The organism is Nonlabens ponticola (assembly GCF_003966335.1).
Taxonomy (GTDB): Bacteria; Bacteroidota; Bacteroidia; order Flavobacteriales; family Flavobacteriaceae; genus Nonlabens; species Nonlabens ponticola.
On record NZ_CP034549.1, the window covers coordinates 611,544 to 726,886 of the forward strand.

Sequence of the window (115,343 nt, forward strand, 5' to 3'; positions counted from 1 at the left end):
TTTAGTAAGGATAAGCATTCACCTACTTACAATCCTGTTGTGCCTTTAACGTACCTTCAAGACCCCATTGAGGTTCAAAACCGCTAGTTTTCTCTTGTTCAAATAACGCAACTGCTTTATCTAGATCGCTGCAGTATGGTGACACATCTTTATTGAAGTATCGCGCACTGCCCATCAACCACTGCGCACGATTACTTACCACGCGTGGGTTATCTGGTGCCATCGCATAGGCTTTCTCATATAATGCTGTAGTAGGTCCAGATAGTTTCATTCCATAGATGGAACCGTCATAGGTTATCCAGCAAGTGTTGAGCAGTCCTTGCAGTACCATGATCTCTGCATTTTTAGGAGATAAGGATTGCGCGATATCAATAAATTCTTGTGCTTTTTCCATGGTTGCCAGGGTTTGCTCTTTAGGGTATTGTCCCCAGGAACTATTGATGTTTGATAAGGCAGCATAGTAGGCTGGAATCCAGTTATCTTTTTCGGCTTTTGAGATGCGCTCAAATTGCTGCGCGGCTGCTTGTGGATTTTCGTGCATCTGCTCCAGGGCTTTGGTCATCGCTTTCTCATACGGCGACTGCGCTAGAGTGATTATGGATAATAGTAGAAATAGAGTGGTGGTAATTGCTTTCATGACTTAAGGTGTTTTGATTATTTGTTTTAAAAGTATTGGTGATTTCGCTTTCGCGGAAGCGTAACTATCCCAACTGTCGCATGGCACGACTCAATTGTATTATAGGTTATCCAACTGATTGTCAATTCCGCCTATAGTCCAGAAAAAGCCCACAAAAATGAATCGATCTGCAGCCTGACCTATGGTGCGACGATCAAATTGACCTTGAGCATCTGGCGTGCTGCTGTATTGATAGCCAAATACATTATCGCGCCCCAAAACATTACTTACCGATAAATAGAGGATTTTTTGATCGTCAATCAAATAAGCCCAATTAAAGTCAAGACTCTGGAAGGAAGTGGTCTGATCGTTGAGAAATCCTGATTCATTGGCATTAGTAAATGGCCTACCGCTGGCATAATTGTAAGTGAATCCCAATTGTGATTGTAAGTTATCAACCCAATACTTTGTAACGATGCTCAAATTATGATCTGTGGCAAAGGCTGGCGTGGCGCTTTCTGGGAAATTGCGATACAAACGCTGTGTGTCTAGGTAGGAATAACTTACCCAATATTCTAGATTCTTGATGGACTGCTCATCACGCCAGAAGAGATCCAGACCGGTCGCATAACCATCACCTGTATTAGTATAATTGGTGTCAAAACCAGGCATGGCATCATCAAAGGTTAATAGATTGTCGTATTGCTTGTAATAAGCTTCGGCACGCAACATTCTATTGTTCTTTTTGTGCAAGAAGTTGAGGATAAAATGTTGTGCGGTCTCTGTCTCTAACAATGGATCGTATTGTAATATGGCATTATCAACTTGCTGATTAAACACTCCATAGGCCGCCGATAGTTGCGTGCTATTGCTCAAGCTTACTGCAGCGCTCAATCGTGGCGATAATTCTACACTTTGTGTATTGTCGTAATAATCTGCGCGGCCACCTATTTTGAAGGCGAGATCTTTTGAGGCAAAAACCTCAGTCTCTGCATATATTCCTGTATTGTTCTGGGTGATATTTGTCTTGAAAGGCTCGTCTTGAAATCTCACTTTTTCTTGACTATCAATATAAAACTGCTCTGCGCCAAAGTGAATCTTAAAGTAATTACTGTACCTTTTTGATAATTTGAGTTTTGCATGCACAGCAGTCTCTGCATTGTCAACACTCGTTCTGGCTATATCGAGGTCTGTATGATCTTGTGATAGGCTGATACCTGTTTGTAGATCCCAACTTTCTGATAGCTCGCCGCTATAGTTGAGGTTGCCATAGTAATTGCGATTGCGTAAGCCAAAAAAGAAGCCATCTGCCACGTTAATATCTTCTTGATTCAAACTAAAATCACTGTATGAGAATGCTCCGTAAGCCTTAAACAATCCTTTACTCGTTTTATGTCTATAGACAGCCTCGCCGCTGGCACCTTGGTATGGATCGATGAATTGATTGTTTTGTGGTACTACCTCGTTATAAGGTGCGAGATTGATGTAAGTGGCGTTTACGCTCACACTGTTATCATCCCAAATCTCCGTATGGCCAGCACCTACACCAACGGTCATGAGCTGTATTTCCGTTTTTTCTTCCACAGGAAAATCGGTCGTATTGAGTAACAGCACAGATGATAGCGCGTCGCCATATTCTGCACTATAACCACCTGTGGAAAAGGTGATACCATCAAATAAAAACGGCGAGAATCTACCGCGTGTTGGGATATTTCCCGTAGTAGGCAAATAAGGGCTGAATACTCGATTACCATCCACAAAAATCTGTGTCTCATCTGCAGTACCACCACGCACAAACAACCTACCATCATCAGGATTTGCGGTTGTTCCAGGTAATGTTTGCAACGCGCCAATAAAATCGCCAGCGGCGCCTGCCGTTGTGACCACATCAAGTGGCTTTAGGGCATTTACCTTTGAATTATCACCAGCACTAAAGCTGCCGGCGCTCAATACAACCGTATTGAGCTCATTCATGCTTTCTCTCAATTTTATGTCGAGATTTTCAAGCGCTGCGATGTCACTTTCTTTTCTGTAGGGCTCAAAACCTATATAGCTGGCAACGAGTATAACAATACCAGATTCTTCACTGTTGAATTTGAAATTGCCATCAACATCTGTCATGGCGCCGTCATAGGTTCCTTCTAGATAAACGTTCACTCCAGGAATAGGTAATCCCGTTTGATCTGTAATGGTTCCAGAAATAGTTGTTTGTGCTGTGCAAATTGATACGACGAGAAGCAGAAGGTAAAGAAGCGTTTTCATGGTAAGCTAGATTGATAACACAAACATGCGACACGTTTGCTGTCTCAAAAACTAGAAGCTACCCAACTGTAATTACTTGTTGCTGAATTGGGAATATCTTACCTAATAGAGAGAAAGACGGTCTCGCCTGGCTTTAGGTAGGATCCATGATTTACCCATAGAACCTGATCTTTATCTTGACACTCAATCAAATAAAAACCACCCTTAAAATACGATTGTATCACTGTTGACTTATACCCTTTATTACTTATTTGCAGTCGATGTGGATAAAGTAAAAGCTCTTCTTGATTGCCAAAAATACCTGCAGGCACTACGGTTACATCATCAAATAATGAAGCTACATAAATAGTTTTTGGCTTTGAGTAGAGCGATTTTGTTTCTCTATGGTCGATGATGGCGCCTTGACGCATCACAATGGTCTCATCACTAAATGAAAGTACATCATTCTTATCGTGAGTAGCAATCAAGCAGCTGATCTTTTGTTCTTTCACATAGGCAAACAAGCGACGTCTCAACATGTTTTTCCTGAAATTGTCCACATGCGAGAATGGCTCGTCCAGTAGTAGTAATTTAGGTTCTTCAGCTAGTGCTTTGGCTATGGCGACTCGTTGTTTTTGTCCACCAGAGAGCGTTTTCACCTTGCGATCTACATAGGTTGACATCTCAACAACTTCGAGTAATTGCTTAATGCGATCTTCACGACCTTTCATTTGTATGGACAAATGCTCGCCTACATTTTCGGCAACGGTTGTAAATGGCATCAAATCAAATTCCTGTGGCACATATTTCATCATGGGATGACCAGGCACAAGGTGATGATCTGCACCCAGTAATTCTTCTCCTTTCCAGGTAATCGTACCGTGATCTGCTTGTTGCAGTCCATAAATAAGATCAAGCAGCGTACTCTTGCCACAACCACTTTCTCCCATGACGGCAGCAACGCGATCTGGCTCTAGAAGTAATGAAATATCACTAAGAGTTCTCGTGGTACTTCTGTCACTTCCTTCATCTCCAGCAAAGGAAAAACTTACATTATCTAATTGTAGCATGATGCAAAAGTAGGTGGTAGGCACAAAAAAACCGCTTGGGGTTGATCAAGCGGTTTATGATTATTACACACATGTGGTTTTACATGCTAGAAGCTGCTGGCAGTTCTTTATAACCCATATTATATAGGGCAAAGCTATAAATGTCTGACTGCAATTCAATGATCTTACTAGTAGGTGTTCCTGCACCATGACCAGCATCTGTCTCAATGCGTATGAGTGTTGGATTACTACCAGCTTGCTTGTCTTGAAGCTCTGCCGCAAACTTGAATGAGTGTGCTGGCACCACGCGATCATCATGGTCGCCAGTAGTCACCAGTGTAGCAGGATATCTAGTTCCTTCTTTTACATTGTGAAGCGGTGAATAGTTTTTGAGGTAATTGAACATCTCTGCATCATCCTCGGCAGTACCATAGTCGTATGCCCAGCCTGCGCCTGATGTGAACTTGTTGTAGCGCAACATATCCAGTACACCTACTTGAGGAATGGCTACGGCTGCAAGATCTGGTTGTTGAGTCATGGTAGCACCTACTAATAGGCCACCGTTGGAACCACCTTGAATAGCCAGTTTTTCAGTACTCGTGTAGTTTTCTTTCTTTAAGTATTCTGCAGCTGCAATGAAGTCGTCAAAGACGTTTTGCTTTTGCATTTTGGTTCCTGCATCGTGCCACTTCTTGCCGTACTCACCACCACCGCGCAAGTTTGCCACGGCATAGATACCACCTAATTCCATCCACGCGGCACGTGAAACGCTAAAGCCTGGGTTAAGCGAGATATTAAAACCACCGTATCCATATAGAATTGTCGGATTTGAACCGTCTAACTCAAGGCCCTTTTTATGCGAAATGATCATCGGTATTTTGGTACCATCTTTTGAGGTATAGAATACCTGCTTGCTTTCATAATTGCTAGGATCAAATTCTACCTGTGCAGTTTTGTACAGCGAAGAGGTTCCATTTTCAATGTCATATAAGTACGTGCTACCTGGCGTCACATAATTTGTAAAACTGTAGTATAAGGTCTCGTCATCTTCCTTAGCGCCAAAACCACCCACGTTACCTACTCCAGGAAGCTCAACCTCACGTACCAGGCTGCCATCATAGTTGTATTGTTCAATTTTTGAAACGGCATCTACCATGTATTCTGCAAAAATGTAGCCGCCACCAGTCGATGGAGAAAGCACATTTTCTTTCTCAGCAATGACATCTGTCCAGTTTGCTGGTGCTGGATTATCTAGATCCATGCTCACGATCCTGCGATTAGGTGCGTTATAATCAGTTACCAGCCAGAACTTTTTGCCTTCATTGTGAACCACACCTGTATTGGTGTCAAAATTGTCCAACACGGTAATCATTTTTTGATTGCCTTCAAGCGGCTTTACAAACATTTTACCACCGTTAGTCGCGGTACTTGCTGAAATGATGAGATACTTCTGGTCATCGGTCACGCCACCGCCTACATAGCGGTATTTCTGGTCTGTCTTGTTACCGAATACGACTGGATCTGCGCTTTGAGGCGTGTTTAATTTGTGGTAATACAAATTGTGTTGATCAGTCAATGCACTTAACTCACTACCATCTGGCTTATCATAACTAGAGTAGTAGAAGCCGTCGTTATTTCTCCATGAGATACCAGAAAATTTGACATCGACAATCGTATCGCCTATTTGCTCTTTACTCGCTGCATCCAGCACAATGATTTTGCGCCAGTCGCTACCACCTTCTGATATGGAGTAGGCTACTCGTGATCCATCCTTAGTGAAACTCATGCCACCTAGTGAGATCGTTCCATCTTCACTAAAGCTGTTTGGATCTAGAAAAACCTCAGCGGTATCAGGATCTGCATCTTTTTCATATCGGTACAGCACATATTGATTCTGCAACCCATCATTTTTATAGAAATAGGCATAGTCGCCTTCTATAAATGGTGCGCCTATTTTCTCATAGTTCCACAATTGGGTCATGCGTTCTTTGATATCATCACGATATTCAATCTGCCCAAGATATTCTTGAGTCAATTTATTTTGCTCCTTTACCCAAGAGCCAGTTTCCTCACTCCGATCGTCTTCTAGCCAGCGGTATGGATCTTTTACTTCGGTGCCAAAGTAGGTATCTGTCTGATCTACTTTTTTGGTTTCTGGGTAATTCAACGCCATCTCTGGTTCTTTTTCTTCCTCTTTACAGCTGCTGGCAATTGCTACAACAGCTAGACAAGCTATGGTTAGTTTAAGTTTCATAAGTCTAATTTTTGATAATGGTTTGAGTATAAGTATCACTCGCACTATATAATGTTACAAGGTATAATCCAGACGCCACATCTTGCAGGCTCAATCTTTGGGTGTTGCCACTCGCCTCTTTTAAGATAATTCCCGTGAGACTTCTTACCACGATGCGATCTAGCGGTGCATCTGTTTGTATAGATAGGACATCGTTTGTAGGGTTGGGATATAGGGATACCGCTTTCGCGAAAGCTGAATCATCAACAGTCAACACGCTGCCGGTATAGTCAAAAACTCCACCTGTAAGCTGGTCACTGGTAAAGCCGCCAGAGTAACCGGTGGTCTCGTTAAAGAACGCCACATCGACGTATTGACGCGTGTTGATATTTGTCCAGGTGACGCCGTTGTCACGAGAATAGGAGCTACCAGAGAAATCAGGATCTGACCCGACGCTCACGATAGAATTTGTGCCAGGAACATAGGCAATGTTGTCTCCATAGGGATTTCCCGTACCGCTTATCACGATCAATTGCCAGGTGGCGCCAGCATCGTTTGTGCCGTACAGCGTGCCATCGTTAGTTTGCAGGATACCTCTAGTTGGGTTGCCAAAGCTCACGTCTGCATTGATGTCCACACCGCCAAAATCTGATACTGGTGTGTCATAGACCTGCCAGTTCATGCCTTTATCTGTTGAGTGAAACAACCTACCATTGCTGGTCGTGAACCAGATGGAATCACCGCTGAAGGTCTTTTGCGCTAGATAACCAGTCTCGCCAGCTTGTGGCGCCGGAATATTTGCAGGACTGATAGCCGTGAATGTCGCACCACCATCTTGGGTAGTGTACAATTCCCATTGATTATTGATGGGATCACCTATAACAATACCTTCATTGTCGTTGAAAAAATGCACCACATTAGGGAAACTATTGCTATTTGAAAACTGAGTGGTAGTCAACATCGTCCAACTATCACCACCATCTACTGTTTGCCACAATCCACCTTGGTGGTCGCTATCACGCGGATAGGCTGCTACATAACACATCGTCGCACTCAGTGCCGAAATGTCTGAAATCCCTAGACCGACTTCACCTAAAACAAATTGACCAGAATCCCAGGTCTCACCACCATCTTCTGATTTTGAGAATCGTTGGACATTGTTGTTAGGATTGAGGCCATCATAACCAATACCCCAAACCACATTTTCATCAACAATAGAAAACCTGGAGATACCTGATGATGGTACCGTAAAATCTGAATCACGTTCTACCCAGAATTGCGCACCAGCTGGAATTGACAATATCAATGATAGCCCTAGAAGTAATAGTTGTTTCATTTTAAACATTTGATTATTACTAAAATAGCTATTTATTAACGGTAACCAGTGATAATAGCTTTAGACCAGCTTTTTGTCGATCAAATATTGAGCGATTTGAACAGCGTTTGTAGCTGCTCCTTTTCTCAAGTTGTCGGACACGATCCACATGTTTAAGGTGTTTTCTTGAGAATGATCGCGTCTTATGCGACCCACAAAAACATCATCCTTACCTGCTGCCATGAGCGGCATCGGGTATAGATTTACATCTGGATTGTCTTGAACGGTAACGCCGCTTGTATTGGCCAGCAGCGTGCGTACTTCCTGCTCGGTGAAATCATTCTCAAACTCTACGTTCACAGATTCTGAATGGCCACCTACTACTGGTATGCGCACTGCGGTTGCTGTGACGGCAATAGTTCGATCGTCTAGAATTTTTTGAGTCTCGCGTACAAGCTTTAATTCTTCTTTGGTATAACCGTTTTCTTCAAAAACATCGCAATGCGGTAAGGCGTTTTTATGAATTTGGTATGGATAGGCCATCTCACCTTGATTTCCAGCAAATTCATTTTCTAATTGTTGTACTGCTTTAACACCAGTTCCTGTAATAGACTGATAGGTAGAAATTACCAGACGTTTGATTTTAAAACGCTCATGCAGTGGTGCTAGCGCCATGACCAGCTGAATGGTGGAACAGTTGGGATTTGCAATAATTTTATCGCTTGATGATAATTGTGCAGCGTTGATCTCTGGCACTACCAGTTTTTTATCTGCATCCATGCGCCATGCGCTAGAGTTATCGATAACGGTGGTACCGGCCGCAGCAAATCGTGGTGCATGTTCCAGACTCACGCTACCACCAGCACTAAATAATGCAATGGCAGGTTTCATGGCGATAGCATCATCCATACTTACCACCTTTACCTGTTTACCCTTGAAGGTGATCTCGCTACCAACTGATCTAGCTGAAGCGACAGGTATTAAAGTGGTGATGTCTAGATTTCTCTCTTCTAGAACCTTGAGCATGACTTGACCTACCATACCGGTAACGCCTACAACTGCTATTTTCATGATGAATTATTTTGTGGGCAAATGTATTAATCGGACGTTTAAAACAGGTATTTAATTCTTAAAATAAGGCATAGAAAAAGCCGCTACTATAATAGAAGCGGCTTATCCTATAAATTGTGTAGGGAATTAGTTTTGTGCCTTGATGGCGTCTCTAATTTCCATGAGAAGCTTTTCTTCTTTAGATGGTCCTGGATCTTCTTTTTTCTCTTCCTCTTTCTTAGCTCTTACCTTGTTGTAAGCTTTGACAATCATGAACATTACAAACCCTATGATGATCAAGGAAACTATAGTGTTTATCCATTCACCGTATAAGATGGCGGCTTCTGGACTGGTTTCAGTTCCATCTGCGGCGACTTGAGCTTCTGCGAGCACATATTTTAGGTCAGCAAAATCAACGCCACCCGTTAGATAACCCACAATAGGCATCATGATGAAGTTTACAAATCCTTTTACAACGGCACTGATGGCACCAGCCATGATGACCGCAATTGCCAGATCCACGACATTACCTGTCATGATAAAATTCTTAAATTCTTTAAGCATAATGAATGATTTAGTTGATTACAGGGAACAATTTAAAACATTACAAGTTTATGCGACTGTAAAACTTGTCTCAATAGATGCCACAATCGATAAATGATTAAATACAGCGATAAGATGCTTTATGAAATTATGTACTCTCGTTGCACTCGTTTTTGAATACCTGTGAGCAATTCATAGCTTATGGTTCCGGCATTCTCGGCAAGATCTCGCGCTGTATGTTTCTCGTCAAATATGATTACTTCATCGCCTACCTTACAGTCAATATCTGTTACATCGACCATAAACATGTCCATGCAAATGATTCCCAGCGTTGGCGCCCATGACCCATTGATTTTCACTTGTGCATTGCCATAGCCATAAATACGATTGATGCCATCGCCGTGACCTAGCGCGATGACCGCAATCTTCATATCTGTTGTTGCTTTGTGGCTGCGATTGTAGCTTATACTCGCGCCTTTTTTAACTTCACGCAACTGTGATACCTGCGATTTGAGTGAGCCAACAGGCATTAAGTGTTTGTCATGTTCTAGATCATTGCCATAGCCGTACAACCCTATGCCAGATCGTACCATGCTATGGTGACCAGCCTTGTAATTAAGGATACCACTGGTGTTGTCGGTATGCTTTAAAAACTTATAACCAAGTTTTTCCTCTAATTGCTGAGTCACTTTTTCAAATGCATCTAATTGAGACTCGGTAAACTCGCGCTCATCATGATCCTCGCTTGCGGCAAGATGCGACTGCACTCCTCGCACTTTAACTGCATCAGTGTTGGATAGTAGTTCTAACACTTGGTCGATTTCTTCAAGTTCTATTCCTATGCGGTTCAATCCAGTATTGAACTCTAAGTGTATAGGATAGTTCTTTTGGGATTCCGCTTTCGCGAAAGCTAAAATATTATCCAGCATATCCACACTATAAATTACTGGCTCCACACATCGTTGTATGCAATCCACCAGCGTGTGTGATTGTGGATGCAATACAAGAATGGGTTTTGTGATTCCTGTATCGCGCAGTTCTATGGCTTCTTCTGTATAAGCAACCGCAAAATAATCTGTGCCTAATTCCTGTAACTTTTTACTGATCTCGATGATACCATGACCGTAGGCATTTGCCTTGACGACAGCCATAAATAGAACGCCTGGATCCAGTTGCGATTTTAGGTAATTAAAATTGTGTTCTAGTGCCTTGAGATTGACTTCTAGTCGCGTTCCTTGCATAAAGGTGTTTAGGATCCTGTCTTGTGTTTCACTTCTTCGGCATCGCTTACGGGTATGTCCTTGACACGACTGGAAAGCATCGCCTTATAATAGGCACCGCGACTCAACGGCTCATATTCTTGTTGTTCACCCAGCATGACAACACTGTCGTTGTCTGTCTTGCGATAGCTGTACTGTGCCAGGTTTCCCGTGCGTGTGCATACGGCGTGGACTTTTGTCACGTATTCCGCAGTCGCCATGAGTGCAGGCATTGGGCCAAATGGATTGCCCTTAAAATCCATGTCTAGTCCAGCGACGATGACTCTTATACCGCGATTTGCAAGATTATTGCAAACACTCACAATCTCATCGTCAAAAAACTGAGCCTCATCAATACCTACAACCTGACAGCCTGTGGCAAGCAGCGGTATGTTTGCTGCAGCGGGAACTGGTGTGCTGTGTATTTCATTAGCATCGTGTGAGACTACCATGTCCTCATCATATCGCACATCGATGGCAGGTTTGAAAATTTCTACTTTTTGATGTGCAAATTGTGCACGCTTGAGCCTGCGTATCAACTCCTCTGTTTTTCCAGAAAACATGGAGCCGCAGATCACCTCGATCCAACCGAATTGCTCCTCGTGATTTACGGTATTTTCTAGAAACATTTTGTAATTTACAGACTCTTGTGGGACGTTGCATTTACTTGCAAACATCCCAAAAATACAAATAAACCAGCGGCATATTACAGCATTATGAAAAAGAAAATAGCAGCAGATCTTACCAGCCTTGCACACCGTATTCTACAACATAAAAAGAAGGATGATGTGGTCGAGCTGCAAGCAATTGCCAAGGAATTATATGAAAAATTAACCGTGCTGGCGTTTACTGAGAAGCACTTTGGCGATGTAAAGCCTACCGCGGGAACTAAAGAAGTAGAGCAGCGTCTTGATCAGGCATTTCAAGAAGCCCAGCGAGACGTTCGAGAAACTAGTGATGAGGTAGAACAAGTCATGGAAGAAGCTCAAGAAGAGGTGCGCGAGGCATTTTCTACCAACAATCTGAGTGACCTGTTTGTCGCCGATACCGATACGAGGGAAGAAATGGACTTGCCTGGTATAAGCACCATACAGCAAATGGTAGTAGAGATGCCCGATGAGGCGCCAGACGCACCTGAAGAAGAAGATGCAGAAGGCTATCGCACTACAGGAAAACTGCCTAATCGATATAGAGATTCCTTTACTACTAATAGTTTGACACAGCTTGAAGTGCCTGAAGATGGTAATAGAGACGACATGGATCTTCCAGGAATATCGACCATCAACGAGATGGTAGGTAATATGCCCGACAAGTCTCCAGAAACTCCAGAACCTTCTGAAAAGATTTACCACGACCTTAAAAAGGAAAGGGACAAAGAACTTGAAAAAGAACGTCAAAGCTATACCACAAATAGCCTGACGCATCTAGTAGTGCCTGAAGATGGACAAGATGACGAGATGGACCTACCTGGAATAGGAACTATTCATAAGCTAGTCACAGAGTTTCCCTATGATGATGAACCAGAGTTAAAAACGCCCAAACAATCTACTACCACAGACCTGGAACAATTGACCGCAGATTTTCAAACCATGCCTGTTTTTGAGCGCAAGGACGAGAGCAACGCAACCGCAAGACCGCAATCGCTCAATTCATCATTGGGCAAAGGCTTTAAAGTAGGTATGAATGATCGTATAGGATTTGTCAAGCATCTTTTTAAAGGCAGCACCGCCGACTTTGATAGAGTACTATCGCAACTCAATACCTTTAAGACTTATGACGAGGCCAGCAACTTTATACACACCATGATAAAACCAGATTACAATCAATGGTCTGGTAAAGAAGCCTATGAACAGCGCTTCATGGAATTAATAGAGCGCAATTATAATTAATCACTACAAACCAACCATCTTATGAAAATCGCTTACTGGATCGTTACAGTTCTTTTCTGCTTGATGATGACATTCTCTGCAGGAATGTACCTCTTCAATAGTGAATACATTTTTACAGAGTTTGTCAAACTAGGCTTCCCAACATGGATCGTGTATCCGCTCGCTGGCGCGAAGCTATTAGGTGTCGCCACCATTCTCATTAGAAAAAATAGATCCCTGGTAGAATGGGCCTATGCGGGCTTCTTTTTTAATATTCTGCTAGCCATGCTGGCACATATCGTCATTGTGGATGGTGAGCAATGGGGCGCGCTCGTTGCACTAATCATGGCCATGAGTTCTTATTTCCTAGGTAAAAAGGCAAGACCGTTATAGTGCTATTTTTTTTGGGATTACGCTTTCGCGAAAGCGTAACCACTACAATAACCGCAATGCTACCTAAAGACATCGCGGTATAAATGAACAATATCAATACACCTGTATGACAACTTACCAAAGCCGACTGCGTCAGGCTCAATCCTATTTGCAGGATCAAGACGTGGATCTGGGTTATCGCTTGCTGCTGGACTGCACGATTGATACTCAAGATATGTCGCTGTATAAAAGAGCCATTGAGCTTACTGACTGGCGAGAGCATCATGCAAACCACACTAAAGATTTTATCACCAAAGCCTTGAGTCTAAGCGAGGCACTCACCCATGTGCAACCAGATGAACATGAGCATGAGGCAGTTGTCATCACTGCCAAAGATGTTGAGAAAAAGTACCGGCGTGATGGCTTTAAATTGGGACCTATCAACCTACAGCTACATAAATCGCAGGTCTATGGTCTGGTAGGCGAGAACGGTAATGGTAAGACGACGTTGTTGCGGATACTGGCACAAGAACTGGCACATGATTCTGGTGCAGTTGATTACTCTTTAAAGGCTGACACCCAAACAAATTATGACCTGCGCTCGCGATTAGCTTATGTACCGCAGCGCACGGAGCAGTGGTATGGGCCGCTGATGGATAATTTAAAGTTTGTACTTGCTAATTATAATGTGGCACCAGATGAAATTGAGACTAGAGCGCTCATGATGGTGGCTCGCATGGGTTTATGGTCTTATAAGGATTTGAAATGGAGCGAGCTTTCTTCAGGCTATAAGATGCGCTTTGAACTTGCGAGAACTTTATTGAGACAGCCCGAAGTGTTGTTGCTGGATGAGCCGCTAGCAAACCTGGACGTGCTTGCACAACAGGTAATTCTAGAGGACTTGAAATCCATATGCAACTCGCCTGTCAATCCAGTGGCGCTTATATTGAGTTCACAGCAATTGTACGAGGTCGAGAAAGTATCTGATAGAGTCATTTTCTTAAAAAAAGGATCACAAGAAATCCAGGAGCAATCTGACAATGCTGATGTGCTACAACTTATTATTGAAATGGACATTAAGGCCACCAGAAACGAACTTGAATCTGCATTGCAACCTGTAGGATTACAAAAGCTAATATTCAATGGCGGTATCTACATTGCTTATTTTAAAGAAACCACTTCATTCAATCAAGTTCTAAGCATTCTAGGCACTACTCAAGCTGACGTTGTTTATGTCAGGAATATTTCAAAATCAACTAGAAGATTTTTTATCGATTAACGCATGACCATTATGAAAAATCTTTTCAACCGTATTGACCAAAAATTACTCGAGCGCTATCCAACTATTTGGAATACCAAAGTTGTCTGGATGTTACTTGCAGGCACCGCGCTACATGGATTCTTTTTTATTCTTGGACTTTTTGCCTTGACAGATCCTAAATCGCTACAATCTTATGACGCACTTAATTCATACTTTGGGAGTGGTTCCTTTTTTATAGGTCTGATTATTTCTATCCTTTTGATCACGCTATGGGTCGTGATGATGTTTAGGAATAATGCATTCAAAAATTTCTATAGCTACAGCGCAGGACAGCTTTTTTTTCAGTTTTGTAGTTATCTGGTGATTATTATTTACAGCATCAGTTTTTACTACTCGTATACGCTGGGTTTACAGGCTTATATTAGTACAACATATACTGATGAGATTGTAGAACAAGACTTGCTATCCGCAAACCGCGGCGCTCAATTTGTAAGTCAACAGCTGTCAGATTATACACTGGATGAAGCGACTTATCCAGAAGTCCTAAGCCAACTACATGCCGAAACTAGATCCAACCTTATTGACTACAGCAAGCCTCACTATCAATTTGCAAATTTAAATTACCAATTCTCAACCGTCGATTCTGTCATTACACAGCGTCAGGAAAGAAACTTGTTTTATGCAGATACAAGCGCTACCCGAATAGGATCGAGAGATCAGGATGATCTAACAATTATATATTATAAAGATCAGGTACAAGATGTCTCTGATAATTTGATTGTCATTGCGCCATCTTACTGGCATTACAGCAGCCTATTTTTTGAGGCAGGCCAGCAATTTAACGGTGATTACAATTCTTTTATCACTAATAAACCGTTTGATGGATTTGAAAGAAAGATGATGTCAAGTTATCATCGTTCTATACTTTCTAGAAATGTGGAGCTAATGAAAAGCGGTGATCGACAAGCTTTTCAAGAGATGCTTACAAAATATCTTGATGTAGCTGCCAAGTATAAGGTAGAGACCAATCTTGATGCGAGCACCTGGATGGATCTAGTCTATAATCCAGATACATTTGAGGTAAAAGCATTGCTGCAGCAGAGTAAGCCTGAAAATGTGATTGAGGCCTATCCAGTCTCTTACAGTAATAATAGCGAGTTCAATAAATTTTCTAAATCTATAGAAACAGATTATTATATCAATCAAATTAATCTGAGAAAGGTTTTTGAAAACCTAGAGGACATCAAGACCTCAAACATCTTTAACGGGTCCATACATGCTTTTATATGGATTAGCTTTGGCATTGGTTTACTGCTGTTTTTATTCAGGATAAGCAGCTTGCGCATTTTGATATTTACCATAGTCGCGATAGGTGTGGTTGTACTACTACTCTCGTTTGTTATTGCATTCACATCTTTGATAAACAACGCACTTGAGGAATTCAGTATTTATTCCCTCGTTATTATTACACTATTGGGCACCATTTTGTGTGGTGTATTTGCTTTGAGCCATTTTCGCAAATTTGTGGCTGGTATCATCATGAATATGACGCTGATCTACATTGTACCGCTCTTGTTTTTCATCGCATTATTAATTGATGAGATCAGGCAGGCGCGATGCATTGCACGGACTACAATAGATATAGGCAATGCATCATGCTATCCTAGTTTTTGGGGTGAACTTGAGTATTTAAGCTATGGTGTCATGCTGCTGTCCATCATCTTTATTGCTTTCTACTGCAACAAAGTATTGAAATGGCGTGCGTTACCAGAATCTTGATAATTGTGTAGACGGTTGCTGATGATTACGCTTTCGCGCCTGCCTGTCGGCAGACAGGAAAGCGTAATTATCAAAAGCCAATTGGATCCTAAACAGCAACGTGACCATAAATAAAACGCTATGCTGACTGGATACCTTTTAAAAACAGCATCTCTTTCCTGATTTGCACAATGATGATGATAGCAATTACAGCGAGAGAAACGATACCACTGATGACGAGATAATTGTAGAATCCTGCAGAAAAGGCTTGTTTAAAGTAAGGGAACAGCTGGATAAGGCCAAAAACATAGATGCCGAAACAAAGCGGCGTGATCACATAATGGATAGTTTTGCGACCACGATAGTAGCCCTGCAGATATTTTACATAGCTTTTTGCGTTCAGAGATACAGCCTTTGATAATTTTTTTTGTTTTGAGATTAGCTCGATGATTACTCTTATGGCTAGCGACCCGATCATAAGACATAAACCAGTAGCAAACCAGTTCCACTGTGTTGGAAAATAGGCTATCGCATAAATGATCAAAATGGTAACCGTCGTGACCATGACGATGACTCCTATTTTTTGTTTACGTTCTACTTCCTTGGCTTTTCTTAGAAAGGCGTGAGAGTCATCTATCGAGATAGAGTTAGCCTGGTCATTCCATACTGATTTTAAGTTTTCATTCTTCATCGTGATAGGCATTTAAGTAGTTGTTCTTTTATTCTAGATATGCGCGTCCTAATAGATCCGTGAGAATAACCTAGTGTCGCAGCAATTTCTTGCTGTGGTATCTCTTCAAGTTCCATGAGCACGACAGTCTTGTTGATGGGTTTTAGTTTGTCAATACATTGATATAGGCGTTTGATATCTGGCTCATCTTCAGTATCGGTAGTTTCATTTTTCAATGAAACAACATGTTTTTCCTGCAGCTTGACGGGTCTCTTTTTCTTTAAGTATCCCAGGCAACAATTCACGGCGATGCAGTAAACCCAAGTATCAATGCTTGATTGCTGCTTGAAAGATTTTCTGTATTTCCAGGCATTGATAAATGTTTGCTGTATAAGATCGCTGGCCACGTCTTGATCTCCATACACGTATCCTAGACAAAGTCGCGAGACTTTAGGCTGCAGCCGTTCATACATTTGTGTGAATTCTTTTTCGGTCACAATCTATTTGCTTACTAATTCAACGATTTGCAGCAAGAACCATTCAGGTTGATCCATCATGATGAAATGAGCACTGTCAGCAGCCAGTACAAGATCGTATTCACTCAGGTTATCAAATTGACTCTTTATGGTGCTTTTGACTGCTGCTTCACCATAAGGCATAGTCGCTGCTATAATGGTCACAGGTGTTTTAATTTCTGATAAATAAGGTCGTGCATCAAGTTTGAGATAGTCTGTATAGCCATAAACAAATGTTTTCCTGTCGGTGGTTTGCATCCATTTGATGAGATCGCTTTTTCCTGCATCGCTGGTGGTCATATTTGTGGCCATGCCTGTGATCGTTGAGGCAAATACTCCATCATCCATCTCCAGCATTTGCTGATTATAAGCGCTGTCATATTTCATAAGCTCAGGATCAAAATTAGGCATCATGAGCGCTCCTGTTGCTGGTAAGGCGTCCACTAAAATTAATTGCTTTATATCAAATTCTTTGTTGGTAGCCAGGCGCATACTTATAGTACCGCCTAAACTATGTCCAATAAGTGTTAGGTTTTTGAGATTCTTGTTCTCAATATAATCTTGGATGGACTCAATGACTTTGGGCAACCAAGGAAATTCAATGGAATCCTGACCAGCAAAACCTGCGTAATTCACCACATGGCACTCTTTGGTTTTAGAAAGTTTATCAACGGTATCTTTCCAGACTGCATCTCCGTCAGTAGCAAAACCAGCGAGAAATAGTATAGGCTCACCAGAACCTGTAACGCTAACTTTGATAGCATTGTCAGCATTTTGTGCAGTGATGGTCGCGGCTGTAAAGGTCAAAAGAATTAAACTCAGTAAAGTCTTCATGATGTAGTGTTTTGATTTCGCCTTTTAGATAGACGACTTTCAAAATGTTACAGAAAATTTTTAATGAGGCGCTCAGTGACTTGATAGAGTCAGAATTATGTTCGCATATTCCGCTTTCGCAAAAGCGTGATTAAATCAATCTTTTATTATCTGTACAGCAGAATTAGCGACTTTAGTGTCAATAATTTTATCTTGTAATAGGTCAATAAGGAATTTTGTATTCTGTCAAACTTCTAAATAGTTGACATTTCATCTGAGAATATGATATAGTTAGCTATAAAGAGCGCAAAACAAAAAACCCTCTAGAATATCTAGAGGGTTTTGTTAGTTTATCTAATCAGGCTTAAACTACTGATGATGAGATGCTGAAATGAATTCAGCACGACACTCAGGTTAATTATTCAGAGCTTCAGCACCACCTACGATCTCGAGGATCTCGTTAGTAATCGCTGCTTGACGTGCTTTGTTGTAAGTCAATTTCAATTGGTCACGTAATTCTGTAGCGTTGTCTGTGGCCTTGTGCATGGCTGTCATACGAGCACCGTGCTCACTAGCCCATGAATCACGCACACCTTTGTATAATTGCATTTTAAGCGACTTAGGTATCAATTGCTCAATGATCTCTTCTTTAGAAGGCTCATAGATGTACTCTACAGCATTCGCTGGCTCCACGTCTTCTTCTTGTGCAAGGGGCTTGAGCGGCAAGAAGTCTTCGGTCATCACTACTTGAGTAGCGGCATTCTTAAAACTATTGTAAACGATCACGATTTTGTCAAAATCACCGTTAACGAATAGTTCCATCAATTCTTCTGCGATGACAGCTACATTCTCAAAAGAGATATTATCAAAAAGATCACTATGGTTTGAAGTAACGTCAGACCCTTTCTTAGCAAAATCATTTGCTTTTTTACCTATGGTCATGTAGGATACGGCAACACCATTAAGCTCCTCTTGATTAAGGCGTATCAACTCTTTAATAATATTTGAGTTAAATGCACCAGCAAGACCACGGTTCGAGGAAATGGCAACAACAAGCGCCTTGTTTACCTCGCGCTGCTCTGCATACTTCGATCCAGCATCACCTTCCATGGAAGCACTTACGTTCTGTAAAAGCTCAGTAAGTTTATCAGAATACGGTCGCATCGCAGTGATCGCATCTTGCGCTTTCTTCAGCTTTGCAGCACTCACCATCTTCATTGCAGATGTGATCTGCATCGTTGATGATACTGAGGTAATTCTGTTACGTATTTCCTTAAGATTAGCCATTTTATTGTGATTAGAGTATGGAGCATAGAATATAGAAGTCCATATTCTATGCTCTAAAATCTATTTTCTTAATACCTACTAGAAAGATCCTTAGCAACTGATGTCAAAGTATCTATAACTTCATCAGTTAGTTTTCCAGCTTTGAGAGTATCTAAAGCACCTCTATGCTTTGCATCCAGTAATTCAAGGTAGTCTCTTTCAAATTCTTTTACCTTATCAATCGGCACGTTGCGTAATAGATTCTTTGAACCAGCATAGATAATCGCTACTTGATTTTCTACTGGGTAAGGGTTGTTTTGTGCTTGTTTCAAGATCTCCACATTGCGACGACCTTTCTCAATAACGCCTAAAGTCGCAGCATCTAGATCAGATCCAAATTTTGCGAAAGCTTCCAGTTCACGGAATGCCGCCTGGTCAAGCTTTAGCGTACCAGATACTTTCTTCATCGACTTGATCTGTGCAGATCCACCTACACGAGATACTGATATACCAACATTAATAGCTGGACGTACACCAGAGTTAAACAAGTCACCGTCTAGGAATATCTGTCCGTCAGTAATCGAGATTACATTTGTTGGGATATAAGCGGATACGTCACCAGCCTGTGTCTCAATAATAGGCAATGCCGTTAAGGAACCACCACCTTTAACGATAGGTTTCAAACTATCTGGTAAGTCGTTCATCTCCTTAGCGATTTCATCATCCGCAATCACCTTTGCTGCGCGCTCTAATAATCTTGAGTGTAGATAGAAAACGTCACCTGGATACGCCTCGCGTCCTGGTGGACGACGTAGCAATAGGGACACCTCACGGTAAGCAACCGCTTGCTTAGACAAATCATCATAAACGATCAATGCTGGACGACCCGTATCACGGAAGTACTCACCAATCGCTGCACCAGCAAACGGTGCATAAACCTGCATAGGTGCAGGATCAGATGCGTTTGCAGCAACGATAGTTGTATAAGCTAGAGCACCAGCTTCTTCCAGCACCTTAGCGATGTTTGCAACAGTTGACGCCTTTTGTCCTATGGCAACATAGATACAGTAAACAGGCTCACCTGCGTCATAAAATTCTTTTTGATTGATAATAGTATCAATACACACGGTAGACTTACCAGTCTGACGGTCACCGATTACAAGCTCACGCTGTCCACGACCTACAGGAATCATTGCGTCAATCGCCTTGATACCTGTTTGCATTGGCTCATTTACTGGTTGACGGAAGATTACACCTGGCGCTTTACGCTCCAGCGGCATCTCATACAAGTCACCTTCAATCGCACCTTTACCATCAATAGGTTCTCCTAGCGTGTTAACTACACGTCCTACGATACCTTCACCTACTTTGAGAGATGCAATACGCTGCGTGCGCTTCACCGTATCACCTTCTTTGATCTCAATTGAGGATCCTAGAAGTACCACACCTACATTATCTTCTTCAAGGTTCAATACGATACCTTCCATACCACTCTCAAAAGAAACAAGTTCTCCATATTGTGCGTTAGAAAGACCATAAACACGTGCGATACCATCACCTACGGTAAGAACGGTTCCCACTTCATCAAGCGATGCGGTCGCATCAAAACCTGATAGTTGTTGCTTAAGTATTGCAGATACTTCTGCTGGATTTACTTCTGCCATGTTATTGTATTTATTCTATTACTGTGGTCTTTAAAAGGACCGTTGTGTTTTTATTATTCTGCTTTCGCGAAAGCGTAATCTCTTCAATCTTTACTGCGCGAACTCTCTTTTTAACTCTCCAAGAGTTGCCTGCACGCTAGCATTAATTTCTTTATCGCCTACTCTTAATATAAAGCCACCCAAGATGCTAGGATCGATCTTCTTCTCCAATGTAACTTCCTTACCAGCTAGAGTTCTTGCCTTTTCAAGCACTTTGGTTTCAAGTTGCGGTGTGATTTCTACTGCTGTAGTTACCGTTGCGATCTCTCGCTTGTTCATCTCTTCAAAGAGAATGTTATACTTCATGGCAACATCCTGTAAGATATCAGCACGATTGTTATCTACAATAAGATCAAAAGCACCCATCGTGATACCGTTAGAATCCTTGAAGATTTGTCTTAGCGCACCACGCTTTTGATCACTCTTGATCAACGGACTTTGTAAGAATTGACGCAATTCTTTATTCTTGTGAACTGTTACCAGGACACTTTTCATGTCTTCATTGACTGCACTAGCCTCATTTTTCTCAACCGCTAGGTCAAGAATGGCTTTGGCATATCGTGAAGCAGCTCTGGATAGTTTCATAGTCTAGATATTTGCGTCTGCAAGCATTTTATCGATCAAGGCTAGTTGAGCATCTTTTTCTGATAGCTCCTTGCGAGTAACTTTCTCTGCGATATCAACCGAAAGTTCAGCAACTTGTGACTTGATGTCTGCTAGTGCCGCTTTCTTTTCTGCCTGAATAGTTTCTTGAGCGCTTGCAATGATCTTATCTGCCTTAGCTTGCGCTTGATCAGCAGCTTCACCAATCATCTTTTCTTTTATCTCACGCGCTTCTTTGAGCATAGCATCACGCTGTGCACGCGCTTCTTGAGCTGCTGCCTCGTTAGATGCTTCAAGTTTTGCCATTTCTAGCTTAGCGCGCTCTGCACTAGCCAGTGCGTTTGCGATACCATCTTCACGCTCATTTAGTGCGTTTAGGATAGGTTTCCATGCAAATTTTCCTAGCAACAAGATCAAGATGATCAATATGATCGCTTGCATGAAGAATAAGCCTGGCGAAAAATCTTCTAGTAAATTCATGTGTTTACTTTAAAGTAATAATTTTTAATTTTTAAAAAACGCGTCCTGCAACCAACCGTTGCAGGAATTGCGTTTCTTTTTGTTCTGGATTACTTACCTAGGATAAGTGCACCAAATGCCAGTCCTTCAAGAAGTGCACCGATGATGATCATCGCAGTTTGGATTTTTCCAGCTGCTTCAGGTTGACGAGCGATAGCTTCCATCGCTTTTCCACCTATTTGACCAAGACCGATACCACCACCGATAACGATAAGACCTGCTCCAATTAAATTATACATAACAATCGATTTAAAAATTAAACAAAACGTTCTCTTACATCTTCAACACTTGCCTGCTCTGGATCTGGCTCCAGTTCGTGATGGTGATCATGTTCTGCAACAGCCATACCTATAAATAGGGCAGATAGCATAGTGAAGATATAGGCCTGTAAAAAGGCTACTAATAATTCTATTACTGATATAAATAAGGTAAGGAAAACTGATAATCCAGTAGATCCTATGGCTCCAAATTGAGCCTTCAATGTGATCATCAAAGCGATCAAACTCATTACAACAAAGTGACCAGCGGTAATATTTGCAAACAAACGTATCAAGAGTGAGAAAGGCTTGGTAAATATTCCCAACACCTCGATTGGGATCAAAGCGATTTTCATCAAGACAGGTACATCTGGCATCCAGAAGATATGCTTCCAGTAGTCTGCATTTGCACTAAACTGTACGATGAAAAACGTAAATAAAGCAAGACATACCGTCACCGCTATTTGTCCAGTGATATTAAAACCAAATGGTGTAAGGCCCATTAAATTGGCGATCCATATAAGGAAGAAAACTGTCAATAGGTATCCCATAAACTTGCGATACTTTGCCTCACCTATATTAGGTCTAGCAATCTCATCACGTACATAAATCACTAGAGGCTCAAGAATACGTCCAAAACCAGTTGGTATATCTTTTTTCTTATACTGTCTAGCAAGACCACCAAAAACGATGAGCAGAAGTACACCTATAAATATTAAACCAAAAACAGACTTGGTAATTGAAAAGTCCAACACGCGTGCTGCGTTAGTTGGGTGATGCTCCTCATCAAAATTGATACTAGTTGCACCATCTTCTAATTCGTAAATCTTACTGTGCAGTTTGATAAGGGTAACACCATCTGCATCTACCTTTACCTCACCAGTATCATCATGGTGAAATTTTGAAGATAAAAAGGTGCGTAAACCTTCACTAGTCCATACAATCACAGGCAATGACATACCAACATGTTCACGCACGCCAGCATCATTAGTATAGGAAAAAAGGTGAAAATCATGAGTATCCTGCAAGTGGTGCTGTATATATTCCTTAATCTCACCATCAGTATTGATGCGACCACCATCGTTGTCCATGACTTCTTCATGAGCAGGACCATCCTCATGATCTAGAAGTTCTTGCGCTGCTACTAAAGTGCAGCTGAGAAACATAAAAGATAAAAAGGCAGCTTTTAAATATGCTTGAAACATGTAATTTACCTTAAAAAGTTAGGTCTTTTAATTCGGGTGCAAATGTATGACAAAAAACAATCTTAAAATAGCTGTTTTACTATTGAATTTGCAGGGAAGATTTTGGGGATTACGCTTTCGCGAAAGCTAACACAATCAATTCTTATTGAGCCATTTAATGACGATGCCTACTTCTACAAATAGAAAGATAAAATAAGGAGCTATAAAACCTAAAAGTTGACGTTTTGATAGCGCTGGATCCTCGGCAATCAATTCTGGAAATAAAACGAGCGCGGCGCCACACTTTATAAATATGGCCGCTAGAAATGCATACCCCAATTTATCTGGCACATAGGCATGAGTGAATTTTAAAGCGCTAACTGTTAGAAATGTAGCCAAACCTAGAAAAAGATAGATCCTTAAAGGTGATATCGCTGGATTATCTACATACCAGTCGTGTACAAAATACGCGATAAGGCAGCATACTAGGATGACTATAAATGTCTGGAGATAAAATTTCATGGATCTAATTTACAGTCAGTTTGTTGCAAATAACCCATTAAGCAGACTTACCTGCGTTGCGGTCGCGTATAGACTTAACATTTGACTGCATGGTACAAGAGGCGTTGAATGTTGCACCTGGCTCAACAGCCAGTTTATCTATTACCACATCACCTTCTATAACGGCAGTGGATTTGAGTGTGAGTAAACCTGATACCACTAGATTTCCTTTGAAAGTTCCTTCAATATCGGCACTTTGACATTCTAGGGTACCTTCAATCTTGCCATCTTTACCTATAACGACTTTAGATGGCGACTTGAGTGTTCCTTTAATCTCGCCATCTATTCTAAAACCGCTGTCGCTGGTAACATCGCCTTGAATTACAGTTCCATGACCTATACGATTTTGAGAATTCCCAGTGTCGGTTTGGTTTTTAGAATTTTTCATCCGGTTGGTTTTAAGGGGTTTGTTGCTGGTAGTCGTTTAGGCTCTTGTAAACCTGCACGATCTTATAATTATCGGTTGCAATAACGGTAAATTCTTGAGGTAGTGAAGATATGCGGTTAGGAGTTGCTAGATATTCTGCAAGCTCAGCAGCATTTTCTTTATCCTTAAAATTGTGAAGCACTACCAGACTTGTTTCTGCTGTATAGACATCAATGGAAAAAGTGATGCCATTGCCTATGCTTTTAAATTCTTCTACCATCTTTACCGCAATGTCCTGACGCAAGTTGCTATCACCAGCTGGAATCTCAAAAAGAACCTTGAAATTTTCTAGCCTGTCCTCAGGTAAGAAAGTATCAGGAATACGTAAACGTTCTGCACTGGCAGATAGTTCCGCTGCTTTCTCTGCTTCTTCAGTTCCTGGGTAATTAAGGGCTATGAAATCTAGGCCTTCCTTATAAGCTTTTAAACCATACAATCTTCCAGAAGCGTACGTCTTGAGCAATTCTAGTTTTGGAACTATGGGATCGCCGCTGTAGCTTATAATTTTCTCATTGGCTTCTTCTATTACTTGTGCAAATTGCTCATTCTCATACTTTCTATACAAATCTGCATACACACTTTCTGGACTACCAGTGCGATCCAGTTGTGTTTGTGGATTGAGCAGGATTTGTGCATATCGAGAATCAGGATATCTTGATATGATGGTGTTTTTGTATTGTTCCGCTTTCGCGAAAGCATAATCGCCACCAGCATTATCTACTCCTAACAGGTATAGGTTGTATAGAGTAGGTAAGTATAATTTTTGCTCTGGTTCAAAAGTAAGTAGCGTCTCAAATCGATCAATGGCTAGATCGCTGCGCTTGAATTTCTCCTTATATAAAACACCCAATTGATAGTAGGCAAAATCGCGAGCATCTGCGATACTATCAAGCGCGACATCGCCTTGAGGCAACTGCTGCATATAATAGGATGCTAGATATTCTGGTGGTGTCTCGCTGCTGGATGCATCTGCAATGTCGCTATCTTCATTCTCTTGCAATGCACTGCGCTGACTGTCCAGTCTCCAGTTTTCTTCCAGCGTGCGGTTGCCCCATCGACTACGGAATTCCAACTTACCTCTTGCCACGGTAGTAGGTACATAAAAATAGAACGAGCCTTGACCGCGTGATCCTATATCGTCAACAGTATTGGCTGGCGGCCCAAGATTGCGTCCACCTGGCACATTTGCAGGAATGGTAGAAAGCGCCGTTTGCTGCTGCGCTAGGTTTGCTTCTTCAATCGCAGCCTGCTCTGCCAGCTGGCGATCACGTTCTTTAATGGTTTCAATATACTCATTATAGTAGGCTTCTCGCTCTATATCGCTCATGGCGAGAACTGCCAGTAGGCTATCAGCACTGCGGCGATTGGATTCGAATAAAATGATATCTGATAGGTTATCGCGCTTTTTAGTCGTGGCACGTTTTTCTCGAGAGCGATCTGCATACAAGGCTACCGCGCTGTCATAATATCTGCCGGCTTGCTCAAATCTAGCCTGGTTAAAACTGATGGCGCCTAGCGCGCTATAATTATTTGCTCTTAAATAGCTATCGCGATTAGGCTCTCTCAATGATTGATTATAGGCGACAACTGCGGCATCAACACTATCAATGCCTTCATAAAAAATGGCCTTGCGAGAATAGATTAAATCCAACCACGGTCTGTTCTCGCGATTTTGCTCTAGATCGTTGAGTAGATAGAATAATTGAGCGTCGCTCATTTCTAGCGTATCGCGCAACTTGATTTTTTCTATAAATGCCTGAACGTAATAATCACGTGGTATTTTACGGTGTAAATCGATCACCTCGTCAAAGTGTACAATAGCGCTATCTCGCATTCCAGCACGAGCAAAAAGTTGTCCTGTGATGAACTTGTAACGACCTTCAGTAGCACGGTCTTTTGTTCTATCGGCAGCGCGGTTCATGTAGATGATGGCACTATCGATTTTATTGACGTTGAGATATGCTTGACCTAGCGTGGCGTTTGCTAGGATGAGATCTTCCTTATCAAACTCAATGCTGTCCTTGAGAGCGACGAGTTCTTGAAGATTCTCTATCGCTATCTCATTGTTGTCTAGGCGCATGTTGGTTTTTTCTCGCCAGATGCGAGCGCGTTTGCTCTTATCAGCGTCTGGCATGAATTGCAGCACATAGTTAAATGCCTCAATCGCCTCGACATAACGCTGGTCATAATAGCGAGCCTTGCCCAACAACATGTAAGCCTCATCAATCTGCGGATTGCGCTCTTCACCATCAATAAGCATGGTGTGTTTTTGTACGGCCTTTATGGCTTTTTCTTCTGCTCTTGCAAAATTTGGGTCGGATTCATCTGGATTGGCAATCTTGATTTCTTCACTGAAGGCAAGTGGTTCTACTGGAAGAATATCCCAGTAATTGTCGACGAAGTTGGTTCTTATGCCTTCCAGACCTTCTTGCAGGGCAAGATTACCGTTATAAAGTGTATTGAATTCTGTATTGACAGCATGATAGTTACGAGAAAGGAAAGAATCGCTTTTACGGCTGCAACTCGCTAGGACGACTAGCGCGAGTAATAAAACGGTACTTATGGAAAAGAGGTGTTTCAAAAAAGGCTGCTTTTACTAGCTATCATAACTATTCTCACGGCATGATATTGTAAGAACCCACAAAAATAAGGAATATTCCCATAGACAATAATCCATGCAGATTGAACGCCTACCACGACAAATTAATCAAGCCAATAAACGCGAGGTGAAAAGAAACTTTTTAATCCATGACGTTTGCCCGATTGATGCATCGCACTATAAGGATGAGGCGATAGTACAGCAGCAAGAATTAGAGGTAGGATGGTGGTCCATACATCAGGAGTAGAAACTACCTGCAGTCCAGCATATCTCGTGAGGAAAAATATAGCGGCAAAACATATAAAGTAAATAGTAAAAGCCTTGATTCGAGCGCTCATTTTAAATAAGTCCTAATTAAAATCATGGATTGAACTTAAGTAAACAACATCAATCAAACCAGTAGATCTTAGGCGAAAACAGGCTTTTGAGTCCATAACGTTTTCCCGAGACAGTTTCTTCAATATGCGGTTTAGGCGATACGATCATTGCCACGGCAATAGGAATAAAAGTTGTCCAGAAAGTAGGCTCAGTAAAGAATCCAACAGTGATATAATGGGTAATTACAAATACCCCAAGAAAACAAATAAGATAAACACCAAAGGTCTTGTATTTAGGTGCCATTATTCTTCCTCTTGTAATTGTGCAACTGGTGCGTGAGACTCGCTTATTCCCATGAAATACTGCTCTAATTGAGCAAATGTTCCTGCGTCCTTCATCATATCCATCACGACACGACCTTTTTCTAATAACACAACGCGCTGAGCAACCTCAGTCACGTGGATCAGATCATGACTTGAGATAAAGACCGTTGTCTCACTATCTTCTGCTAGTTCCTTGATGATCTTCTTCAGTCTTATTTGTGTGGATGGATCCAGATTAGCAAACGGCTCGTCGAGTATCACCACTTTAGGGCTACCTATAAGTGCGGCAATAATACCTACTTTTTTCTGGTTACCTTTTGATAGGTCACGCAGGTATTTTTTCTGACCTATGGCTTCACCGTTGAAAAACTCAAGGTGCTTTTCCATAAGGGCATCAATATCTGCTTTGTTTTGACCGCGCAGCTCGCCTATAAAGTAGAAATATTCTTCGGGCGTGAGATATCCTATGAGAAAACTCTCATCGACAAAAGCGCTGGTAAACGGTTTCCAGTCCTCACTTTCATCAACGCGCACCTGGTTTGTAGTGATGTAACCGGTAGTAGGTTGTATCAAGTCTAGTAGCAATGAAAACAGCGTGGTTTTGCCAGCACCGTTATTTCCTACCAGACCTACCGCTTGTCCAGCTGGGATCTCTAGATGATCTATGTCCAACACTTTAGTGTCTGCGTATTGTTTTGAGAGGTTTGTTATTTCAATCATGTCTTTAATATGTAGTGGTGATGGTATGGTTGTTACGCTTTCGCGAAAGCGGAATCATTAAAATCCAATTGCAATTAATTAGTCTGCGAGTAAGCAGCAATAGTGTCGTATTTCTCGTTTTTATAAATGTTCTCGATAAGATCAAAAATCTTGTTGCGCAGTAGCAATCCTATGACACCAGTGGCCGCAACGGCAATGTAACCAGCATTATCGCTTATGGTAAAGGCAAAGGCTGCATAGACCGCAATGGGCACAAATAATTTGAGCATAGCAAGTAGGATGGTCTTGAAATTAAAAGCCTTAGAATCGCCAAAGGCTTTTTTGGCACTCTGCAAATCGATAGGCGTCTTTACAAACGCACCACCCAACAACACAAAACTACTGTTGAAGCCTATGTTGAAAATCGCAGCAGCAATCATAGGCTTGAGCCACTCAATACCCACAAAACCGTAGGCCAGCGACAGGACGCTACAAATACAGGTGACTATCACCATCAAGTACCATTTGCTCAATAAAAAGGTGCGGTACGGTATATTTTGCGACATCATGAGCTTGTAGTAACTACTATCCCAACTAGGCACCAATCCACCAAAACTGAGCAAGAAACCGCCAGTCACAAATAGGCCAGCAAAAATTCTCATCGCCGGAATATCAGCATACATGGGCATCATGAAAAAGGCACCGTAAAACAAGAATAGGAATCCCATGATGAAGGTCATGCGCGCTCGCTTATTGCGTTTGATAAGGCGTATATCATTTTTAATAAAAGTGGACACACTACCAAAGCGGTCAAAAAACGTAAGATCATCAGTACTTGCTGCCTTGACTTTTACCTCAAGACCAGCATCTAGATATAACTGTTTGATGAAATAATTGTAGGCAAGGTAGTAGAACAGCGCTGCCACCATTCCTGGAATAACAAACGACCACGGTTGCTCATAGAAGAATTCAAAAACGTGAACGGTGTATATGGTCACATCAAAAATCCCAAAATATTGCAACAATGCCAGCCCTATAACCACAGCAACTACTGGATAGAAAACGCTATCCATTTTATTCATAAACACATTAAGGTAATTTAATGTGTAGGTTATACCAATGATCGCTAGATGCCAAGAGATAACGCCTATAGGGTCATAACCTTCAACCAACAGCACAATAGAATACGGTATAAAAAAGAACGCATGTAGAATATTGAAAAACGATATACTAGTTTTACCTAGCGCAAAATTCACGATCTGGCTGCGAGTGATAGGCAGGTACAACAGTGGTCTAATGTTGGCCACAGGCATTTTTTGCATACCATATCTTATGGCGAGATCAAACACAAAGTAATAAATCAAAAAACGGTTGAGTACGGTAAATGGATCTTGATCCGGCACTAATTTTTTAAGCCCGTAAAAAACACCAACACCTAAACCAGTCATGACAAACAGCATGTAGACCGCACCTAGTCCCATAAATATCTTGAACGCGACATTTTGCTTAAAAGCCGCAGCTCTGGTAAAACTCTTCCACTCTAGACTGATGAACTGTTTGAACATAAAATAAAATGTTAATTACCCTATATGTGAAGATAAATGTAAAAACGTTACAACCATTTTACGTTTGTTATTTTTGCTAGCCTAAAAAATACCACATGGTTTTCCACCAACTGTCCATAAAAGAAGTCACAAAAGTCACTTCACAAGCCGTTGAGATCGTCTTTGACGTGCCGCAGGATTTGAAAAGCGATTTTGAATATACCGCAGGCCAGTACTTGACCTTGAGAGCAGATATTGATGGCAATGACGTGAGACGTGCCTACTCATTGAGCAGCGCACCACATGAAGATCACTTGAGTGTTGTGGTAAAGGCTGTGCAGCATGGTACATTCTCAAACTATGCCATGAAACTGCGCGCTGGCGACACCCTTCAAGTCGCGCCACCAGATGGATTGTTTATTCACGAGAGCGATGCCAGTGCCGTCAATCACTATTTGAATGTTGCAGCAGGTAGCGGTATCACACCTATAATGTCCATCATCAAGAGTATTCTTCATACTGAAAAAGACAGCCGAGTGGTATTAATTTATGGGAATCAGTCTCAATCGCAGACCATATATTTTGAGCAATTGAACGATTTGCAAGACGCCCATCCAGATCGTTTCAAAGTGCGGTACAGTTTCTCTAGAGAAGAGCGTCAGGATGAGTTGTTCGGTCGTGTGAACAAGGCAAACCTCAATTATTTTTTGAAGAATGATTGTGAGGATTACGCTTTCGCGAAAGCTTACCTATGCGGTCCAGAAGCCATGATCAATATGGCAACAAACAACCTTACCGAGAAAGAGGTCGTCGCCAAAGAAAACATCAAATTTGAACTCTTCACCGCTACAGAAAGTGAGGTAGAAATCACCGAAGATTCTCACTTGACGGAGGTAAAAGTCATCCTAGACGATGAAGAACACCAACTTACCATGCGTCGTGATGAGACCTTGCTTGAAGTGATGCTCAAAAACGATATCGATGCACCTTATTCCTGCCAAGGAGGAATTTGTAGTAGCTGCGTAGGCTTGCTAGAGGAAGGAAAAGCCACCATGCGCAAAAATTCTATTCTCACTGACGAGGAAGTAGATGAAGGCCTAACACTCACCTGCCAGGCTTGCCCAACTACCGCCAAGATTGTGGTTAATTTTGATGAGGTTTAAGCCTGGGCCAGTAGAGCTGACAAATTTCAATTTTTAGCAATGCCTGTTCGAGCGAAGTCGAGAACTACCAGCAGAGCTGAGCAGCTTAATGTAGTATTGCATTGAGCTAATTACCGAACATTTGTTGTCCATTTCCATTCGCTCAACCATTCAAAAATCCTTACTTTCATAGAAAAATAAGGATACAATGATCAATAGAACTGTAAGTGATGCTGCACAAGCGCTGGAAGGCGTGAAAAGCGGCATGACTTTAATGTTAGGAGGTTTCGGACTTTCTGGAATCCCAGAAAACAGCATCTCACAACTCGTGAAATTAGGTGTTAAAGACCTTACCTGTATATCAAACAATGCTGGTGTTGATGATTTTGGTTTGGGATTACTGCTGCAAGGCAAGCAAATCAAAAAAATGATCTCGTCATACGTGGGTGAGAACGATGAGTTTGAAAGACAGATGTTGAGCGGCGAGCTTGAGGTCGATCTTATACCCCAAGGAACTCTAGCCGAGCGTTGCCGTGCAGCTCAAGCAGGAATCCCAGCTTTTTACACGCCAGCTGGCTATGGTACTGAAGTTGCCGAAGGCAAAGAGGAGCGCGTTTTCAATGGAAAACCGCATATCCTTGAACATGCTTTTAAAGCAGATTTTGCCATGGTTAAAGCATGGAAAGGCGACACCGCTGGAAATCTAATATTCAAAGGAACCGCCAGAAATTTTAATCCAGTCATGTGTGGTGCAGCAGCTATCACCGTCGCAGAGGTTGAAGAACTTGTCCCATCAGGTGAGTTGGATCCTAACCAGATTCATATTCCAGGAATATTTGTCAAGCGCATATTCCAGGGCGTGAATTATGAGAAGAGAATAGAGCAGAGAACCGTTAGAACTAGAGAAGATGTTAGATAAAGTAGGAATCGCCAAAAGAATCGCACAAGAAGTAAAGGATGGTTACTACGTCAATCTAGGTATTGGCATACCTACACTTGTGGCCAATTATGTTCCAGATGGACTAGAAGTAGAATTTCAGTCAGAGAATGGTGTGCTGGGCATGGGTCCGTTTCCATTTGAAGGCGATGAAGATCCAGATGTGATAAATGCAGGTAAGCAAACCATTACCACCTTGCCAGGAGCTAGTTTCTTTAATAGTGCCACGAGCTTTGGTATGATAAGAGGTCAGCATGTTGATTTAACGATTCTAGGAGCTATGGAAGTTGCCGAGAATGGCGATATCGCCAACTGGAAAATACCAGGCAAAATGGTCAAGGGAATGGGCGGCGCCATGGATCTCGTTGCCAGTGCCGAAAATATTATCGTGGCCATGATGCATACCAATCGTGCAGGCGTCTCAAAATTGTTGAAAGAATGCACATTGCCATTGACAGGCGTGAATTGTATTACCAAAGTCGTAACCAATCTTTCGGTTCTAGAAATTACAGACCAAGGTTTCAAATTATTAGAGCGAGCACCTGGCGTGAGTGTTGATGATATCAAAGCAGCTACTGATGGCACCTTGATTGTAGAAGGCGATATTCCAGAAATGGTCATTTAAACATACAGGATTCTCGTGCGACCTATCATCGACCCTAATTTTGCAGTAGACACCTATTTCCCGATTGACTTATCTGTGCACAATCCCTATTGGGATCAGCATGATGTGAGTGATATCGAGACTTTTGAACATTATCTTGAAGAAAAGCGCAAGTATCACGACAAGTTTGTAGCGCATGGTGGCTTTAAGGAGCAAAGAGCATTATATCGCAAGTCTGCCAGATTTCAGGATGGTGCGGTGCGTGATATTCACATGGGTATTGATCTGTGGGCGCCAGCTGGCACCAGTGTGCATGCGCTCATGGATGGTATGATAAATTCTTTCGCAAATAATGACGATGCTGGGAACTATGGACCTACCTTGATTTTGGAACACGATTTTCAAGGAAAGAAGTTATACAGTCTTTACGGTCATCTTGCCGTTAGTGATATGCAGGACTGGTCTGTAGGATTACGCTTTCGCGAAAGCGAGATCATAGCACACCTAGGTACACCTCAAGAAAACGGTGGTTATTCACCGCACCTACACTTTCAAGTTATGACAGACATGCTGGATTATCGCGGCGATTTTCCAGGAGTTTTAGCTAAAGAGCAATTGGCTGAATTTGATAAAATCATTCTCGATCCCAATCCGTTTATATTTGGATGATGGATCAGCAAGAATTACTCTCCTTATTGGCACTTAAAAAAGCTCCATTGATAGGTGATATCATGGCTAAGAAGTTGATCAGAACCTTTGGAAGTGCGACCAGCGTCTTTGAGCAAAAGTATCAAGACATTGCCGCAATAGAAGGCATAGGCGAGAAGAAGGCACAATTCATCAAATCCAAAACGCTATTCCCAAAAGCAGAAAAAGAGCTGCAATTTATAGAGGAAAATAAACTTAGATACAGGGTTTATTACAATGAGGATTATCCAGAGCGATTGCAGTATTGTGTCGATGGACCAATCATCTTTTTTGAGAAAGGAAATGTAGATTGGAGTAATCCATACACGCTTAGTATTGTTGGAACTCGACAAATCACCTCGCAAGGCAGTGCTTTTCTAGAGCAATTTATGGAGCAAATTGCGCCGCTCAAACCTACTATCATCAGCGGTTATGCCTATGGAGTTGATATTCTTGCGCACAAGCTTGCCATCAAATATGATTTACAAACGGTAGCCGTGATGGCTCATGGACTCAATCAAACCTATCCTCGCAATCACGCTGCACATAATAAGGACATGATGGCAAATGGCGGTTTTGTTACAGATTTTTGGAATGATGACACATTTGACCGAAAGAATTTTCTGGGTCGTAACCGCATCATCGCAGGATTGAGTGAAGCAACGGTAGTAATTGAAAGCGCCAGTAAAGGTGGCTCGCTGGTCACTGCAGAAATTGCCAACAGTTACAACCGCGAGGTGTTTGCCGTGCCTGGCCGCGTGACTGATAAATACAGTTCTGGATGCAATCAATTGATCAAACAGTCCAAGGCTCACATGCTCACCACCGCAGCAGATATTCCCTACATTCTAGGCTGGCAGGAACGCAACGTGGCTGTGCAAAAACAACTTTTTGTAGAGCTTAGCGATGATGAGAAAAAAGTATTTAATCACCTCAAACAAAATGGTCAGGAACTTTTAGACATAATAGCTTTGAAAGAACAGATGGCCGTTCACAAAGTAGCTTCTATTCTCATGACCATGGAGTTGAAAGGAGTCGTGAGACCGCTACCTGGCAAGTTGTTTGAATTGGTCTAGTAACCTATCTTCTCACGTACTTTTTGCAATACGCCATTTGCAACATTCTGAGCTTTTGCTGCGCCATCGCTCAAGGCTTGATCGATTTCGTTTTTGTTTGCCATGAAATGATCAAACTTCTCACGTTCTGTGGCAAATTTTTCTAGTATTAATTCCAGCAACTCCTTTTTTGCATGACCATAACCGTAGTTACCGCCAGCGTAATTATTGCGCATGGTTTTTACCTGATCTGCATTTGCTAACAATTCATAAATAGCAAAGACGTTACAAGTATCCGGATCTTTAGGCTCCTCAAGTGGTGTGCTATCGGTCTCAATAGACATCACTTGTTTTTTGAGTTGGTTTTTAGGTAGAAAAATGTTGATGAGGTTGCCACGCGACTTACTCATCTTTTGACCATCAGTTCCAGGAACATACATGGTTTCTTCTTGAATTTTGGCCTGTGGCTCAATTAAGGTATCACCCATTTGATTGTTGAATCTACCAGCGACATCACGCGCCATTTCCAGGTGCTGCAGTTGATCTTTACCTACGGGCACCACTTCTGCATCATAGAGTAGGATGTCAGCAGCCATAAGCATGGGATAGGTAAATAATCCAGCGTTCACATCTGATAATCTATCTGCTTTGTCCTTAAAACTGTGGGCAAGTGTCAATCGTTGATATGGAAAAAAGCAGTTGAGGTACCAATTGAGTTCGGTTACTTGTGGCACGTCGCTTTGTCTGTAAAATGTGGTTCGACTGGTATCCAAACCGCAAGCTAACCACACAGCAGCAGTGGCATAAGTATTCTCACGCATGGTTTCACTATCCTTGATTTGAGTCAAAGAGTGAAAGTTTGCTATAAAAAGAAAGGAGTCTGTTCCCTCTTTCTTCGACATCTCAATAGCAGGTAGAATGGCGCCTAATAAGTTGCCCAAATGCGGTGTGCCTGTAGATTGAATGCCTGTAAGTACTCTTGCCATGATTAATTGGTATTATGACAAAGGTAAAGCGTTCCTAGTCGTTGCCCAAGATCGCGAGCTTACTTGCGAGACTATTTAATTCGTCTATTTTTGGCAGCTATGAAATGGTTGCGATACGTCTTGATGCCTCTGTACAGGATATGGTTTTATATATTGCTTGCGGTTCCTATTATCGTGATGTTTCCGTTTTTATTATTGTCGGTCATTTCAGAAAAGACTTATTCTGCATTCTTTTTTATGGCGCGCATCTGGGCTGCAATCATATTGTACGGCATGGGATTCTGGCCAGTTATAAAACGAGAGGCTGGAATGGAAAAAGGTAAGAGCTATATGCTAGTTGCCAATCACACCAGTATGGCAGATATTATGTTGATGTTACTCATTGCCAAAAATCCATTTGTGTTTGTAGGTAAATCTGAGCTGGCTAAAATTCCCGTATTCGGTTTTTTCTACAAGAGAACCTGTATATTGGTGGATCGCAAAAATCCGCGCAGTCGCCAGGCTGTCTTTGAACGTGCGAGCGAGAGACTTAACGACGGCGTAGGCATCTGCATTTTTCCTGAAGGTGGTGTTCCTGATGATTTGAGCGTGCAGCTGGATAGTTTTAAGGACGGCGCTTTTAGGCTGGCCATTGAGCATCAAATACCGGTAGTGCCCATGAGTTTTTATGATAACAAGAAACGATTTCCATACGTATTCTTCAAAGGCTCACCTGGAATCATGCGTGCAAGGACGTTACCTATTCAGGAAACTCGTGGCTTGCAATTGCCTGGTGATAAAGTTAGCTTTCGCGAAAGCGTAAGAACCATCATGCTCAACGATTTGCAAAAACATCAGTAAAATCAAAAACCGCCTTACACGAGGTAAAGCGGTTTTCTAGATCATTGCAAACATTGAGTTTAATTTGTTAACCAACCCAATTTCCTTTTCATATTCCCAGAGAAATCTGCAACGATCGTTATTTTCTCTGGTTAAAATCTATACATCAAGCCTGTGTAAACACCTATAGTGTACGGCCTAAAGTCTGCTGCGTCATTGCGCAAGGCGTTCAATTGATATTTGAATGTAGGCTCGATTGATAGGCCTAGCTTGTTTGTAAATTGATAGTCCAGCCCTAGACCAAAGTTGGCACTCTGGTTAAAGTCCTGAAAATTGCGGTCCTCACCCAATTCCAGTCGGCGGCCATTGCCTGATATATTCACTTCATTATCTGTCAAAAACAGTGCACTAAAACCACCCAGCACATTGATGCCCAGTTTACTATCCACCAATCTATACTTGAGCTCGAGCGGCACTTCTACATAGCCCAATTGCTGCGATAGCTCACCTTGAAAACCGCCAAAGTTGTTGTTGCTTACCAGCTCTTGTGAGAAGGTATTGTCTATAGGAATAGCGTTGGCACGATTTACATCACCTGGATTGTAGCTACGGCCTGGTGCGCTACCTGCCACGGCTATGGCGCTAATAGGAGTGCTATAACTCACATTATTAGTATTGTAGGCAACATTCATCTGGTGTACACCGGTGCGCACGCTCAATCGTGAAGAGATGTTGTAATCGACTGCAACGCCATAACTTATATTAGTATCGCCACTCGCGTCGCCTACATTATTATTAATGGAACTGCCATTAAAGCTATTGGCAAAAACAGGTGCCACCACAGTTGCTGCACTCCAGCGATTGTTTAGTAATCTATCTTGTCTTTCTTCTTCGATAGTTATTTTTGTTCCTGCAGTTACCACAGCATCCGCTATTTCCTGCAAGGACTCTTCATTACTAGGTACCATGTCCTTATCTGCGCCGTCGGGAACATTTTGGGCAGGATCAGTGGTTGCAACGCCATCGCTCACTTTGAGTCCATCAAGATCAAGAACTTTAGGAGTTGAACCTTGAGTTTTATTATCTAGGTTAGTATCGTTATTTGCGATGCCTGCGTTTGTATTAGGAATTCTTAATGTATTATCATTCTCAATGGCTGTACTCGCAATACCAACGGTTTGATCATCGTCACCAGAAGGTGTTGCGATGTTTCCAGAAGTAGCACTGCTTACATCACCTTTATCTTGAATACCAGCCGCTAGAGCATCGGCTGGTCGTGGTGAGCTTACATCATTGACATTGGAATCACTTGAGACCGTATTCTCATTATCAGTAGATACAATATTGGTATTACCCGTTGATGCAGGATTGGTAGTAGATGGCTCAAAATCGTTATCGTTCAATAAACCACGGTTGTTTTCTTGAGAAGAATCTGAGTTGTTGGTCTCTTCAATAACATAACCATTATTACCATCAACAGCATCAAACTCATCGCTGCCCATCATGTAACTAGCCACCACGACAGCAAGCACAGCCGCAACACCACCTAATTGCCACCAGATGATTGGGATGACCCTACGTTTTTTCTTACCATTAAGACGTGCCTCTATTTGAGACCATGTGTCTTGCGGTGGTGCAGCTTCAAATTGCTTGAAGCGCTCCTGGAAAATACGTTCTATGTCTTTCTTGTCTTCCATTTTTAACTCACGTCGCTGGCGTTATTCTCACGCCATTGCAGGATCATTTCCTGTAAATTCTGTTTAGCTCTTGAGAGATTAGATTTTGATGTGCCTTCAGTAATTCCCATCATGCTCGCAATCTCTTTATGTCCATATCCATCTAGGGTATAAAGCGAGAAAACCATGCGATAGCGTTCTGGTAGTTGCTGTATCATTTGCAACATGTCCTGTAGGCTTATGTCTTCTGGTTCCTCAACCTCAACGCCCGTTTCTGGTATGGCGCCTTCATTTTCTAGCTGATACACTTTTTTACCGCGGTATCGCTGTAAAGCTGTGTTGATCGCGATTCTCTTACACCATCCTTCTAGCGATCCTTTACTCTTAAATTGTTTTATCTTATCAAATATGGTGATGAAGCTATCCTGTAAAACATCCTGTGCTTCCTGCGCATTAGGCGCATATTTCAAACAACATCCATAAAGTGCACTTGCATATCTATCGTACAGCTCACGTTGTGCTTTACGATTGCCTGCCTGACATTCTTTAATGAGTTGTTCTTGAACCACATTTAAATTTATACTATTCTAGTCTTCAACTTCAACTTCATATTCAAGAAACTCCGGTTCATTATTCTCGTCAAATCCTGTAAAAAACTTGAAATTATAGGTGCCATTGCTGGCTGCTAGAAACTCTAGAGTTTGCTCTTCAGGTTTTAATTCACGCACGCAGTCGCCAACATCAACAAAACCTGTGACCACTCTTACTTCACGATTGTTCAATAAAGATTGCACGTTAAAACCTTCAAAGGAGTGACAGTCAGATGGTAAATTATACCTTATTGTGATCTCATTTGTCTCACCAAATTCAAATGTATCATCAATATCAACTCCAGTAATGGCAACTACTTCAAACTGTACCGGTATTGCGCCATCATCATCACCTATCTCGCAAGAGCTAACCGCAAAGGCAAGGATCATCAGGGCGGCATAAAATTTAAATCTCATATAGATCTCTTTGACTGTTAGATGGATAAACGAGACAAAGGTTGCGTCTATAAAACAAAAAACCGTTCCTCACATGAGGAACGGTTTGTTTTAATTTTAAGTATGATGTTATCTAGCTAGCAGACATTTTGATCGCCTCCATGATTTTTCCTTCCAGCTCATCCATAAGATCTGGGTTGTCCATCAGGATATTTTTCACACTATCACGACCTTGACCTAGTTTAGTATCCTCATATGAGAACCAGGACCCAGCCTTGTTAATGATCTCATAGTTCACACCTAGATCGATGATCTCACCTATCTTGGAAACACCTTGACCATATAGTATATCAAACTCTGCCGTGCGGAATGGTGGTGCCACCTTGTTCTTCACAACCTTCACACGTGTCTTGTTTCCTTGAACAGAACCGTCAGTATTTTTGATTTGGGTAGATCGACGTATATCAAGGCGCACCGAAGCATAAAACTTCAAGGCATTACCACCAGTCGTCGTCTCTGGATTACCAAACATCACACCTATCTTCTCACGCAGCTGGTTGATGAACATTACCGTACACTTAGTTTTAGAGATGGTACCCGTTAATTTTCTTAATGCCTGTGACATTAAACGAGCGTGTAATCCCATCTTGCTATCACCCATCTCACCTTCAATCTCACTTTTAGGAGTCAATGCAGCGACCGAGTCAATGACAATAATATCAATCGCACCAGAGCGTATCAAATTATCGGCAATCTCAAGAGCTTGCTCACCGTGATCTGGCTGAGATATGATGAGATTGTCAAGGTCAACACCCAGTTTTTCTGCATAAAAGCGGTCAAAAGCATGCTCTGCATCAATAAACGCAGCGATACCACCAGCTTTTTGAGCCTCGGCAATCGCGTGCAGTGTTAGAGTCGTTTTACCAGAAGATTCAGGCCCGTAGATCTCAATCACACGACCACGTGGATAGCCACCTACACCCAATGCTGCATTCAACGCTAGTGAACCTGTAGGAATCGCCTCGACATCGACCACTTGCTGGTCACCCATTTTCATCACCGTTCCTTTACCGTATGCCTTGTCCAGCTTGTCTAGCGTCAATTTGAGCGCTTTCTGTTTTGCTGCTAATTCCTTATCGTCTGCCATTGTAAATATTTTACGTAAAAATAGTTGTTAACGCCGCCTTTTCCAATACGATGAGACAATGGTTATTAACCACAGTATTTAACGTGTCAGCTTTCGCGGAAGCGATGAATATATCATGATAAATTATTAGGGCGTTTCCTCTAGCATATCGCTGTCGCTCAAGGCTAGAGGTCAGGCTATCCGTTACAATCTATTGTCACGCTTGTGGCGTGGCAACAGGATTTTCACTGCTATCCTTAACGCAAATAGATTGTGCCTACTATCTGACTACTAGCAGCGCAGCGGTCAAATATCTATAATCTAACTACCTTTGCACTATCAACATTTAACTGTTTATAGCATGCAACTGTATAACAAATTAAGTGCTGAAGAGAGAAGACAATTGATACGTGAGGCTGGTAAGCAGCGGCTCACGATCTCTTTCTATCAGTATGCCTTTATTATTGATCCACAATTATTTAGAAACTATCTGTTTGTAGACTTTAATGCTCTTGATGTCTTGGGACGTATTTATGTCGCTCATGAAGGTATCAACGCCCAATTTTCTATTCCGGCAGATCGTTTTAAGGAGCTCAAAAAATTTCTAGATGGCATCGACTTTCTAGAAAACGTGCGATTAAATATCGCTCGAGAACATGACGATGAGAGTTTCTTGAAGCTGAAAGTCAAGGTGCGCCATAAGATTGTTGCCGATGGACTTGAAGACGACTCCTTTGACGTGACTAATAAAGGCGTTCATGTAGATGCCGCTAGATTCAATGAGCTGATTGATGATCCTGATACGGTGCTGGTTGATATGCGCAATCATTATGAGAGCGAGATAGGTCATTTTCAAAATGCGTGGACGCCTGATGTGGACACCTTTCGCGAAAGCTTACCCATCATCGAGGAAGAAATAAAAGACCACAAAAAGGATAAGAAACTGGTAATGTATTGTACCGGCGGCATACGTTGTGAGAAAGCAAGTGCCTATTACAAGCATCGCGGTTTTGAGGATGTTTACCAGCTAGAAGGTGGTATCATCGAGTATCACAGACAGGTAACTGAGCAAGGATTGGAGAATAAATTTAGAGGTAAAAATTTTGTTTTTGACGCGCGATTATCTGAAAAGATAAGCGATGAGATCATCTCTAACTGCCATCAATGTGGCGAGCCTTGTGACACGCACACAAATTGTGATAATGAGGGCTGTCATTTACTTTTCATACAATGTGAGAATTGCCGGAAAGCATTTAAAAATACCTGTAGCACTCATTGTTTAGAGGTAATACAGTTATCAGCTGAGGAGCAAAAGCAACTGCGAGCAGGTAAGCCTGCGAAAAATAAAAAGTTTAAAAAAGGGCGCTCGTCAAAACTGGAATTTAAAAAACAATAGATTGAGCCGTATCATTCCCTACTTCATGGTAGACTCGTTTACAAACGAGCCATTTAAAGGTAATCCAGCTGGAGTTTGTTTGCTGGAAGAGCCTCTGGATGATGCATTGATGCAATCCATAGCCAGCGAGATCAATCTATCCGAAACGGCTTTTGTCTTGAGAAGTGATGATCATTTTTCCATCAGATACTTCAGCCCGATGATGGAAATACCTTTGTGTGGTCATGCAACGCTGGCCAGTGCAAAAGTTCTATTTGAAAGAGATTCAGATTTAAATGCGATTGATTTTAAGACTCAGTCAGGCACCTTGCTCAAAGCTGCCCGAAATGGAGAAAAAGTAGCGCTCGCCTTTCCAAATTATGGGATTGTTGATCGTGAGGTTCCTAAAGAACTCTTACATGCTATAGGGATCGATGCGGTTTTAAATACAGGCTACAATCATGAAAATCTCGAACTCATGATTGAGATTAAAGATTCACAGAAACTGAGAAAACTCACACCAGATTTTTCTGCCATGAAAGCAGCGGTACATGATATCAGTGGCGTGGTGGTAACAGCAAAATCAAGTGATCCAGCTTATGATTTTGAAAGCAGATACTTCTGGCCGTGGAGTGGTGGCGATGAAGATCCTGTAACAGGAGCAACGCATACATTCTTGACAGCCTATTGGGCTGAGAAATTGAAAAAGAGGAAGTTGAAAGCTTATCAGTGTTCTGCAAGAACAGGTATTCTAGATGTTGAGGTGCTAGATGATGAGCATATTTCTATCACTGGTGATGCAGTTGTGGTGGTACGTGGTGAGTTAATGGTTTAAAATCAAGATCTCACCGATATGTATTTCCTACAACGTCTTTTAATCAGAATGAATCTCATCTCATTTTCTGATTATGTGCTAGAAAGGGCAAGTGCCAAAAATGACTATACTTTATTATTACTTTATTCGCAATCAAAGAATATTCTTGACAGAAAATATTCCATAAAATTTTTAATGCCGCACATAGAATCATCCAGTTTACTGCGTAAAAGAGTTATTGAGATGTATAAGAATGATCTCGATTTCGTTCGTCTAGAAATAGCTAGCAAATTAAAGGATTTACCTGGATCTACGATTTCGATACCGAACATTGATGCTGAATTTTTAAGTATCAAAAAGTCACTAGACCTAGAAAGGTTAAGGCTTTCCGGTAGATCATTCAATTCAATTTCTAAAGGTAATCGAAAAGTATCGGAGCGATTAAATGAAAAGTTTAAACAACAACAACGTTTACCTTATGGCGGATGATATATTGTTAAATTCTTCTGGCTAACTATTTAGCACCCAAAACAATTACAAACTCACCCTTTGGTTTTTTCTCTGTAAAATAGGCAATCGCTTCTGCGACGGTTCCTCTGTAGTGTTCCTCAAACATTTTGGTAATCTCACGTGAGATGGAGATTTGCCTGTCGGCACCGTAATGTGTTTGAAAATCGGTTAGAGTTTTCATTAGTTTATGCGGTGACTCATAGAAAACGATGGTGCGTGTTTCCTCGGCCAGTAGTTTTAATCGGGTTTGGCGGCCTTTTTTAACAGGTAAAAATCCCTCAAAAACAAACTTGTCAGATGGTAGCCCGCTACTGGTAAGTGCTGGTACAAAGGCAGTGGCACCAGGCAATGATTCAATCTCCAGATTTGCGGCAATCACCTTTCGCGCAAGCAAAAACCCAGGATCACTTATACCTGGCGATCCAGCATCTGTGATGAGCGCCATGGTCTCGCCTGCTGCAATTCTCTTGACGATAGAGTCTGCAATCTTGTGCTCGTTGTGCATATGATAGGACAACATTGGCGTCTTAATTTGGTAATGGTTGAGCAATTTGCCGCTGGTGCGCGTGTCTTCTGCCAGTATGAGGTCTACCTGCTGCAAGATCTCGACCGCACGGTAGGTCATATCGCCTAGATTACCTATGGGCGTGGGCACGAGATATAGTTTCATGGATAGGATTTCTCACAAAGATAGCAGAATGACTTACTTTTAAAATACGGCACAATCGTTGAAACTTGTTCCTTAAATACTAGATTATGAAACTTGCTAGCTTTCTCTTTATATCGATCATCATGATGTCTTGTTCCTCGCAAAAAATTGATTATGTCGTTGAACCTGCTAAGTCTAACCGTGTTCCCTATGCACAGGCCTGGACTGGTGGCATACCTGGTAGTGGCAGTGGTGTCAATGTGTATTTACCCAATTTTGACATCGCAATTGATCATATTGAAGAAGTGTACTTTAGAGGTATGGCTAGCACGATGGTGGAAAAAGTAGAAGGTACAAATGATGTCATGGTACGTTTTGCAACAGATTTTAATCGCAAGCCAGACATCAACATGAGTTTAGATCCTGAGCAGGAATACGGAAACATGACTGAAGAAGAGGAAGATGACAAAATACCTTTTGAGCTTAAAAACGACGAGATCATCGTAAAATTTAACCGAAACGGTAGGACCTACCACACCAAGTTCATTGGCGTGAAGGACAAGATGTCACAGGACATGCCGTCTAGACCTCAGTAATTTTTAGAAGCACTAATCGTACCTTTGGGTCTCAATTTTATCTTTTTTGAGTTCCATCAACCGCCTTTTTAAACACACTTTTGTATACGGTCTGGCGACTGTTTTGCCACGATTGTTGACGGTGCTGCTCACAAGGCTGCTGACTGAATATTTACCCAGCAAGACCGCTTTTGGCGAGGTTTCCATTATCTTTTCATGGATCATTTTATTCAACGTGATCTTGACTTATGGTATGGAGACTTCTTTTTTCCGCTTTTTCAGCGAAAGCGAGAATAAAAACAAGGTCCTAACCACAGGACTGGTTTCTTTGCTGGGTACCACCATCGCATTTGTTGTGATTGCCTTTTTAGGTCTGGACTATATTGAGGCCTGGTCTAGCAAATCAGCCGATTATTGGCGTTGGGTCATAGGAATACTGGCTTTTGATACCATGATGGTGATTCCGTTTGCTTATATGCGGGCGCAAGGAAAGAGTCTCAAGTATGCTGTGATCAAGATGATCAATGTAGTCATTTCAGTTGGTATGACTGCTGTATTTTTGATCTGGTTGAGCGATCTACCTACTATAAATCAGTTCTTACCAGAAGATAAAGTGGAGTTATACTTCATCGCATTGATGACCGCCAGTTTTATTACTTTGTTTCTTGTAGGTGGCATTTATCTTAGAAAATGGGAATTTGATTCAGTATTATGGAAACGAATGCTGCGCTATGGCTTTCCTATTTTGATCGCAGGTCTGGCGTTTGCTGTAAATGAGACTTTCGATAAGATCTTACTAGAATGGCTGTTGGTAGATGACGCCACAGCGCAAACCGGTGTTTATTCGGCTTGTTATCGTGTGGCCGTTGGAATGACCTTGTTTGCCACCGCTTTTAAACTAGGTGTCGAGCCTTTCTTTTTCAGTGAGTCCAAAAGCAAAGACGCCGTTGAAACCTATGCCAAAATCACTAAAATGTTTGTGATACTAGGATCAGTCGCACTGATTACCTACACGATTTTCATAGATCTGATCAAGAGATTAATTATTGATGAAGAATACTGGGAAGCATTAGATATCGTGCCAGTCATTTTGATTGCCTACTTCTTTTTTGGCATCTATCAAACCTTATCGGTATGGTATAAGGTGACTGATCGCACCAGTTTTGGTGCTTGGATCTCAGTTTTAGGTGCTGCGATTACCATAGGTCTCAATATTTGGCTTATTCCAGTGATAGGATATATGGCAAGTGCGCTTACCACATGTGCCGCTTACGGTTTAATGATGCTGGTATCCTATTTATTGGGCAGAAAGTATTACCGCATCCCTTACGAGGTAGGCAGTTTATCGCTGTACCTGTTTCTTTCTATTGCTGCGACCATGCTGTTTTTCTACACCATTCGTGAGAGTCTAGGTGCAGATACCTGGCAAATGTATGCGGCAGGAATTGCCCTAGCCTTGCTTGTTTCAACCTTCATCTTGTATAAAGAACGACTGTTTATCAAATCATTATTTGCAAAATCATGACTATAAAAATCATCAACAAATCTGGACATGAGCTACCTGCTTATGAAACTGTAGGAAGCGCTGGTATGGATATACGCGCATCGATAACAGAATGCATTGTTCTTGAACCTCTAGAAAGAGCCATTGTAAAAACAGGTTTGTTTATCGAGTTACCCGTAGGTTATGAGGCACAAGTGCGACCTCGCAGTGGTCTCGCTGCCAAAAAAGGTATCACAGTCCTCAACTCACCAGGAACCATAGATGCCGATTATCGCGGCGAGATAGGCGTGATTTTGGTCAATCTTTCAAATCAGAATTTCCCTATAGAAAACGGCGAGCGCATCGCACAATTGGTAATCGCACATCATGAGCAACCACAATGGCAAGAGGTTGAGGTTTTGAGCGATACAGATCGCGGTGCAGGTGGTTTTGGGAGTACTGGAAACAAGTAGAAGATCCTTATATTGTATTCAGTCCGTTTTGGATTACGCTTTCGCGAAAGCGTAACATCATAAAAACTGCTCAAAAAATATGAAGACAAATTTCCTGACCATTTTCACCATTGTCTGTGCCATATTGGTTGCAGAAGCTCAAGAAAGCTCTATAAAATCACAAGCCGAAGAGGCCTGTGAGTGTATCAAATTAATTGACCGTAATGAGGAAAAACTAGAGCAAAACAAACAGGTTGAGGCATGTATAAATGATGCAATTATGGCCGATCAGCTGCTAAGCAAATTAGGAAGTGCATTAGAAAAAGCAAATGATAGCACAAATACGGACAAAGAGATCAATATCACCATCAATTCTGATGAAGGATATGAAAAGATTGAGCGCAAATTAATTGATAACTGTGTCGCTTTAAATATTCTTCTCAACGATGCTAAACCTACTAGTCAGAATTCTTTTTCTGAAAATAAAAAGGCGATTGAATTTTATCGCCAAGGTTATGAAGCCTACAATTCTGGAGATTTAGAGAAAGCAGTAGAACTATATGGTAAAGCCGTTGAGACAGACAAAAAATTTGCCTTTGCTTGGGACATGTTAGGCATAGCTCATAGAAGGCTGGACAATTATGATGATGCAATTGCTGCCTACAAGAAATCATTGAAAATTGACCCCAAAGGAAAAATGCCATTACAAAATCTGCCTATTGCTTATAGATTGAATGATGACGTAAAAAATGCTATCAAAACTTATGAAAAACTCATTAAGCACTATCCTGAAGATCCAGAAGGATATTTTGGCCTAGCTCAATGTGGACTAATGACAAAAAACTATGAGTTAGCGGCTGATAATATTTTTCCCGCTTACAAAATGTATGCTGAGGTAAATTCTCCCTATAAACAGGATGCAGAAATTGTTTTAAGTGAGGTATACCAAGGCATGAAAGCAAATGACAATCTAGATAAGTTTAGAAAAATCGCCAAAAAACATGATATTACCCTAGAAGAGTAATGGCCTGTGACATTTAATTTACAAATGCGACCTCAGGCGCTCATCGTTTTAGTGTTATGGACGCTATCTAGTTGCCGCCATAATAGACACGATGTTGATATTTCAGGTTGCTATAAATCGGTAAAAGGCGATCCAGTTGCATGGTGGCAAAGCGAAGAGATCGATGGTATTGCCATAGGACCTCATTTGAATCTTATGCCAGACAGCACCTTTATCTATGAGACTTGCGGTACTACTTTTCAAGGTCACTGGACACAGGACGATAAAAATCTATTTCTTTATCAAACAAGCTATCACATCAGGTGGAGAGATTCCAGCCTAACAGATCAGCAACATATCAAACTTATGAGTGATGAATTCTTTGAATTTGACATAGTAGACGGAAGATTGGTTGCCATTTTTAAAAACGAGCGCTCTAAGAAAAGATCTCGATTGACATTAGAAAAAATCACTGGCAGTTGATTTGTTCTTGTTTCTATTCTTAAATAGAACAAGCATAAGCTTCCAAATTTTTACCTTCGCTCAATTACTAACAACAAACAGCTTTCCGCCAGAGCGGAAATTATTATGAAAATAATCGTTCCCATGGCCGGTCGCGGCTCTAGACTTAGACCACACTCACTTACAACGCCCAAACCTCTTATTCCTATTGCAAACAAACCTATCGTGCATCGATTGGTGACTGACATTGCCAGAATATTGAACGAGCCTATCACAGAGATAGCTTTTATTCTGGGCGATCCAGCCTTTTTTGGCGATCAGGTGGTAAAAAGCCTTGAAGAGCTAGCCAAAGGTTTGGGCGCTAAAGCTAGCATCTATAGACAACTACAACCATTGGGTACAGGACATGCCATCATGTGTGCAGAACCATCACTTGACGGTCCAGCTGTGGTAGCTTATGCGGATACCTTGATAAGAGCAGACTTTGAGCTTGATCCAGCAGCAGACGCCGTTATCTGGACAAAACAAGTAGATCAACCTGAAGCTTATGGTGTGGTAAAACTTAACGATAAGCATGAGATCACAGAACTTGTTGAGAAACCTCAAGAATTTGTGAGCGATCAAGCAGTTATCGGGATTTATTACTTCAAACAAATTTCAAATCTCAAAAAACAGTTACAACATGTGATTGACAATAACATCATACATGGTGGTGAGTACCAGATCAACGATGGTATTAAGGGCATGATGAAAGCTGGCAACATTTTCAAGACTGGAACCGTTGATGAATGGATGGATTGCGGTAACAAGAATGTTGCGATAGATACCAACACTCGCATCATGAAATTCATGGAGCAGGATGGCAGCGATGAGCTGGATACCACCGCAACCCTAGAAAATTCTAAAATTATCCAGCCGTGCGTAATTGCTGATAATGTGATTTTAAGAAATAGTACAATAGGTCCTCATGTGAGCATAGGCGCTGGCAGTGTGATAGAAAACTGTACGATCAAGGATAGCCTCATACAAACCAACAGTCATATAAAAAACGCCCAACTAGACCAAGCCATGATAGGCAATCACGTCAAATACGATGGTGATTTCACACACATCAGTATAGGTGATTACACCACGATGGAATAATAATTGAACAGACCAACCACATGAAAATCCAGCTCGTATTTTTTGCCATGTTTTTCTGCCTGATGGTTTCGGCGCAGGAAGATGTGACGCTGGAAGATGTAAATGTGGACGATCTGGGTATCGTCAATGATGCCTTTAAGGAAAACTTCTTTGATGCTTTATCAGAAAAGGCACGCGGCAACCATGATCGAGCCATTGAGAAATTGCTGAAATGCGAGAAATTAGAGCCTGAATCTGGCGCGGTGCAATTAGAACTTGCAAAGAATTATATGGCTAGTAACGCTTTCGCGAAAGCGGAATCACACCTACTTAAAACCATACAATTATCAGGAGAACGAGAGTGGATCCTCGATACCTTACTCGAGAATTATGAAAGCCAGAAGCAATATGATAAGGCACTCAGTACATTAAAAAAGCTGATTGACATCAACGACTCTTATAGAGAATTACTGCCTATCGCATATTTAAAAGTGGAAGATGAGTCTAGCGCATTGCAAGCACTCGATGCGCTAGATCGCGATTTAGGCCCTAGCGATAAGCGCAACAGATTGAGGAGAACATTACAAAAAACTACCGCGACCACAGGTTCACAACCTGTAATAGATCTTGAAGAGCGACTTAGCTCTAATCCAAAAAATTCAGACCTATATGCGCAATTAATGTACGCTTACAGCCAGACCCAGGACGAGGAAAAAATGTTGAGCGTTGCAGCGAGATGGCGTCAAAATATTCCTAGTGATGACCAGCCGTATCTAGCACTTTATAAAATCTACCTCAATCGTGGTGATATAGAAAAAGGGTTATCAAGTCTGGTAAGAGTGCTCAAGTCCTCACAATTAGATGATCAAGTTAAATCGCAAGTAATTACCGATTATTTGAATGCTATTGAATCGCGCCCAGAACTGGCCTCTCAAGTGGATGAGATCATGAAGATTTATGAAAGTCAGATTGAAGACACACAAGCTTTTATTGCATTAGGCAATTTTTATAAAGAAAAGAATCAATTGAATCGTGCCGTACGTTTTTACCAAATGGCATTAGATCAAGATGATCAGGATTTTGATTTGATTAAAATAACATCGCTGTTGTACCTGGACCTGGGAAAATTTGATGATGCGGCGACCATCAGCGAACAAGCGTTGGAAATCTATCCAGCACAATCATTGTTGTACTTAATCAATGGTGCTGCTCTAAATCAGCTGCAAGAATATAAGAAGGCAATAACAGTGCTGGAAACTGGGTTATCATTTTTACTGGATGAGCCGCAACTGGAAAAAGATATTTATGAGCAGCTGTTGCTGTCCTATGAAAAACTAGGCGACAATAAAAAAGCTGCATCATTGCGTGAAACACTGCGCGACTTGAATTAGAATTTATGAGACTTAAAAGTATTACCTACATAGCGATCGCATTGATAATCACTGCTTGCGGCACATCAAGACTAGCGTCTGAGGATGCCTCAACTACCGCTGCCAAAACCAAAATCATCAACTCGCACAATAATGCAGCGATCAATTTTACTACAATGCAATCAAGACTGCGTGTGCGATTTCAAAATCCAGATCAAAATCGTAGCGTGAGTGTTGACCTGCGTATGAAACAAGGAGAGCACATCTGGATGAGTGCACGCATTTTAGGAATTACCCTTGCCAAAGTCAGCATCACACCAGATCGGGTCCAGTTTTACGAGAAGTTGAATAACCGTTCTTTTGATGGTGATTTTTCTATTATTTCAGAGTTTTTAGGTGAAGAGCTCAACTATCAGCAACTTGAGAATTTGTTGTTGGGTCAGGCGTTTGAGCCTTTAAATAATTTACAGTACAGTGTAATTGACAATGAGTACCAATTCAAGTCTAAGCAAGGAACCATAGAAAAGCTATTCATGCTGCGCCCAGCAGACTTTAAAACGTCTAGACAATCAGTTGTGAAATCAGACGAGAACAGCTCGCTTGATGCGCGCTATCCACAATACCAGATGGTTGACAATAAGATCATACCATTAGAGCTCAACATCAATGCTAACCAGAAGGGCAAGTTGACTCGAGTGGAGCTTGAGTTCAATAACGTAGAATTTGGTCAAGATTTGAGTTTTCCATTTAGCATGCCTAGCAATACTAGGCCATATAATTTCTAGATGAGAACAGCTGTAATCTTATTGTTGTTTCTTTTTGGGACAAGTTCTATTGCTTTCTCACAATCTGAAAAAGCAAAACTAGAACGCCAACGTGCCGCGATACAGGCACAAATCAATCAATACGATAAGTTGTTGCGTGCTGCACGCAGTGAAGGTGAGTCTGTACTTACTCGATTAGAAGCTATCGATGCAAGGATCAAAAAGACCCAGCAAATTATCAATATTACTAATAAGCAAGCAAATATTATTACTCGCGATATTGCTACCAACAAGACACAAGTAGAAAAGCTAGAAGCAGAAATCAAGGTTCTTAAAAAGGACTATGCCGATATGATCGTCAAGGCATACAAGTCCAAAAATGATCAGAGCAGACTGATGTTTCTCTTATCTTCTGAGGATTTTCTGCAAGCCTATAAACGTGTTCAATACTTGCAAGCCTATGCAGATTATCGCAAGAAACAAGCAGATGAGATCACGGAAAAATCAAATTTACTGGTGCAAAAAAACCAACAATTAGAAATCGAGCAACAACAAAAACTGGAGATTCTTGCTGAAAACCAACGGAGACGTAACGAACTTAAAAAGGATAAGCAAACACAAGTAGTTTTGCTAGAAGAAGTAAAGCAAAACCAGAAGCGTTACGCAGCCGATATTCGCGAGAAGGCCAGAGAACGTTCTCGTATCGACAGCCAAATAAGAAAACTTATCGAGGCCGATATTGCAGCTAGTAATAAAGGAAAAGTTGGAGCTACAAAAGGTAAATTCTTCCTTACTCCAGAGGCTAAGGCTCTTGCTAACAATTTTACTAGCAATCGCGGCAAACTACCATGGCCAGTGGCAGAAGGTGTGATTACACGTCGTTTTGGTAATCAACCGCATCCTGTAATTCCTGGCATTCAAATACCTAGCAATGGATTGCGCATTCAAGCGCCAATAGGGACTAAAGCTAGAGCAGTATTTAAAGGTGAGGTGTGGCGAGTGCAGCGAGCAAAAAACGGAATCCTATCTGTTCATGTGAAGCACGGTAATTATATCTCTATTTACAGCAATTTAAAAACTGTCAATGTTCAAAAAGGCGACAAGGTAAATACGCTGGATACCATCGGTGAGATTTTTACCGATAGATCTGGAGTTGCAGAGCTGCAATTCACCATGTTTGAGGACAATAAAGTGCTAGATCCAGCAAGATGGATTTTGAGAGGATAACAGCACACGGATCAAAGTTTACTCAAACAACGCTTTCAATTCCGTAGCGTCCTTTGCCTTCATTTTGCCTGCAAGCACCAGACTCAATTGTTTGCGTCTTAGTGCGCCGTCATAGCGCTTTTTCTCGTCTTCGGTTTCTGGATGTAGTTCTGGAACTTTTACGGGACGACCAGTGTCGTCTACAGCCACAAAAGAATAAATAGCTTCATTTGCCTTAGTGCGATTACCGCTCTCGCGATCTTCAACCCATACATCCATATAAACTTCCATCGATGAGGTAAAAGCTCTAGAAACTTGAGCTTCAATGGTTACCACACTACCTAGAGGTACCATCCTATTAAAAGCCACGTGATTGACAGATGCAGTGACAACAATACGACGACAATGTCTTCTCGCTGCAATACTAGCAGCACGATCCATACGAGCTAATAGCTCGCCACCAAAGAGATTATTCAGCGGGTTTGTCTCGCTAGGCAAGACCATGTCAGTAACGGTAGTAAAAGATTGCGATGGTGTTTTGATGTCCTCCATTGAGTGATTTTGAATGGACAAAGGTACACCGCATTACAAAACGAGTATAAGAAGGCTAGACTTCTGTGTTTTATTTAACGCAAATTTCAAAGGAGTTGCTGCCTACTTCTCCAAAGTCCCAGTAAACAACCAGGCGCTAGGATAGCCTTGTTTGCGATTGAGATACAAGGCATTGATGGCGTCATCACGATCTGCATAACTGCCTAGAGCTACATTGTGCAAACCATATTCATTGACACCGATCACTCGAGCATCATAACCCGCTTTTTGGAGCTGGGCTACTTTTTTATCAGCATTTGCTGCAGACCGGAATGCACCTGCGACCACGTGATAATTTTTAATCTCAGGAGCAACCTCCATCGTTATGCTAGGCAACGGTGTAGAAATCAGGAAAGTTGCCTCCTGCATTTTGGTCTTGAATTGTTCATCTGCCATTTGCTCAATGACCATAGCATCGTTGACTGCCTGTGTTTTTACTGTATTATGCGCTAGATAACTACCAGCAACAAGAATGGCGACGGCAGCTGCGGCACGTACCCAATTGGCCGTATTAGATTTGGCTGTGGTAAGTTGAACAACCGGTTTTTCTTCAATCACGACCTCTTCTACAGGAGTAGTTACAGGAGTACGATCTACGGCATATGCCTCGTGTGTGGCAAGGCCAAATGCCTCTGGCAAATAATTAACCAGATACATAGGCGTGAATTGTAGCGTGTCCTCTGCACCGCGAGTAAATCGGCCTACTTTATGAATCGTCACCTCGCCATGCTCATCAATCTCGTGATCCAGAAAACGGACATAATTGCGCACCTGTTGCAAGGCCTCGTCATAAGGAATTTGCTGCACCGTACTGATGTAATTAACCAGCAATCCATCATTTTGCTGTATTTGAGCATTAAAACTCAATCCCTTTTTAGGAGGATACAGCGTGTGTGTACTCGCAAAATGCTGCGCCGGCACACGTCTAGACAGGAATGCACCATAACCAGGAATGACCACACACTCATGGCGGTACAATAATTCAGATATGTAGGTTCCTACTTGCATATAACAAACATAAAAATTAAAATAATATCTGTGCGCCCAGCGTGCAACTAGTTATAAAGAAAACGAGATTTCCTTGTTATGGCAACGGTATTGTTAGGGTGTCAGCTTTCGCGAAAGCTAACTATCAAACCACTACATCAACACGATAACAAGCATGTGTAACCACAGCCAACTTGAGCAAATGCCTTAAATTTGCATCCTATTGAAGAGAAAAAATGCTGGATAAGGTTACAGAACATATTAAGAAAGTCGAGTCGTTCAAGGCGAGTGATGCTGCTGCGGTAGAGGCTTTCAGGATTGAATATTTAGGGACTAAGGGTTTGCTCAAGGAATTGTTTGCGGCCTTTAAGGAAGTGCCCAACGAGCAGAAAAAAGCCTATGGTCAGGCGATCAATGAATTGAAGCAAAAGGCGACTGATAAGGTACAGCAACTCAAGGATGAGCTAGAATCAAAGGAAGAAGAAGCTGGTGTTTACGGCGATTTAACCCGATCTGGTTACCCGATTGAGGTAGGCTCCAGGCATCCTATTTCTATTGTGAAAAACCAAATTATCGAGGTATTCTCACGCATAGGTTTCAACGTGAGTGAAGGTCCAGAGATTGAGGACGACTGGCACAATTTTACCGCACTCAACCTGCCAGAGCATCACCCAGCGCGCGATATGCAGGATACTTTTTTCATCCAGACAAATCCTGATGTGTTGCTGCGTACGCATACATCCAGCGTACAGGTGCGATATATGGAAAATAACAAGCCGCCTATCAGGACGATCTCGCCAGGTCGTGTTTTTAGAAATGAGGCGATAAGTGCACGATCGCACTGTATTTTTCATCAGGTAGAAGGTTTGTACATTGACAAGGATGTGAGTTTTGCAGACTTAAAGCAAACGCTGCTTTACTTTACCAAAGAAATGTTCGGCAAGTCAAAAATCAGGTTGCGCCCATCCTATTTCCCATTCACAGAACCCAGCGCAGAAGTTGATATCTATTGGGGTCTAGAAACTGAAACCGATTACCGTATCACAAAAGGTACGGGCTGGCTAGAAATCATGGGTTGTGGTATGGTAGATCCTGCGGTACTCACAAACTGCGGTATTGATCCAGAGGAATATAGCGGTTTTGCCTTTGGTATGGGAATCGAGCGCATTGCGATGTTATTGTATCAAATAGGTGACATACGCATGTTCTTTGAAAACGATGTGCGTTTCTTGAAGCAGTTTTCCAGCACCTTGTAGTGGCGATTGGTAAGCTCATTTTTGTCTACAATGCAAATTCTGGCCGTATCAATTCCTGGCTGGATAGCGCACACAAAATCATAAGTCCATCTACCTATCAATGTAAGTTGTGTGAACTGACCCATGGTGCTTTTACAGAGCATGATGAGTGGTCACGCTTTCGAGAGAGCCTTGCCGGCGAGCGAGAAGTTTATGCCGGACTCGATCCGGCACGAAAGCTTGCTAGAATCAAACACACAGTTAGAATTTTTGCACAAGGATGAATTCAAGCAACGCTACTGGTCAAAATGGTTGCCTAAGTACGATTTCCCAATTATTTTAAGCACCAGCGATGACTTGCAGAAAGATTACCACGCACAAGGCAATAGTACTGGAATGGATATCTTTATGACGGCTGGTGAGATGGATGCGTTGGAAACAACGGAAGAGATGATAGTTGCTATTAAGGAAAAATTGAAAAGCTAAATCTTGAAAAAAGACATCACCATACCAGAAGTTAAAGACGTTCACATAGCTGTAGTCCACGAGTGGAACGAGGATTTTTCATCGCATGATTGGGTCATCTACTTGATCAACAATATGAGAGAACCCATGGAAAGCGTCATGATCATGAGTCGCGGCAAGCATCGTGATGGTCGCAAGACATCAACCTTCAGGCACGCATTTAAAGTAGTGCCGGCCAAAAGTTCCATAAGAGTCGAGCTCATCATGGAAGACGTCTTCCCATTTCTCAACGAGTTTATCTTGACCTATTTCAAGGATAAAACACTATATGACAAGACCTACATGGCCGCGCCGAACACGATCAACGAGAAAAATTTAAAAGATTTACCAGTGATGGATGTGCAAGGTGTGATGATTGATTAATCAGTAAACCGCTCATCAGTTTCCATCACCGTACCGCACACATCACAGGTGCGCAGCTCTTCAGATAAATAGAATTCTTTAAATCTAGGCAAGAAGTCCTTTTCAATATCGTCCAATTTAAAATAGGTCTCATGCAGTTTGTGGTTGCAATTATCGCAATACCATAACAAGCCATCTACAGCATCGTCGCTCACACGTTTAGTTTCTACCACCAGCCCAATAGAATTTTCATGACGCACAGGCGAGTGCGGTACCTTACCTGGATGCAGGTACATATCGCCAGGCCCTAATTTCATGGTACGCTTCTCACCGTTGTCTTGCACATGTATTTCAATGTTTCCTTCAAGCTGGTAAAAAAGCTCTTCAGTCTCATTGTAATGATAGTCTTTACGGGCATTGGGGCCAGCTACAATCATTACGATATAGTCACCAGCATCTTTGTAAAGATTCTTGTTTCCAACTGGTGGTTTCAAGCTATCTCGGTTTTCTTCTACCCATTTGTTGAGGTTAAATGGTGCTTTTATCGCCATGATCTAGTTTTTTTATAAAGGTAGTAATAAGGACATTTTGCTAGGCGTGGGCAGTACACATTTTGTAAATTGTAATCCTAATTCAACAACCATGAGATTTTTATACCTGATTATTTTCAGCTTTATCCTTACCTCTTGCAATCAACCAGCAGAAACTACTGCCCAACAACCTACTCAAGAACAACCACAACAAACCAGTGAGTTTGCCATTGTTATTCATGGCGGTGCAGGAACCATCAAAAAAGAGAACATGACGGCAGAGTTGGAACAGCAATACAACGACAAGCTTACTGAAGCCATAAAAGTAGGTCATGACATTCTCAAAAACGGCGGTAGCAGCGAGGACGCTGTAGAAGCCACCATTAGAGTGATGGAAGACTCTCCACTATTCAACAGCGGTAAAGGTGCGGTGTTCACTCACGATGGCATCAACTCACTAGATGCAAGCTTTATGGAAGGTAAAACACTCAATGCTGGTGCGGTCGCTGGTGTAACGACTGTAAAAAATCCTATCTCGCTTGCGCGAAAGGTAATGACAGACTCAGAACATGTGTTATTGTGCGGTGATGGTGCAGACGCTTTCGCGAAAGCGGTACAAGATTCCACCATCGAGATCGTTTCCAACACCTATTTCTACACAGAAAACCGATTCAAAAGTTTGCAGCGCGTTCTGGATCGAGAAAGTCAAAAGGAAGAAGCTGAGAGCAAAAAAACAGCTTTAAACCAACTACAGCTTGAAGATCCGTTCTTAAAAGACAGCAAATACGGAACCGTAGGTTGTGTTGCCCTAGACAAAAACGGAAACATCGCAGCAGGAACCAGTACTGGTGGCATGACCAATAAGCGTTATGGTCGTATAGGCGACTCACCAATCATTGGTAGTGGCACCTATGCTAACAATAAAACTTGTGGTGTAAGCTCAACGGGACATGGTGAGTATTTTATACGCGCACAAGTAGCTTATGACATCAGCGCATTGATGGAATATGGTGGCTTGACACTCAAAGAAGCTACCGACAAGGTGATCCAGGAAAAGCTAGTAGATATGGGCGGTACCGGTGGCATTGTCGCACTGGATTATTTGGGTAACGTGTCCATGGAATTCAACACACCAGGAATGTACCGCGCCATGATGAACGATCAGGACGAGCTGGTTGTTGGGATGTATAAGGAGTGATTAGTTGACAGTTGACAGACCGCTGTTTCTCAACTATCGCTCGAAATAGCTAAACTTTCTTAATAAGATTAACCTTTTGACCAGCATCGATAGACAGTCAAGCTAAGTCAGATATAATAAGACACTAAGTGGCGAATCGATTTTGGCTTTTCTTTTCTTACGCTTTAATAGCCAATATTCTTAGCGCGCAAATAATCGTTAGGGGAAAGGTCATTGATCAAGGAAAAGAACCAATTTTAGGAGTTAAAGTTACCGAGGTAGGTTACCAAAATGTGGTGGACACGGATTATTATGGAAATTTCAAAATTGAAATTCAGGAATTTGGGAACGAGTTGAAATTTGAGTTTTCTGGATATAAATCGCAAACTTTTATTATCAATAATAATGACACAAATTTAATTATTGAATTAAATACATTTTCATCAAACGAATATTTGGACGGTAGACGAATAAGTGGTTCTCTAGTTAGTGGAGTATTACATAATCCTATTGGAGCAGAAGTAAGCATAACATCACCGTATATTAAACTAAATTCCTTACTACAACTGGATTTACGCTACCAAACCAACTTCAATCAAAATCAAATTACCTATTTTAAATTTGGAATCCGTCATATCAGAATACAGAATAATTACGACATTGATTTTGCTGCATCATTAATGAATGTACAGCGCAATACTAAAGAAGATTTCAAAATCGTGGGATTGGAATCAATAAGTCAATTTGGTGATCATAAGGCGATCATAGGTTTACAGAAGTATTCTACTGCTAGTTTCATCAGCGTCGGGCCTCAAGTAGGATATGCTACCTACATTTATGGCGGAATATCCGCTGACGTTTCTAGTTCGGTGACATTTTTTAATGGTTTTAATAGTTACGATGTTCAATTCAGAAAATCGTTTGAAAAATTCAATTTATTTTTTAATTACCAAAATGTCAGTTCGTTCAATGAAATAAGTATAGGTATTGGCTCAGGCTTATTTTATTAATATTTTTTATAACAACAAATCAATTCTATGAAAATCATATCCTACAACGTTAACGGCATACGTGCTGCCATGAAGAAAGACTTTATCAAGTGGCTCAAGGCAGCAGATCCTGATGTGTTGTGTTTGCAGGAAATTAAAGCGATGGAAGATCAAATCGATACCCAGGCTTTTACTGATGCTGGTTATGAGTATCAGTACTATTACAGTGCACAAAAGAAAGGGTATTCAGGAACTGCCATCATTTCTAAAATCAAACCTAACCACGTAGAATATGGTACTGGTATCGAGATGATGGACAATGAAGGGCGCAATTTGCGAGCAGACTTTGATGGTTTCTCGGTGATGAGTATGTATTTACCTAGTGGTACCAGCGATGCTAGATTGGATTTCAAGTTTGAGTACATGGACTTGTTTCTAGACTACATCACAGAGCTTAGAAAAGACATTCCGAATTTGATTGTCTGTGGTGATTATAACATCTGTCATAAGGCTATTGATATTCACGATCCTGTGAGACTTAAAAACACCTCTGGTTTCTTACCAGAAGAGCGTGCATGGATGGATAAACTGGTAGACTCTGGATTTATAGACACCTTTAGAATGTTCAATGATCAAGCAGAACAATATTCCTGGTGGAGCTACCGCGGCGCTGCTCGTACTCGCAATAAAGGATGGAGATTAGATTACCACATGGTCACGCCACCACTGGAAGATAAAGTCAAGCGAGCACTGATCTTAAGCGAGGCCGTACACAGTGACCATTGTCCGGTTTTGGTGGAGATTGATGCTTAATCTTTAATCAATCTGATGACAGATTGATGCGCAAAGCCTGCAAGACTATCTGCTATGCGCACGTGATACCAATTAGTGCTGTTTCCTAAGATAGTAACAGTATCATTTTGGATATTACGTATTAATTCACCTTTTGAATCAGGACGCCTTCTCAAATTGGCACCAGTACCTTTGCCTATGGCAATCTCTGCGAAAGGCAGTGCAATTGATTTTTCAGGAATTTCTTGTTGCCAGATATAGGGTTTAGGATCTACCGCACCACCAGATTTATAAATGCCAAAATGCAAATGTGGTGGCGTGGTTCTAGCATTTCCTGTATTACCTACAAGGCCGATCGTATCACCACGCTTGACTCGTTGACCAGCTTTAACTAATTGCGAATCAAGGTGCGCATAATAATGACTGGATTGGGTCAATGGATCTCGCAACCAGATTTGCTTACCACCTAGCCCACGATCGCGTACACTGGATATACTACCATCTGCTGCGGCAATAACAGGATGACCGCGATCTGCAAATATGTCGTTACCCTTATGAGATCTCGCGCCGCCAGCTCGTGATGCACCCCAAAAGGATTGTATCGATCGGTTTGATTTTCCTGCTACGGGAAATGCCAGTAGCGGTTGTTTGTAGATTTTTAACTGTGCTGTAGATACAGAATCCAGCAGTGATTGAACGATCACACGCACTTGTTGCTCTTGTGTTATAGGTTTTAAAGTAATTAAAGTGTCCTGTACTGTAGCACTAGTAAGTAATCGGTTGTTCACATCATAGAATTCCAGCAACCAGTGCTGGATTGATGTTGAGGTGATGGTGGCTTTTAAGCTTTCGCCTTGAGCTATATCAACTAGGTATCCAGCTGAAAATGGCATGTGTCTAGCATTCAAAAACTCACTGTAATTCTCATCGATCACAAGACTATCAGTGATCGCTAGTTGGGTTAGCTCTTGCCATTTTTTGAGACTTGAAGGATTTTTCTCTAATTGCCGCTGATAAATTTCTCTTGCGGTAGGCTGTTTGATAAAATCAAAAAACTCAGGTTTATAAAAGTACAGATATGCCGCGGCTAGCAAAAAGGTAATAACGATAATCGCAACACCGTTGCGCCGCAGGAAACTCATATTTTTACGGTAATAATTGCTTAATGACGTCGCTCAATTGAGGGTTTTCTGGTCCCATAGCGTTGTTATCTAAAAGCGTACCATCTGCCGTATAGATCATGAACCGCGGTATATCAAAAAATTTGTTTTCTTCATAGAATTTGCCTTGAGGATAATTGCGAGCGATGTAATTGTGCTCTAGATCTACCTGTGCGGCAAATGATTTCCAGTAACTGTTGTTCCTATCTGTCGATATATGGATGACCTCGAAATCATCGCTATTCACATCACTTTTTAATTGATCAATATCTTCAAGCCGCTTAACGATGTCACCACTGTACGTGTTCCAGAAATGAACATAGGTTATTTTGCCTTTGTTTTGATCTATTAGATTTTCTAACGTATAATAATAATCGTCCTCATCTGTCAACTGTACCACTTTATTAGAACTAGTATCAGCATCCATGTAGTGCAACGGCTGTTTGCTTTCATCCTTGCAACTCGTCATGAAGAAGGCCAGAATTATAATAAATAGTTTTCTCATGTAAAAAGTTGTTTAACCAGCTCTTCAATGCGAGAAACGCCGTGAGCTTGTATGGTAGTGTTGTTGGTTTTGGATTTTGACGGTGCAATGAAGATTTTGTCAAAACCTAATTTGGCGGCTTCATTAACACGTTGATCGGTACGGCTTACCGGTCGTATCTCGCCGCCTAGACCAACCTCTGCACTGTAGCAATGTTGTGAGCTTATCTCGATATCAAAGTTTGATGATAGGATCGCCACGACGACTGCAAGATCAATGGCTGGATCGTCCACAGTAATGCCACCGGTTATATTCAAGAAAACATCTTTTTGTCCTAATTTGAATCCAGCACGTTTTTCCAGAACGGCAAGGATCATGTTTAATCTTTTCAAGTTATAACCTGTTGCACTGCGCTGTGGCGTTCCATACACCGCTGTACTTACAAGCGCCTGCACCTCTATCATGAGTGGCCGCATACCTTCCATTGTGGCGGCGATGGCAGTACCACTTAAATTATTGCCACGTTGTGAGATAAGTAGCTCGCTGGGATTGCTTACCTCGCGCAAACCATGTCCTTGCATTTCATAAATACCTATCTCGTGCGTACTACCAAAACGGTTCTTAAGCGCTCGCAATATCCTATAGGTATGATTGCGGTCACCTTCAAATTGAAGCACGGTATCAACCATGTGCTCAAGAATTTTAGGTCCGGCGATATGACCGTCTTTTGTGATGTGTCCTATCAATAAAACAGGCGTTCCTGTTTCTTTGGCAAATTTGATGAGTTCACCGGTACATTCTCGTATTTGAGAAACGCTACCAGCCGTACTTTCAATATGATCGGTCTGCAGCGTCTGGACAGAATCGATGATCAATACTTGCGGTTCAAAGTCTGCAATCTGGCGGAATATGTTTTGCGTCTTGGTCTCTGTCAAGATATAGCAATTGTCCACGTTTTTCTCAATGCGCTCTGCACGCATCTTGATCTGGTGGGCGCTTTCCTCACCACTCACATAAAGCGTTTTATAAGGTAATCGCAAGCATAACTGTAATAACAGTGTTGATTTACCTATTCCTGGCTCACCACCTAATAATGTTACAGATCCTGATACCAGGCCACCACCTAAAACACGATTAAATTCTGCATTTGTGGTGTCGAGTCGTGGACTTTCAGTCGCGTCGATTTGCGAGATGCGTTGTGGTTTTTGGGTACGCTTTCGCGAAAGCGTAACATCACCACCAGCAGCCTGCTCCCAACTGGGTTTGGTATTTTTTTCAACCACTTCTTCTACCAGCGTGTTCCACTCTTTGCATGCGGTACACTGGCCTTGCCATTTGGCATGTTGAGCGCCACAGTTCTGGCAGTAGTAGGTTGTCTTGACTTTGGCCATTTAATGATTTTAAAAGCTTGAAGTTACAGGATGGGCGGCAATCGTGAAAATTAAGATTGAGCTGTTTTCTTGCGCCACGAAAAAAGCGCAAAACAAATCAATCCCAATATGACGACAAGCAAAGTTTGCGACAACCAGACAATCCAGCCGAATGCTGTACCCACAACCTGTGTGTAGCCAAATATCACCAGTACATTACTGATCAGATAAGGATAGGCGCCAAAACCACCGTTTGTAAAAGCAACGGCGAAGCTGCCTGCCGCAAAGGCGCATAACAATGCGCTTATCGACATACTGTCTGTATCGGGAATAGCGTAGATGCATATATAAAACATCAATAGGTACATCGCCCAAATAAACAGCGTGTGCGCCAGATAATACCATTTGTGTTGCATGGTCCAGATGGTTTCAAATCCTTCTTTGAGACCGTTGAGAAAAACCTTGATCTTCTGTCCCAACTCAAATTTCTTGATCAACCAGAATGCAATGATAGCGGCAATTACTAGAGCTATTGCTATGTATAATAGTTGTTGTGAGTTAGCTTTCGCGAAAGCGGAATTCAAACCATCCTTAAAGAAATCTATGATCTTATCGCTCGCAGTTAAAATCGCGGTCGCTGTGATGGCAAGTAGAATCACAAAGTCTAGAACACGCTCTGCAATGATGGTTCCCAATCCTTGATCGACGGGAATGTCGTCAGTTTCCTTAACAATCAAGGCACGGCTCAACTCGCCACTGCGCGGTATGATGAGGTTCATAGCATAGCCAGAACCAATGGCGATCATGTTGTTTACAAAATTGGGTTTGATTCCCAAGGCACTCAACATATAGGACCAGCGCCACGCACGTGATAGGTGGCTCAACAAGGCAAATAACATACCCAGCGCGATAAAACGGTAATCTGCCTGAATGAGATATCCCTTGATCTCTTCCAGTTGGGCAGCCGTAAACTGATTGTACGAGATGATGATTAAAAAAATGCCTAATGCCAGCGGCAATAGGATTTTTAGCGTTTTTATGAATGCTTTTTTCAAGCTTTAGGTAAGTGTGTTGTCGTCCTCGTTAGGGAACAGCAGGCTAGGTTTGAAGTCGCGAGCTTCTTCCATCGTCATTTGTGCATAACATATAAGTATAAGCACATCGCCAACAGCCACAAGTCGTGCAGCTGCACCGTTGAGTGTGATCTCACCACTACCGCGAGGTCCAGGAATTGCATAGGTTTCCAGTCGTGCGCCATTGTTATTGTTGACGATTTGTACTTTCTCGCCTTCTACAATATTTGCACCATCCATGAGATCTTCATCGATGGTAATGGATCCTACATAATTAAGATCTGCGCCAGTCACCTTTACACGGTGAATCTTGGATTTGACTACGGTAATTAACATGAAGCAAAGATACGATTATGATAGATTATGCATCCTTGTGCATGGACATATTGTCGATAAGGCGCACACCATCGATATGAGCCACGATAAATGCGCGGTAGCGTACATCTGGTTTCTTTAATTGAGTAGGTTTTAAGTCACTCTCATTGGCGATGGTAAAGTACTCTAGTTTGACACGATCATCCCTTTTAATTTCTTCTCTAACAAACTGATGTATTTGCTCAATACTATGGTTGGCAAATTTGCTTTTTGCATCCTTGAGCAATCTGTGTAACATAGAAGCAGCTTCCCAGCCTTGTGGTGTGAGTCTGCCGTTGCGGGAACTCATGGCAAGACCGCTTTTCTCGCGATGGATGGGACAACCTATGATCTCAATATTACGGTTTGATTGTTCCACAAGTTTCTTGACAATTTGCAATTGCTGGTAATCTTTCTCACCAAAGTAAGCGCGATCTGGTTGAATCACATCAAACAAAAAGCTCAAAATGGTTCCCACGCCGTCAAAGTGTCCTGGCCTATTAGCGCCTTCCATCTCATGTTCTAGGCCGTCGTACTTATAAGTTTTTGCGATTGTTTTCTCTCCGTAAACATCCTGTATGGCTGGCGCATAGATGATGACCCGTGACTCATCTAATTTGTCTTTGATAAGTTGAATGTCTTGATCGAGATTACGAGGGTATTTATCTAGATCTTTAGAATTATCAAACTGAGTAGGATTCACAAAAATGGAAACTACTAGAATATCATTGTCTTTCTGCGCCTGTTGCATCAACGCAATATGTCCATCATGTAAAGCACCCATGGTTGGCACAAAACCTACTGATTTACTAGAATAAAACTCTTGACTGAGGAAATGCGTCAGTTTTTTATGCGCGTCAAAAACCATGAGATTGGGTAGTATAAAGCCCACAAACATAAGGTTTCCAAGTCAATGTGCAAGAAAATGTGTATTTTTGCAGCTTGCTAGAATAATAGCTACAAAAATTGATTTATGAAGGAAAAAAGAGTCCTGTACGTATCCTCTGAAGTTATCCCTTACCTACCCGAAACCGAAACATCTTCCATGTCTTACTTTGCTCCCAAAATGGTCAATGACCGTGGTGGGCAGATAAGAATTTTCATGCCTAGATTTGGTAACATCAATGAGCGCAGACACCAGCTGCACGAGGTGATTCGTTTAAGTGGTATGAATATGGTTATCAATGATCTTGATATGCCATTGATCATCAAGGTAGCTTCTATTCCTAAAGAGCGTATGCAGGTTTACTTCATCGATAATGAAGATTACTTTAAAAGAAAAGCGACGTTGACTGACAAGAATGGTGAGCTATTTGACGATAATGATGAGCGCGCTATATTTTTTGCCAAAGGCGTAATCGAGACCGTCAAGAAATTAAATTGGGCACCAGACATTATTCATGTCCATGGATGGTTAGCTAGCTTACTACCACTATACCTGCGTAACTACTATGGTACAGACCCATTATTTGAAGACAGCAAAATAGTTACCTCTATTTATAATCAATCCTTTGATGGATCGTTAGATGAAGAGATGTATGAGAAACTCCAATTTGACGCGTTAGACGATGCGGTGATCAATGACCTGAAAGAGCCTACCTATTTAAACCTTATGAAAAGTGCGGTGTCAAATAGTGACGGTATCATCAAGGGCAGTGAGGATCTGGATGGTGAATTGAATGATTTTATAGAAAAACAAGATAAGCCTACATTGGATTATCAATCACCAGAAGATTTTGCTGACGCCTACGAGCAGTTTTACCTACACGACATTCTTAACGAAACAGAGGAAGAGTAGCAATGAAAAAAATATTGAGTTACATAACGATGGTTTTTGCCGTCGTTTTTGTTCTAACGTCATGCGATAATGACCCAGTAGAAATAGGTGGTGGATTTTTAGGGATCGACGTAGACGGATTAATTATTGAAGAGGAGTTTCCTGTACGAGCTTTCAGTACACGATTGAATCCAGTACAAACTAACAATTATGCAAGCCCTGTTAGTGGGCCATCGACCGTTCTAGTGGGTAAATATGAAGATCCAATTTATGGTACTTCTAATTATGACTTTGTAACACAGTTAAGTATTCCTACAGCAAATCCAGAGTTCTCTGAAAATGCAGAGCTTACCAATGTAATTTTAACCATTCCTTACTATTCTAGATCTGTAGGACAAGATGGTGAAGAAACTCTGTATGAACTTGATTCTGTTTATGGTGGTGGTGAAATCAAGCTAAAAGTTTTTGAGAACAGGTTCTTCTTAAACAGCTTTGATCCGGATAATCTTACTGATGCAGCGATCTATTATTCAGACGACGATGATCGTATCGAGAATAATCTGGGTGATGAGATTATTGAAGACCTGACCTTTACTCCATCAAACGATGAGGTACAAATAATGGATGAAGATGATGATGGTGTAGAATTTGTATTAGAGCGATTGTCACCACGACTGCGCCGCGAGCTGGATACAGAATTTTGGGAAGAGCGTATCTTCAATAGATTCAATACTAACGACTTCTCTAGCGATAGTAATTTTCAAAACTTCTTTAGAGGATTGTATTTTCAGCTGCAGGATGACAGTGAGAATAGCATGATGTATCTCAATCTTAATGATGCTAGTGTCGATCTGGTGGTTGAAGATAGTTTTGTTGATGAGGACGACCTGGATGGTGATGGTGATACTACAGAGGTTATTGAGCTCAATAGTACAGTAACATTATCATTTTCAGGTAATGGGATAAATTTCATTGAGCATGATTTTCCTGATGAAATAGAAGACCGCATTGAGGAATCAGCTGATGGCGAAGACGATGAAGATGGAGCCGAGTTCCTATTCCTTAAAGGTGGACCTGGTGCAATTACTTTCATCGATTTATTTGGAGCGGACACTGATAGCAATGGTGAGGCTGATGCCCTGACAGAGTTTTTAACAAGGGATGTCAGCATCAATGACGCTAGTTTAGAATTTTTTGTTGCTGTAAATGATTTTCAAGATGCAGACGATGCAGATAATGGTGGTGATACAGAACCTGAGCGCATTGTGATTTATGATTTTGTGACCGGTAATTTTTTGGCAGACTTTGAAGTTACAGGCGCTGGTCTCAATGCTAACACAAACCATTTAGGTAGACTAGAAAGAGATGACGATGATAGTGATGATATTGGTATTAAGTATCGAATTAGATTGACAGACCACATTCAGAGTATTGTTAATGGAGATCGAGAGAACAATAGGTTAGCCCTACAAGTTTCTCAAAATGTATCTTTGATAGGAAGATCTGCTGTTCGGGATCAGGACGAGCCATTTGAAATTGAAGAAATTTTAAGCGGTGCTGCCATTTCTCATGAGGGCACGGTCTTATTCGGTAGTGACGTTGATGGTGAAGATCGTGATAAGCGACTCGTGTTGAAGATTTTTTACACAGACGCTACCAACTAAAAAAAATAATTTTATGTGTGGAATCGTAGGATACATAGGTAAGCGTGACGCTTATCCAATAGTGCTTAATGGACTCAAAAGACTAGAATATCGCGGATATGATAGCGCTGGTATTGCGCTTTACGACGGTGAACTGTTAAATGTCTGCAAGACCAAAGGAAAAGTTTCTGACCTAGAGATAAAGATGCAAGCGGCATCTGTCATACATGGAAATATTGGTATAGGCCATACACGGTGGGCAACACATGGCGTTCCTAATGATGTTAATTCTCATCCACATTATTCCAACAGTGGTAACCTTGTGATCATTCACAATGGTATTATAGAGAACTATGAGCCACTTAAGAAAGAGCTCATCAATAGAGGCTTCAATTTCAAATCAGATACCGATACAGAGGTATTGATCAATTTGATTGAAGACGTTAAGAATCAAGAAGACGTAAAATTAGGTAAGGCTGTACAGATTGCATTGAATCAAACCATTGGTGCATATGCCATTGCTGTGTTTGATAAAAACAAACCCAATGAGATTGTAGTAGCACGTCTAGGATCACCGCTTGCCATCGGAGTTGGTGAAGACGAATTTTTCATCGCTAGTGACGCGAGTCCATTTCTTGAATTTACTAAGAATGCTATCTATCTAGAAGATGGAGAGATGGCTGTTGTACGCACGCACAAAGATTTAAAGGTTCGTAAGATTCATGATGATTCTCTTGTAGATCCTTACGTTCAAAAGCTACAAATGAATCTCGAGCAAATCGAGAAAGGTGGTTATGATTCATTCATGCTCAAGGAAATCTATGAGCAGCCGCAAGCAATAAAAGACACATTTAGAGGCCGTATGCTAGTCGATCAAGGATTGATCAAGATGGCTGGTGTTGACGATCACATAGATAAGTTCCTGAATGCAAAACGTATTCTAGTGGTAGCTTGTGGTACTAGCTGGCATGCGGGATTGGTAGCCGAGTATATTTTTGAAGAATTAGCGCGCATACCTGTTGAGGTAGAGTACGCATCAGAGTTTAGATACCGCAATCCTGTTATTAATGAAGACGATGTGGTGATTGCGATCTCACAAAGTGGTGAGACAGCAGATACCATGGCGGCGATCAAACTTGCCAAAGAAAATGGTGCTTTCGTATTTGGCGTGTGTAATGTAGTAGGTAGTTCTATCTCTCGTGAGACTCATGCCGGCGCTTATACGCATGCCGGGCCGGAAATAGGTGTTGCATCGACTAAGGCTTTTACTACTCAAATTACTGTTTTGACCTTGATTGCACTGCAACTAGCCAAGAAAAAGGGTAAAATTTCAACGTCGCAATTTCATAATTACCTAGTTGAGTTAGAAAGTATTCCTAGTAAAGTCAAGGATGCCTTAGAAAGTAACGACCACATTGAACAAATTGCTAGCGTTTATAAAAATGCCAAAAACTGTCTCTACCTAGGTCGAGGATTCAACTTTCCAGTGGCTTTGGAAGGTGCGTTGAAACTCAAGGAAATAAGCTACATTCATGCAGAAGGTTACCCAGCCGCCGAAATGAAGCACGGTCCTATTGCTCTCATTGACAGCGATATGCCTGTAGTTGTCATCGCTACTAAAAAAGGTCATTACGAGAAAGTTGTGAGTAATATTCAAGAAATCAAATCTCGCGAGGGAAAAATCATTGGTGTGGTAACACAAGGTGATATAGATGTTCGTGGACTTGCGGATCATGCGATCGAGGTTCCAGATACGCTAGAATTTTTAACACCACTTCTTACAACGATTCCGCTGCAGTTGTTGTCCTATCACATAGCGATTGCGCTGGGTAGAGACGTCGATCAGCCGCGTAATTTAGCAAAGTCGGTGACCGTAGAGTAAACAAGTTCATAAAATACTATCAAGCCTCATTCATACAATGGGGCTTTTTTTATGGTTACGCTTTCGCGAAAGTTGACTCTTTCTAGGCCTGGCAGTAAGCCTGACGTCTTTCAATATATCCAGACCATTGTTATTTTGGCGTTCGCTCTAATTCAATAATAAGTTAGCGCAGTGTTGCACTTAGCGAAAGAGTAGTATTTAATAGGTTCAAATTTATTTATTTTCAATATCTATATAGAGTACAACTTCACGCTAACAAGATTGTTGCAATGAATTAGACAGTAAAAAAAATGATATATAATATGCAGTGTAGATTGTGTTGATTTTGCTTTCGCGAAAGCGGAATTGTAAACCAGCAACTCCACACATAAAAACTCCGGAAAGCAGCTCAAAAAAAATCGAAAATTCCATTATTGATATAAAATCGAATGCAGTATCTTTGCGCCACTGAAAAACGGCTGTTAAAGTCGTATGTTTTAAAGCTTTAAAATAGTAAAGAATGTCTCAAATCACAGGTAGCGTTGCACAGGTTATAGGACCAGTCGTTGACGTATCGTTTGATAGCACTCAAGGTGCTCTTCCTAACATTTATGATTCACTTGAAATCAACCTAAAAGGTTCAAAACTAGTTCTTGAGGTGCAGTCGCACATAGGCGAGGATACAGTAAGAACTATCTCGATGGACTCGACTGATGGTTTGAGTAGAGGTACTGCGGTTGTTGCCACAGGTAATCCTATACAGATGCCTATAGGTGATGATGTTTATGGTCGTCTTTTTAACGTGATAGGTGATGCGATTGATGGTCTAGGTGACTTGCCTAAGACTGGTGATGATGGTATGTCCATACACAGATCAGCTCCTGCATTTGAGGATCTATCGACATCTACTGAGGTTCTTTTTACAGGTATCAAGGTAATCGACTTGATCGAGCCTTATGCAAAAGGTGGTAAGATTGGACTATTTGGTGGTGCTGGTGTAGGTAAAACGGTATTGATTCAAGAATTGATTAACAACATTGCCAAGGGTCACGGTGGTCTATCTGTTTTTGCAGGTGTAGGTGAGCGTACTCGTGAAGGAAATGACTTGTTGCGTGAGATGCTAGAATCTGGTATCATCAAGTACGGTGACGACTTCATGCACTCGATGGAAGAAGGTGGATGGGACTTACAAAAAGTGGACAAGCAGGTGATGAAGGAATCAAAGGCGACGTTTGTCTTTGGTCAAATGAATGAGCCGCCAGGAGCACGTGCTCGTGTGGCATTATCAGGATTGACAATTGCAGAGTACTTTCGTGATGGTGGTGCTGATGGACAAGGAAAAGATGTTCTTTTCTTCGTCGATAACATATTTAGATTTACACAAGCAGGATCAGAGGTATCTGCACTGCTAGGTCGTATGCCATCTGCGGTAGGTTACCAGCCTACACTAGCAACTGAAATGGGTGCGATGCAAGAGCGTATTACTTCTACAAAGAAAGGTTCTATTACATCGGTACAGGCCGTTTATGTACCTGCAGATGACCTTACCGATCCAGCACCAGCGACTACATTTGCCCACCTGGATGCAACAACGGTACTGTCTCGTAAGATTGCTGAGCTAGGTATCTATCCAGCGGTAGATCCACTTGATTCTACTTCACGTATCCTTACAGCAGATATTCTAGGTGCAGAGCACTATGATTGTGCACAGAGAGTGAAAGAGTTGCTACAACGATACAAGGAGCTTCAAGACATTATCGCCATCCTAGGTATGGAAGAATTGTCTGAAGAGGATAAGCAAGCCGTTTACCGCGCTCGTAAGGTACAGCGTTTCTTATCTCAACCTTTCCACGTGGCAGAGCAGTTTACTGGTCTTAAAGGTGTGTTGGTTGATATCAAAGACACAATCAAAGGATTTAACATGATCATGGATGGTGAGCTTGATGATCTTCCAGAAAGTGCTTTCAACTTGAAAGGTACTATCGAAGAGGTGATCGAGGCAGCAGACAAAATGAGATCAGAAGCATAACATAAGTTTACAATAACAGTTTACAGTAAGTACTGTAAACTGATTACTGAAACTGAAAACTAAAAAGTATGTTTTTAGAAATAGTTACTCCAGAAGAGACTTTGTATAGCGGTGATGTGGAATCAGTATCGGTTCCTGGTGTTGATGGGCAATTCCAGATGCTAGATCATCACGCACCTATCGTCTCTTTGCTTGTAAAGGGTGCTGTGAAGATTTATGGCAATGTGCAATTAGATCCAGCAGTAGCTACTAAGTTTACTAAAGGTGATGGTACAACAGATTACTTAATCACTGGTGGCGTTCTAGAAATGAATGATAATAAAGCGATTGTACTAGCCGACTAGGTTTACAAATCATATTTAAACTAACAACGCTTCGATTTTATCGAGGCGTTTTTGTTTCACAATCATTTGATTTGGTGGTTATTCTTTCCTGTATTTTAGAATGTCGCCAGGCTGACAATCCAGTGCTTCACATATTGCCTCTAGCGTCGAGAAACGCACTGCTTTAGCCTTACCTGTTTTCAGTATGGAAAGGTTAGCCGTCGTGATGCCTACAATATCTGCGAGCTCATTGCTTTTCATGCCTTTTTGCGCTAGTACCACGTCAAGATTGATGTTTATGGGCATATTAGACAGTTAGGTCGTTTTCTTTCCTTATTGTGACCGCTTTATGAATGACTTCGCCCATGACATAAAGAAACAATCCAAATATGCAGGCCTTGATTAATGATATTGCACTAAACTGTGGATCAACTTTAAGTTGACCTGAAGAGCTCAAAATGTATTCTATTAAATGAGTTAATTCGTTTAATATAGGCGTTACCAAGAACGCTAAGAAATAATAAATACTAGCTTGTTTAAAATGATGGGCATTAGATTCCGTGAAATACTCGTGGTGTTTAAAAGAAAGAGCGATGTAGATTAACGAGTCGCATGCCTTCAAACTCATAATACAAGTCAGAAAATAACCACCAGTCATTATTCCTTTCCAAAGCGTATCAGAAAAATATTGATCCTTGATGTATATAATTGATTCAGAAGGTATGGTCATGTATGACGCATCAAAGAATGCGTCCATAGTGAATAAAAAAGCTAGGACTCCACATCCAGCAATGAGTAAAAACCTCAGAAATTTTAGCAGACCAATAAACAGATTGAGAAATTTCATAATTAGATGGTTAGGTCGTTTTCTTTTTTAAGTATCGATGCTTTAATCAAAACTTTTGATAGATAGCTAAGAATTATGGATACAAAAGCAAGGAAATAGGCAATGTAAAAGAGCGGTTTATAAATGAATAAGTTTGCTGTGTTATCTAAAAGCCTATGCTCAACGATGGAGTAAATAAATAGCAAGATAGCCGTCACGAATAAGAATCTTCCTGCCATCTTTAAATGCATGATGGGCTTGACACCATACAAATCTCCATCAATCATATGTTGACACATATTGTATAGATTTTGTGCTGCAAATGCTGCACATAAATAAATCATGCACCACATTAAGATAGCTACTATTATGCTAAACGCAGATACTACCGTTACATCATAACCAATTATACTCGTTGAATCAACATTGTAATAATAATCTAGTACCATACCTGCAACAGGTATCATAGGTAAGATCCAAATAAGGAACAACATTCTACCAGACGTGGCAATCCTTGAGTCAAGATAGCTCTGAGGTATTCTTACCATTGATTTCTGCTGCTGTTTCATTTGATAAAGTCGTATCAAATATCCTAATGAGCCAACAAACACACCAAACAAACCCAAATAATTGATTGTAGAAGAAGATTGGCTTATCTCAGTACCAATTGCTTGATAAATTAGAAGGGCAGACCCTATGCCAAAAGCCGTTTCAAAAATCAGTAATTGATTGTGGTAGTTGGCTTTGATCAATGATCCTTTTGAATTTTTCAGCGATCTTTTCGCGCCAATGGCACGAGCTATTTGCACACAGATTAATAAGGCAATTGCAATCGGAAATACAGTGTGAGGTGTCAAAGTCATATTTTAGATGTTGACACAAACATATTACATAATCATTGAAAAACAATAACTACTTATTGAAAAACAATAATTATCTGCTTTTATTGAACTCCTGAGCAAACCAATTAAAAGTCTCATTTGCCTGATTGACAATTTTGTCTTGCTGCTCTTTTGAGAAGTCTACAGCTTTCATTTCTTTCATAAATTGTCGCCAGCGCATGGCGCGCTGCGGTGTGCCAGCTGCATAAAATTGCTGGTCTGGTAAATGAGCTAGGTGCTCGCATTGCTTGATATGCTGGGCAATCATGGCGCCACCCAGTAAAGAACCCTCGATCACGTATTTGATGCCCAATTGGTTTTCTATAGTTGCGCTTTGAGGTTTGTAAGATCTTGGAGTAAATGTAGGATCGATAGCTTGCAGGTCTGCTAGTATCCATGCAGCTATGCTGTTGTTTTGTGATGAGGATAGATGAGATTCTGCTTTCGCGTAAGCGTGATAATTTGCCTGTAACAGCTTTTTATATTGAGAAAGAGTAATTGAGTGATCCATGATGCGATGGGCGCCACTTACTTGCTCCAGATCAATGTGCGCTGGTCTGGTTTCTTCTCTCAATCTATTGAGTATGCTCACTATTTGATGATGGTTTTTAAGCGATCGCCGATGTTTGAGAGCAATTTTGTATAATACTCCTGTGTGGTTTCTTGCTTATCATCTGCCATCGCTGCTTCTTTGAGCAAGCTGTGGATTTCTTCTAGTTTTTCTCGCTCTTGACGCTCGCGCTCCAGCTTGTCAAAAAGTCTTGATTTTTCGACTATAAGTCTTTCTAATATCGGCTCCAGCTTTTCATGAAGGTTGTTGATATCGTTTTTAAGTAAATATGCAGAGGCTCCTTTAAGGACTGCGTTTGCGGCTAGTTCTTCATCATTGAGCGTACCTGTAATCATTACGATGGGCACTGCTGGATAAATGTCCTTGACGTTCTCAATCACGTCCATACCTGTAAATCCTACAAGAGCATAATCTGTAAATACAAAATCTGGTATAAAGGTCTTGAGCGCATGCCTTACTTTGAGAATGCTATCACACATTACAATTTCTGGATCGCTAATGGTTTTGCGCACCTGTCGCTGTATGAGCGCAGCATCTGTAATGCTATCCTCAACTATAAGAATCTTGAGTTTCTTGTCTATCATTCTAATTAAGATTAAGGTGCAGCCAATAATGCAAGGTCTCCTTAAGGACATCCTTGAGATTACTATAGCTTGACGGTTTCACTAAATAACTATTTGCTTTGTGCTTGTAGGCACTTATGAGGTCGTTGGGGTGTGTACTAGAGCTCAACATCACTTTAGGCACGCGATCAAATTCTTGTTTCTTCTCCATGATCTCCAGCACTTCAATACCTGAAATCTTAGGCATCTTGATATCTATAAACATCAGATCTGGTCTGTGACGTAATAATTCACCATTTTCAAGCATACGTAAAAGCTCATCAGCATCAGTTATGCTCAATATCTCTATATAAGGGAAATCTTTTGCTATGACACGTTTCATTAACGCAATATCTTCCTCGCGGTCTTCAATAATGACCACTTTTTTAGTGGTCTGGTCTTTATTTAATTCCTCCATGACCTAAATAAAATTTAAAAACGGAACCCTCATTAGGTGTTCCTTGTGCCCAGATCTCGCCGCCGTGTTTGATCACCACGCGTTGCACAATAGCAAGGCCTACACCAGTTCCTTCATATTCATCCTTAAACAGCCTACTAAAAACACCAAAAATCTTTGTTGCGTACTCTTGATCAAATCCAATGCCGTTGTCCTTGACAAAATATATTTCTTTCTCACCATCGTTTTTTGAACCTATTTCAACGACTGGATTCTCTTTTTTTGAAGAGTATTTGAGAGCATTGCTTATGAGGTTTGCAAATAACTGATAAATCATACTTGCATCGCCATACAAATCTGGCATTTGATCGTCTATGATAATCCTACTATCTGGATACTTGACGTGGTATCTGTTCTCTTTGAGGATACGCTCACATAGTTGAGGCAGCTTGATATGGTCATCGATAAGCGTCGTTTGACTCATGCTGCTATAACTTAGAATATCGTCCATGAGGCTATTCATCTTACTAGCGCTATTGATAATGGTATTCAAAGAGTCTTTACCATATTCATCCAATACATCGTCATAGTCTTCCTTAAGTATTTGTGCAAAACCGTCGATACCGCGCAATGGCCCACGCAAGTCGTGACTAACACTATAACTAAAGCTTTCCAATTCCTGATTCAAGCTTTCTAATCGTTTGTTTAGCATCTTGATCTCGCCATATCTAGTGACGATGATGTTTTTTACATCAGACACTAATGCTTGTGCGCTGGCTTTCTCATGGTCTTCCCATGGTTCACTGGTACATTTTACCGTTTGAGAGTACTTTTCAAATGATTTGCGAGGTGACAACCTGTTTTCAGACTCGTTGTCAAGATCCGTTTTAGATGGATCGCCGCCCCAATTTATTTGTGACAGCTTCTCTTTTTTGAACCAGATGAGCGCTTCATCGTTTTTATTTGAGATTTTAAAATACAGTATTCCAGAGAGGTCTTTACCGTACTTACTTGTCCATGGAAATACTGCAGACAAGCAGTCTGTTTCAAAATACTGTTCTTCTTTGCCTATCTTTTTACGTATCTCATTGGACAATCGCTGCATTACTTTGCGATCTGGACAAGTGCCTATCGTTGCATATTCTTGATCGTAGAACACAGCAAACCCATGGGCAGGTATAAGGCTTTTACCTGTTGTTTGAAAACTAGTAAGTCCAGCTACAATGTCCCAATTTTTACTCATCTGCTTGACGAGTTTTGAGCGTACGGCAGCAGCTTTATTGATATTCTTAATGTGAACATCACTGTTTTTGAGCGTGATTTGGTTACTTACCATTTCAGCAAGAAGTTGACAGGACTTTCTTTTATGGTAACCTATAAACTTTGGCGAGTAGTGATGACAGGCGATCAAGCCCCATAGTTTACCATTGTGAACGATGGCGCAATTGAGCGTGGCATCCACTTTCATATTATTCAAATACTCAACATGAATGGGTGATGAACCACGCAAGTGTGATTTACCTGTAGGCAGCAATGCGCCAGTAACAGGATTGATAGATGGTAAGATATCGCTGTAAGATCTGGATAGATCACTTAAAATACGCACGCCTTGTTCAAGAAACAATTTGCGAGCATTTGCAGGAATGTCGCCTGCTGGATAATGTAATCCCAGCCATGATTTAAGTTCAGGTTCACGCGCCTCTGCAACGATCTCACCATTCCATTGATCGTCAAAACGGTAAACCATGACCCTGTCATAATCTAGCATATCTTTTACAAGATCTGCGATGGATTGTGTGAGCTCTTGAGCGGTTCCAGTCTTATGCAAATTATGCAAAACATCCAGCATTTCCTGCTGGAAGGCAATAGGATCCCAATCAAATGTTTCAGGCTCAATATCTATAAGGGTCAATGCATCGACTTGATGAGGTATGGCAGTATATTGATGATCGCCAGACTTAAAAATAAACGGCACATGATCCTTCTTCTTTATTAGCCAAGAGTTGAATCGTTCACTAGTAGCTTTATCACATAAATCTTCTAACCTTTTACCCAAGGCATCAGCATGATTGATGTCTAGAAATTCATGGATGTTTTGAGATACTTGAATGACCTCTTGTTTGTTATCAAGAACCAATAAAAACCCATGATGTTGCGTCCTAGGTATCAGGTGAATAGGCTCGCTCTCGCAGGTGGTTATATCCGTAGGTTCTGGATAAGATGTGAGGTTATTTTCCATAAACTTCAAAGTTTTTAAAAATAGTCTTTTCCTCGATTTTTCTTACAATATGTTTAATGAAAATAATTGAATACTGAGAATTCTTTAAAAACAGGACTACAACTAGCTTTACGTCCTTTATCCTGTATTTTTGGTGCATGCTACCAGACAAACTTCTCGCGCGATTAACGACCCGTCATCAGGCTGGTAGCATGCGTGAGCTCAAGGTCATTAGCAATCTTATCGATTTTGCTTCAAATGATTACCTGGGTTATGCTCGCCATAAATATGACATTGCTTGTATTTCTAATGGTGCTACAGGATCGCGACTGCTCACTGGCCAGAGTATTTTACACCAGCAGGTAGAAGAAAAAGTGGCTCATTTTCACGAGGCAGAATCTGCATTACTGTTCAATTCTGGATATGATGCAAATTTGGGTTTGATTAGCAGCGTTGCCCTGCGTGGTGATTTAATTTTATACGATGAGCTGGTACACGCCAGCATCAGGGATGCCATTAATTTGAGCTATGCCCGGGCTCTTAAATTTCGCCACAATGACTTGGGTCATTTGTCTATTTTGCTAGAGAAATTTAGCGATGGTGATGATCGCAATGTTTATATAATTACAGAGAGTGTTTTTTCCATGGACGGCGATACGCCTAACCTCGTAGCGCTTGTAGAGCTCGCACAAACGGTAGGAAACGCTCATATAATCTTGGATGAGGCTCATGCGACAGGTGTGATAGGCAATAAAGGGCAAGGCGCCGCGCAGGCCTATGATTTAAACCAGGATATTTTTGCTCGTGTAGTGACGTTCAGTAAGTCATTGGGTTGCCACGGCGCGGCTGTTTTAGGAGGTTTTGACCTCACACAATACTTGGTCAATTATGCTCGCAGTTTTATTTATACGACCGCGTTACCGCAGCATGCGTTACATACGATTTTGGCGGCATATGACCAGCTTCAACAGGATGAGAAGTCGGTGCAGCAATTGCAATCTTTGATCGCGCAGTTCAATAAGATGATTGTTCAAAATGGTTTGAGATTACGCTTTCGCGAAAGCGTAACACCCATCCAACTATGCATTATAAAAGGTAACGAGAGGACCCGACGAGCCTCACAACAATTGGCGGAAGCTGGATTTGATGTGCGACCTATTCTATCGCCTACAGTTCCTGCTGGGCATGAACGATTGCGTATTTGTCTGCACACGTTCAACACGCCGCAACAATGCGAGGAGTTGCTGCAAAAACTGGCCAACATTATCAAAGAACTATGAAAAAGTTCAAGACGGTGGCCATATTTGTCTATCCAGCCGAGGCGCAAGTCATCAAGGCAAAGCTAGAAAGTGAAGGCATCGATGTATTCCTGCGCAATGAATATACGGTCGCTGCAGAGCCTTTTGCGAGCAACGCGATGGGCGGCGTCAAGATGCAGGTCTATAAAGAGGATTTCCTGCGCGCATTAGGACTTATTGAGAAAGGCTCGCCAGATTTCTCGCAAACAATAACAGAACTTCTTAAGTGTCCCAATTGTAGTAAACGCAGCGTGAGAGAACAACATGACGTGACTACAGCCACCAACACTGCTGATCGTTTGAAAGCAGTCCTTTACAGTGTTGTTCCTTTTATCGATCACAAGAATTACAAATGCACTAGTTGTGCGCATGAATTTGATTTGAATGAATAGCTATTTTATCACAGGAATAGGAACTGATGTTGGGAAAACGGTGGTAGCCGCCATCATTACCAAGGCTCTTGAGGCAGACTACTGGAAACCCATACAAAGCGGTCTTGATGAGACCGATAAAGGAACCATGAGTGCACTATTGCCCAATCATTCAGGAACCTTTCATAAAGAGGCTTATCGATTGAAAACGCCTATGAGTCCACACAAAGCTGCGGAGATTGATGGAGTAACTATTGATTTAACCATGATTTCGAGACCACAAACCAAGAATCATCTAGTCGTTGAAGGCGCTGGCGGTTTGTTGGTCCCATTAAATGATGAAAACACGATTGCTGATTTGATCGCCTCTACCGATAAAGTCATTCTAGTAAGTGCCGGTTATTTGGGTAGTATCAATCACACGCTGATGAGTGTAGAGTGTTTAAAATCCAGAGGGATTACTTGTGCTGGCATCATATACAATCATGTAGAACTGGATGGTACTATTGAAATTATTGAACAAATGACTGGTGTACCGACCATAGGTCATATTGAAAAGCACGATGTGATTACACCAGAGTTGATTGCCCATTACGCTACTACATTCAAAGAAAAATTGCTGGCCTTATGACTAAAGAGCAGCTACTTAAGATTGATGCTCAAAATATCTGGCATCCATTAACGCAACATAAAACCGCTGCAGCGCCTTTACCTATTGCACGAGCAGAAGGTAATTACCTGATCGATCATAACGGCAAGAAACACCTTGATGCTATATCTAGCTGGTACACTTGTAGTTACGGTCATGTAAATCCTGTGCTCACAAATGCTCTTAAAGAACAGGTTGATCAATTACATCACGTGGTTTTTGCAGGAATGACACATGAACCAGCGGCACGTCTGTCAGAAAAGCTGCTTAATATTCTACCTTATAATCAGTCAAAATTGTTCTTTTCTGAAAATGGCTCGACCAGTGTTGAGATTGCGATCAAGATGGCGTTTCAATATCATTTTAATCGTGGTGAGAAACGCAATGTTGTTTTAGCCTTAGAAAATGGTTTTCACGGCGATACGTTTGGTGCGATGAGTGCCTCTGGATTGTCGGTTTATAATGGACCTTTTGAGGATTTGCTTATTAAAGTTGAGCGCATTCCAGCACCAACTTCTAACAATATTGAAGAGGTTCTGGAAGAAGCAGCAAGAATTTTTGAAGAGCATCAGGTTTCCAGTTTCATTTATGAACCGCTGGTACAAGGCGCTGCCGCGATGCAGTTAAACGATCCGCAGGCTTTGTGCAGATTGTTGAGATTGTGTCAAGAATATGGAGTGGTTACCATTGCCGATGAGGTGATGACCGGATTTGGTAAAACAGGAACTTATTTTGCCAGTGATCACGTGCTCAACAAACCAGACATTATGTGCTTATCCAAGGCATTGACTGGTGGCATTATGCCCATGGCAATTACTAGTTGCTCGCAAGAGATTTATGATGCTTTTCTAGACGATGATACCAGTCGTGGATTTTTTCATGGTCACACCTATTCTGGGAATCCGTTGGGATGCGCAGTCGCAGCCGCTGCGATTGATTTATTGACTAGCGATGAGATCCAGCACCAACTCAAAGCTATAGTCAAGGCTCACCAGCTTTTTAAGTCAAGACTGTTGGAGCATGATCAAGTTGAATCAGTACGTACCTGCGGTGTGATTCTCGCCTTTGATCTTGTTGGTGAAATATCGCGCTATGGCGATGAGCGCAATGCGATATTTCAATGGTTTTGGAATAAGGAGATCTTCTTGAGACCGTTGGGAAGAACTATATACATCGTACCACCATTTACTACCACTGCGGTAGAGTTGCAGCAAGTGTATGAAGTGATGATAGAGTTTCTGGATCAGCGGTAAGTTTTTGATTTGTTGAAGTAAGTTTAGACCCATTTTCCTCATTTTTGCAGGCTCTTATGCTGCTAGAAAATCCTATTTACATTCATGATACGGCGCTGGTTTCACCATTGGGCGATACTGGTTTTGATTCTCATCAAACCAATTTTGCACAGCAAGATGATGTTCTGGTAGGTCGTATCGATGATCAATTTAAACAAGAACTTGAGGTGCTTGTCAAAAAACATCCTAAGTATCGCAATCTCGACAGATCTACGTTGCTCGCTATTCTAGCCGCTAGAAAGTTGCAGATTACTGATGCACAAACGGCGGTAAATATAGGTAGCAGTCGTGGTGCAACGGGAATTTGGGAAGATGCGTATAGTAGCTTTCGCGAAAGCGGAACAACACCAACGCAAACCTCACCACTAACAACATTAGGAAATTTAAGTAGCTGGGTTGCACAGGATTTAGGAACTATAGGAACCGCTTTTTCCCACAGTATCACGTGCGCCACCGCTTCACACGCAGTGCTTAATGCTATCGCGTGGTTAAACGCAGGAATGGCAACCAGCTTTATCGCCGGTGGTGCAGAGGCGCCGCTTACTGATTTCACTATTAAACAGATGCAGGCGTTGCGTATCTATTCCCAACAATCTGCCGAGTTTCCTTGCCGTGCCTTGGATCAAAATAAGAATCAAAACATGATGATTCTAGGCGAGGCAGCGGCGTGTTTACTGTTGTCAAAAAAGCCTGTCAAAGGTGGTATCAAAATTATAGGATATGGTACCTCTATTGAGAAGTTACAATCAGCAACCTCAAGTAGTGCCGAAGGAATAGGATTCCGGCAATCAATGAAAGCCGCGATGGGTGAGTTGCCTAAAGAATCTGTCGATACTATAATCACGCACGCGCCCGGAACTATCATGGGCGATAATTCTGAACTTGCTGCGATACGAGCTGTTTACGGCGATAATCATCCTAGATTATGTAATAATAAATGGCAACTAGGTCACTCGTTAGGTGCCAGTGCCGCGGTAAGCCTGGTTATGGCTGCAAGTATGCTAGATAGAGGTGTTTTTCATTCAATTCCTTATCTTGAAGAACGAGTGATTAATCCTAGAAACACGAATACTGATCCTAAACAGATTATGGTAAACGCAAGCGGTTTCGGTGGGAATTGCGTGAGCATCTTGCTGGAAAAAAGCCAACATTAAACAACGGCAATAGCTAGATAATCGCATCACTTTTCTATTTTTACCTAACTATACCAACATTTATGCAAACTAGACACGACTGGACTAAAGAAGAGATACTAGAGATTTACAACAAGCCAATTATGGAGTTGTTGTATGATGCCGCGACCGTGCATCGTGAGTATCACAATCCTAATCAGGTTCAGGTTTCTACCTTGCTTTCTATCAAGACAGGTGGTTGTCCAGAAGATTGCGGTTACTGCCCACAGGCGGCGCGTTATCACACAGATATTGAAGGGAACGATTTGATGAGTGTGCAACAGGTAAAAGCACAAGCGTTGCGCGCAAAATCAAGCGGTAGTTCCAGAGTTTGTATGGGTGCTGCATGGCGTAATGTTAAGGATGGACCAGAGTTTGATCAGGTGCTAGAAATGGTACGCACGATCAACAAACTGGACATGGAAGTGTGTTGTACGCTAGGAATGATCACAGAAAATCAAGCGCACAGACTTGCCGAGGCTGGACTGTACGCTTACAATCATAACCTTGACAGTAGCGAGGAATATTATAAAGAAGTGATCTCGACTAGAGGTTATCAAGATCGATTAGACACGATTGACAACGTGCGCAAAACCAATGTCACTGTCTGTAGCGGTGGAATTATAGGAATGGGTGAGAATGTAGAAGATCGCGCTGGCATGCTGGTCGCGCTGGCTAGTTTGAGTCCTCAACCTGAAAGTACACCTATCAATGCGCTTGTTGCTGTAGAAGGCACACCACTAGAGGAGCAGCAACCAGTTTCTATTTGGGAAATGATACGCATGGTGGCCACTACTAGAATTGTAATGCCACAGACTCAGGTACGTTTAAGTGCTGGTAGAACGAGTATGAGTAGAGAAGGACAGGCAATGTGCTTTTTTGCTGGTGCTAACTCCATATTTGCAGGAGACAAATTGCTTACCACACCTAATCCAGATGTAAATGAGGACATGGAGATGTTCAAGATGTTAGGACTGGAGCCTATGAAGCCTTTTGTCAAGAAGGCACAACCAGAAACGGTTGAAGAGCAATACAGCAAGTACAAGGATCAAGGCGAGAAGCCACGCTGGACACGACCTGAACATAAGATCGAGCGCAATGAGCAGGCAAAGGAAGCTGCCAAGGCAAAAGTGTAGATTCAAGATAGGATTTTTTTCTACTTAACGATTAAACAATGGTATGAGCCAGTTGAACTTAAAAGAAATACCTAGATTCAAGACACTTGCACGAGAAGAGTTTATCAAGAACTACCTCAAGCCGCAAAAGCCTGTGGTTATTGAGCAATTGACGTCTGACTGGCCAGCTTATGAAAAGTGGAACCTAGAATACATCAACAGTATTGCTGGAGATAAAACAGTACCGTTGTACGATGATCGACCAGTAAAACATGATGAGGGCTTTAATCAAGCACATGCAGAAATGAAGATGAGTGAGTACATCGATCTGCTCAAGAAAGGACCCACCAACTTTAGGATCTTTTTGTATAATATCATGAAAGAGGTGCCTTCTCTTCAAACAGACTTTAAATATCCCGACCTGGGCATGAAGCTGATTAAAGGCTTGCCAATGATGTTTTTTGGTGGAACAGACAGTAAAGTGTTCATGCACTATGATATCGATTTCACCAACATCCTGCACTTTCACTTTCATGGTAAAAAGCGCTGCATAATTCTAGCACCAGATCAATCTAAGTTTATGTATAAAGTTCCCAATGCACTGATCACGCGTGAGGATATTGACTTTAGCAATCCAGACTTAGAGAAATGGCCAGCACTAAAACAAGCCCAAGGACATGTATGCGAACTCAACCACGGTGAGATGCTTTACATGCCAGAAGGTTACTGGCACTATATGCATTATTTGACGCCAGGTTTTTCTATAAGTCTGCGTTCTTATCCTAGAAAGATTAAAAACTTGAGTAAGGCGCTTTACAATATCATGATCATGCGTCATTATGATAATCTCATGAGACGATTAAAAGGTCAAGATTGGATCGATTATAAAAATGAGCAGGCGATCGAGCGTACGCATAAGAAATTGGGAATTTTTTGAACTCGAACTCGAATATCGAAATTGCCTAGGTAATTACTTGAGGCTACAGGCAAAATCCTTTTTCCTTTGAGAAGGATTATGACAACAATGGAACTTGAACTCGAACAAAGAATATCGACTTATCTCCCAAGAAAATTTATTCCACATACCACAAAAACCTCATAACTCTGAAGTGCTAACTCATAACTATCACGGCACTAATTCCTTTGCTTTTGCATAAACCAGATGAGATTCCCAGCCGCGGTATAGCAGGTAGTCTGCGAGCTTCTTACGGCGTTTGTACTTGTCGGTTTCTGTGAGTTGTTGGTTACGCTTTCGCGAAAGCTTATCAAAGGTCAACCTATAATCATCATCGGAGATTTCTGCGAGACCTCTATCAATCGTTTTCTTGTTGAGACCACGCGCTTTGAGTTCGCGGGTAATACGTTGCCGACCCCATTTCTTAATACGGAATTTGCCACGTGCAAATGCCTGTGCATATCTAGTCTCGTTGAGGAAATCATGTTGCAGTAAATGTGGAATAATTTGATCAATAGCATCGTCAATCATTCCCATCTTCTTAAGCTTGTCATTGACATCTTTATGACATCGCTCCTGATAGGCGCAGTAGCGCTCGAGCGCTCGGGTTGCGGTTTCTACGGTGTATGATTTTTGAGAGTTTTGCACAGCACTAAATTAGCGGTTAAAACTTAGATGTACTTGCAAGTACCACCTTCCTTTTTGAAGAATACCCATAAAAAAAGCGCCTAGCGATCTGGCCGCTAGGCGCTTGATGTTGTTGAGATTTATAGTTGTTCACCTTTAATATCAGTAAAATGATATTCTAGGTAGGTGTAGGCATCTCTGGGCACTACTTTGATCCACTTTTTGTGTTTCATAAACCACTTTGATCTAACTGATGGATATCCTTTGGTTATAAAAGCAGCTACAAAAGGATGCGCGTGCAGCGCTATCTTTTTCTTTCCTGCTTTAAGGTGTCTCTCTAGATCTTCAGTAATTTTTTGAATCACGAGAATAGGTGCTTGTATCTCACCGCTACCATCACCATCAGGATTTTCTTCCCTTGTCTTGATATTGACTTCTTGTCGTACGCGCTGGCGCGTGATTTGAATCAATCCAAATTTTGATGGAGGCAGTATTTTATGCTTGGCGCGATCTTCTGACATTTCATCACGCATGTGCTCATAGAGCTTCTTGCGATTTTCTGCCTTGCGCATATCGATAAAATCTACCACGATAATACCACCCATATCTCGCAGCCTGAGTTGACGTGCAATCTCTGAGGCAGCGATCATGTTGGTTTCAAGTGCTGTGCCCTCTTGGCTGTCTGCCTTGTTAGAACGATTACCAGAGTTCACGTCAATGACGTGCATAGCCTCAGTATGTTCAATAACAAGATAGGCTCCTTTACTCATTGATACCGTACGCCCAAAGGATGTCTTTATCTGACGTTCAATGCCGTATTTCTCAAAAATAGGAGTCTTGGGATTATGATACTTTACAATATTCTCTTTGTGTGGAGCAATGGTTTTTAAGTAGTCTTTGATCTCATTACTTACTTCCTCGTCATCAACGATGATAGAAGTATAGCTGTCGTTAAAGACATCTCTCATAAGTGAGTTGGTACGACTTACTTCGGTCATGACTTTGGTTGGGTACTTTGCGCGGTTCAATTTACTGCACATGTTTTCCCATCGTGTCATGAGGTTTGTTAGATCCTGATCCAGTTCTGCTACTAGTTTACCTTGAGCGACTGTACGTACGATGACGCCAAATCCTTCAGGTTTAATGCTTTTTACAAGTCTTTTAAGTCTGCTCTTTTCTTCTCTATCCTCGATCTTTTGTGAGATAGAGATACGGTCTGAAAAGGGTACGAGTACCACATATCTTCCAGGTATGGACAGCTCTGCACTTAAGCGAGGTCCTTTGGTAGAAATAGGTTCTTTTACCACTTGCACGAGTACGGGTTGGTTTGCCGCGACGACATCACTTATAGAGCCGTGTTTCTCGAGTTCTTTCTCGACCTTGATGTCCTTGAGAGCAAAGTTTTTGCGTCTACCGCCTATAACTTGCTTAGTGAATTTAAGTTGTGTGAGGTATCTAGGTCCTAGATCGTGATAGTGTAAAAAACCATCTTTCTCGTATCCTACATCAACAAATGATGCGTTGAGGCCTGAAAGTACCTTGCGTGTTTTAGAAATAAATATATCGCTTACCGCAAACTTATTTTCATCTTCATCTTTATGTAATTCAACCAGCCTACCACCTTTGGTAAGGGCATAGTCAATCTTTGTAGCACCGGAACGGATAATAATTTCTTTATCCATGATTCCAATTATTTACTCATACCTACTGGATTCAATAAGTATGATTGTTATACATATAGTCGGGTAAGTTCATATAAAAATGACTTACCACTCAAACGAGTTGTCATATGCAACCCTATGTCAAAGAACAAAATAGAAAAAGTAGTCCTAGACTACTTTTTCTTCTTGTGACGATTAGCGCGACGACGCTTTTTACGTTTGTGGGTCGCTACCTTATGTCTTTTTCTTTTTTTACCGCTTGGCATATCTCTTATATTTTACTTTACTTTTACGTTTGATTTCACACCTTCAACAAACACCTTTGCTGGTTTGAATGCTGGAATATTGTGTGCTGGTATTTTAATTGTTGTATTCTTAGAAATGTTGCGTCCTGTCTTTTCAGCTCTCGTTTTAACGATAAAGCTTCCAAAACCGCGCAGGTAAACGTTCTCTCCAGTTTCTAGAGATCCTTTCACTTCGTCCATAAAAGATTCAACAGCCGCCTGAACTTCGGTCTTCTCCATTCCCAGTTTGTCTGAAATCTTTGATACGATATCTGCTTTAGTCATTGTTTACTGTTTAATTTTGTGTTGTTAGGGTATTTGAAACAGGGCGCAAAGATACGTTATTAACATAAATTCACGATCCCTAATTGATTAAATTTTAAGAAGATATAAATCGCACCTGCTTGAAAATCACCACCTTTAATTTTTCTGACACGATACGATCATGGTACGAGATCCATAAAAGGGACTTGCCGTGGCGTGATACTCGTGATCCATATCCTATCTGGCTTAGTGAGATTATTTTACAGCAAACCCGCGTCAATCAAGGGCTACCATACTTTGAGAGGTTTATAGAGGCGTTTCCTACCGTACAGAATCTAGCTGCCGCTAGTCAAGAAGAAGTGCTCAAATTATGGCAAGGTTTGGGATACTACTCTAGAGCGCGAAACCTACACACCGCAGCGCAACAAATTGCTGATCGCCGAGGAATTTTCCCGGATAATTTCAAGGGATTACTCGATTTGAAAGGAGTAGGTAGCTATACGGCGGCGGCAATAGCGAGCTTTGCCTATGATGAACCAGTTGCTGTTGTTGACGGTAACGTATATCGCGTGCTCTCAAGATATTATGGTATTGATGATCCCATTAATGAGACGATGGGCATAAAGAAATTCCAGAAGCTAGCTAATGAAGTACTGGATCCCAAACATGCGGCACAGCACAATCAGGCGATAATGGAATTTGGTGCACTGCAGTGCGTGCCGTCCAGTCCAGACTGCAAGGTTTGCCCTTTAATTAATACATGCAAGGCTTATCAAACGGGTCAGGTAGATCAATTGCCTGTAAAGATCAAAAAAACCAAGGTTCTCAACCTGCATCATCATTATCTGGTCGCCATCACGCCTAGTGGTAGGACGATCTTGGTGCAACGCCCGCAAACTGGTATCTGGGCTGGATTATATGAATTTCCGTTTATTGAATCTAATGGTGCAATGCTGCCTCAAGAAATTACAGGACATGATGTTTTTAAAGATGTTTTTGGGCGATTACGCTTTCGCGAAAGCATATACAACCAACAACCTATCCTGCATAAATTGAGTCACCGTAAGATTCATGCCTACTTCTGGATTATTGAGGTGGACGAGGAATTAGATGATGCGGTTACCGTGAACGAAATGCTCAAGAAACCTGTGCACGTGCTCATGGAACGATTTATCAAAGCTTACTGGAAACTAAAGAAATAGCACGATCAACTCAGGTGGCAATTTTCTATATTTGTAGACTTTTTAAACTCCAATACAAGACTAATTATGGCAGGTACATTAAATAAGGTGATGCTCATAGGGCATACTGGCGACGAGGTAAAAATGAAATATTTTGAAGGTGGTAACTCCATAGGTCGTTTCCCGCTTGCTACTAATGAGGAGTATGTGAACCGCACCACTGGCGAGCGCGTGTCAAATACCGAGTGGCACAATTGTGTTGTGCGCAACAAGGCTGCCGAGGTTTGTGAAAAGTACTTACATAAAGGCGACAAGGTCTATATAGAAGGTCGCATAAAGAGTCGTCAATGGACTACTGAGGACGGCCAACAACGCTACACGACTGAGATACAGGTGCAGGAATTTACATTCCTAACACCTAAGGGTGATAGCAATAATACGAGCAACTCTAATGCGCAGCAGCCCTCAAGACCTGCTGTCAACGCGGCACCAGCTCAAAGCGCTCAAACTGCATCCACACCAGCACAAAATGTGGAAGAAGAGGACGATCTACCCTTTTAATCATCCTATAACTATATAGAAAGCCATTGGATCCTGACCCTGCGCATTTATTGCAATTATCATTGATGATGCAACCACAAGACATTATCTATCTGGTTGTATTTATACTATTGTTACTGTCCAGCGCGCTCATAAGTGGCGCTGAAGTCGCTCTATTCTCATTAAGTAATAGCGTCCTTGAAGAGGGAAATCCAGATTTTCCCAAGCGTAATATGGTTGCGAAGCTACTGGATAGACCTAAAAAGCTGCTCGCGACCATCTTGATTGCCAATAATGCGATCAATATTACATCAGTGCTCATTTTCAGCATTCTGGCAGAATCTTGGTTTGTGTCGATTACTAATCCCGTAGTACAATTTACTCTAGAGGTAGTTTTGGTTACCTTTTTAATTCTGCTATTTGGAGAGATTTTTCCAAAGGTATATGCTAATAGAAACCCAGTAGGTTTTGCAAACTTTATGGCGATACCGCTTAACGTTCTTGACAAGCTCTTTAGTTTTTTGAGCTTGCCTATGAGATACGTCACGTTACAGATTCAGGATCGATTGGGTTCCAAAAAATCAAATATTACCGTATCTCAATTATCGCAAGCATTAGAACTTACTGACGAGAATGATACTACTGATGAAGAGCAGCAACTACTGCAAGGGATTGTAAGCTTTGGTAACACAGATACTAAAAATGTGATGCGCAATCGTACCGATGTTTTTGCGCTTGATGAAACCCTAGAGTTCAAAGAAATCATACCACAAGTAGTTGATAAGGGTTATTCCCGTATTCCTGTTTTTAAGGAAAGTATTGATAACATTACAGGAATACTCTATGTTAAAGATCTATTGCCGTACATAGATCGCAAGAATTATGACTGGACTAAGTTATTGAGAGACGTGTACTTTGTACCAGAGAATAAAAAGCTGGACGACTTGTTACAGGACTTTCAGGATCAGAAAAAACACCTTGCCATAGTTGTAGATGAGTATGGTGGTACAAGTGGATTGATCTCACTAGAAGATATTATTGAAGAGATTGTAGGTGATATAAGCGATGAGTTTGATGATGAGGATGTGATCTATTCAAAGCTTGATGATCGCAATTATGTTTTTGAAGGGAAAACCTCACTTAAAGATTTTTATAGAATCACCGCTATTAGTGAGGAGCAGCAACAACTTTTTGAAGATGTAAAAGGTGAGTCAGAAACGCTGGCCGGATTTTTACTGGAACAAACCGGACAATTTCCTCGTAAATTAGACAAAGTAGTATTTGAGAATTATGTCTTCCTCGTTGAAGCCATGGATCAAAAACGAATCAAGCAAATAAAATGCACCACTCCATAAAACTTATTGGATTCCTATTGGCGCTTGTAGTCATGGCTAGCTGCAATGATCAAGATGTCTTGCCCAAACCTGATGCGATGCTGGCGCTGGATTACAACCAGGCAACCTATAAAAATTTAAAAACAGATTGTCCGTTTTCCCTACAGATCAATGAGGAATCAAATGCTGATCCCCAACCAGATTGTGCCACGGTAGTCAACTATCCAGATATAGATGCCACCTTGTTTCTCAATTACCGGCCTGTAGAGTCTAATTTGAGAGAGTTGCTTATCGATGGTCAAAAATTATCATACGCACACAATCAAATGGCTGATGGTATTACGGAGCGTCCCTATGTCAATCCAGAACAAAAAGTGTACGGTATGTTATACGAGGTACAAGGTAACGCAGCATCAAATGCACAGTTTTATGTTACTGATAGTGTACAGCATTTCTTGACAGCCTCGCTTTACTTTAATATTGAGCCTAATTATGACAGCATTTTACCAGCGCTGGATTATGTACAACAAGATATGATCAAGATGATGGAATCACTGCAGTGGAAAACGAATAACAACAAAAACGAAAACTAAATTCAATTACCGATGAAAAAATTCAACTTAATACTCTTATTAGCTTTATTCTCTATATCGTTATCGTGTACGAGCGACGATGATAATGATGATGACAACAATATTGGAGAGAACTTTTTTACTTTAGGTGATGATGACTACGCTCTAACACAAGGATTCATAGAAGATTATGGAGATAACGGTAATGATAGTTATGACTTTGACATCACTCTTCTGGGTGATGGTTTTGAAGTTGACTTTGATAGTGAGGAAATAAGAGGAAAAGGCGATGCTATCTACTTAGACCTCAATAGCGATGATATGGAAGATCTATCTGATGGGACATACGTTTTTGCCCAAGATCGTGATAGCTTTACTCTTGTAGATGCTGCTGTTATCATAGATTATGATATCCAGGAAGAAACGGGAACGCAGTTAGCAGTCATTGGTGGTGAGGTGATTCTTTCTAAATCTGGAAATGATTATGATATTACCTTTGATCTGGATACTCAAGATAGAAGAACTGTCACAGGATCATATAGAGGATCTCTTAGTAGGCTATAATTTTTGACTTCAAATAGTGGCGCTGCAACATTGTGGCGCCATTTAGATAAACGTTGTTACCATGGATGATTCTAAATTAAAGTACGTTTATCTAGTTACCCTGAGCATAATTTGGGGTAGTTCTTTTATTCTTATTAAAAAGGCGTTGGGTCAAGACGGTAATGGCAATCTGGTACTGGAACCATTGCAGCTGGGTGCGTTGCGCACCATGATTTCAGGCACTATACTGATTGCTATAGGATGGAAATCTTTCTCCAAAACCAAGCGCAAGGACTGGCCATGGCTGGCACTTTCTGGATTGCTGGGCACTTTCTTTCCTGCATTTTTGTTTGCCTACGCACAAACTGAAATCGATAGCGCCATTAGTGCCATACTCAACTCTACCGTACCGTTGATCACCTTGATTCTAGGCGCGATAGTTTTTGGGATAGGCTTTTCAAAAAAGCAATTATTAGGTGTTATCATAGGACTAACAGGCGCAGTAGGGCTTGTACTTGCAGGAATGGAGAACAATCCAGAGCAAAATTATCTTTTTGCAGGTCTCATTCTCATCGCTTGTACCTGTTATGCGAGTAATGTCAATATAATCAAGCGTTACCTGCAGGAAATCAAACCGCTGGCTATTGCTACGGCAAATTTTGTATTCATACTACCGCTTGCCATCATTGTTTTCTTATCGGCTGATGGAGCGAGCATTGAATTTACCAGTGAGCCAGTCTTAAAGAGTCTAGGTTTTATTCTGGTACTATGTCTTTTTGGTACTGTTGCTGCCAAGATCATGTTCAACAAATTAGTCCAGATAACATCGCCGGTTTTTGCGAGTTCTGTTACTTATTTGATGCCTGTTATCGGCCTCACATGGGGTATTTTAGATGGTGAAGATTTTAATATATGGCAATTTGTTGCCACGGCTGTAATCATTTTTGCGGTGATTCTTGTAACCAGCGCAAAGAAAAAGCCAGCCTCTGATTAGAGACTGGCTTTGTAATTATGTAGAGATATTAGATGTGATTACGCTTTCGCGAAAGCGTAACTACAGCAATTACCTATCTACTCAAAATCTGAATCTACAACACCTTCATTTACCTTGATGGTATTTATGTTGAATCTGATCTCTTGACCACCAAGATTTTGAATAATAGCAGTTGGGAATTTCACACCTTTGACTTCTTTGTAATCTTCAAATCGAGTCAATTGCTTGAATTCTTGACCCTGTGAAGTTGCAGTGACTTCTTCACCCAGCAATAGATTGCTGCTCATGTCATAGAATCTCTTTTTAGTGTCTGTCCACTGGATAACGTAAACTTTTTTGTCATCCATCATCTCTGCACCTGCAAGTGAGCCTTGATCTGGATAGGTAAATTCTGGAAATAGAACCGCTTCCTGAGCCACTGCTTCTAGTTGGTCACCTTCTAGCTCCATGTTACCTTGCATGCCGCTCATCTTTCCTTTACCGTTATTGTATACTTGCTTCATGGCTACATTACCGCCTACACTAACTGTCTGGCTGTATTGACCCTTGCTTGTTTTCTTGATGTTCAATAACAGTTCACCCATTGGTGAAGATGCTGTCCCGATAAGTGCGATGCTCTTGACGTCAGTCACTGCATCGCGACCACCTATTGCCTTGACGTAATCTGCCAGTACGGTGTTTACGGTAGCGTCAGCTGGTATATCGACACCAGATGGCTTCTCTACTGGATTTGCATATTTGTCATAGTATTTGATAGGCACATTCTTACCATCGATTTTCATCTTCTCAAGATTCTCAAGAACGTCACTTGCTTTACCTACAAGAACGATACGCATGTTATCACGCTTCATGTACTTGTTAGCTACACGTTTTACATCTTCCTTAGTTACTGCATTGATGTTTTTAATGAAATCCTTGTAGAAATCCTCGTCAAGATCATTGGTTCTTATAGTTATGGCACGATCTGCAACGACTGATTTATCCTCAGACTGCATGATGAAATTTCCTAGGAATTTAGCCTTTGCATTTGAAAGATCTTCATCGCTCACATACTCTGTACGTATGCGGTTCAGTTCCTTCATGGTCTCTACTACTGCGCTATCAGTCACCTCGTTACGCACTTTACTGGTCGCACGGAATGTGGATTTGTAGTTTCTACCAGCGCCTAGACCTGATCCAGCACCATATGTATAACCATTCTCTTCACGTAGGTTCATATTAAGGTATGAGCCAAAACCACCACCAAAAATATAATTTGCAATTAAAGCTGCATGATAATCTTCATCATTCATTTTTAATTCTGAAAGATTGTAAACAGCAAGTTCAGTCTGTACTGCGTTAGGTACGTCTACAAAATTGATTTGTGTCATGGCAACGTCGTTCACTTCAGGAAGATTAGGCTTAGGAGCATCTTTTGCTTTCCAGTCGCCAAAGTATTTCTTCACTAGCTTTTTAGCATCCTTACCATCAATGTCACCACTAATAAGTAAGTAAGCTTTAGAAGGCACGAAGTAGGAGTTATAGAACTCCTTCACATCAGCTACAGTTACATTATTTATCGTCTCCTCAGTAGCAAATTCACCAGCTGGGTGATCGGTTCCATAAACTAATGCACTGCGTACGCGACCTGCAACAGCAGCGGCACTATTCTCACCTGACTTAATTCCTTCAATAAGCTGTGACTTTTCAGTATCTAGCTCTTCTTGAGTAAAATTAGGGTTCAAAGCAGCCTCTGCAAACAGAGCCATTACTTCTTCAGTATATTTTGATAGTGTCGTTGCAAAACCACCACCTGTTCCTACATTGATTCTTGCTCCTAGGTAATCAACCTGCTCATTGAATTTCTCCTTAGGAGTTTTAGTGGTTCCTTTACCCATGATAGAACCTGCAAGCGACTGCACACCAGCTTTGTCACCTTCAAAAATTGGTGGATTATTTAGGTCAAGACTCATTACTATAGTAGGAAGTTTTTTGTCTTCAACCACTAATACCTGTAGTCCATTTTTAAGTTCAAATGTGTATGGTTCACCTAGATTAATTTCTGGTGTTGGCCCGGATGTTGGAACCTTTGATCTATCAATTTGTGCGGTGGCAGTCATTCCTACGAGGAAGAGTGCCATTACATATATTAATTGCTTTTTCATTTTGCTTATTTTGTTGTGATGGTAAATTCAGTTCTGCGGTTTTGCTCGTGTTCCTCTTCGGTACATGATTGTGACTCACAGTTTATTACTGGGTTGGATTCTCCTTTACCCATGGCAGTTATACGGTTTGACGCGATGCCTTTACCTCTTAGGTAACCTGCAACTGCATTTGCACGACGCTGCGACAGCATCTGGTTATAGCTTGAGCTACCACGGCTGTCAGTATATGTCATTGCTTGTAGCATCAACTCGCTATTTTCTTTCATCTTGTTAGCAATCATGTCTAGCGTTCTTTTTGAACTGCTGTTTAAAGTTGCTTCGTCATAACCAAAGTAGATGTTCTCCATTTCTAGTTTATCAGTACCGGTTTCAGTAACTTCTTCTTTCATGGTTTCTACTTCTTCCTTAGCATCTTCTTCACTAGTTGGCGCCTCACCTGCTAGATAATCAAGCTCTAGACGTTGATTAGGTTTCAAGTATTGGTTAGCTACACGCTTGATATCTTCACGTGTAATACTTCTATAGATATCTAACTCTTTATTAATACGATCAGTATCACCTTGAAGCATATTGTATGTTGCTAGTGAGGCCGCAATACCTTGTACTCTTGAATTAGAACTTACATATTGTGCTTCAAATTGATTTTGAAGTTTTTGGTATTCACGCTCAGTAATCAATTCAGTTTGAAGTTTTTTGATCTCTTCATCCATTACTTCAGCAAGTTTGCTTAGCTCGGTATCACCTTTAGCAAGTGCACCCATCGTATAAGTGCCGTAATCCTGATTAGCCTGATTAAATGCTAAAACTTGAAATGCGATCTGCTCGTCTTCTACCATACGCTTCTGCATACGAGAAGAATTACCACCTGTAAGTACAGAAGATATGTAGTCAAGTACATAGGCATCTCTATCAATAGACTTAGGAGTTACATAAGAAAAGATTTTTGCTGGAATCTGGATGTTCGCATCATATTCCGTAGCATATCTAGTTGATGTGATTGGTGCCTCAACAATTGACTTGCGAGTATTGCGTGGTGCTTTGTTCTCGATCGGGCCAAAGTAATCCTCAATCATTTTCTTAGTGTCATTAATATTAATGTCACCAGCAACTACAAGCGTTGCATTGTTAGGATTATAATATTTATCGTTAAAAGCTTTGAATTCTTCAAGCTTTGCAGCATTAAGGTCTTCCATACTTCCTATTACAGATTGACCATAAGGGTGCTTTTTGAACAAGTGCTTGTCAATACCTGTACGGTAAATGATTGCACCATAAGGAGCATTGTCAATACGTTGACGCTTTTCTTCTTTTACTACCTCATTTTGGGTATCCACACCTATCTGTTCAATTTGTGGGTGCAGCATTCGCTCGCTTTCCATCCATAGAGCTAGTTCTAACTTGTTAGATGGGAATGTCTCATAATAATAGGTGCGATCTTGAGTAGTGTTGGCATTATTGCTACCACCATTGGCCGCTACAATGTTGAACCATTCACCGCGCTCAATATTTTCAGTACCTTCAAATAGCAGGTGTTCAAAAAAGTGGGCAAATCCAGTTCTTCCTGGTTCTTCATCTTTGGCACCTACTTGATACATCACTCCAGCCGTAACAACTGGCGCAGCATTTTCTTGGTGAAGGATAACGTGTAGTCCATTAGGAAGGTCATACTCCTCAAAGTCGACCTGTTGTGCAAATCCTATTGCAGATGCAAAAGCGACTGCCAGACTTAAAACAATTTTATTCATTATTCATTTGGTTTTAAATAGTTCATGGTTAGTATGCAACAGTATGGAATTGTTACAATTTAATCTTGCTTTAAAAGTAGGTGGTTGATGTTCAAATTGAGTTAAAGTAATTTCAAAGTTCCCTAAAACACTACATTTACTCTTACTTTTACGTCTCGACCAAAGCCAAGAGTGCCTTATGAAGAATACCTATAAATACGGATTATATATAGCAGCAACACTGATTATATATTTTTTGATCATTGATTTGTTGAATTTCTCTACTACAATTTACTTGTCATTTTTTAATGCAGTAATCACAGCTGGATGTTTGTTTCTAGCCGTGCGCGATGTTTATCAACACGAAAAGGAAGATTTCAAATACATGGAAGGCTTTACGGCTGCACTTGCCTCAGGCTTCATAGGAACGACCATTTTCACCATTTTTATGGCAGTTTATCTATTTGAGATCGATCCAGAATTGGCACAGAGTCTCAAGGAACAGATCACCATTGCTGGTAGTGGTATTGAAGTGGCTATCTTACTGTTCATTTTTCTTTCAGGAATTGCAACCACCATCATATCTGCATTAGTAGTTATACCTATTTATAAGCAGTCATGGAATACAAAGCGCATGCGCAAAAAGCAAAATCCAATGAATGATAAGCACTAGTTAGTGTTTTGAACATTATTCAATTTGCTATAAAATCATTATGACTTTTACTATACCTGAAACTTTTAAGGTATAGACTCATATAGTGAGGACAATCTTTTTATTTCGAATAGGCTACCATATTGCCACTCTTAGACAATCATATCGCCTCTCGTTTTAATGCTTTACAAAGCTGTTTAATAATTGTTTATAACTTTGCTTATTTGAGCAATAGGAGTATATTTGCAGCCCAAAATTAATCACATTAATAACTAGTTATGTACGCAATCGTAGAGATAGCAGGGCAACAATTCAAGATCGAGCAAGATCAGAAGTTGTACGTACATCGCCTACAAGAGGATGAAGGAAAGACCATTTCCATCGATAAGGTTCTCTTAATAGGTGACGGCGACAACATCACTCTCGGCGCCCCAGCTATAGAAGGAGCATTTGCTGAGGCAAAAGTTCTGGGACACCTTAAAGGTGACAAAGTAATCGTTTTCAAGAAGAAACGTAGAAAAGGATACCGCAAGAAAAACGGTCACAGACAGTATTTGTCAGAGATTCAGATTTCAAGCATATCTGCAAAAGGTGGTAAAAAGTCTTCTTCTAGTTCCGCTTCCGCGAAAGCAAAAAAAGACGACAAACCAGTTGCAAAAGAAGTAAAACCTACCGAAGCTCCTAAGGGCGAAGTAGCAAAGAAAGAAGCGCCAGCAAAAAAAGCTCCAGCTAAAAAAGCTACTGCCAAAGGTGATGATCTTAAAAAGATTGAAGGTATAGGTCCTAAAATCGCCAGCACACTAGCTGATGCAGGAATGGGAACATTTGCAGAGTTAGCAAAAGCTGATCCAGCAAAAATCTCTGAAATCATTGCTGATGTAAGAGGCAATCACGTGCCAGATACATGGCCACAACAAGCTCAACTTGCTGCAGATGGTAAGTGGGATGAATTAAAAGAACTTCAAGATCGTCTTGACGGCGGCGTTGAAAAATAAGTATAACCGCTCTCGATAGATCGAGACATTAAATAAATTATCATGGCTCACAAAAAAGGAGTAGGTAGTTCTAAAAACGGTAGAGAATCAGAATCGAAACGCCTAGGCGTGAAGATTTTTGGTGGACAAGATGCAGTTGCTGGTAATATTATCATACGCCAGCGCGGTATGGAGCATCACCCAGGTGAGAACGTGTATGCAGGTAAAGATTTTACCCTACACGCTCAAGTTGATGGTGTTGTTAAATTCACTAAGAAGAGAAATAATAGATCATACGTATCTATCGTACCAGGAGCTGAGGCTTAATTAGTTCTCAAACATTATTTTAAAATCTCAATCAGGAAACTGGTTGGGATTTTTGTTTTTATAGCTACTTTTCTACTATCATGAAGTATCCAAAACTAGCAAAGCAAATCATCGATCTCAAGAAGGCAGATCTCGCGATGCGTGATAGATTAATCGAATCTAGCGAGTTGAATGATGGCTATAATGAACAAATGGAAGCGTTGCACAATGTGAATGCTGACAAGTTGCAGGATATTATTGATGAGATAGGTTTTCCTAGTATAGATAAAGTAGGCAAAGAGGCGAGCGATGCGGCCTGGCTAGTGATACAACACGCCATTTCCAAACCTCTTTTCATGAAATCATGTTTGACTCATTTACAACGGTTAGCTAATAATGAAGATGCGTATCGTATACCGATTGCCTACCTGTCTGATCGTATAGCGGTATTTCAAGATAAACCACAGCTATATGGTACCCAGTTTGATTGGGATGATCAAGGTATGATGAGTCCACAATTAATGGACGATGCAGGTCTTGTGAACCAGCGCCGTCATGAGCTAGGGTTGAATACCGTTGAGCAACAGACTATAATAATGAGGCGACAAGCGGTAAAAGAAAGCGAAGTACCTCAAGATTCAGGAGCTCGCAAAAAAGAGTATGACGAGTGGCGCAAGAAAGTAGGTTGGATTAGATAAGGCTATTGGTTGTCCTTAAAAGTCCCAATATGCCACAGGATTCCCAATGGATCGTGCAGGAAGAATTCGTCGCCCCAATCGTCTTTTACAATTTCAGATAGTTTTGATTTTGGGAATTTCTCCTTGAGATCAAGAGATTTAAAACCCTGATGAGTTTCCTCAAGATCACTAACTTCTAAAAAGAGCATGGTATTATCAACCCAATCTTTTACATAGGCATCCTGCAAGTAAAAGCCGAAGCCATTATAATCAAAATAGGACATGCTGTAAGACGACCATAATTCCTTGAAGCCTAGGGTCAAGTAAAACTCTTTAGAAGTTTTAAAGTCTGCAGATCCTATAAAAGGTCTTACTGATTTGATTTTCATAGTTAATTGATCAAACCGTGACGAGAGAAAACAGTAATAAGAGAATCTACAAATTCACGCTGTTCCAATTGACCTTTGTTGGCTATTTGAATTGTGTAAACGTCAGTCATATTACCTGGTGTTGCTATCACGGTATCCATAACATTTTTGAGCGACTCAGTAAGTTTTGAAACCGGCCAATTGGTCATCTGGATAGAGTCCTGAGTGATCTTTAAACCTGCATCTCCATAAATACCTACTGGATTACCAGCCTCAATATAACCGCTTAGATTTTCGGTTTCTATTGTTTTGCGCTGGAAGTCGTTGGTGCAGGATGATAGAAAAATGACAAGCAATAATATTGGAATGTAAGCAGTTTTCATAAGCGCGTTTAGAGGGAACAAGAACGGATTATTTTGTTCAAAATTACTATAGGTGATTTATAGTTAAAGGTAGTTTAGGATTTATGATCACCCTTTTTCGGTTTCAATAAATCCATAAGTTCTTTTTTCTGATAGGGCATTTTCATTGTTCTTCTATCACTAATTAAACCATAATCCATCCACATTAATTCAGAACCATCTTCGATATCTTCATAAATAGGGATTAATTCTCCAATTCCAACAAAGGACGATTCCATTTCTATTTTGTCGGAATTAACGAATTTATAGTTACATTCTTTTCCTAATTGCACAGCCTTATCAAACGCATGTTCTGCAGAATTAGCTTTTATTAAGTGGTGGTTTCCCCAGGTCATTACTCTGCGCAGATCTTGTGTTTGATCTCGATTAGCTGGTTCACACTTTTCAATAATTTCTACAATAAACCAATTATTTTTCTCCACTGATATTTTTTCTTGAGACATGATTTGTTGGTCTATAAAAAAGCCCCAAATAAAATTTGAGGCTTTCTAGTGTTATGGACGTCCTTTGAGACGTTTCTCTATCTTCTGTTTCTTGACGGTCATTTCTTTCATGAGATCCATGATGTCTTCGTCTTTCGTTTCCTTGTATATCTCGTTAAGTGCCAATACTATTCTCTTGCCTTTACGAGATGCATGAACACGATCACTCGTGGACATGTTGCTCATCGACATGCCGATGTATTCTTTAGCTTCTTCTTTTAATTCCTCCATTAATTGTATTTAAATAGGCTAGCTATTTGTCACTAGCAACTTTCGCATAAGCGAAACAATCATTATTTATATAGTCGCGGGAATATAGTAAAACATTCCTAATATCTATAATATTCTGGCTTATATGGTCCAGCTACTTCTACGCCTATATAATCTGCCTGGTCTTTCTTAAGTTCGGTAAGCTCTGCGCCCATTCTTGAAAGGTGCAGTGCTGCTACTTTCTCGTCTAGATGCTTAGGCAACATATATACCTTATTTTCATAGGCATCTACATTTGTCCAGAGCTCAATTTGCGCCAGTGTCTGGTTTGTAAAGGAGTTACTCATTACAAAACTTGGGTGACCTGTTGCACAACCTAGGTTAACTAGACGACCTTCAGCTAGCAAGATAATATCCTTACCGTCAATCGTGTACTTATCCACCTGTGGCTTGATTTCGGTTTTGGTATCGCCGTAGTTATTGTTTAAGAAAGCGACATCGATCTCGTTATCAAAGTGACCTATGTTACAAACGATCACCTTGTCGCGCATGCTCTTGAAATGCTCACCACGTATGATGTCTTTATTACCAGTAGTTGTGATAACTACATCTGCAGTACCAACAACGCTTTCTAGTTTCTTAACTTCAAATCCATCCATCACGGCTTGCAACGCACAGATTGGGTCAATCTCAGTTACTGTAACTATAGAACCAGCACCTCTAAATGATGCTGCGGTACCTTTACCTACATCACCATAACCGCAAACTACCACACGCTTACCAGCTAGCATGGTATCTGTTGCACGACGTACGGCATCTACTGCACTCTCGCGACAACCGTACTTATTGTCAAATTTAGATTTGGTTACAGAATCATTCACATTGATGGCAGGCATTACCAGCGTTCCATTTTTCATGCGCTCGTATAATCTGTGTACTCCAGTGGTAGTCTCTTCAGACAATCCATTGATTCCTGCTGCAAGTTCTGGGAACTCGTCAAAAACCATGTTAGTCAAATCACCACCATCATCTAGGATCATATTGAGTGGCTTGCGATCTTCACCAAAGAAGAGCGTTTGCTCGATACACCAATTAAATTCTTCTTCATTCATACCTTTCCAGGCATAAACAGGAATACCAGCAGCGGCGATAGCAGCAGCAGCATGATCCTGTGTAGAGAAAATATTACAACTGGACCAGGTAACATCTGCACCTAGGGCGACAAGCGTCTCGATAAGTACGGCTGTTTGTATGGTCATATGCAAGCATCCAGCGATGCGCGCACCTTTAAGCGGCTGTGATTCACCATACTCTTCTCTCAATGCCATAAGTCCTGGCATTTCCGCCTCGGCAAGTTCTATTTCTAGACGGCCGTATTCTGCTAGTGAGATGTCCTTTACTTTGTAAGGTACGTATGGGATGGTTTCTGTGCTCATAAATTGATTTTCTAATTACTTATAAGTGGCTGATCCCTTTAAAAACCAACAACTTAATAGCATAAATTATTCTTAAATTGCGAGTGCAAAATTACGAATAAAGCAGCAGATTTCATGCCTCTTATTAAAACCATAACAAATGCCTTTAATTCGACCGTTTACGTGTGGAATATTCAAGAATCAGAGGCATGGTTAAGATCAGGAATAGAGCTCAATCAAAATAGTATCAACAGGCTATTTACCATGTCGTCAGAACTGCACAGACGTGGATTTTTAAGCATCAGGCATCTGCTTGACGCGGCAGGTTACAACGATCACGATTTATTCTATGATGATCATGGTAAGCCACATCTACGAGATGGTCGTAACATAAGCATCACGCACAGTTTTGAATATACCGCTGTTATCGTGAGCGATGTTGCAACTGGTATTGATATTGAAAAGCAGCGTGAGAAAATCAAACGCATTGCCATTAAGTTCATAGGTTATGAGAAAGAATACCTCTCGCAATCCCTAAATGAGGTAGAAGATTTGACGGTTATTTGGGGCGCCAAAGAATCTATGTATAAAAGCATTAGCAAGAAAGGTCTAGGTTTTAAGGAGCATTGTAAAGTCTCAAAATTTGAGCAAAAAGATCAAAAAACGACCTGCAAAGCCGTTTTTGAGGGCAATACGTGGCATTATGAGGCCTTTTTCACCTCTTTTGAAGATTTTACACTTGTTTACATTTTACCAGCGACGGCATGACAATCCTAGAAAGCATCAAGCTGCACAATCGCACATTGAGTATTTTATTGGATCCAGAAAAGATGTCGCTGGATGATGTTTCAGCTTTCGCGAAAGCGTTATCATCAAACACCTCACACCTAACAAAATCATTGCGTCTAGATCAAATTTTATTGCTAGTAGGCGGCAGTACCATGCACGACGTTTCCATCGATAAATGGCTGACTCACTTGAAACAAGTTGTTGATTTGCAAATCGTGCTTTTTCCAGGATCTGCCAGTCAGGTAAGCGAGCAGGCGCATGGCTTGTTGTTTTTAAACTTGATATCAGGTCGCAATCCAGAATTTTTAATCGGCCAGCAGGTAAAGGCAGCTGCTCAATTGAGAAATACCACGCTGGAAATTATACCTACCGCTTATCTATTGCTGGATGGTGGTCATGAGTCTGCGGTGAGTAGAGTTTCACAAACGCTGCCTATGTCACAAGTGGATCACATGGCAATTTCTAATACTGCGCTAGCTGGTCAACTCATGGGCAACCAACTTATCTATCTGGAAGCAGGTAGTGGCGCACGATTTCCCGTATCGCCACAAATTGTCTCCAAGGTGAGCGATATATTGTCCATACCTGTTATCGTAGGCGGTGGATTAAAAACGATTGAGGATATCAACAATAGATTTGATGCTGGTGCTAGTATGGTAGTGGTAGGCACGGCATGGGAAAATGATCTCAACTGGAAAGGTTAGATTTGTCCAAAATCTAATTATTATGGAAGTCTCCATCGAGCTCACCATGTCACCATTGCAGGACGACTTTGAACAACACATTATTGACTTTATTAAAGTCTTGCGTTCGTCGCCTTTCAAGGTTCTAGAGAACCCGCTATCAACTCAAATTTTTGGTGAGTTTACAGATGTAATGTCTTTCTTGACAGATGCGATTGAAGACAGTATGAGCAATCAAGACGCGGTTCTTATCTATATGAAGTTGGTAAAATCAAACCGTGCCGACTATACACCACATTTCTAGATGGAGGTTTGGGATTTTGTTTTTGGTCAGTATAAAGACTACCCAACTTCATTTTTATGGTTGGAACTGGTCGCGTGTGCATGTACGGTAATAAGTGCTCTATGTTCATGGCGCAATAGTATTTGGGTATTTCCATTCGGTATTGTGAGCACATCAATCTTTACCTACCTATGCCTACAATGGAATTTATTAGGCGATACTTTAATAAATGCATATTACTTTATTATGAGTATTTATGGATGGTATATCTGGTCGCGCAAAGTAGATAAAGATACTTTTACTCCAATTACTAGAACCAATATGATAGAATGGTATAAGACGGCTTTATTATTCATTGCTTCAGCCATATTTGTGTACATGATTTACTGGTATTTTGATAGATTTGAGACGATCGTAAGCTATGCAGATATCATTACAACCGGTTTTTTCTTTTCTGGAATGTACTTAATGGCACTGCGCAAGATTGAGCACTGGTTGGTGTTATTAATAGGTAATGTAATATCAGTACCGTTATATTTTTACAAAGGATACAGCTTTAGCGCTATACTATACATAATATTGATTGTATTAGTATTTATAGGATACCAGCAGTGGAAGAAATACCTCAACAATCCAGATTCAGTGGTCGCAGGATAGTGCTCTATGGTCCTGAAAGTACTGGTAAAAGTACGTTAGGTAAACAATTATCCCTGTATTATAATGAACCATTGGTATTAGAATATGCGCGGGAATACTTGCAAAAAAGATTTGATGTCAACAGTCACATTTGTTCGTATGATGATATTGTTCCTATAGCTATTGGACAACGCCATCTAGAGATTCAAGGAGAGAAAGATGCAAGAGACCTTGTCATATTAGATACTAATTTGCTAGAGACGGCAGTATATAGTGAGGCATACTTTAGTAAGGTGCCACAAGAATTAGAAAAAGCTATCGCAACCTCAAGCTATGATTTGTATCTACTAATGGACATTGACGTTGAATGGACACCAGATGATCTAAGAGACAAGCCACAAGAACGTGTTCAAATGTTTAACTTTTTTGAAAAGACGCTGGTTGAACGCAAACTTGATTATAGTGTAGTATCTGGAATCGATGATGAACGATTGAAAAATGCCATCCAGGTAATAGAAAGTAGTAAGCAATGAAGTTAACAACAGTACAAGAACAACAATTAAAAGATCGTGACATACCGGTAAGCGCTATCGAGTATCAACTGAATCGTTTCAAGAATGGTTTTCCATTGGTGACACTTGTTAGAGAAGCCACCGTCGGAGATGGAATAGCACGATTAAGTGATGAAAATCAATTGCGTTACAAGGAGCTTTATAGCTTTAGACAAAACGATATAAGCATCACTAAGTTTGTTCCTGCAAGTGGCGCGGCATCCAGAATGTTTAAGTTTTTGCATGAATTCGTTGCTGCTTATGATTCAGATAAAGAAACCATTGCGTCATATATTGAGCGTAACGATGCAGCTCTCGTCGAGAAATTTACCAATGGCTGGAAGAAATTTCCTTTTTCGAACATCGTATTAAAACATTGCCGTGATCTGTACGCTGACTGGAATGATCTATCTTTAGATAAACAGCAATTCTATTTTGCCAAGGCCATACTTGATAAAGATCAACTCAACTATAGCGGTATGGCTAAAGGTTTGGTACCATTTCATAATTACGGCGACCATATCGCAACAGCCTTTGAAGAACACTTGTACGAGGCTGCCAGCTATGCACCGGTAAACAACAAAGCACAGGTACATTTTACCATCGCACCAGATGCCCAAACAGATTTCAAAACAAATCTAGAACAGGCTAAAACTAAGGTCGAAAATGAAACCGGTGTAAAGTTAGATGTGACATTTTCTTTTCAAAAACCTAGTACAGACACTCTTGCGGTATCGCTAGATCTGCAACCACTTACTGATTCTAACGGTGAATTCATTTTGAGACCAGCCGGTCATGGTGCGTTATTACAAAATCTCAACGATCTCGAGGCCCAACTCATATTTATTAAAAACATAGATAACGTTGCTTCCAGATCAACAAATAGTCAAACCAGCCACTATAAGCAAGTGATTGCAGGATTACTCATAGAATTGCAAGACCAGACGCACACTTACATACGAGCTTTACAGGAACAAAAATACAAAACCACTTTAGAAAAAGAGATCGTTACATTTTTACAGCAATCGCTATCAGTGACTTTGCCAGATAGTTTTGAGAAATCGATACCGGATCACCGCAAAGAAACTCTTATTGCACTGCTCAATCGTCCAGTACGAGTATGCGGTATGGTCAAAAATCAAGGTGAACCTGGTGGCGGCCCGTTTTGGGTTAAGGAACCCAATGGTGCCATATCATTACAAATTGTAGAGAGTGCTCAGGTAGATCCCAACGACAATGAGCAACAATCCATTGCAAGTCGCGGCACCCATTTCAATCCGGTAGATGTGGTTTGCGGTATGCACGATTACATGGGCAATCCATTTGACTTGAATGATTTCAGCGACCCAGATACTGGATTTATCACGACCAAATCTCGATTGGGCAGAAAACTTAAGGGTCAAGAATTACCAGGACTTTGGAATGGTGGCATGGCTTTATGGAATACGGTTTTTGTAGAGGTGCCATTAGAGACCTTCAATCCGGTAAAGACCGTGAACGACCTACTCAAACCTGCACATCAGGCATAGATGGACGTGGACCAGCTACATAGAGAAGTCACCTATACAGCTACAACTTCCAGCGGTGCTGGCGGCCAACATGTCAATAAAGTTGCTACTAGGGTTCAGTTGGAGCTGGATATTTTAAATAGTTCCGCTTTCGCGAAAGCGGAACATCAAAGAATCCTCACTGCACTTGAAAACAGGCTGACTAAAGATGGTAGGCTGCAATTGAGCTCTCAAGACACACGCAGCCAGGCGACCAACAAAGAGCGCGTATTCAAAAAACTACTCAAACTTCTGACTGCAGCGCGCAAACCAAAAAAGGTGCGCAAAAAACGTGTCGTGCCAGCACACATAAAGCGCAAACGCCTGAACGAAAAAAAGAAGCACAGCGAGAAAAAGGCTAATCGAAATTTCAAGTATTGATTTATTCTGAAAATCTTGAAACGAGGTGTTTTATATCATCATTAGGGTAACATCGAACTATAGACCCATTTAATGAGCGTTACCTTTGACTTATGAATATAAATACCATCATCAGCGACGCATTAGAATCATCCATGCCTTACGAGCAATATCGAGCATTAGTAGAATCGCATGTACATAATGATTCAAACACAGGCGCTGAGGTCACAGAGGCACTTGCAGAATACACCAAGCTGAACCACCAACGCATGCGCAGGCATAACAAAAAGATGGAACTCACTCAAGAGAGTTTGAAATTCTTAACAGGATTTGATAAGCAAATCAAATTGTTGTGCATTACCGAAAGCTGGTGTGGCGACGCGGCTCAAACCATGCCTATGATCAATAAAGTAGCTGTGGCAGGTGGTATGGATTTTAGAATAGTACTGCGCGACGAGAATCTAGAATTAATGGATCAATTTCTTACTAATGGCAACCGATCTATAGCGAAACTCATTTTTGTCGACAGCACCACCAATTCACCGCTTGCCACTTGGGGTCCACGACCTACCGTAGCGACAAGACTGGTCGCTGCAGAAAAAGAAGCCAAAGGATCACTATCACCAGAATTCAAGCAAGAATTGCAAAACTGGTATAACAAAGACAAAGGAAAGTCTACAGAGGCTGACCTTGTCAAGATCATGCAAGCACTGTAGCTATTTCTATACTGACTTAATATTACTTTAATAATCAATGTTGTTCTTTAAATTGGGAATTCTATATATTTGTATATACAATTAAAGTTTAAACAAATATCGATATGAAATTATTAAGAATAGATAGTAGTCCGCTCAAAGAAATGAGTACGAGCAGAGCCATTGCCGATTCTTTGCAACAGCATCTAGAAACTAAGGGTTTTACCTTGTCTAATCACAGAGATTTGTTCTATGATAAGCAAGTGACCTTAGGTAATCAAGATCGTTTTACCGGCTATTTTACACCAGAAGATCAACAGAGTGAGTCACAAAAAGAAGCAGTTGCAGACAGTAATGAACTAGCACTAGAATTTGCCGCAGCAGATGCTTATATAATCGCAGCACCCATGTATAATTTTGGTGTGACCGCGCCGCTCAAAGCATACATAGACTTAATCTCTCGTAATGGGATCAGCTTTAATTATACAGAATCAGGTCCAGTTGGATTGTTGGAAGGTAAAAAAGCCTACGTCATTGTTTCCACCGGTGGTACACCAGTAGGCAGCGAGGTAGATTTTGTAAGTAAATATCTCAAGACTTTCCTAGGATTTGTGGGCATTACCGATGTAGAAATCATTCCAGCAGACCTGACTCACACTCAAAAAGATGAGGCCATCAATAGGGCTAAAAATTTGATTGCAGGATATTAAACTACAATCTAATAAAGATAAAAAGACCGCAAGCGCGGTCTTTTTTGATTTCTTCTGTTCAATTTTTGTCTTAGATTGTTATTATGAAAAATTCCCTTTACATCATTATAGCTCTGCTCTTTTTAACGGCATGCGACAATCCATACGAAGACATCACCTTTGTGGAGATCAAAAATGTGCGACTCACAAATATCTCAAAGAATAAAGTTGATCTCGTTGCAGATTGTATTTTGTACAATCCTAATTCAGTAGGATTAGAGTTGCGTGAGGCAGATTTTGATGTGTTTCTCAATGGAAAAAAGGCTGCTAAGGTCTTGCAAGAAAAAGACGCGCTGATGCCAGCAAAGGAAGAATTCACGTTTCCTATCACAGCCAGCATAGACCCAGAAGAACTTTATGGTAAAAAGGCTTCTGGTCTTTTTGACATCGCCATTCAGGTTTTAGCTAACGAAGAGGTGGCTGTGAAATATGAAGGAACACTCAAGGCAGGAAAAGGGTCCTTTAATTTTCTCGTTCCAGTAATAGATAGTTTGAAGGTTCCTGTTAAGATCAGAAATTAGAGATTGACAGTAAGTGGTTTTGGCTGGTTTCAATAATTACTTAGATTGATAAAGTGATAAAACACCAATCTATTATTGATCTTCAAAACACATATAAAGATTTGCGCTAACGAACTTTTTAACTAGCTAATTATACAGCTAGTTTCACCTGCGATTCTATTCTCAATCTATTAATTACAGCGTTTGCGTTGATAATATGGATATGATCTGCAGAGGCATCTTTATAAGCTACATTCTTAGCAGTTCCATTTGTAGCAGGAACCATGTGTTCTTTTTTGGATCTACATGAAGAGATAAAAGCAACTAATAATACGAGACAAATGATACGTGCAGCCATGACTAATTTATTTAACCTAAATGTAGTCAAATGAACTAGGTTATTCAAGCGTGCTTTCAAATTGTTCGATGGACATGGCTTCGGATACATCGTAATTGCCGATTTTAGTTCTGCGCAAGGCTGTCAAGTGTCCACCAGAATTCAGGGCAGCACCATAATCATGCGCCATTGATCGTATATAAGTTCCCTTGCTACATTTAATTTTAAAGTCCACCTCTGGTAGATTGATTCTAAACAACTCAAAGCTAGATACATTGACTTTTCTAGTCGGTATCTCGATAGTTTTTCCTTCACGAGCTAGCTCGTACAATCGTTTACCATCTTGCTTAATAGCGCTAAAAATGGGTGGTCGCTGTTCAATATCACCTGTAAATTGCACGGTAGTTTTCTCCAGAAGTTCTTTTGTCAAATGATCTGTTGAAAACCGTTGATCAACCTCAGTTTCTAGATCATAACTTGGTGTCGTTGCGCCTAGCGTGATGGTGCCAGTATATTCTTTTTCTTGCGCTTGGTAATTGACGATGTTTTTGGTCTCTTTTCCTGTGCAAATAATCAACAAACCAGTAGCTAGTGGATCCAACGTTCCCGCATGGCCGACCTTGATTTTTTTGAGCCCGTAACGCTGTTTGATCATCCAGCGTACCTTATTAACGACCTGAAAGGATGTCCAATTTAAAGGTTTGTCAAAGAGTAAAACGTTGCCTAAAGAATATGGGTTGTGTAAGTTTTCCTGACTCATAAGATTTAATTTAAGCCAAACTACCCGCAACTATCGCCACAACACCTACTGCAAAACAGTAATAAGAAAAGTAATGAAGTTTTGCTTTTTTAACCAGCGATATCATCCACGTACAAGCGATAAGACCAGTGACAAATGCTGCCACAAACCCTAGAATGAGCGGTAAGCTGCCACTATCGCTCACGCTCAAGTCGCCGCTCAATAGGTCTTTACCTATTTTGCCTAAAATCAACGGCACTACCATTAGGAAGGAAAAACGTGCCGCCTTTGTGCGATCATTACCCAATAATACAGATGTCGAGATGGTAGCACCACTACGAGAGATACCTGGCAACATCGCAATTGCCTGAGCGATACCTATAAGAATAGCGTCTTTCCAACTAACTGCTTTACCAGTATTTTTTGCACGGCCAGCTAGAAAAAGTAATAATCCCGTAACGATTAACATAAAACCTACTAGGATCACATTACCACCAAAAAGCTGTTCTAGCTCTTCCTCAAACAACAAGCCTACAAAAACTGCCGGAAACATGGAAAGAACAATCTTTAGACAAAACTGCGTCTGCTCATTCCATTTAAATGAGAACAAACCAGCTAGCAATTCAATGATATCTTTTCTAAAAACGACAATAGTACTCAGCGCCGTTGCAAAATGAAGTACCACGGTAAACATCAGGCTTTCTTCTGGCACGCTGTTGTCGCCTAGAATAGCTTTTCCTAGCTCTAGATGACCACTGGAAGAAACAGGTAAAAACTCAGTAAGGCCTTGAATAACGCCTAAAATAATTGCGTCAAGAACCTCCATTTATTTTTCTGGATCTAGGAGAATTGCATACACCTGAATGCCAAAACCAATTAGCACGAGCGCTGGCGCCAGCCTAATGCGTCGCCATGAGAAAATTTCTGGATTAAAAACGTTGGGATCGTCACTGCCGCCACCAGCCATCAGGCCAAATCCTAGAGCAATCACGCCCAAACCTATCAACATCCAAATGTAATTTTTGCGCTTAAAAATAAATTCAAAACGCGGCTCTACATTTTGCTCTTGCTGCTTCACAGTTGCGTTACTAGAATGTTTTTTCTTACCCATAGGTTGTGGTTGTGCAGTTAGCTTGGTAGTTTGTTAGCTTTCGCGAAAGCTTAAAAAGCGAAAGTATTATCCTACAAATATATTGTAAAAATACGATTTCCTTTGATCTCTTTTCTCTTGCGTATTTTTCACAGGAGGATTTAATAGTACAATTGATCTGTTCTCAGATTCAAGTAACGCGTCGTTGCAAAGAATGTGCTGATCAAGCTTATCAAGATACCAAAAACCAGTACGCCCACAAATAGGATCGCCAGCATCTGGTAATTCTGTAAAATCTCTAATTCTGGTACATAGCCATCCATCCAGTACACCACGCCACCTAGTGCAATGAGTGCCAGCAGCGCACCAAAAAAGCCTAGCCTTATGCTCGTCATAATAAATGGCTTGCGTATAAAACCTTTGGTCGCGCCCACCATTTGCATGGTCTTGATGGTGAATCTTTTGGCATAAATCGATAGCCTGATAGAGCTGTTGATAAGCAGGAATGCAATAAAAATAAACACACCACTCACGATCAACATCCAGAAGCTTATGCGTTTTACATTTTCATTCAATAGCGAGACGAGTGGCTTGTCATAGCTCACTTCTTGCACAAAATCCTTGGCAGCAAGGTCATCTGCGATTTGTTGTATTTGTGCGTCGTCAACAAAACTTGCGTTCAATCGCACGTCGATGGAGTTGGGAATCGGATTAAAACCGTCCAGTTTTGCCACAAAGTCCTCGCCTAGATCATCCATGGTTTTTTGCGCACCTTCTTCTGCGCTTACAAACACGGCACTTTTAGTATAATCTGCCATTTGCAGTGATTTTTCCAGCTGTTGCATCTCGACATCCTTGGCACTGTCCTTAAAGTATATCGACATAGGCACCTGCTCACGGAAGTAATCTGCCAGCTTTTGGCTATTAAGCAAGAAAAAGCCTTGCAATCCCAGCATAAAAAGCACTAAAAAAACGCTGATCACCACCCAAAAATAGGAGCTGAACAATCGCCGTTTTTGATAGGAAGAATTAGACGCCATAAATCGCTGTTGCAATGATTGATACCCGCAAAAATAACAAAGTTACCGCGCGGTCATGGATTACAACGCTATAAGTTTCTTACTTGTTGCAAACGGCCTATTTTTGCTAGCTAGAATAAGCAATTATGTTACTGTACGACCACCAAAAGATTGAAGCAAAATGGCAGGAATACTGGGCCGCAAACCAGACGTTCAAAGCCACCAATCAATCTGGTAAGCCTAAATTCTATGCTCTAGATATGTTCCCATATCCTAGTGGTGCTGGGCTGCACGTGGGTCATCCATTGGGTTATATCGCCAGTGACATCGTGTCTCGATACAAGCGCCATACGGGTCACAACGTCCTGCATCCTATGGGTTATGATAGTTTTGGCTTGCCGGCAGAGCAGTACGCAATCCAAACAGGACAGCATCCAGCAATCACAACCCGTGACAATATCGCGCGCTACCGTGAGCAAATGGATCGCATAGGTTTTAGTTTTGACTGGTCGCGTGAGGTAAAAACCAGTGATCCAGACTATTATAAATACACGCAAGAGATTTTTATCATGCTTTTTGATAGCTGGTATGATAAGGATCAAGACCGTGCGCGTCCAGTGAGTGACTTGGTATCACGCTTTCGCGAAAGCGGAACAACCACCATCAACGCTGCAACAGAGGAAAACCTGAGAGATTTTACGGCTGCAGAATGGAATGCGTTTACCGATCAAGAACAACAAGAAATATTATTAGACTACAGGCTTACTTACCTAGCAGATACTGAGGTTAATTGGTGTCCAGCACTAGGTACGGTACTCGCTAATGATGAGATCGTGAACGGCGTGAGTGAGCGTGGCGGCCATCCTGTGGTGCGCAAGAAAATGCGCCAGTGGATGATGCGCATCAGCGCCTATGCAGAGCGATTGCTCAACGACCTAGAAGACCTGGACTGGAGCGAGTCCATCAAAGAAATACAGCGCAATTGGATTGGGAAATCCATTGGTTCTATGGTAACCTTTAAGCTAGAGGAAAAGTATAACGATACTTTTCCCCTTTGGGGAAATGCAGCAGGCAATGGGGCCAAGATCGACGTTTTTACCACCAGACCAGATACCATCTATGGAGTTACGTTTATGACGCTAGCACCCGAACATGAGCTAGTGGATATGATCACCACACCAGAACAAAAAGAAGCGGTAGAAGCTTATAAAAAAGCCACTGCAGCCAGATCAGAGCGCGAGCGCATGGCAGATGTGAAAACCATTTCTGGTGTATTTACAGGTGCTTATGCTACGCATCCATTGAGCGGAGAAAAAATTCCTGTCTGGGTAGGCGATTATGTTTTGGCGGGTTATGGAACTGGCGCAGTAATGGCCGTTCCTTGTGGCGATGAGCGCGATCATGCTTTTGCTAATCATTTTGCAGGTCAAAAAGGCATGCCTGCTATCAAAAACATTTTCAAGGATACCGACATAAGCGAGGAAGCTTATGCTGCCAAAGACGATACACCACTTACCAATAGCGACTTCCTTAATGAGATGAGCTATGCCAGCGGCGCCATGGCTGCAGCGATTGAGAAATTAGAGCAAGTAGGCGCTGGCAAAGGAAAAACCAATTACCGTTTGCGCGATGCAGTCTTCTCGAGACAGCGTTATTGGGGCGAGCCGTACCCAGTTTATTACAAGGATGGTTTACCGCAAATGATTGATCGTAAGCATTTGCCGTTAGAATTACCAGAGGTAGATGAATACCTACCTACAGAAGATGGCGCACCGCCACTAGGTCGTGCGACGACCTGGAGCTGGTGTACCCAAGAAAATAAAGTCGTTTCTAACGATGACGATCGTGATTGTGTGTACCCGTTAGAATTGAATACTATGCCTGGATGGGCCGGTAGTTCTTGGTATATGTTTAGGTACATGGATGCCAACAATGAGAGCGAAATGTTCTCCAGGGAAGCTCAAGAATACTGGCAAAATGTCGATCTATACATCGGTGGTAGCGAGCACGCCACAGGTCACTTGCTGTACAGCCGTTTTTGGGTCAAGTTTCTACACGATCTAGAAAAAGTAACCGTCAACGAGCCATTCAAAAAGCTGATTAATCAAGGGATGATATTGGGTGAGAGTGCTTTTGTTCTAAAAACAAAAACATTCAATCTTTATCAACGTACGGAAGATATCAGTAACGAAGCACGAATAGTATACAGAGTAAAGAAAACAAATAAAATTTACAATCCTGACTCATCTATTATTTATGCACGTCGCCTATTTCAACCAATTATTGATGGTATTTTCAGCATGAGTGATGCTAGATTTAATTATACTCAGCGTTTCTTGAGTCAATTGTTCGGTATTGAATATAATGATTCGCAGATTTTAGTACCAGATGAAGAGTCAAGCATACCAGTACATATTCCAGTTGAGTTAGTTAATTCAAATAATTATGTTGATACTGAGAAGTATATACAAAACTCATTATATGAAAAAGGCAGTATTATTTTACTTGATGAAAAGAGACAGCTTAGAACTTTTCGCGAGGTAGAAAAAATGTCCAAGTCCAAATACAACGTCGTCAATCCAGACGATATCTGCGAGCAGTATGGCGCAGACACCTTGCGTTTGTACGAGATGTTTTTAGGTCCGCTGGAGCAGGCTAAACCATGGAACACGGCTGGTATTACAGGTGTTTATGGATTCATGAAAAAGCTATGGAAACTCTATCACAACAATGATGGATTCTATGTGAGCGATGAAAAAGCATCGCCTGATAGCATGAAAACGCTGCACAAAACCATCAAGAAAACTCGTGAAGATATTGAGAACTTCTCATTCAACACTAGCGTGAGCAGCTTTATGATTGCGGTCAATGAGCTCACGGCCCAGAAATGTCATCATAGAGAGGTGCTGGAACCACTAGCTATTCTGGTATCACCATACGCACCGCACATAGCAGAGGAATTGTGGTCATTGTTGGGTCACGAGGAATCCATTAGTGAGGCGCCGTTCCCAGTATTTGAAGAAAAGTATCTGGTAGAAAGCAGCAAGACCTATCCTATTTCGTTCAACGGTAAGATGAAATTTACGCTGGATTTACCAGTCGACATCTCAAAAGACGAGTTGGAAAAGCTCGTCCTAGAAAACGAAAAAGTTCAAGAACAACTGGCAGGCAAGACCATCCGCAAAACCATTATCGTCCCAGGTAAGATTGTAAATTTTGTGGTAGGATAATATAATGCTCCGTCGAGCATGACGCGATGATTAAAATCACCGAAATGCCTGGTCGAGCGTAGTCGAGACCTTTTTTGAAAGAGAATGACTTTTGAACTTTGAGACAGCTCTCGATGCCGCTCGAGCAAGCATTGGAAAAAGCTTGGAACAGCAATATGCCTGGTCGAGCGTAGTCGAGACCTTTTTTGAAAGAGAATGACTTTTGAACTTTGAATAAGCTCTCGACGCAGCTCGAGCAAGCATTGAAAGAAGCTAAGAACAGCAATATGCCTGGTCGAGCGAAGTCGAGACCTTTCTTGGAAGATGATGACTTTTGAAGTTTGAAGCAGCTCTAGATACCACTCGAGCAAGCAAATGAAATATTATATGGTGAGAAACTACCAATTTTATGTTTACATCTTAGAATGCTCTGATGGATTACTTTATACGGGCATGACAAATAATATCGATCGCAGATTGAAAGAGCATAATGCTGGAGTGAATCCATTTTCATTTACCTACAAGCGACGGCCAATAGCATTACTATTTCAGCAAGAATTTAATGATATTTTTCAGGCTTATCATTTTGAGGCAAGAATCAAGAAATGGAGTTCAAAGAAGAAGAGAGCTTTAGCAAATGACGACTTTGATTTGATTAAAATTCTAGCAGAGTGTCGCAATCAAACTCATAGTAAGTTCTTCTCAAAACTGAATTGAACATCGATGACTGGTCGAGCGTAGTCGAGACCTCTTCGAAGAGAAAATCTTCTGAACCTTGAAATAGCTCTCGATGCCGCTCGAGCAAGCATCGGAGAAGTGAAAATTAAAGGATGGCTGATCTAAAAATTTAAACCAGTTCAATACGAATTTGACGAAATATTGAGATAGCAGCATGCCTGGTCGAGCGTAGTCGAGACCTCTATTGGAAGAGAATGACTTTTGAACTTTAAGACAGCTCTCGACGCCGCTCGAGCAAGCATTAGTAAACCAGAGTTTGAACACTCAGACAAACTCTATTTCAATTTACTGCTTTACAAATGTTGCGCTACTTCCAGTCACGTTTATGATAAACAGGCCTGTGTCTAGACTACTCACATCTACAGTTGAGTTATTGTCAAGTTTACCGTTAAGTAACAGCCTGCCTGCAATGTCATAAACGGAGTATTCATCTGAAGGATTTTTAGAACCAACCTTGAGAACGCTAGTAGTAGGATTAGGATACATTCCTATTAATGAATTTGAATCGTTGATAGCTGCAGTAGCTGGCGCCGTGGCTCTGGTGTAACTAAAACCACCATTACCATTTCCTTGCGACCAGGAATTGAAGGTAACGTCAATATAAATATCTGCAGCGATCAAATGCATTACAAGTGATTGTCCAGGCGCACTACGAGGCCTGCCCACCGCACTTCTAAAATCGGTAAATGTGAAATCGGCAAAATCCACCGCGCTACCTACCGCCCATTCTGTGCCTGCTGGATTTGAGTTTTGCAAGGCACTAGTCTGCGAGACAGCATTATAAAGACCACCACCATTGCGTCCTCTTGTGATCGCCACATCGGTATTAATTTGATCTTGATTTGAGGGAATGTTGGGATCTGTGCCATCTGCTTTAGTGAAAGTCGTAAAACTTGCGTTCCACACGATTTGGGATTGTGCCAGTATGGAGAAGAACAACAGCGCGAGAAAGATGAGAGTGGTTTTCATAATAGGAATTTTAAGTTGTTGATTCAAAGGGCATTGTAAAGGTACTGGTTTTAGACTATCGAAAATTTTATATGGTAACCAGATTGGTTTGATTACGCTTTCGCGAAAGCATAATCA

The 115,343-nt window shown here is 41.2% G+C and carries 126 protein-coding genes; 64 read left to right on the forward strand and 62 right to left on the reverse strand.

Annotation, left to right across the window (positions count from 1 at the left end; genetic code table 11):
- Positions 1-22: 22 nt before the first annotated feature.
- The 9 genes from EJ995_RS02650 to EJ995_RS02690 all read right to left on the reverse strand — a co-directional run bounded on the left by EJ995_RS02650 (position 23) and on the right by EJ995_RS02690 (position 10,935).
- The gene (locus EJ995_RS02650; protein WP_126445346.1) at positions 23-637 is read right to left on the reverse strand and encodes a tetratricopeptide repeat protein; all 615 of its coding nucleotides are present in this window, start codon (positions 635-637) and stop codon (positions 23-25) included.
- A gap of 99 nt (positions 638-736) precedes the next feature.
- Positions 737-2,878: a TonB-dependent receptor gene (locus tag EJ995_RS02655; protein ID WP_126445348.1), complete on the reverse strand. Its 2,142-nt coding sequence runs from the start codon at positions 2,876-2,878 to the stop codon at positions 737-739.
- Between the two features lie 98 nt (positions 2,879-2,976).
- Positions 2,977-3,927, reverse strand: a complete 951-nt coding sequence (locus tag EJ995_RS02660) for an ABC transporter ATP-binding protein (RefSeq protein WP_126445350.1) — start codon at positions 3,925-3,927, stop codon at positions 2,977-2,979.
- A gap of 79 nt (positions 3,928-4,006) precedes the next feature.
- Positions 4,007-6,160, reverse strand: a complete 2,154-nt coding sequence (locus tag EJ995_RS02665) for a prolyl oligopeptidase family serine peptidase (protein WP_126445352.1) — start codon at positions 6,158-6,160, stop codon at positions 4,007-4,009.
- 4 nt (positions 6,161-6,164) lie between these two features.
- A complete protein-coding gene (locus EJ995_RS02670; protein ID WP_164549863.1) occupies positions 6,165-7,475 on the reverse strand; it encodes a T9SS type A sorting domain-containing protein in 1,311 nt (436 codons plus the stop codon).
- 60 nt (positions 7,476-7,535) lie between these two features.
- Complete coding sequence (locus EJ995_RS02675; protein ID WP_126445356.1) at positions 7,536-8,525, reverse strand: aspartate-semialdehyde dehydrogenase; 990 nt, start codon at positions 8,523-8,525, stop codon at positions 7,536-7,538.
- A gap of 126 nt (positions 8,526-8,651) precedes the next feature.
- Complete coding sequence (mscL, locus tag EJ995_RS02680) at positions 8,652-9,068, reverse strand: large-conductance mechanosensitive channel protein MscL (protein WP_126445358.1); 417 nt, start codon at positions 9,066-9,068, stop codon at positions 8,652-8,654.
- Positions 9,069-9,187: 119 nt separating this feature from the next.
- A complete protein-coding gene (gene alr / locus EJ995_RS02685) occupies positions 9,188-10,288 on the reverse strand; it encodes an alanine racemase (protein ID WP_126445360.1) in 1,101 nt (366 codons plus the stop codon).
- Positions 10,289-10,296: 8 nt separating this feature from the next.
- Complete coding sequence (locus EJ995_RS02690) at positions 10,297-10,935, reverse strand: thymidine kinase (protein WP_126445362.1); 639 nt, start codon at positions 10,933-10,935, stop codon at positions 10,297-10,299.
- An 87-nt stretch (positions 10,936-11,022) separates the two neighbouring features.
- Here EJ995_RS02690 and EJ995_RS13200 point away from each other — a divergent pair, with 87 nt between their 5' ends.
- From EJ995_RS13200 to EJ995_RS02710, 4 genes are all read left to right on the forward strand, one after another.
- Positions 11,023-12,195, forward strand: coding sequence for a hypothetical protein (locus EJ995_RS13200; RefSeq protein WP_206482261.1), 1,173 nt, complete (start codon positions 11,023-11,025; stop codon positions 12,193-12,195).
- A gap of 21 nt (positions 12,196-12,216) precedes the next feature.
- Complete coding sequence (locus tag EJ995_RS02700; protein WP_126445364.1) at positions 12,217-12,567, forward strand: DoxX family protein; 351 nt, start codon at positions 12,217-12,219, stop codon at positions 12,565-12,567.
- Between the two features lie 106 nt (positions 12,568-12,673).
- Positions 12,674-13,825 carry an ABC transporter ATP-binding protein gene (locus tag EJ995_RS02705; RefSeq protein ID WP_126445366.1) on the forward strand — a complete coding sequence of 384 codons (1,152 nt, stop codon included), beginning with the start codon at positions 12,674-12,676 and terminating at the stop codon, positions 13,823-13,825.
- Positions 13,826-13,837: 12 nt separating this feature from the next.
- Positions 13,838-15,586 (forward strand): YrzE family protein, encoded by a 1,749-nt coding sequence (locus tag EJ995_RS02710; RefSeq protein WP_126445368.1) that lies wholly within the window; start codon positions 13,838-13,840, stop codon positions 15,584-15,586.
- Between the two features lie 118 nt (positions 15,587-15,704).
- Here EJ995_RS02710 and EJ995_RS02715 read toward each other — a convergent pair whose 3' ends face one another.
- The 12 genes from EJ995_RS02715 to porW form a co-directional block, all read right to left on the reverse strand.
- The gene (locus tag EJ995_RS02715) at positions 15,705-16,256 is read right to left on the reverse strand and encodes a hypothetical protein (protein WP_126445370.1); all 552 of its coding nucleotides are present in this window, start codon (positions 16,254-16,256) and stop codon (positions 15,705-15,707) included.
- Entirely contained in the window at positions 16,253-16,732 is a 480-nt protein-coding gene (locus EJ995_RS02720) for an RNA polymerase sigma factor (protein ID WP_126445372.1), read from the reverse strand. The genes EJ995_RS02715 and EJ995_RS02720 overlap by 4 nt, the downstream gene beginning before the upstream one ends.
- Positions 16,733-16,735: 3 nt before the next feature.
- Positions 16,736-17,584, reverse strand: a complete 849-nt coding sequence (locus EJ995_RS02725; RefSeq protein WP_126445374.1) for an alpha/beta fold hydrolase — start codon at positions 17,582-17,584, stop codon at positions 16,736-16,738.
- Positions 17,585-17,977: 393 nt separating this feature from the next.
- Positions 17,978-18,850: an ATP synthase F1 subunit gamma gene (gene atpG, locus EJ995_RS02730; RefSeq protein WP_126445376.1), complete on the reverse strand. Its 873-nt coding sequence runs from the start codon at positions 18,848-18,850 to the stop codon at positions 17,978-17,980.
- Positions 18,851-18,918: 68 nt separating this feature from the next.
- Positions 18,919-20,493, reverse strand: a complete 1,575-nt coding sequence (gene atpA / locus EJ995_RS02735; RefSeq protein ID WP_126445378.1) for a F0F1 ATP synthase subunit alpha — start codon at positions 20,491-20,493, stop codon at positions 18,919-18,921.
- A gap of 90 nt (positions 20,494-20,583) precedes the next feature.
- Positions 20,584-21,117: an ATP synthase F1 subunit delta gene (atpH, locus tag EJ995_RS02740; RefSeq protein ID WP_126445380.1), complete on the reverse strand. Its 534-nt coding sequence runs from the start codon at positions 21,115-21,117 to the stop codon at positions 20,584-20,586.
- Between the two features lie 3 nt (positions 21,118-21,120).
- The gene (locus EJ995_RS02745; protein WP_126445382.1) at positions 21,121-21,615 is read right to left on the reverse strand and encodes a F0F1 ATP synthase subunit B; all 495 of its coding nucleotides are present in this window, start codon (positions 21,613-21,615) and stop codon (positions 21,121-21,123) included.
- Between the two features lie 89 nt (positions 21,616-21,704).
- A complete protein-coding gene (gene atpE, locus EJ995_RS02750; RefSeq protein WP_041495483.1) occupies positions 21,705-21,893 on the reverse strand; it encodes an ATP synthase F0 subunit C in 189 nt (62 codons plus the stop codon).
- Positions 21,894-21,910: 17 nt separating this feature from the next.
- On the reverse strand, positions 21,911-23,116 hold the full coding sequence (gene atpB / locus EJ995_RS02755; protein ID WP_126445384.1) for a F0F1 ATP synthase subunit A: 1,206 nt from the start codon (positions 23,114-23,116) through the stop codon (positions 21,911-21,913).
- A 135-nt stretch (positions 23,117-23,251) separates the two neighbouring features.
- Positions 23,252-23,617, reverse strand: a complete 366-nt coding sequence (locus tag EJ995_RS02760; RefSeq protein WP_126445386.1) for a DUF6168 family protein — start codon at positions 23,615-23,617, stop codon at positions 23,252-23,254.
- A gap of 37 nt (positions 23,618-23,654) precedes the next feature.
- Positions 23,655-24,044 carry a bactofilin family protein gene (locus tag EJ995_RS02765; RefSeq protein ID WP_126445388.1) on the reverse strand — a complete coding sequence of 130 codons (390 nt, stop codon included), beginning with the start codon at positions 24,042-24,044 and terminating at the stop codon, positions 23,655-23,657.
- 10 nt (positions 24,045-24,054) lie between these two features.
- Positions 24,055-26,664, reverse strand: a complete 2,610-nt coding sequence (gene porW / locus EJ995_RS02770) for a type IX secretion system periplasmic lipoprotein PorW/SprE (RefSeq protein ID WP_126445390.1) — start codon at positions 26,662-26,664, stop codon at positions 24,055-24,057.
- A gap of 94 nt (positions 26,665-26,758) precedes the next feature.
- Between porW and EJ995_RS13130 the strand changes: the two genes are divergently transcribed.
- Positions 26,759-26,929 (forward strand): hypothetical protein, encoded by a 171-nt coding sequence (locus EJ995_RS13130; protein ID WP_164549864.1) that lies wholly within the window; start codon positions 26,759-26,761, stop codon positions 26,927-26,929.
- Positions 26,930-27,069: 140 nt separating this feature from the next.
- On the opposite strand, the gene EJ995_RS02775 is transcribed toward EJ995_RS13130, so the two are convergent.
- The 3 genes from EJ995_RS02775 to EJ995_RS02785 form a co-directional block, all read right to left on the reverse strand.
- Positions 27,070-27,303: a hypothetical protein gene (locus EJ995_RS02775; protein ID WP_126445392.1), complete on the reverse strand. Its 234-nt coding sequence runs from the start codon at positions 27,301-27,303 to the stop codon at positions 27,070-27,072.
- Positions 27,303-28,043, reverse strand: coding sequence for an ABC transporter ATP-binding protein (locus EJ995_RS02780; protein WP_126445394.1), 741 nt, complete (start codon positions 28,041-28,043; stop codon positions 27,303-27,305). Before EJ995_RS02780 ends, EJ995_RS02775 begins: the two co-directional genes overlap by 1 nt.
- Before the next feature lie 74 nt (positions 28,044-28,117).
- Positions 28,118-29,587, reverse strand: coding sequence for a DUF5687 family protein (locus EJ995_RS02785; RefSeq protein WP_126445396.1), 1,470 nt, complete (start codon positions 29,585-29,587; stop codon positions 28,118-28,120).
- Positions 29,588-29,682: 95 nt separating this feature from the next.
- Between EJ995_RS02785 and EJ995_RS02790 the strand changes: the two genes are divergently transcribed.
- The 5 genes from EJ995_RS02790 (at position 29,683) to dprA (ending at position 34,012) form a co-directional block, all read left to right on the forward strand.
- A complete protein-coding gene (locus tag EJ995_RS02790; protein ID WP_126445398.1) occupies positions 29,683-30,729 on the forward strand; it encodes a ferredoxin--NADP reductase in 1,047 nt (348 codons plus the stop codon).
- 187 nt (positions 30,730-30,916) lie between these two features.
- Positions 30,917-31,627, forward strand: a complete 711-nt coding sequence (locus tag EJ995_RS02795; RefSeq protein WP_126445400.1) for a CoA transferase subunit A — start codon at positions 30,917-30,919, stop codon at positions 31,625-31,627.
- Positions 31,617-32,270 carry a 3-oxoacid CoA-transferase subunit B gene (locus tag EJ995_RS02800; RefSeq protein WP_126445402.1) on the forward strand — a complete coding sequence of 218 codons (654 nt, stop codon included), beginning with the start codon at positions 31,617-31,619 and terminating at the stop codon, positions 32,268-32,270. Before EJ995_RS02795 ends, EJ995_RS02800 begins: the two co-directional genes overlap by 11 nt.
- A 15-nt stretch (positions 32,271-32,285) precedes the next feature.
- Positions 32,286-32,918 (forward strand): peptidoglycan DD-metalloendopeptidase family protein, encoded by a 633-nt coding sequence (locus tag EJ995_RS02805; RefSeq protein ID WP_206482262.1) that lies wholly within the window; start codon positions 32,286-32,288, stop codon positions 32,916-32,918.
- Entirely contained in the window at positions 32,918-34,012 is a 1,095-nt protein-coding gene (gene dprA / locus EJ995_RS02810) for a DNA-processing protein DprA (RefSeq protein ID WP_126445406.1), read from the forward strand. The genes EJ995_RS02805 and dprA overlap by 1 nt, the downstream gene beginning before the upstream one ends.
- Here dprA and trpS read toward each other — a convergent pair.
- Positions 34,009-34,977, reverse strand: coding sequence for a tryptophan--tRNA ligase (gene trpS / locus EJ995_RS02815; RefSeq protein WP_126445408.1), 969 nt, complete (start codon positions 34,975-34,977; stop codon positions 34,009-34,011). The genes dprA and trpS overlap by 4 nt on opposite strands.
- 99 nt (positions 34,978-35,076) lie before the next feature.
- On the opposite strand from trpS, the gene EJ995_RS02820 reads away from it, so the two are divergent.
- Positions 35,077-35,817, forward strand: coding sequence for a lysophospholipid acyltransferase family protein (locus EJ995_RS02820; protein ID WP_126445410.1), 741 nt, complete (start codon positions 35,077-35,079; stop codon positions 35,815-35,817).
- A gap of 131 nt (positions 35,818-35,948) precedes the next feature.
- On the opposite strand, the gene EJ995_RS02825 is transcribed toward EJ995_RS02820, so the two are convergent.
- The 4 genes from EJ995_RS02825 to recA form a co-directional block, all read right to left on the reverse strand.
- A complete protein-coding gene (locus tag EJ995_RS02825) occupies positions 35,949-37,493 on the reverse strand; it encodes an outer membrane beta-barrel protein (RefSeq protein WP_126445412.1) in 1,545 nt (514 codons plus the stop codon).
- 2 nt (positions 37,494-37,495) lie between these two features.
- The gene (locus EJ995_RS02830) at positions 37,496-38,041 is read right to left on the reverse strand and encodes an RNA polymerase sigma factor (protein WP_126445414.1); all 546 of its coding nucleotides are present in this window, start codon (positions 38,039-38,041) and stop codon (positions 37,496-37,498) included.
- 18 nt (positions 38,042-38,059) lie between these two features.
- Positions 38,060-38,479: a hypothetical protein gene (locus EJ995_RS02835; RefSeq protein ID WP_126445416.1), complete on the reverse strand. Its 420-nt coding sequence runs from the start codon at positions 38,477-38,479 to the stop codon at positions 38,060-38,062.
- A gap of 112 nt (positions 38,480-38,591) precedes the next feature.
- Positions 38,592-39,605, reverse strand: coding sequence for a recombinase RecA (recA, locus tag EJ995_RS02840; protein ID WP_126445418.1), 1,014 nt, complete (start codon positions 39,603-39,605; stop codon positions 38,592-38,594).
- Positions 39,606-39,945: 340 nt separating this feature from the next.
- Here recA and trhO point away from each other — a divergent pair, with 340 nt between their 5' ends.
- Genes trhO through EJ995_RS02855 form a run of 3 tightly spaced genes read left to right on the forward strand, consistent with a single transcriptional unit; the run spans position 39,946 to position 42,262 of the window.
- The gene (gene trhO, locus EJ995_RS02845; RefSeq protein WP_126445420.1) at positions 39,946-40,980 is read left to right on the forward strand and encodes an oxygen-dependent tRNA uridine(34) hydroxylase TrhO; all 1,035 of its coding nucleotides are present in this window, start codon (positions 39,946-39,948) and stop codon (positions 40,978-40,980) included.
- 1 nt (position 40,981) lies between these two features.
- Positions 40,982-41,794: a PhzF family phenazine biosynthesis protein gene (locus tag EJ995_RS02850; protein ID WP_241234676.1), complete on the forward strand. Its 813-nt coding sequence runs from the start codon at positions 40,982-40,984 to the stop codon at positions 41,792-41,794.
- Positions 41,795-41,842: 48 nt separating this feature from the next.
- Complete coding sequence (locus EJ995_RS02855) at positions 41,843-42,262, forward strand: hypothetical protein (RefSeq protein WP_126445422.1); 420 nt, start codon at positions 41,843-41,845, stop codon at positions 42,260-42,262.
- 25 nt (positions 42,263-42,287) lie between these two features.
- Here EJ995_RS02855 and rsmI read toward each other — a convergent pair whose 3' ends face one another.
- Positions 42,288-42,953: a 16S rRNA (cytidine(1402)-2'-O)-methyltransferase gene (rsmI, locus tag EJ995_RS02860; RefSeq protein WP_126445424.1), complete on the reverse strand. Its 666-nt coding sequence runs from the start codon at positions 42,951-42,953 to the stop codon at positions 42,288-42,290.
- An 86-nt stretch (positions 42,954-43,039) separates the two neighbouring features.
- On the opposite strand from rsmI, the gene EJ995_RS02865 reads away from it, so the two are divergent.
- From EJ995_RS02865 to EJ995_RS02905, 9 genes are all read left to right on the forward strand, one after another.
- Positions 43,040-43,528: a hypothetical protein gene (locus EJ995_RS02865; protein WP_126445426.1), complete on the forward strand. Its 489-nt coding sequence runs from the start codon at positions 43,040-43,042 to the stop codon at positions 43,526-43,528.
- Between the two features lie 46 nt (positions 43,529-43,574).
- The gene (locus EJ995_RS02870; protein WP_126445428.1) at positions 43,575-45,032 is read left to right on the forward strand and encodes a lipopolysaccharide biosynthesis protein; all 1,458 of its coding nucleotides are present in this window, start codon (positions 43,575-43,577) and stop codon (positions 45,030-45,032) included.
- Positions 45,029-45,463: a dUTP diphosphatase gene (gene dut, locus EJ995_RS02875; protein ID WP_126445430.1), complete on the forward strand. Its 435-nt coding sequence runs from the start codon at positions 45,029-45,031 to the stop codon at positions 45,461-45,463. The genes EJ995_RS02870 and dut overlap by 4 nt, the downstream gene beginning before the upstream one ends.
- A 79-nt stretch (positions 45,464-45,542) precedes the next feature.
- Positions 45,543-46,466 (forward strand): tetratricopeptide repeat protein, encoded by a 924-nt coding sequence (locus EJ995_RS02880; RefSeq protein ID WP_126445432.1) that lies wholly within the window; start codon positions 45,543-45,545, stop codon positions 46,464-46,466.
- 24 nt (positions 46,467-46,490) lie between these two features.
- The gene (locus tag EJ995_RS02885; RefSeq protein ID WP_126445434.1) at positions 46,491-46,928 is read left to right on the forward strand and encodes a hypothetical protein; all 438 of its coding nucleotides are present in this window, start codon (positions 46,491-46,493) and stop codon (positions 46,926-46,928) included.
- Between the two features lie 105 nt (positions 46,929-47,033).
- Positions 47,034-48,050: a sugar phosphate nucleotidyltransferase gene (locus tag EJ995_RS02890; protein ID WP_126445436.1), complete on the forward strand. Its 1,017-nt coding sequence runs from the start codon at positions 47,034-47,036 to the stop codon at positions 48,048-48,050.
- 20 nt (positions 48,051-48,070) lie between these two features.
- Complete coding sequence (locus EJ995_RS02895) at positions 48,071-49,420, forward strand: tetratricopeptide repeat protein (RefSeq protein WP_126445438.1); 1,350 nt, start codon at positions 48,071-48,073, stop codon at positions 49,418-49,420.
- A gap of 5 nt (positions 49,421-49,425) precedes the next feature.
- Positions 49,426-50,184 (forward strand): DUF4292 domain-containing protein, encoded by a 759-nt coding sequence (locus tag EJ995_RS02900; RefSeq protein WP_126445440.1) that lies wholly within the window; start codon positions 49,426-49,428, stop codon positions 50,182-50,184.
- The gene (locus tag EJ995_RS02905) at positions 50,185-51,390 is read left to right on the forward strand and encodes a murein hydrolase activator EnvC family protein (protein WP_126445441.1); all 1,206 of its coding nucleotides are present in this window, start codon (positions 50,185-50,187) and stop codon (positions 51,388-51,390) included. It begins immediately after the preceding gene.
- An 18-nt stretch (positions 51,391-51,408) separates the two neighbouring features.
- Here EJ995_RS02905 and EJ995_RS02910 read toward each other — a convergent pair whose 3' ends face one another.
- Entirely contained in the window at positions 51,409-51,921 is a 513-nt protein-coding gene (locus EJ995_RS02910) for an acyl-CoA thioesterase (RefSeq protein WP_126445443.1), read from the reverse strand.
- A gap of 102 nt (positions 51,922-52,023) precedes the next feature.
- Positions 52,024-52,968: an HU domain-containing protein gene (locus tag EJ995_RS02915; RefSeq protein ID WP_126445446.1), complete on the reverse strand. Its 945-nt coding sequence runs from the start codon at positions 52,966-52,968 to the stop codon at positions 52,024-52,026.
- 215 nt (positions 52,969-53,183) lie between these two features.
- Between EJ995_RS02915 and pheS the strand changes: the two genes are divergently transcribed.
- From pheS to EJ995_RS02930, 4 genes are read left to right on the forward strand one after another with little or no spacing between them, the layout of a single operon-like run.
- A complete protein-coding gene (pheS, locus tag EJ995_RS02920) occupies positions 53,184-54,203 on the forward strand; it encodes a phenylalanine--tRNA ligase subunit alpha (RefSeq protein WP_126445448.1) in 1,020 nt (339 codons plus the stop codon).
- A complete protein-coding gene (locus tag EJ995_RS13225; protein ID WP_241234677.1) occupies positions 54,203-54,466 on the forward strand; it encodes a hypothetical protein in 264 nt (87 codons plus the stop codon). Before pheS ends, EJ995_RS13225 begins: the two co-directional genes overlap by 1 nt.
- A complete protein-coding gene (locus EJ995_RS13230; protein WP_241234678.1) occupies positions 54,453-54,668 on the forward strand; it encodes a hypothetical protein in 216 nt (71 codons plus the stop codon). The genes EJ995_RS13225 and EJ995_RS13230 overlap by 14 nt, the downstream gene beginning before the upstream one ends.
- Before the next feature lie 3 nt (positions 54,669-54,671).
- The gene (locus tag EJ995_RS02930; RefSeq protein WP_126445450.1) at positions 54,672-55,070 is read left to right on the forward strand and encodes a hypothetical protein; all 399 of its coding nucleotides are present in this window, start codon (positions 54,672-54,674) and stop codon (positions 55,068-55,070) included.
- Here EJ995_RS02930 and EJ995_RS02935 read toward each other — a convergent pair.
- Positions 55,067-55,600, reverse strand: a complete 534-nt coding sequence (locus EJ995_RS02935) for a 3-hydroxyanthranilate 3,4-dioxygenase (RefSeq protein WP_126445452.1) — start codon at positions 55,598-55,600, stop codon at positions 55,067-55,069. The genes EJ995_RS02930 and EJ995_RS02935 overlap by 4 nt on opposite strands.
- Positions 55,601-55,691: 91 nt before the next feature.
- Between EJ995_RS02935 and EJ995_RS02940 the strand changes: the two genes are divergently transcribed.
- The 3 genes from EJ995_RS02940 (at position 55,692) to EJ995_RS02950 (ending at position 58,558) form a co-directional block, all read left to right on the forward strand.
- The gene (locus tag EJ995_RS02940) at positions 55,692-56,777 is read left to right on the forward strand and encodes an isoaspartyl peptidase/L-asparaginase family protein (RefSeq protein WP_126445454.1); all 1,086 of its coding nucleotides are present in this window, start codon (positions 55,692-55,694) and stop codon (positions 56,775-56,777) included.
- A 128-nt stretch (positions 56,778-56,905) separates the two neighbouring features.
- Positions 56,906-57,766, forward strand: coding sequence for a carboxypeptidase-like regulatory domain-containing protein (locus EJ995_RS02945; protein ID WP_126445456.1), 861 nt, complete (start codon positions 56,906-56,908; stop codon positions 57,764-57,766).
- A 27-nt stretch (positions 57,767-57,793) separates the two neighbouring features.
- Positions 57,794-58,558, forward strand: a complete 765-nt coding sequence (locus EJ995_RS02950; RefSeq protein WP_126445458.1) for an exodeoxyribonuclease III — start codon at positions 57,794-57,796, stop codon at positions 58,556-58,558.
- On the opposite strand, the gene EJ995_RS02955 is transcribed toward EJ995_RS02950, so the two are convergent.
- The 6 genes from EJ995_RS02955 to panC are packed head-to-tail and all read right to left on the reverse strand — an operon-like array spanning position 58,555 to position 63,870.
- On the reverse strand, positions 58,555-59,679 hold the full coding sequence (locus EJ995_RS02955) for a peptidoglycan DD-metalloendopeptidase family protein (RefSeq protein ID WP_126445460.1): 1,125 nt from the start codon (positions 59,677-59,679) through the stop codon (positions 58,555-58,557). The genes EJ995_RS02950 and EJ995_RS02955 overlap by 4 nt on opposite strands.
- Positions 59,680-59,683: 4 nt before the next feature.
- Positions 59,684-60,202 (reverse strand): TlpA family protein disulfide reductase, encoded by a 519-nt coding sequence (locus tag EJ995_RS02960; RefSeq protein WP_126445462.1) that lies wholly within the window; start codon positions 60,200-60,202, stop codon positions 59,684-59,686.
- Positions 60,199-61,572 carry a DNA repair protein RadA gene (radA, locus tag EJ995_RS02965; RefSeq protein ID WP_126445464.1) on the reverse strand — a complete coding sequence of 458 codons (1,374 nt, stop codon included), beginning with the start codon at positions 61,570-61,572 and terminating at the stop codon, positions 60,199-60,201. The genes EJ995_RS02960 and radA overlap by 4 nt, the downstream gene beginning before the upstream one ends.
- Before the next feature lie 50 nt (positions 61,573-61,622).
- Complete coding sequence (locus EJ995_RS02970) at positions 61,623-62,606, reverse strand: lysylphosphatidylglycerol synthase transmembrane domain-containing protein (RefSeq protein WP_126445466.1); 984 nt, start codon at positions 62,604-62,606, stop codon at positions 61,623-61,625.
- Between the two features lie 3 nt (positions 62,607-62,609).
- The gene (panD, locus tag EJ995_RS02975) at positions 62,610-62,960 is read right to left on the reverse strand and encodes an aspartate 1-decarboxylase (RefSeq protein ID WP_126445468.1); all 351 of its coding nucleotides are present in this window, start codon (positions 62,958-62,960) and stop codon (positions 62,610-62,612) included.
- Positions 62,961-62,985: 25 nt separating this feature from the next.
- Positions 62,986-63,870 (reverse strand): pantoate--beta-alanine ligase, encoded by an 885-nt coding sequence (gene panC, locus EJ995_RS02980; RefSeq protein WP_241234679.1) that lies wholly within the window; start codon positions 63,868-63,870, stop codon positions 62,986-62,988.
- A gap of 81 nt (positions 63,871-63,951) precedes the next feature.
- On the opposite strand from panC, the gene EJ995_RS02985 reads away from it, so the two are divergent.
- From EJ995_RS02985 to EJ995_RS03005, 5 genes are all read left to right on the forward strand, one after another.
- Positions 63,952-64,776 carry a glycogen/starch synthase gene (locus EJ995_RS02985; RefSeq protein WP_126445470.1) on the forward strand — a complete coding sequence of 275 codons (825 nt, stop codon included), beginning with the start codon at positions 63,952-63,954 and terminating at the stop codon, positions 64,774-64,776.
- A 2-nt stretch (positions 64,777-64,778) separates the two neighbouring features.
- On the forward strand, positions 64,779-66,419 hold the full coding sequence (locus EJ995_RS02990; RefSeq protein WP_126445472.1) for a DUF4270 domain-containing protein: 1,641 nt from the start codon (positions 64,779-64,781) through the stop codon (positions 66,417-66,419).
- A gap of 13 nt (positions 66,420-66,432) precedes the next feature.
- Complete coding sequence (gene glmS, locus EJ995_RS02995; RefSeq protein WP_126445474.1) at positions 66,433-68,280, forward strand: glutamine--fructose-6-phosphate transaminase (isomerizing); 1,848 nt, start codon at positions 66,433-66,435, stop codon at positions 68,278-68,280.
- A 499-nt stretch (positions 68,281-68,779) separates the two neighbouring features.
- Positions 68,780-70,288, forward strand: a complete 1,509-nt coding sequence (atpD, locus tag EJ995_RS03000) for a F0F1 ATP synthase subunit beta (protein WP_126445476.1) — start codon at positions 68,780-68,782, stop codon at positions 70,286-70,288.
- A 68-nt stretch (positions 70,289-70,356) separates the two neighbouring features.
- The gene (locus tag EJ995_RS03005; protein WP_126445478.1) at positions 70,357-70,632 is read left to right on the forward strand and encodes a F0F1 ATP synthase subunit epsilon; all 276 of its coding nucleotides are present in this window, start codon (positions 70,357-70,359) and stop codon (positions 70,630-70,632) included.
- A gap of 78 nt (positions 70,633-70,710) precedes the next feature.
- Here EJ995_RS03005 and EJ995_RS03010 read toward each other — a convergent pair whose 3' ends face one another.
- The 7 genes from EJ995_RS03010 to EJ995_RS03040 form a co-directional block, all read right to left on the reverse strand.
- Positions 70,711-70,917: a helix-turn-helix domain-containing protein gene (locus EJ995_RS03010; protein WP_126445480.1), complete on the reverse strand. Its 207-nt coding sequence runs from the start codon at positions 70,915-70,917 to the stop codon at positions 70,711-70,713.
- A 1-nt stretch (position 70,918) separates the two neighbouring features.
- Positions 70,919-71,458, reverse strand: a complete 540-nt coding sequence (locus EJ995_RS03015; protein ID WP_126445482.1) for a DUF2975 domain-containing protein — start codon at positions 71,456-71,458, stop codon at positions 70,919-70,921.
- Between the two features lie 2 nt (positions 71,459-71,460).
- Complete coding sequence (locus EJ995_RS03020; RefSeq protein WP_126445484.1) at positions 71,461-72,300, reverse strand: hypothetical protein; 840 nt, start codon at positions 72,298-72,300, stop codon at positions 71,461-71,463.
- 70 nt (positions 72,301-72,370) lie between these two features.
- Positions 72,371-72,910 (reverse strand): biliverdin-producing heme oxygenase, encoded by a 540-nt coding sequence (locus EJ995_RS03025; protein WP_126445486.1) that lies wholly within the window; start codon positions 72,908-72,910, stop codon positions 72,371-72,373.
- Positions 72,910-73,473, reverse strand: coding sequence for a response regulator (locus EJ995_RS03030; RefSeq protein WP_164549865.1), 564 nt, complete (start codon positions 73,471-73,473; stop codon positions 72,910-72,912). The genes EJ995_RS03025 and EJ995_RS03030 overlap by 1 nt, the downstream gene beginning before the upstream one ends.
- A gap of 1 nt (position 73,474) precedes the next feature.
- Positions 73,475-73,909 (reverse strand): response regulator, encoded by a 435-nt coding sequence (locus EJ995_RS03035; protein ID WP_126445490.1) that lies wholly within the window; start codon positions 73,907-73,909, stop codon positions 73,475-73,477.
- Positions 73,893-76,127 carry an ATP-binding protein gene (locus EJ995_RS03040; RefSeq protein WP_126445492.1) on the reverse strand — a complete coding sequence of 745 codons (2,235 nt, stop codon included), beginning with the start codon at positions 76,125-76,127 and terminating at the stop codon, positions 73,893-73,895. Before EJ995_RS03040 ends, EJ995_RS03035 begins: the two co-directional genes overlap by 17 nt.
- A 137-nt stretch (positions 76,128-76,264) precedes the next feature.
- Here EJ995_RS03040 and EJ995_RS03045 point away from each other — a divergent pair, with 137 nt between their 5' ends.
- The 7 genes from EJ995_RS03045 (at position 76,265) to EJ995_RS03075 (ending at position 82,940) form a co-directional block, all read left to right on the forward strand.
- Positions 76,265-77,386: an aminotransferase class I/II-fold pyridoxal phosphate-dependent enzyme gene (locus EJ995_RS03045; RefSeq protein WP_126445494.1), complete on the forward strand. Its 1,122-nt coding sequence runs from the start codon at positions 76,265-76,267 to the stop codon at positions 77,384-77,386.
- Positions 77,383-77,796 carry a putative signal transducing protein gene (locus EJ995_RS03050; RefSeq protein WP_126445496.1) on the forward strand — a complete coding sequence of 138 codons (414 nt, stop codon included), beginning with the start codon at positions 77,383-77,385 and terminating at the stop codon, positions 77,794-77,796. The genes EJ995_RS03045 and EJ995_RS03050 overlap by 4 nt, the downstream gene beginning before the upstream one ends.
- The gene (gene bioD, locus EJ995_RS03055) at positions 77,789-78,406 is read left to right on the forward strand and encodes a dethiobiotin synthase (RefSeq protein WP_126445498.1); all 618 of its coding nucleotides are present in this window, start codon (positions 77,789-77,791) and stop codon (positions 78,404-78,406) included. Before EJ995_RS03050 ends, bioD begins: the two co-directional genes overlap by 8 nt.
- Positions 78,403-79,677, forward strand: coding sequence for an adenosylmethionine--8-amino-7-oxononanoate transaminase (bioA, locus tag EJ995_RS03060; protein WP_126445500.1), 1,275 nt, complete (start codon positions 78,403-78,405; stop codon positions 79,675-79,677). Before bioD ends, bioA begins: the two co-directional genes overlap by 4 nt.
- 56 nt (positions 79,678-79,733) lie before the next feature.
- On the forward strand, positions 79,734-80,870 hold the full coding sequence (locus EJ995_RS03065) for a beta-ketoacyl synthase N-terminal-like domain-containing protein (RefSeq protein WP_126445502.1): 1,137 nt from the start codon (positions 79,734-79,736) through the stop codon (positions 80,868-80,870).
- A 62-nt stretch (positions 80,871-80,932) separates the two neighbouring features.
- A complete protein-coding gene (gene bioB / locus EJ995_RS03070) occupies positions 80,933-82,024 on the forward strand; it encodes a biotin synthase BioB (protein WP_126445504.1) in 1,092 nt (363 codons plus the stop codon).
- Between the two features lie 43 nt (positions 82,025-82,067).
- Positions 82,068-82,940, forward strand: a complete 873-nt coding sequence (locus tag EJ995_RS03075; protein WP_126445506.1) for a cupin-like domain-containing protein — start codon at positions 82,068-82,070, stop codon at positions 82,938-82,940.
- 189 nt (positions 82,941-83,129) lie between these two features.
- On the opposite strand, the gene EJ995_RS03080 is transcribed toward EJ995_RS03075, so the two are convergent.
- From EJ995_RS03080 to EJ995_RS03090, 3 genes are all read right to left on the reverse strand, one after another.
- On the reverse strand, positions 83,130-83,606 hold the full coding sequence (locus EJ995_RS03080) for a regulatory protein RecX (RefSeq protein WP_126445508.1): 477 nt from the start codon (positions 83,604-83,606) through the stop codon (positions 83,130-83,132).
- Positions 83,607-83,725: 119 nt separating this feature from the next.
- On the reverse strand, positions 83,726-85,267 hold the full coding sequence (locus EJ995_RS03085; protein ID WP_126445510.1) for an Rne/Rng family ribonuclease: 1,542 nt from the start codon (positions 85,265-85,267) through the stop codon (positions 83,726-83,728).
- A 257-nt stretch (positions 85,268-85,524) separates the two neighbouring features.
- Positions 85,525-85,815, reverse strand: a complete 291-nt coding sequence (locus tag EJ995_RS03090) for an HU family DNA-binding protein (protein WP_041495415.1) — start codon at positions 85,813-85,815, stop codon at positions 85,525-85,527.
- Between the two features lie 119 nt (positions 85,816-85,934).
- On the opposite strand from EJ995_RS03090, the gene mutY reads away from it, so the two are divergent.
- From mutY to EJ995_RS03120, 6 genes are all read left to right on the forward strand, one after another.
- Complete coding sequence (gene mutY / locus EJ995_RS03095; RefSeq protein ID WP_241234680.1) at positions 85,935-86,996, forward strand: A/G-specific adenine glycosylase; 1,062 nt, start codon at positions 85,935-85,937, stop codon at positions 86,994-86,996.
- 66 nt (positions 86,997-87,062) lie between these two features.
- Positions 87,063-87,536, forward strand: coding sequence for a single-stranded DNA-binding protein (locus EJ995_RS03100; protein ID WP_126445512.1), 474 nt, complete (start codon positions 87,063-87,065; stop codon positions 87,534-87,536).
- A 26-nt stretch (positions 87,537-87,562) separates the two neighbouring features.
- The gene (locus tag EJ995_RS03105; RefSeq protein ID WP_394342061.1) at positions 87,563-88,870 is read left to right on the forward strand and encodes a gliding motility-associated protein GldE; all 1,308 of its coding nucleotides are present in this window, start codon (positions 87,563-87,565) and stop codon (positions 88,868-88,870) included.
- Complete coding sequence (gene gldD / locus EJ995_RS03110; RefSeq protein WP_126445517.1) at positions 88,855-89,442, forward strand: gliding motility lipoprotein GldD; 588 nt, start codon at positions 88,855-88,857, stop codon at positions 89,440-89,442. Before EJ995_RS03105 ends, gldD begins: the two co-directional genes overlap by 16 nt.
- Before the next feature lie 12 nt (positions 89,443-89,454).
- Entirely contained in the window at positions 89,455-89,985 is a 531-nt protein-coding gene (locus tag EJ995_RS03115) for a hypothetical protein (protein WP_126445519.1), read from the forward strand.
- Positions 89,986-90,046: 61 nt separating this feature from the next.
- Positions 90,047-90,958 carry a DMT family transporter gene (locus EJ995_RS03120; protein WP_126445521.1) on the forward strand — a complete coding sequence of 304 codons (912 nt, stop codon included), beginning with the start codon at positions 90,047-90,049 and terminating at the stop codon, positions 90,956-90,958.
- Positions 90,959-91,035: 77 nt separating this feature from the next.
- Here EJ995_RS03120 and EJ995_RS03125 read toward each other — a convergent pair whose 3' ends face one another.
- Positions 91,036-93,102 carry an insulinase family protein gene (locus tag EJ995_RS03125; RefSeq protein WP_126445523.1) on the reverse strand — a complete coding sequence of 689 codons (2,067 nt, stop codon included), beginning with the start codon at positions 93,100-93,102 and terminating at the stop codon, positions 91,036-91,038.
- Positions 93,103-93,107: 5 nt separating this feature from the next.
- On the reverse strand, positions 93,108-94,847 hold the full coding sequence (locus tag EJ995_RS03130) for an insulinase family protein (protein WP_126445525.1): 1,740 nt from the start codon (positions 94,845-94,847) through the stop codon (positions 93,108-93,110).
- Between the two features lie 178 nt (positions 94,848-95,025).
- Between EJ995_RS03130 and EJ995_RS03135 the strand changes: the two genes are divergently transcribed.
- The 4 genes from EJ995_RS03135 to EJ995_RS03150 all read left to right on the forward strand — a co-directional run bounded on the left by EJ995_RS03135 (position 95,026) and on the right by EJ995_RS03150 (position 97,456).
- Positions 95,026-95,499, forward strand: coding sequence for a DUF4199 domain-containing protein (locus EJ995_RS03135; RefSeq protein WP_241234681.1), 474 nt, complete (start codon positions 95,026-95,028; stop codon positions 95,497-95,499).
- 257 nt (positions 95,500-95,756) lie between these two features.
- Positions 95,757-96,473 (forward strand): 50S ribosomal protein L21, encoded by a 717-nt coding sequence (rplU, locus tag EJ995_RS03140; protein WP_126445527.1) that lies wholly within the window; start codon positions 95,757-95,759, stop codon positions 96,471-96,473.
- 42 nt (positions 96,474-96,515) lie between these two features.
- Positions 96,516-96,779 carry a 50S ribosomal protein L27 gene (gene rpmA, locus EJ995_RS03145; protein ID WP_126445529.1) on the forward strand — a complete coding sequence of 88 codons (264 nt, stop codon included), beginning with the start codon at positions 96,516-96,518 and terminating at the stop codon, positions 96,777-96,779.
- Between the two features lie 80 nt (positions 96,780-96,859).
- The gene (locus EJ995_RS03150) at positions 96,860-97,456 is read left to right on the forward strand and encodes a DUF6624 domain-containing protein (RefSeq protein WP_126445531.1); all 597 of its coding nucleotides are present in this window, start codon (positions 96,860-96,862) and stop codon (positions 97,454-97,456) included.
- A 2-nt stretch (positions 97,457-97,458) separates the two neighbouring features.
- Here EJ995_RS03150 and EJ995_RS03155 read toward each other — a convergent pair whose 3' ends face one another.
- From EJ995_RS03155 to ahcY, 5 genes are all read right to left on the reverse strand, one after another.
- Positions 97,459-97,824: a VOC family protein gene (locus EJ995_RS03155; protein WP_126445533.1), complete on the reverse strand. Its 366-nt coding sequence runs from the start codon at positions 97,822-97,824 to the stop codon at positions 97,459-97,461.
- A 2-nt stretch (positions 97,825-97,826) separates the two neighbouring features.
- A complete protein-coding gene (locus EJ995_RS03160) occupies positions 97,827-98,186 on the reverse strand; it encodes a hypothetical protein (protein ID WP_126445535.1) in 360 nt (119 codons plus the stop codon).
- 74 nt (positions 98,187-98,260) lie between these two features.
- Entirely contained in the window at positions 98,261-98,668 is a 408-nt protein-coding gene (locus EJ995_RS03165; RefSeq protein WP_206482263.1) for a DUF4288 domain-containing protein, read from the reverse strand.
- A 51-nt stretch (positions 98,669-98,719) separates the two neighbouring features.
- Positions 98,720-98,938, reverse strand: coding sequence for a hypothetical protein (locus EJ995_RS03170; protein ID WP_126445539.1), 219 nt, complete (start codon positions 98,936-98,938; stop codon positions 98,720-98,722).
- 98 nt (positions 98,939-99,036) lie between these two features.
- The gene (gene ahcY / locus EJ995_RS03175) at positions 99,037-100,353 is read right to left on the reverse strand and encodes an adenosylhomocysteinase (protein ID WP_126445540.1); all 1,317 of its coding nucleotides are present in this window, start codon (positions 100,351-100,353) and stop codon (positions 99,037-99,039) included.
- Positions 100,354-100,467: 114 nt separating this feature from the next.
- Here ahcY and EJ995_RS03180 point away from each other — a divergent pair, with 114 nt between their 5' ends.
- The 10 genes from EJ995_RS03180 to EJ995_RS03225 all read left to right on the forward strand — a co-directional run bounded on the left by EJ995_RS03180 (position 100,468) and on the right by EJ995_RS03225 (position 107,146).
- Complete coding sequence (locus EJ995_RS03180) at positions 100,468-101,100, forward strand: 4'-phosphopantetheinyl transferase family protein (protein ID WP_126445542.1); 633 nt, start codon at positions 100,468-100,470, stop codon at positions 101,098-101,100.
- Complete coding sequence (locus tag EJ995_RS03185; RefSeq protein ID WP_126445544.1) at positions 101,097-101,825, forward strand: geranylgeranylglyceryl/heptaprenylglyceryl phosphate synthase; 729 nt, start codon at positions 101,097-101,099, stop codon at positions 101,823-101,825. Before EJ995_RS03180 ends, EJ995_RS03185 begins: the two co-directional genes overlap by 4 nt.
- 22 nt (positions 101,826-101,847) lie before the next feature.
- The gene (locus tag EJ995_RS03190; protein ID WP_126445546.1) at positions 101,848-102,108 is read left to right on the forward strand and encodes a thiamine-binding protein; all 261 of its coding nucleotides are present in this window, start codon (positions 101,848-101,850) and stop codon (positions 102,106-102,108) included.
- Positions 102,109-102,744: a nicotinamide riboside transporter PnuC gene (pnuC, locus tag EJ995_RS03195; protein ID WP_126445548.1), complete on the forward strand. Its 636-nt coding sequence runs from the start codon at positions 102,109-102,111 to the stop codon at positions 102,742-102,744.
- Positions 102,699-103,256 (forward strand): AAA family ATPase, encoded by a 558-nt coding sequence (locus EJ995_RS03200; protein ID WP_126445550.1) that lies wholly within the window; start codon positions 102,699-102,701, stop codon positions 103,254-103,256. The genes pnuC and EJ995_RS03200 overlap by 46 nt, the downstream gene beginning before the upstream one ends.
- Complete coding sequence (locus tag EJ995_RS03205) at positions 103,253-104,803, forward strand: DUF4301 family protein (protein WP_126445552.1); 1,551 nt, start codon at positions 103,253-103,255, stop codon at positions 104,801-104,803. Before EJ995_RS03200 ends, EJ995_RS03205 begins: the two co-directional genes overlap by 4 nt.
- Positions 104,804-105,202: an alternative ribosome rescue aminoacyl-tRNA hydrolase ArfB gene (gene arfB, locus EJ995_RS03210; protein ID WP_126445554.1), complete on the forward strand. Its 399-nt coding sequence runs from the start codon at positions 104,804-104,806 to the stop codon at positions 105,200-105,202.
- Positions 105,203-105,294: 92 nt separating this feature from the next.
- On the forward strand, positions 105,295-105,897 hold the full coding sequence (locus EJ995_RS03215; protein WP_126445556.1) for a thioredoxin family protein: 603 nt from the start codon (positions 105,295-105,297) through the stop codon (positions 105,895-105,897).
- Positions 105,898-106,001: 104 nt separating this feature from the next.
- Complete coding sequence (locus EJ995_RS03220; RefSeq protein WP_126445558.1) at positions 106,002-106,586, forward strand: FMN-dependent NADH-azoreductase; 585 nt, start codon at positions 106,002-106,004, stop codon at positions 106,584-106,586.
- 83 nt (positions 106,587-106,669) lie between these two features.
- Positions 106,670-107,146 (forward strand): LEA type 2 family protein, encoded by a 477-nt coding sequence (locus tag EJ995_RS03225; RefSeq protein WP_126445560.1) that lies wholly within the window; start codon positions 106,670-106,672, stop codon positions 107,144-107,146.
- A gap of 130 nt (positions 107,147-107,276) precedes the next feature.
- Here EJ995_RS03225 and EJ995_RS03230 read toward each other — a convergent pair whose 3' ends face one another.
- The 5 genes from EJ995_RS03230 to EJ995_RS03250 all read right to left on the reverse strand — a co-directional run bounded on the left by EJ995_RS03230 (position 107,277) and on the right by EJ995_RS03250 (position 110,331).
- Complete coding sequence (locus tag EJ995_RS03230) at positions 107,277-107,483, reverse strand: hypothetical protein (protein ID WP_126445562.1); 207 nt, start codon at positions 107,481-107,483, stop codon at positions 107,277-107,279.
- A 40-nt stretch (positions 107,484-107,523) separates the two neighbouring features.
- Entirely contained in the window at positions 107,524-108,222 is a 699-nt protein-coding gene (gene truB / locus EJ995_RS03235; protein WP_126445564.1) for a tRNA pseudouridine(55) synthase TruB, read from the reverse strand.
- A 10-nt stretch (positions 108,223-108,232) separates the two neighbouring features.
- Positions 108,233-109,027 (reverse strand): undecaprenyl-diphosphate phosphatase, encoded by a 795-nt coding sequence (locus EJ995_RS03240; protein WP_126445566.1) that lies wholly within the window; start codon positions 109,025-109,027, stop codon positions 108,233-108,235.
- Complete coding sequence (locus EJ995_RS03245; protein WP_126445568.1) at positions 109,028-109,312, reverse strand: DUF3098 domain-containing protein; 285 nt, start codon at positions 109,310-109,312, stop codon at positions 109,028-109,030.
- Positions 109,313-109,452: 140 nt separating this feature from the next.
- Positions 109,453-110,331 (reverse strand): cell division protein FtsX, encoded by an 879-nt coding sequence (locus EJ995_RS03250; RefSeq protein ID WP_126445570.1) that lies wholly within the window; start codon positions 110,329-110,331, stop codon positions 109,453-109,455.
- Positions 110,332-110,456: 125 nt separating this feature from the next.
- On the opposite strand from EJ995_RS03250, the gene EJ995_RS03255 reads away from it, so the two are divergent.
- A complete protein-coding gene (locus EJ995_RS03255) occupies positions 110,457-113,540 on the forward strand; it encodes a leucine--tRNA ligase (RefSeq protein ID WP_126445572.1) in 3,084 nt (1,027 codons plus the stop codon).
- Between the two features lie 432 nt (positions 113,541-113,972).
- Positions 113,973-114,236, forward strand: a complete 264-nt coding sequence (locus tag EJ995_RS03260; protein ID WP_317126812.1) for a GIY-YIG nuclease family protein — start codon at positions 113,973-113,975, stop codon at positions 114,234-114,236.
- Between the two features lie 306 nt (positions 114,237-114,542).
- Here EJ995_RS03260 and EJ995_RS03265 read toward each other — a convergent pair whose 3' ends face one another.
- Positions 114,543-115,226: a T9SS type A sorting domain-containing protein gene (locus EJ995_RS03265; RefSeq protein ID WP_126445574.1), complete on the reverse strand. Its 684-nt coding sequence runs from the start codon at positions 115,224-115,226 to the stop codon at positions 114,543-114,545.
- Positions 115,227-115,343: the final 117 nt, after the last annotated feature.

Coding starts and splice junctions, on each gene's coding strand:
- rpmA (WP_126445529.1), top strand. CDS start 96,516: ATGGCTCACAAAAAAGGAGTAGGTAGTTCTAAAAACGGTAGAGAATCA.
- EJ995_RS02665 (WP_126445352.1), bottom strand. CDS start 6,160: ATGAAACTTAAACTAACCATAGCTTGTCTAGCTGTTGTAGCAATTGCC.
- EJ995_RS02940 (WP_126445454.1), top strand. CDS start 55,692: ATGAGATTTTTATACCTGATTATTTTCAGCTTTATCCTTACCTCTTGC.
- EJ995_RS03075 (WP_126445506.1), top strand. CDS start 82,068: ATGAGCCAGTTGAACTTAAAAGAAATACCTAGATTCAAGACACTTGCA.
- EJ995_RS02715 (WP_126445370.1), bottom strand. CDS start 16,256: ATGAAGAATGAAAACTTAAAATCAGTATGGAATGACCAGGCTAACTCT.
- EJ995_RS03045 (WP_126445494.1), top strand. CDS start 76,265: ATGCTACCAGACAAACTTCTCGCGCGATTAACGACCCGTCATCAGGCT.
- EJ995_RS02650 (WP_126445346.1), bottom strand. CDS start 637: ATGAAAGCAATTACCACCACTCTATTTCTACTATTATCCATAATCACT.
- EJ995_RS13200 (WP_206482261.1), top strand. CDS start 11,023: ATGAAAAAGAAAATAGCAGCAGATCTTACCAGCCTTGCACACCGTATT.
- EJ995_RS02710 (WP_126445368.1), top strand. CDS start 13,838: ATGAAAAATCTTTTCAACCGTATTGACCAAAAATTACTCGAGCGCTAT.
- EJ995_RS02915 (WP_126445446.1), bottom strand. CDS start 52,968: ATGCAAGTAGGAACCTACATATCTGAATTATTGTACCGCCATGAGTGT.
- EJ995_RS03020 (WP_126445484.1), bottom strand. CDS start 72,300: ATGACTTTGACACCTCACACTGTATTTCCGATTGCAATTGCCTTATTA.
- EJ995_RS03035 (WP_126445490.1), bottom strand. CDS start 73,909: ATGGAGGAATTAAATAAAGACCAGACCACTAAAAAAGTGGTCATTATT.
- panD (WP_126445468.1), bottom strand. CDS start 62,960: ATGTTAATTACCGTAGTCAAATCCAAGATTCACCGTGTAAAGGTGACT.
- alr (WP_126445360.1), bottom strand. CDS start 10,288: ATGCAAGGAACGCGACTAGAAGTCAATCTCAAGGCACTAGAACACAAT.
- truB (WP_126445564.1), bottom strand. CDS start 108,222: ATGAGTCAGGAAAACTTACACAACCCATATTCTTTAGGCAACGTTTTA.
- recA (WP_126445418.1), bottom strand. CDS start 39,605: ATGGCAGACGATAAGGAATTAGCAGCAAAACAGAAAGCGCTCAAATTG.
- mscL (WP_126445358.1), bottom strand. CDS start 9,068: ATGCTTAAAGAATTTAAGAATTTTATCATGACAGGTAATGTCGTGGAT.
- EJ995_RS03180 (WP_126445542.1), top strand. CDS start 100,468: ATGCCTCTTATTAAAACCATAACAAATGCCTTTAATTCGACCGTTTAC.
- EJ995_RS03065 (WP_126445502.1), top strand. CDS start 79,734: ATGCTGCTAGAAAATCCTATTTACATTCATGATACGGCGCTGGTTTCA.
- EJ995_RS02900 (WP_126445440.1), top strand. CDS start 49,426: ATGAGACTTAAAAGTATTACCTACATAGCGATCGCATTGATAATCACT.
- EJ995_RS02775 (WP_126445392.1), bottom strand. CDS start 27,303: ATGGCACCTAAATACAAGACCTTTGGTGTTTATCTTATTTGTTTTCTT.
- EJ995_RS03100 (WP_126445512.1), top strand. CDS start 87,063: ATGGCAGGTACATTAAATAAGGTGATGCTCATAGGGCATACTGGCGAC.
- EJ995_RS03005 (WP_126445478.1), top strand. CDS start 70,357: ATGTTTTTAGAAATAGTTACTCCAGAAGAGACTTTGTATAGCGGTGAT.
- EJ995_RS03115 (WP_126445519.1), top strand. CDS start 89,455: ATGAAAAAATTCAACTTAATACTCTTATTAGCTTTATTCTCTATATCG.
- EJ995_RS02760 (WP_126445386.1), bottom strand. CDS start 23,617: ATGAAATTTTATCTCCAGACATTTATAGTCATCCTAGTATGCTGCCTT.
- EJ995_RS03170 (WP_126445539.1), bottom strand. CDS start 98,938: ATGGAGGAATTAAAAGAAGAAGCTAAAGAATACATCGGCATGTCGATG.
- EJ995_RS03010 (WP_126445480.1), bottom strand. CDS start 70,917: ATGCCCATAAACATCAATCTTGACGTGGTACTAGCGCAAAAAGGCATG.
- EJ995_RS03265 (WP_126445574.1), bottom strand. CDS start 115,226: ATGAAAACCACTCTCATCTTTCTCGCGCTGTTGTTCTTCTCCATACTG.
- EJ995_RS03160 (WP_126445535.1), bottom strand. CDS start 98,186: ATGAAAACTGCTTACATTCCAATATTATTGCTTGTCATTTTTCTATCA.
- arfB (WP_126445554.1), top strand. CDS start 104,804: ATGGACGTGGACCAGCTACATAGAGAAGTCACCTATACAGCTACAACT.
- EJ995_RS03245 (WP_126445568.1), bottom strand. CDS start 109,312: ATGGGTAAGAAAAAACATTCTAGTAACGCAACTGTGAAGCAGCAAGAG.
- EJ995_RS02800 (WP_126445402.1), top strand. CDS start 31,617: ATGTTAGATAAAGTAGGAATCGCCAAAAGAATCGCACAAGAAGTAAAG.
- atpE (WP_041495483.1), bottom strand. CDS start 21,893: ATGTATAATTTAATTGGAGCAGGTCTTATCGTTATCGGTGGTGGTATC.
- EJ995_RS02725 (WP_126445374.1), bottom strand. CDS start 17,584: ATGAAGACTTTACTGAGTTTAATTCTTTTGACCTTTACAGCCGCGACC.
- EJ995_RS03220 (WP_126445558.1), top strand. CDS start 106,002: ATGAAATTATTAAGAATAGATAGTAGTCCGCTCAAAGAAATGAGTACG.
- EJ995_RS03125 (WP_126445523.1), bottom strand. CDS start 93,102: ATGAAAAAGCAATTAATATATGTAATGGCACTCTTCCTCGTAGGAATG.
- bioA (WP_126445500.1), top strand. CDS start 78,403: ATGACTAAAGAGCAGCTACTTAAGATTGATGCTCAAAATATCTGGCAT.
- EJ995_RS02660 (WP_126445350.1), bottom strand. CDS start 3,927: ATGCTACAATTAGATAATGTAAGTTTTTCCTTTGCTGGAGATGAAGGA.
- EJ995_RS02690 (WP_126445362.1), bottom strand. CDS start 10,935: ATGTTTCTAGAAAATACCGTAAATCACGAGGAGCAATTCGGTTGGATC.
- radA (WP_126445464.1), bottom strand. CDS start 61,572: ATGGCCAAAGTCAAGACAACCTACTACTGCCAGAACTGTGGCGCTCAA.
- rsmI (WP_126445424.1), bottom strand. CDS start 42,953: ATGAAACTATATCTCGTGCCCACGCCCATAGGTAATCTAGGCGATATG.
- EJ995_RS02865 (WP_126445426.1), top strand. CDS start 43,040: ATGAAACTTGCTAGCTTTCTCTTTATATCGATCATCATGATGTCTTGT.
- EJ995_RS02890 (WP_126445436.1), top strand. CDS start 47,034: ATGAAAATAATCGTTCCCATGGCCGGTCGCGGCTCTAGACTTAGACCA.
- EJ995_RS02790 (WP_126445398.1), top strand. CDS start 29,683: ATGGTTTTCCACCAACTGTCCATAAAAGAAGTCACAAAAGTCACTTCA.
- EJ995_RS03185 (WP_126445544.1), top strand. CDS start 101,097: ATGACAATCCTAGAAAGCATCAAGCTGCACAATCGCACATTGAGTATT.
- EJ995_RS02785 (WP_126445396.1), bottom strand. CDS start 29,587: ATGTTCAAACAGTTCATCAGTCTAGAGTGGAAGAGTTTTACCAGAGCT.
- EJ995_RS03260 (WP_317126812.1), top strand. CDS start 113,973: ATGACAAATAATATCGATCGCAGATTGAAAGAGCATAATGCTGGAGTG.
- EJ995_RS02835 (WP_126445416.1), bottom strand. CDS start 38,479: ATGAGATTTAAATTTTATGCCGCCCTGATGATCCTTGCCTTTGCGGTT.
- EJ995_RS03205 (WP_126445552.1), top strand. CDS start 103,253: ATGAAGTTAACAACAGTACAAGAACAACAATTAAAAGATCGTGACATA.
- EJ995_RS02955 (WP_126445460.1), bottom strand. CDS start 59,679: ATGAGTTTCCTGCGGCGCAACGGTGTTGCGATTATCGTTATTACCTTT.
- EJ995_RS02960 (WP_126445462.1), bottom strand. CDS start 60,202: ATGAGAAAACTATTTATTATAATTCTGGCCTTCTTCATGACGAGTTGC.
- EJ995_RS02885 (WP_126445434.1), top strand. CDS start 46,491: ATGCGACCTCAGGCGCTCATCGTTTTAGTGTTATGGACGCTATCTAGT.
- EJ995_RS02705 (WP_126445366.1), top strand. CDS start 12,674: ATGACAACTTACCAAAGCCGACTGCGTCAGGCTCAATCCTATTTGCAG.
- pheS (WP_126445448.1), top strand. CDS start 53,184: ATGCTGGATAAGGTTACAGAACATATTAAGAAAGTCGAGTCGTTCAAG.
- atpH (WP_126445380.1), bottom strand. CDS start 21,117: ATGAAACTATCCAGAGCTGCTTCACGATATGCCAAAGCCATTCTTGAC.
- EJ995_RS03085 (WP_126445510.1), bottom strand. CDS start 85,267: ATGGATAAAGAAATTATTATCCGTTCCGGTGCTACAAAGATTGACTAT.
- EJ995_RS03090 (WP_041495415.1), bottom strand. CDS start 85,815: ATGACTAAAGCAGATATCGTATCAAAGATTTCAGACAAACTGGGAATG.
- EJ995_RS02825 (WP_126445412.1), bottom strand. CDS start 37,493: ATGGAAGACAAGAAAGACATAGAACGTATTTTCCAGGAGCGCTTCAAG.
- EJ995_RS03015 (WP_126445482.1), bottom strand. CDS start 71,458: ATGAAATTTCTCAATCTGTTTATTGGTCTGCTAAAATTTCTGAGGTTT.
- trpS (WP_126445408.1), bottom strand. CDS start 34,977: ATGGCAAGAGTACTTACAGGCATTCAATCTACAGGCACACCGCATTTG.
- EJ995_RS03155 (WP_126445533.1), bottom strand. CDS start 97,824: ATGAAAATCAAATCAGTAAGACCTTTTATAGGATCTGCAGACTTTAAA.
- EJ995_RS03215 (WP_126445556.1), top strand. CDS start 105,295: ATGAATATAAATACCATCATCAGCGACGCATTAGAATCATCCATGCCT.
- EJ995_RS03240 (WP_126445566.1), bottom strand. CDS start 109,027: ATGGAGGTTCTTGACGCAATTATTTTAGGCGTTATTCAAGGCCTTACT.
- EJ995_RS02745 (WP_126445382.1), bottom strand. CDS start 21,615: ATGAATTTACTAGAAGATTTTTCGCCAGGCTTATTCTTCATGCAAGCG.
- ahcY (WP_126445540.1), bottom strand. CDS start 100,353: ATGAGCACAGAAACCATCCCATACGTACCTTACAAAGTAAAGGACATC.
- EJ995_RS02765 (WP_126445388.1), bottom strand. CDS start 24,044: ATGAAAAATTCTAAAAACCAAACCGACACTGGGAATTCTCAAAATCGT.
- EJ995_RS03030 (WP_164549865.1), bottom strand. CDS start 73,473: ATGATAGACAAGAAACTCAAGATTCTTATAGTTGAGGATAGCATTACA.
- EJ995_RS03230 (WP_126445562.1), bottom strand. CDS start 107,483: ATGGCTGCACGTATCATTTGTCTCGTATTATTAGTTGCTTTTATCTCT.
- glmS (WP_126445474.1), top strand. CDS start 66,433: ATGTGTGGAATCGTAGGATACATAGGTAAGCGTGACGCTTATCCAATA.
- EJ995_RS02655 (WP_126445348.1), bottom strand. CDS start 2,878: ATGAAAACGCTTCTTTACCTTCTGCTTCTCGTCGTATCAATTTGCACA.
- EJ995_RS02985 (WP_126445470.1), top strand. CDS start 63,952: ATGAAGGAAAAAAGAGTCCTGTACGTATCCTCTGAAGTTATCCCTTAC.
- EJ995_RS03040 (WP_126445492.1), bottom strand. CDS start 76,127: ATGGAAAATAACCTCACATCTTATCCAGAACCTACGGATATAACCACC.
- trhO (WP_126445420.1), top strand. CDS start 39,946: ATGCAACTGTATAACAAATTAAGTGCTGAAGAGAGAAGACAATTGATA.
- EJ995_RS03130 (WP_126445525.1), bottom strand. CDS start 94,847: ATGAATAAAATTGTTTTAAGTCTGGCAGTCGCTTTTGCATCTGCAATA.
- EJ995_RS02880 (WP_126445432.1), top strand. CDS start 45,543: ATGAAGACAAATTTCCTGACCATTTTCACCATTGTCTGTGCCATATTG.
- atpB (WP_126445384.1), bottom strand. CDS start 23,116: ATGTTTCAAGCATATTTAAAAGCTGCCTTTTTATCTTTTATGTTTCTC.
- EJ995_RS02855 (WP_126445422.1), top strand. CDS start 41,843: ATGAATCTCATCTCATTTTCTGATTATGTGCTAGAAAGGGCAAGTGCC.
- rplU (WP_126445527.1), top strand. CDS start 95,757: ATGTACGCAATCGTAGAGATAGCAGGGCAACAATTCAAGATCGAGCAA.
- EJ995_RS02950 (WP_126445458.1), top strand. CDS start 57,794: ATGAAAATCATATCCTACAACGTTAACGGCATACGTGCTGCCATGAAG.
- dprA (WP_126445406.1), top strand. CDS start 32,918: ATGGATCAGCAAGAATTACTCTCCTTATTGGCACTTAAAAAAGCTCCA.
- pnuC (WP_126445548.1), top strand. CDS start 102,109: ATGGAGGTTTGGGATTTTGTTTTTGGTCAGTATAAAGACTACCCAACT.
- EJ995_RS02780 (WP_126445394.1), bottom strand. CDS start 28,043: ATGATTGAAATAACAAACCTCTCAAAACAATACGCAGACACTAAAGTG.
- EJ995_RS02820 (WP_126445410.1), top strand. CDS start 35,077: ATGAAATGGTTGCGATACGTCTTGATGCCTCTGTACAGGATATGGTTT.
- dut (WP_126445430.1), top strand. CDS start 45,029: ATGACTATAAAAATCATCAACAAATCTGGACATGAGCTACCTGCTTAT.
- bioD (WP_126445498.1), top strand. CDS start 77,789: ATGAATAGCTATTTTATCACAGGAATAGGAACTGATGTTGGGAAAACG.
- EJ995_RS02670 (WP_164549863.1), bottom strand. CDS start 7,475: ATGAAACAACTATTACTTCTAGGGCTATCATTGATATTGTCAATTCCA.
- gldD (WP_126445517.1), top strand. CDS start 88,855: ATGCACCACTCCATAAAACTTATTGGATTCCTATTGGCGCTTGTAGTC.
- EJ995_RS02990 (WP_126445472.1), top strand. CDS start 64,779: ATGAAAAAAATATTGAGTTACATAACGATGGTTTTTGCCGTCGTTTTT.
- EJ995_RS03120 (WP_126445521.1), top strand. CDS start 90,047: ATGGATGATTCTAAATTAAAGTACGTTTATCTAGTTACCCTGAGCATA.
- EJ995_RS03150 (WP_126445531.1), top strand. CDS start 96,860: ATGAAGTATCCAAAACTAGCAAAGCAAATCATCGATCTCAAGAAGGCA.
- EJ995_RS02905 (WP_126445441.1), top strand. CDS start 50,185: ATGAGAACAGCTGTAATCTTATTGTTGTTTCTTTTTGGGACAAGTTCT.
- EJ995_RS02935 (WP_126445452.1), bottom strand. CDS start 55,600: ATGGCGATAAAAGCACCATTTAACCTCAACAAATGGGTAGAAGAAAAC.
- EJ995_RS02795 (WP_126445400.1), top strand. CDS start 30,917: ATGATCAATAGAACTGTAAGTGATGCTGCACAAGCGCTGGAAGGCGTG.
- EJ995_RS02675 (WP_126445356.1), bottom strand. CDS start 8,525: ATGAAAATAGCAGTTGTAGGCGTTACCGGTATGGTAGGTCAAGTCATG.
- bioB (WP_126445504.1), top strand. CDS start 80,933: ATGCAAACTAGACACGACTGGACTAAAGAAGAGATACTAGAGATTTAC.
- EJ995_RS03190 (WP_126445546.1), top strand. CDS start 101,848: ATGGAAGTCTCCATCGAGCTCACCATGTCACCATTGCAGGACGACTTT.
- EJ995_RS03165 (WP_206482263.1), bottom strand. CDS start 98,668: ATGTCTCAAGAAAAAATATCAGTGGAGAAAAATAATTGGTTTATTGTA.
- EJ995_RS03225 (WP_126445560.1), top strand. CDS start 106,670: ATGAAAAATTCCCTTTACATCATTATAGCTCTGCTCTTTTTAACGGCA.
- atpD (WP_126445476.1), top strand. CDS start 68,780: ATGTCTCAAATCACAGGTAGCGTTGCACAGGTTATAGGACCAGTCGTT.
- EJ995_RS03135 (WP_241234681.1), top strand. CDS start 95,026: ATGAAGAATACCTATAAATACGGATTATATATAGCAGCAACACTGATT.
- atpG (WP_126445376.1), bottom strand. CDS start 18,850: ATGGCTAATCTTAAGGAAATACGTAACAGAATTACCTCAGTATCATCA.
- EJ995_RS03250 (WP_126445570.1), bottom strand. CDS start 110,331: ATGGCGTCTAATTCTTCCTATCAAAAACGGCGATTGTTCAGCTCCTAT.
- EJ995_RS02700 (WP_126445364.1), top strand. CDS start 12,217: ATGAAAATCGCTTACTGGATCGTTACAGTTCTTTTCTGCTTGATGATG.
- EJ995_RS02910 (WP_126445443.1), bottom strand. CDS start 51,921: ATGGAGGACATCAAAACACCATCGCAATCTTTTACTACCGTTACTGAC.
- EJ995_RS13130 (WP_164549864.1), top strand. CDS start 26,759: ATGCAGATTGAACGCCTACCACGACAAATTAATCAAGCCAATAAACGC.
- atpA (WP_126445378.1), bottom strand. CDS start 20,493: ATGGCAGAAGTAAATCCAGCAGAAGTATCTGCAATACTTAAGCAACAA.
- EJ995_RS03050 (WP_126445496.1), top strand. CDS start 77,383: ATGAAAAAGTTCAAGACGGTGGCCATATTTGTCTATCCAGCCGAGGCG.
- EJ995_RS03255 (WP_126445572.1), top strand. CDS start 110,457: ATGTTACTGTACGACCACCAAAAGATTGAAGCAAAATGGCAGGAATAC.
- EJ995_RS02895 (WP_126445438.1), top strand. CDS start 48,071: ATGAAAATCCAGCTCGTATTTTTTGCCATGTTTTTCTGCCTGATGGTT.